This window comes from Actinoplanes subtropicus (assembly GCF_000721705.1).
GTDB classification, from domain to species: domain Bacteria; phylum Actinomycetota; class Actinomycetes; order Mycobacteriales; family Micromonosporaceae; genus Actinoplanes; species Actinoplanes subtropicus.
The window spans coordinates 115,344-221,091 of sequence record NZ_JOJL01000014.1 but is presented as its reverse complement, the minus strand read 5'-3'; the positions used below and the strand labels follow the sequence as shown (position 1 = coordinate 221,091).

Genomic DNA, 105,748 nt, shown 5'->3' with positions numbered 1-105,748 from the left:
CCGGCCGCATCAAGGCCGGCAACAGCTACCGCCGAACCACGATCCGGCCGTCGTGATCGCGATGGACGCCCCGGTACGGCGTCGGCAACGCCTCGGCGGTGTGATCAACGAGTACCACCGCGCAGCCTGATGAGATCTTCAAAGTGCCAGCTCACGGACACGCACGGAGTTTCGGCACGGTACAGGGTTTTCGGTGGGTGATCTTGATACAACGAAAACGGTGACCTGCGTTTCCGCAGGTCACCGGCTTGTTTTGGTCGGGCTGACAGGATTTGAACCTGCGACCCCTTGACCCCCAGTCAAGTGCGCTACCAAGCTGCGCTACAGCCCGATGCCACCCGGCCCAAAACACCGCGCGGCAACTTCTACATCTTACATGGCCTAGCCGTGGGCCTTCCCGCGACCCCCCGGGCCGGTCTTCTTCCGGGGCTTGACCGACAGTTCGATCGGGGAGCCCTCGAAGCCGAATTCCTCGCGGAGCTTGCGCTCGATGAACCGCAGATACCCCGCGTCCAGCGGGCCGGTCGTGAAGAGCACGAACCGGGGCGGAGCCACCCCGGCCTGGGTGGCGAAGAGCACCCGCGGCGCCCGCCCGCCCCGGACCGGGTGGGGGGTGGCCTGCGTGAGCGCCGTCAGCCACTGGTTGAGGGCGCCCGTCGGGACGCGCTGCTCCCACGAGGAAAGGGCACGGCGCAGCGCGGGGGCCAGCTTGTCGACCGCGCGACCCGTCTTGGCGGAGACGTTGACGCGGATCGCCCACGGGATGCGTTTGAGTTCGCGGTCGATCTCCTTGTCCAGGTAGAACCGGCGGTCGGCGTCGACCAGGTCCCACTTGTTGAAGGCGATCACCAGGGCCCGGCCGGCCTCGACGACCTGGGTCAGCACGCGCTGGTCCTGTTCGCTGATCGGGTCGGCCGAGTCCAGCAGGACGACCGCCACCTCGGCCGCTTCCACGGCGCCGGCGGTGCGCAGCGACGCGTAGTACTCCGTACCGGAGGCGTGGTTGACGCGCTTGCGGAGGCCGGCGGTGTCGACGAACTGCCAGACCTCGCCGTCCATCTCGACGAGGGAGTCGACCGGGTCGACCGTGGTGCCGGCGACCGAGTCGACGACCGCGCGTTCCTCCTTGGAGACCCGGTTCAGCAGCGAGGACTTGCCGACGTTGGGCCGGCCCACGAGGGCGACCCGTCGCGGCCCGCGCGGCCCGTCTTCCACGATCGGCGGGGGTGACGGCAGCGCGGCCAGGATGTCGTCGAGCAGGTCGCCGGAGGAGCGGCCGTGCAGGGCGGAGATCGGGTGTGGCTCGCCCAGCCCCAGGGACCAGAGCGAGACCGCCTCCATCTCGAGGCTCTGGTTGTCGGCCTTGTTGGCGACCAGGATGACCGGCTTGTGGCTGCGGCGCAGCATCTTGACCGCGGCCTCGTCGACATCCGTGGCGCCGACGGTCACGTCGACGACGAAGACGACCACGTCGGCCGTCTGCACCGCGATCTCGGCCTGGGCGGCGATGGCCGCGGCCCGGTCGCGGGCGTCCGGCTCCCAGCCGCCGGTGTCGACGACCGTGAAGCGGCGGCCGTTCCACTGCGCGTCGTAGGGCACACGGTCCCGGGTGACCCCCGGAACGTCCTCGACGACCGCCTGGCGGCGGCCGATGATGCGGTTGACCAGCGTCGACTTGCCCACATTGGGCCGGCCGACGACGGCCACCACAGGAACCGGCCCGACCGGAAAATCGGAATTGTCCGAAATATCCTGGAGGCTGGCGGGCAACTCGCTCACTTACTCACCTTGCTGTTAAGAAGCTTCAAAAGATACGCCACGACCTCGTCGATCCCCATGCCGGTGGTGTCGACCTCGATGGCGTCGGAGGCCTGCCGCAGCGGGTCGGCGGCCCGGGAGGAATCAAGCTGATCGCGCCGGGTGAGGGAGGCCTCGGTCGTGGCCACGTCGGTGGCGTCCTCGGCGCTGCGCCGGGCGGCCCGGGCCGCCGAGGAGGCGGTCAGATAGACCTTGAGGTCCGCGGAAGGGGCCACCACCGAGGCGATGTCCCGCCCCTCGACCACGATCCGCGGGTGGCCGGCGATGATCGCTCGCTGCAAAGCCACCAGATGCTTGCGTACGGCCGGAACCGCCGCAACCGCAGAGACGGCCGCGGTCACCTCGGGCCCGCGGATCGGCCCGTCCACCGGAATGCCGTTGGCGGCGAAATGCGGCGCGTCGGGCGAGGTGCCGATGGACAATTCGGTCTCGAGGGCAACCTTGGTGATCGCCTCGGCGTCGTCCAGGAAGACGCCGGCCTGCAGCACCGCCCAGGTCACCGCCCGGTACATCGCGCCCGTGTCGAGATACACCCCGTCGACGGCGGAGGCGAGTCGCCGGGAGACGGTGGACTTGCCCGAGCCCGAGGGCCCGTCGACGGCCACCACACACTTCTCCGGCCGCACTTCTTCCGCCACCGTTCCTCCTCCAGGCCGCTCGCCCAACCGTCCCATTGTGCCCGTCGTGGTGAGCAACGACGAACTAGGGTATGTTACTGAGGAGTAACCACGGAGGGAGCGCCTCATGCCCACGCTCGACCGCCACGAGGCCGTTTACCTTCTCGACCTCGGCGACACCGAGAACCGCTTCCATCCCGACTGGCTGACGGCGGTGAACGCGCTGCTCGACGAGGTGGAGAAGGGCGACGACCCGCGGGCCCTGGTGACCACGGCGAGCGGCAAGATCTGGTCGAACGGGCTCGATCTCGAGTGGCTCTTCGAACATCCGGAGCAGTACCCGGCGTACGCAGGTCAGGTTCATGCTCTTTTCGCCCGAGTGCTCCGCCTGCCGATGGTGACCGTCGCGGCGCTGCAGGGGCACACGTTCGCCGCGGGCGCGATGCTGTCGCTCTGCCACGACCTGCGGATCATGCGCGCCGACCGCGGTTTCTGGTGCCTGCCCGAGGCCGACATCAACATCCCGTTCTCGGTCGGCATGGGCGCGCTCATCCAGTCGCGGCTCACGCCGCCGGTCGCGCACGAGGCGATGGTCACCGCGCGTCGTTTCGGTGGGGAAGAGGCGTACGCGAAACAGATCGTCGACGAGGCCGTGCCCGAGCCCGAGGTGCGCGAGAAGGCGATCGCTCTCGCCCTGCAGCACGCCCCCAAGGCCGGCCCGGCACTGCAAACCATCAAGCAGCGGATGTACGCGCCGGTCCTCGCCGCCCTCGACGCGGAGGGCGAGAACGCCCCGGACTCCGCTCTGTTCCGCCGCTAGACGCCGATCGGCGGGACCGGGCCGAGCGAGTGCGCGCCCTCCGGCCGTAGCCCGTCGATGACCAGCGCCAGGTAACGCCGCCACAGATCGGGGGCGGCGCCGGGGACGAAGCTGACCACATGGGACGGCACGCACATCATCAGGATGACGTCGAGACCGGTGACGTCGGCGCGCACCGCGCCGGCCGCCTGCGCGCGCTCCACCAGCGCCACGATCGCCGCGAACAGCCGCTCCCGGGACTCACGCAGCCGCTCGTTGATGTCGCCGGCGTCGCGCAGGAACGAGAAGTCCAGTTGCTGCTGCTTGCCGGCGGCCGCCTCCAGGAACGAAAACAGCGCCGCTCCCGCGTCCTCCGCCAGGAACAGCTGACGGGCCAGCCCGGCCAACTCTTCGACTCGATCGAGGACGATCGCCGCGAGCAGGTCGTCCTTGGTCGGGTAGTGCCGGAAGACCGTGCCCTTGCCGATGCCGGCGCGGCGGGCGATGTCCGCGACCGAGGCGTCCATGCCGCGCTCGGCGAACTCTGCCGCGGCCGCCGCCAGCAGCAGCGATCGGTTGCGCGCGGCGTCGGCGCGCAGGGCACGGGTCGCCGGTGCTCGGGTTTCCGGCGCTCGGGTCACCGCCCGAGACTAACAAGTTGACCGGGCGGTCCGGTTATGCCTAACGTGACCGGACGGTCCGCTTAGAGCTGAGGAGCTGCGATGAAGGCTGTACTCGTCCACCGTCACGGCCCGCCGGAGGAGTACACGGTCGGGGACATCGAGGTCCCGCACGCCGGGCCCGGGCAGATCCAGGTGCGCATCGCGGCGGCGTCGCTCAACGCGATCGATCTGCGGCTGGCGACCGGCGGCTTCCGCGGGATCGTCGACCTGCCGTTCCCGTACGTGCCGGGAGGCGATTTCTCGGGGACGGTCACGGAGGTCGGGGGCGGCGTCACGGCGTACGCGATGGGGGATCTGGTCTTTGGTCATGGCATTCCGCGGGCGATGGCGGGGATGTTGCCGTTCCCGAAGCCGAGCCTGACCACCGGGGCGCTGGCCGAGTTCGCGGTCTTCGAGGCGGACACGCCGTTCATCGCGCGCAGGCCGAGCACGCTGGACGTGGAGACGGCCGCGGCGCTGCCGACCGCCGGGCTGACCACGAACGCGCTGCTCCGGCAGGCGCGGATCCAGCCGGATGAGACCGTTCTGGTGATCGGCGCGACCGGCGGAGTGGGTACCACTCTGCTGCCGGCGATCAAGGCCGGCCGGGTGATCGCGACGGCTCGCGCCGGAGATATCGGATTTATCCGAGAAATCGGTGCGACCGAAACGATCGACTATGGCGACTACCCACCCGGCGGGGTCGACGTGGTGATCAATCTGGTCTTGCCGACTGATCACCTAGCCGACGCCGCCAAATGCCTCAAATCGGGCGGCCGGCTTTACACCATCACGTTCCCGCCGCCGAAGCCCGAGTACATCGACCGGGATGACGTGCGCTTCGAGATGGTGCTCGACCTGGCGAGCGGCGTCGACGCGATCACCGGACTGACCCCATCGATCACCAGGCGGTACGCCCTCGACGACGGCGCCCGGGCGCTGCGTGACTTCGCCCGGGACCACACCGTCGGTAAGCTAGTCGTCGTCCCGTGACACGGCCTTGAACAGGGCCGCGATCTCCGCGTTCGACAGGTGCCGGAAGCCGCCGGGCCGCAGGTCGCCGAGCCGGATCGGGCCGACCGCCGTGCGGATGAGCCGGGTGACCGGGTGCCCGACGGCGTCCATCATCCGGCGCACGATGTGCTTGCGGCCCTCGTGCAGCACGATCTCCACCTGCGCGGTCTTGCCGAGCGCGTCGACCAGCTTGAACGCGTCGGCGCGGGCCGGCCCGTCCTCCAGCTCGACGCCCGCCAGCAGCTGCCGCCCGACGTTGCGGGGGAGCGGCCCGACCACCTCGGCGAGATAGGTCTTGGAGATCCCGTACGACGGATGGGTCAGCTTGTTGGTCAGCTCCCCGTCGTTGGTGATCAGCAGCAGGCCCTCGCTGTCGGCGTCGAGGCGTCCGACGTGGAAGAGCCGCTGGTCGAACTGGCCGAGGAAGTCGGCGAGCTCGGTGCGCCCCTTCTCGTCGTCGAGCGAGGTGACCACGCCGCGCGGCTTGTTCATCGCGATGTAGACGAGCTTGGTGTCGGTGATCACCCGCTGCCCGTCGACGAGGATCTCCGCGGTCGCGGGATCGACCTTGTCGCCGAGCTTGGCGACCTTGCCGTTGACGGTGACCCGGCGCCGGAAGATCAGGTCTTCGCAGGCGCGGCGGGACCCGACACCGGCGGCGGCCAGCACTTTCTGGAGGCGTTCGGCGGTGTCAGCCTGGGGCATCGAGCACTTCTTCCACATCGTCGGGCAGGAACGGGGCGAGCGGCGGCAGCTGGTCGACCGAGTTGATCCCGAGTTTCTCCAGGAACAGCGGCGTCGTGCGATACAGGTAGGCACCCGTCTCGCTCTCGACGCCGCACTCTTCGATCAGTCCGCGCGTAGCAAGGGTACGCATGACCCCATCGCAGTTGACGCCGCGGATGGCCGAGATCCGCGACCGGGTCACCGGCTGCTTGTACGCGACGACCGCGAGAGTCTCGAGCGCCGCCTGGGTCAGCCGCACCGACTGCCCGTCGAGCACGAACCGCTCCACGTAGGCGGCATATTCCGGCCGCGTGTAGAGACGCCAGCCACCCGCCGCCCGCCGCAGGTCGAAGCCGTGCCCCGCCGCCGTGTACCGCGCCGAGATGTTCTCCAGCATCACCCCGACCCGCTCGGTCGGCTGCTCCAGAATCTGCGCCAGCTGCATCTCGGCGACGGGTTCGTCGACAACCAGCAGGATGGCTTCAAGTGCCGCACAGAGCTCGTCGTCGTCCGCCAAATCCAAAAGTTCCTCGGACGTACGAGTCAAACCCGCCACAACCGCGGGAACGTCCCGCGGCGCCCGCCTCCCCTGCTCCGGCACCGCCGCCCCACCGCTCGGCTCCGGCACCACCACACCGGGGCCAGGTTCCTCAGCCCCGACCGCCTGCTCCGCACCGACCGGCTGCTCATCCGCAGCCTCGCCCTCCGCCGACATTTCCGACTCTTCGGACTCGTGCTCGAAGTAGCCGGGCGGATTCGTCCCCTCGAACGTCTCGTCGAAGTCGTCATCGTCCTCGGAGAGCCCCGCCTCGGACCGCTCCTCGTCCCCGTCCGGCCGCTCGTCGTCCTCCGGCTCGTCGGCAACGTCGGTGACTTCGGGGATCTCGGCCTGGTCGGCTTCCTCGGTCACGTCGGCGATCTCGGCCCGGTCGGCTTCCACGGCCTCGTCGGCTTCCACGGCCTCGTCGGCGGTCTCGGCCTGGTCGGCTTCCACGGCCTCGTCGGCGGTCTCGGCCTGGTCGGCTTCCACGGCCTCGTCGGTGACCTCGGCCAAGTCGGGCTCCTCGACGAGCTTCGAAGCCTCAGCCGGGTCGGAATCGTCGGGCAAGTCGGAATCGTCGGGCAGGTCGGACTCGTCGGCCGGGTCGAGCTCAGCGTCCGGCTCGTCCTCCGTCGCCGCGTGGGCCGCCGCCTCGGCCTCGGCCTGGAATCGCCGGTCCGGTGGCCGGGGCTGGCGCTCCCACGGCGGCACCCAGGAGGCAGCCTGCTGCGCCAGCGACTCGGGCCGCTCGTCGTCGCTCACGATCGTTCCTCCACCACGGCGTCGTCCTCGTCCCCGTCAAGATCATCAAGCCTGCCGGCGATGTCAAATCCACCGGCCGCGACCCCGGGCAAATCAGCCTCGGGTGTGCCCACTTCCTCGTCGCCCGAACCGTCCAACGCATCCAGGTCGTCCGCAGCGTCCAGGTCCGCCACGTCGTCGGCGTCCAGGTCCGCCAGGTCGGCGTCAGGGTCCGCCACGTCGTCGGTGTCCAGGTCCGCCGGGTCGTCGGTGTGCAGGTCCGCCGGGTCGTCGGTGTGCAGGTCCGCCGGGTCGTCGGTGTGCAGGTCCGCCGGGTCGTCGGTGTCCAGGTCCGCCGGGTCGTCGGTGTCCAGGTCCGCCGGGTCGTCGGCGTCGTGGTCGGGCGGCGGTGCGGCGGCCTCGTCCGGCGGCGGCTTCGTGCCCTCGTAGTCGTCGATGTCGAGCTCGGCGTTCTCGGCGTCGCCGCCGATCCAGCGGACGGTCAACTCGTCCAGCGAGACCGGCTGCTCGAACTCGATCAGGCCCTCGCGGTACAGCTCCAGCAGCGCCAGGAACCGGGCGACCACCTCTAGCGTGCTCTCGCAATCGGCCACCAGCAGCGTGAACGTCGCCGAGCCCGCCCGCCGCAGCCGGTCGCGCAGCAGCTGGGCGTGCTCGCGGACGCTGACCCGGGCCTGATGGATATGCGCGATCGACACCTGCGGCGGGCCCGGCTTGGGCGCGAACTGCTTCAGCGCCAGCTTGAACAGCCGCTCCACCCCGATGCCGAGCACCAGCTCGGGGAGGGCCTCCGCATACCGCGCCTCCATCGACACCGCGCGCGGCCACCGTTTCGCGCCGGTCGCCTCCAGCTCGGAGATGACCGACGCCGCCTCCTTGAACGCCTTGTACTGCAGAAGCCGGGCGAACAGCAGGTCTCGGGCCTCGAGGAGGGCCAGGTCTTCCTCGTCCTCCACCTCGGCGGCGGGCAGCAGCCGGGCCGCCTTGAGGTCGAGCAGGGTGGCCGCGACCAACAGGAACTCGCTGGCCTCGCCCAGATCCCAATCGTCGCCCATCGCGCGGATGTAGGCGATGAAGTCGTCGGTGACCGTGTGCAGCGCGACCTCGGTCACGTCGAGCTTGTGCTTGCCGATCAACTGCAGCAGGAGATCGAAAGGCCCGGTGAAGTTCTGCAGCCGTACGGTAAATTTGCCGGAATCTTCCGCAGCCGGAGCCGAGTCGACGTCCTCGGAGGAGGAGGCGGCAGCGGGGTTCACGGCATCTTCAGGCACCTGCTGACCGTAGACCACGGGTACGACAAGCTGTTCCGGGCTCACAACCAACGTTCAACGTCCCAGCTCAACACAGGTGACTCGGGCGGTTCGGAGATCAGCCCCACCAGAGCAGGAACAACGAGTCGAGCGCGTCGACGATGTGCAGCAGGATCGGGCCGGGCAGCGGGAAGAGGCAGCAGGCCAGCAGGATCACGACGCCGATGTTCTTGTCCTCGAACCAGAGCCGCATCCACTGGATGCTCGCCCCGGGGCGGCGCAGCGCGTGGTACATGATGCCGAAGCCGTCCAGCGGCGGGATCGGGATGAGCCCGAGCAGCCCGAAGCTGAGCAGCCCGACGCCCAGCGACAGCAGCACCACCTGGCCGACCGGCCCGCCGACGCCGAGCAGCACCGACCCGGGGCTCAGATACTGCATGCCGCTGTCGGGGAAGGCGATCGCGTACGCCCCGAGCAGGATCTCGCCGATCACGATGTTGACCAGCGGCCCGGCCAGGAAGACCAGCGCCGCCCGGAAACGGCCGCGATGGCGGGGGATCTCGTCGACCGAGAGCATCTTGCCCCAGCCGACCCCGCCGATGGCCACGCCGACCGCGCCGAACGGGTCGACGTCCTCGCGCAGCCTCGGCCAGATCGACTCGCGGTGGTCGGCCAGCCCCAGGCTGCGGGCGGTCAGCCGGATGGCGATCGCGCGCAGGCACAGCGCGAGGAGGAAGGCGGCCAGCAGGGCGACGAACGCCACCGGCGTCCGGAGGGCGAACAGCACGGGTCAGCCGCGCTCGACCTTGGCGGCGATGACCTCGCGCGCGAGCTGCCGGTAGTTGCGCGCGCCGGAGGACGCCGGGTCGAGGGTGAGGATCGGGGCGCCGGCCACCGTGGACTCGGGGAACTTGACCGTCTTGGTGATGACGGTCTGGTACACCTTGTCGCCGAACGCCTCGACCACGCGCTGCAGCACCTGGCGGCAGTGGGTGGTGCGGGAGTCGTACATGGTGGCCAGGATGCCCTCGAGCTCGAGGTCGAAATTGAGCCGCTCGCGGACCTTGTCGATGGTGTCGAGCAGCAGCGCCACGCCACGCAGCGAGAAGAACTCGCACTCCAGCGGGATGAGCACGCCGTGCGCGATGGTCAGCGCGTTGATCGCCAGCAGGCCCAGCGAGGGCTGGCAGTCGATCAGGATGAAGTCGTACTCCTTGCGGACCGAGCGCAGCGCCCGGGCCAGCGCCATCTCCCGGGCGACCTCGTTGACCAGCTGGATCTCGGCGGCCGACAGGTCGATGTTGGCGGGGAGCAGGTGCAGGCCGGCCACGTCGGTCTTGATGATCACATCTTCGGTGGCCACGTCGTCCTGCATGAGCAGGTTGTAGATGCTCAGGTCGAGGTTGTGCGGGTTGACGCCGAGGCCGACCGAGCAGGCGCCCTGCGGGTCGAAGTCGACGAGGAGCACCTTCCGCCCGTACTCGGCGAGGGCGGCGCCCAGGTTGATGGTGGTGGTCGTCTTGCCGACGCCACCCTTCTGGTTGGCCAGCGCGATGATCCGCGCGGGGCCGTGCCGGTGCGTCGGCATCGGCTCGGGGATGGGGCGGCGCATCGTGTACGCCGTGGGGTCGGCGGGACCCAGGTCGGCGCCGAGATCGAGCGAGCTCTGCTGCTCTCGCATCGCGGAGGTCCAGGCTTCCGCCCGTGCGTTGTTGCCTGACATACCCCGCGCCCCCTTTCCGACTCGCCGGAGCCGATGCCCGACTGTACGCCACGCGCGCCGCCACTCCGGGGTCAGGCGTCGGCGTGTCGCCATCTATGGGTGCGTAGCGTCTAACGAGCGCGCGGGTGTGCGGTCGCGTACACCTCGCGCAGCCGGTCCACGGTCACCAGCGTGTAGACCTGCGTCGTGGTCACCGACGCGTGCCCGAGCAACTCCTGGACGACCCGCACGTCGGCGCCGCCGTCGAGCAGGTGGGTGGCGTAGGAATGGCGCAACGTGTGCGGGCTCACGGCCGCGATGCCGGCCGCCGCCGCGGCGCGGTGCAGGATCGTCCACGCGCTCTGCCGGGACAGCCGGCCGCCGCGGGCGTTCAGGAACACCGCGGGCGTCCCCTTCCCCTTGGCGATCAGCGCGGGTCTCCCTCGTACGAGATAGGCCTCCAACGCAGCTTTCGCGTACCCACCCACCGGAACCAGCCTCGTCCGCCCGCCCTTGCCGTGCAGGATCGCGGCCGGCTCGCCGGCCAGGTCGAGGTCGTCGATCGCGGCACCGACCGCCTCGGAGATCCGCGCCCCGGTGCCGTAGAGGAATTCCAGCAACGCCCGGTCGCGCAGGCCCAGCGGGGTGTCGTCGGCCACGGCCAGCAGGCGCAGCACCTGATCGACATCGAGCGCCTTGGGCAGCCGCTTGGGCGGGGCCGGCGGCTTGACCTCGGCGGCCACGTCGACCGCCACCAGTCCCTCCCGGGCCGCGAACCGGTGCAGGCCGCGCACCGCGCTCATCGCCCGCGCCGCCGACGCCGAGGCCAGGCCCTCCTCGCGCAGGGTGGCGAGGTGGCCGGTGACGTCGGCGGCGCGGACCGAGGCGAGCTCGACGACGCCCGCCTCGGCCAGCGCTCGCGCGTACCGGGAAAGATCCCGCCGGTAGGAGGCCAGGGTGTTGCTCGACAGCCCACGCTCGACGGTCAGATGGTCGAGATAGGCGTCGATGGCACGGTCGAGGCTCAGCTGAGCACCTCGCTGGTCGGCAGAACCGGCATGCCGTGCGCCTCCGCGACCGGGCCGTAGGTCACTTCTCCGTCGTACGTGTTCAGCCCCAGCGCCAGCGCGGGATCCGCCTTGAGCGCCGCCCGCCAGCCCAGGTTGGCCAGCTCCAGAGCGTACGGCAAAGTGACGTTGGTCAGCGCGTAGGTGCTGGTGTGCGGCACCGCGCCGGGCATGTTCGCCACGCAGTAGAACATCGACTCGTGCACCCGGTAGACCGGGTCGGCGTGCGTGGTCGGCCGCGAGTCCTCGAAGCAGCCGCCCTGGTCGATCGCGATGTCGACCAGCACGCTGCCCGGCTTCATCCGGCTGACCAGCTCGTTGGAGATCAGATTCGGCGCCTTCGCGCCGGGGACCAGCACGGCGCCGATCACCAGGTCGGCGTCGAGGACGGCTTTCTCGATCTCGTACGCGTTGGAAGCGATCGTCTGCAGGTGCCCGCGGTAGTCCGCGTCCGCCGCGCGCAGCTTGGCGATGTTCCGGTCGAGCACGAGCACCTCGGCCTGCATGCCGAGGGCGATGGCGGCCGCGTTCATCCCGGAGACGCCGGCCCCGATCACCACCACCTTCGCCGCGTAGACGCCCGGCACGCCGCCCATCAGCACGCCCCGGCCCCCGCCCGAGCGCATCAGGTGGTACGAGCCGACCTGCGGCGCGAGCCGGCCGGCCACCTCGGACATCGGCGCCAGCAGCGGCAGCGACCGGTCGGGCAGCTCCACCGTCTCGTACGCGATCCCGGTGACCCGCCGGTCGACGAGTGCGTCGGTGCACTCCTTCGACGCCGCCAGGTGCAGGTAGGTGAACAGGACCTGGCCCGGGCGCATCCGCGGATACTCCTCCGCGATCGGCTCCTTGACCTTCAGGATCAGGTCGCCGGTCTGCCACACGTCGTCGGCGCCCGGCACGATGGTCGCCCCGGCCGTCTTGTAGTCACCGTCCGTGATCGACGACCCGGCGCCGGCGCCCGCCTGCACGTAGACGTCGTGCCCGGCGCGGGTGAATTCGAACACGCCGGCGGGGGTGATGGCGACCCGGAACTCGTTGTTCTTGATCTCGCTGGGAATGCCGACCTTCACAGCCGACACCGTCCTTTCTCAACGCTGAGTGACGTCCCACGGCGACCACCGGGGCCACCTCGCCGGAGAATACCCCCGGTTTTTCGGCCCCGAACCGTTTCGGGACGGCGGCAACCCTCGCGTGGCCGGAGCCCGTCCGGGAAGGCGACGGCCGACGAAAACGGCGGCAACCCTCGCGTGGCCGGAGCCCGTCCGGGAAGGCGACGGCCGACGAAACGGGGACCCACCCGGGGGGGCGAGTTCGAACTTCGCCGGCCGACTGGTAACTCTGTGTGCCGGTGCGGGTCCCGTTCACTCGCGCTCATCTCACGTTTTGATTGATGACTATGTTGCTATCTGTCATATGCCGGCGTCGGTGGCAATCCACAGCATTACAGGGTTGACAAGATCGGGGAAGCGCCGGTACGTTCAAATTGCCTATGTGAATATATGGATCTTATTGCCACGGGGGTGGTAGCGGTGAATGCGGTGCTGCTGATGAGTAGCAACACCGAGTCGACCGAGTCGTTGACCAGGCAGTGTGGTTAATTGCTTGATACCCACCAAGGTCCAGGCGATCTTGAAGATGTCTCGAGACGCCGGGTGACGGCGGAATCTGTGAGCTGCAGAGGCTGTGCCTTGCGCTCGTCATGGGTGTTCCTGGCGCCGGAAGGTGATCTGTACACCGCGCCCGGCCGGTCGCCCATCAATTTGTCAAGTCGCGCTCGACCCGTTCCGTAATGCGATGTCCTGGTGTATTGGGATGTTCTTCTCGGGGTTGATTGCGGAGCGGCTTGACGGAATGCTCGTCCCGGATTGAGCGCGTGATGTCGTATTCCCACGGGTGGTTCTTTGTTCTGCCCCGCGTCGGTGATCGGCTTTCCGGCAATGCTGCCGCGCAATGACTTATTGTGGAGGTAGGTATGACCGATGAAATCGCCACCGGGCTGCAACGCGGTGTCTCCGCGTACGCGAACAAGATCGCCGTCGACGATGGCGTCGAGCCAGTGACCTACGAGCGTCTGGAGAAGTCGGTCGCCGCCTTCGCCGGCGTCCTGCTGGCCGCGGGCGCGACACCCGGATCCGTGGTAGGTCTGGAGCTGCCGCGGTCGACCGCCTACGTGGTCGCACTGCTGGCCACGTTCCGGGTCGGGGCGATCGCCCTGCCGCTGGACACCGCCGCTCCGGCCGAGCACAAGCGGTTCGTTCTCGAAGACAGCCGGGCCAAGGTCCACGTGACCGCGGCCGGTGCCGTCGAGCTCCACCCCGATCCCGGCCCGGATCTCGGCTCGCGGACCGGCGCGTACATCATCTATACCTCCGGCACGACCGGCCGGCCCAAGGGCACCCTGATCGAGCAGCACAGTGTCGGCAATCTCTTGTCCGGCGGCGCCGCCGTGCTCGGGCTCGGTGCCGATGACGTCTGGATCCAGCTGCACTCCAATGCCTTCGACTACTCGATCTGGGAGATCCTCGCGCCTCTCTCGCTGGGTGCCACACTCGTCATTCCCTCGGCGGTGCAACGCGACGACCCGCGCCTGCTGAGCGAGCTGATCGTCGCCAGGTCTGTCGGCGTGGTCTGTCTGACACCGTCGTACTTCCGGAGCCTGTGCCGGTATCCGGGCGGACCGGAGCGGCTCGCCACCGCTCGCATGATCATCTTCGGCGGCGAGGCGCTCCATTCCTACGACATCGCCGACTGGCGCGGCCGGGTCACGGGCGGTCCGACGCTCGTCAACATGTACGGCATCACCGAGACGACGGTGCACGTCACCTATCGGATCGTTCCGCCCGGCGTGCCCGAGGGGCCGGGCCGACGTTCGCTCATCGGTGCGCCGCTGCCCGGCTACACGCTTCTCCTGCTCGACGAGGACGGCCGGCCAGTAGGCGCCGAGACGGACGGCGAACTGTACGTCGGAGGCGCCGGTGTGGCCCGCGGCTATGTGCACCGGCCCGAGCTCACCGCGGAGCGCTTCGTCGAGGTCGACGGCGAGCGCTACTTCCGCAGTGGCGACGTGGCTCGGCGAGGTCGCGACGGCGAGCTGGAATACGTCGGCCGCTCCGATCGCCAGACGAAAATCCGCGGCTTCCGTGTCGAGCTGGCGGAGGTCGAGTCGGTTTTCCTCCGGCACGAAGCCGTCACCGGCGCCGTCGCGGCCGTACGCGAGCTGTCGGACGGCGGCCGGCAGCTGGTGGCGTGGGTGACCCTGCTCCCGGGATCAACCGTGACCACCGACGACCTTCTGGCCTACGGCGCCGGCCGCGTCCCGGCCCATCTCGTCCCGTCGATCCTGCGGATCGTCGATGAGGTGCCGCTGACGCCCAACGGCAAGGCCGACACCACCACGCTGCTGGCGCGGCTCCCCATCGAACTCTCGGGCCGGGAAGACGGTGCCGGGCCCGAGGACCCGGCCGAACGGATCCTGGCCGGTGTGTGGCAGGACGTTCTGGACGTGGACACCGTTACCGCGGCCGCCAACTTCTTCGACCTCGGCGGCGATTCCCTGCAGGCCCTTCGCGTCATCGGCGAGCTCAAGGCGGCCGGTTACGAGCTGACGATGGCGGACCTGCTGCGGTCGGCGGATCTCGCCGACATGGCCGGCCGGGTGACGCGTACGAAGGGGCCGGCGGTCGCCGGGCGGCCGGAACCGTTCCGGCTGTTGACTCCGGCCGACCGGGCCGCGCTTCCCGCGAATGCGGTCGACGCCTACCCGATGACCCGCCTGCAGACGGGAATGCTCTTCGAGTCCGAGGCCGTCGGTGGCGACATGTACTGGTCGCGCACGATCTTCCGGGTGTCCGGGGTCGGCGAGGTCGACGCCGATCAGGTGACTGCGGCGTGGCGAGCGCTGGCGGGCCGCCATCATAGCCTGCGTACGGTTTTTCGCACCGAAGGGCTCTCGGTGCCGACCGCCGTGGTGCTCGCTGACGTCGCGCTCGAGGTACACCGGTCGCACGAGCCGATCCTCGCGCCGAGGGAGGGCGTGCCGTGGCGGGTCCACTGGGAATACGACGGGCCGGACGCCGTCCGATTCGAGTTCGGCCACCACCATGCCTTGCTCGACGGGTGGAGCGTGCACGTGGTGACGGCCGACCTCAGCCGGATCTTGCACGGTGCCACCCTGCCGGAGGCGTACAACGCCATGCCCGACCTCGCTGCGACCGAGGTGGCCGCGGCCCGGGAGAAGCCCGAACGGCGCGGTTCCTCCGTACGCGTGGCCGCCGGTGAGCTGGTCGAAGCCGAGACCGCCCTCCCGGCCGCGCTGCACGACCGGGTGGAGGCCCTGGCCCGCCGGCTTGGCGTGCCGGTCAAGTCGGTCTACCTGGGGGCTCATCTCGCCTTGCTGGCCGGCGTACGCGGAGGCGCGGAAACGGAAACGGGCGTGGTGGTCGACGTGCGGCCGCCCCGCGAGGACGCCGCCGGCCTCGTGGGGCTGTTCATCGCGACGGTGCCGATTTCGATCCCGGCCCCGCTCGTGCGGACCGCCGGTGACCTGATCGGCGCCGCGTGGCGGGCCGAACGCGATCTCCTGGCCGCGCGTGACCGGATGTCCACGGCGGCTCGCGGGCTCGAGGTGGTCTTCAACTACGCCGACTTCCGCCGGATGGGAGACGACCGTCGTGAGATGATCGTCGATTCGGCCGCCACCGAGATCCCGCTGTTCCTGCATGTCTCGCCGGACCACGTCCGGCTGCAGTCCCGGGGCACGGCCATGCCGGGGGACGCGTTGGCGCCGTACCTCCACGAGTACCTGGCGGTTCTCGAGGTGCTCGTCGGCGCGGCGCCGGCCGGCGGGACGGGCGAGGCGATCGAGGCGCACCGTGCCCGCGTGCTGGCCGGCTTCGAGGCCGGGAAACCGATCCCCGGGTCCGCGGCCACCGTGGTTCGCCTGATCGATCGGCAGAGCCGGCGGACCCCGGACAAGGTCGCTGTCGAGGCGGGGAGCCGGGCCGGGTCGTACGCGGACCTCGTCCGGCAGTCGAATGCCGTCGCGGCCCTCCTGGCGAAGCTGTCCGTCGCGCCGGGCGCCACTGTCGGTGTGACTCTGTCCAAGGGCCACGCTCTCATCGCGGCCGCGCTGGGAATCTGGCGCGCCGGGGCCGTCTACCTTCCGATCGACCCGGCACTGCCGGCCGAGCGGGTGGCCTACCTGGTCCGGGACAGCGGTGCCACCGTGGTGCTGGGCGACCGGACGAGCGAGGCGGTGGAGCTGCCACCGGAGGTGTCCCGGCACGACGTGGCCGATCTCCCCGGTTTCGAGGAGGAATCGATCGATCGGTCCTCGCTCGCCGGCGCCGCGTACCTGATGTACACCTCCGGCTCGACCGGGATTCCCAAGGGAGTCGTGGTCGACCACGCGTCGCTGGCCGATCGGGTTCCGGTCTTCGCGGCGGACTTCGGGATCGGGTCCGGCGACCGGGTCGCCTGGATGACCACGCCGTCCTTCGACATCTCCCTGCTGGAGATGCTGTGTGCGTTGACCGTCGGTGGCACGGTGGTCGTCGTCCCCGACCTCGACGACGCCGTGGCCGCGGTCGACCACCTGCGGCACGCCGCGCCGACCCACGTTCAGGCGACCCCGACGGTGCTGCACACGTTGCTGGGCGCCGGCTGGGATCCCGGTGGGCTGACCGTCATCGCGGGAGGGGAGGCTTTGCCGCCCGACCTCGCCGGCCGGCTGCGGGGCCGGATCGGAGCCGGAATCCTGTGGAACGCGTACGGCCCGACCGAGGCGACGATCTGGTGCACTCGTTCGGCGGTCGGTGAGCGGGTCACCATCGGGCGGCCGTTCGACGGCGTGGAGGTGCGCGTCCTGGGCCCGAACGGTGTCCGCGTCCCGATCGGCCAGCCGGGGGAGCTTCATATCGGGGGAGCCGGCGTCGCCGCGGGTTATCTCCACAAGCCGGCCGAGACGGCGGAGCGATTTCTCGATGCGCCCCGCGGACGGCAATTCCGCAGCGGCGATCTCGTTCGTTGGCTACCAGACGGCGACCTCGAATTCCTCGGCCGCCTCGACCGGCAGGTCAAGGTGCGCGGATTCCGCATCGAACTCGGCGAGGTCGAGACGATCCTGCGTCGGCACCCGGGTGTGTCCGGCGCCGTCGCCGCGGCACGGGACCTGCCCGACGGTGGCCGGCAGATCGTCGCGTGGGTCACTCCGGAGGCGGCGAGCCCGGTCACGGCCGAGGATCTGCGGGCCTTCGTCGTCGCGCGGGCGCCGGCCTATCTCGTCCCCTCGGTGGTGACCGTCGTCGGCTCCTTGCCGACCACGGCCAACGGCAAGACCGACACGCTCGCCCTCCTCCGGTCCCTCGGCGCGGGCCCGGCCGAGCCCAGGTCCGGCAATGCACCGCGAACCGACCTCGAACGTCAGGTGGCCGGGATCTGGTCGGAGATCCTGGGCACCGGCCCGATCGGTCGGGACGACGACTTCTTCGGCGTCGGCGGCGACTCCATCCGGGCGCTGAACTGCTGCAGCCGCCTGACCGAGTTGCTGGGCTTCCGGGTTCCGATCCGGCTGCTGCTCACCCATCCACGGCTCCGCGACCTCGCGGAACGCCTCGACGCCGAACGGTAGGAGCGTTGACATGGACTTCAGCGTGTTCTTCTTCGCCGACGACAGCGCCGGGGACACCGGCTCCGGGACCGCCTCCGGGACCGGCCGCTACGACCTGCTGCTCCAGGCGGCGCGGTTCGCCGACGATGCCGGGTTCACCGCCGTCTGGACGCCGGAGCGGCACTTCCATCCGATGGGCGGCCTCTATCCGAACCCTTCCGTGACGTCGGCCGCGCTCGCCGTCGTCACCCGCTCCATCGACCTTCGGGCGGGCAGCGTGGTCGCGCCGCTGCACGAGCCGCTCCGGATCGCCGAGGAGTGGTCGGTGGTCGACAACCTGTCGGCCGGCCGGACCGGCGTCTCGTTCGCCTCGGGGTGGAGCCCGCAGGACTTCGTGCTGCGCCCGGAGGCGTACGGGAATCGCAAGCCCGCAATGTGGACGGCGATCGAGGAGGTCCGTGCGTTGTGGCGGGGATCGGCGGTCGTCCGGATCGACGGCTCCGGATCGGATCGTACGGTGCGGGCCTTCCCCCGGCCCGTCCAGCCCGACCTGCCGATCTGGATCTCGGCGGCCGGCGATCCGGCGACGTTCGCCCGCGCCGGCGCCGAGGGCTTCGGCATTCTCACCCACCTCCTCCACCAGGATCTGGACGCACTCACGCGGAACATCGCGACCTATCGCGCCGCGGCCGAGGAGGCCCGGCGGCGAGGCTCGGTCCGCGCCGCTTCCAAGGCGACCGACCGCGTTGTTCTCATGCTCCACACCTATCTCTCGGACGAACCGGTCGCGACCGGCGGCGAACTCCGGCGGGCGATGTCCGGCTATCTGCGGTCCTCGTTGTCGCTCGGTGTCCAGTCGGCGGGGAGCCCGGGCGGCGGACCGATGGACGAGGACGACCGGGACGCCTTGGTCGAAGCCGCGCTGGAGCGCTATCTGCGGTCGGCCGGTCTCTTCGGCACGCCGGACGAGGCGGTCTCTCTGGTCGAGCGACTCACCGGGGCGGGCGTCGACGAGATCGCCTGCCTCGTGGACTTCGGCCTGTCCACGCAACGGGTGATGGAGTCGCTGGCACGCGTACACGAGGTGCGGGAGCGCACTACCGCCGTCCTTCAGGGAGGAACGACATGGAGCTGACCGACCGCATCCGCGAGCTCTGGAGCGAGCTCCTCGGCGTCGAGGTCGAGGCCGACGACAACTTCTTCACGCTCGGCGGATATTCGATCCTGCTGATCGAGATGGTCGTGCGCGCCGAGCAGATGGGGCTGGAAATCGCTCCCGAGCAGGTTCTGGAGTACCCGACGCCGGCCGGCCTGGCGACCGCTCTCGCCCGGCCGCGGACATGAACCACGACGGGCCGGCCACGCTGCACGGCCGGACTCTGGCGGCGGCCGAGGTGGCGGGTGACAGCAACGCCATCGTGGGTACCAGCCGTACCTTCACCTATCAGGGACTGGTGAAGCACGCGCGGGAGATGGTCGCCCCGCTGCGATCGGCCGGTGCGGGACCGGGCCGTACGGTCGGAGTGATCGTCGACCGTGATCCCCTGAGCATCGTCAAGCTGCTCGCGGTCAACCTGGCCGGGGGCGCCTGGGTGCCGATCGCGGCCGACCTCCCGGCGTCGCGCCGCGACTTCATCCTCGCCGACGCCGGAGTGGTCGCCGTCGTGGAGGCGGGGTCGTCCGGAACTCCCGTGCCGGTATCCGATCCGGGAAGACGTCGCGCCGTTCCGGACGACACGGCCTACGTGATCTACACCTCGGGCTCGACCGGCCGCCCCAAGGGCTGCCTGATCAGTCACCGCAACGTGAGCGCATTCCTCGACGGCATGCGCGACATCGTGCGGGTGGACGCGACGGATCGCTGGCTGCTCACGTCCTCGCTGGCCTTCGACGCCTCGGTGTGGGAGACGTGGGGTCCGCTGACGACCGGAGGAACGCTGGTCGCACCGGACGGTGCGGAGACGAGCACACCGCGCGGCTTCCGGGAGGTCGTCGCGCGCCACGCCATCTCGGTGCTCAGCCAGGTACCGTCGGTCCTGCGGATGAATCTGATCGGCGCCGGAGCCGGGGAAGCCTGGCCGGCGTTGCGGTACCTGTGCTCGGTGGGCGAGGCGTTGCAGCCGGACGCGGTGAGCCAGGTGTGGGAGCGGCTGGCAGACACCGACCCGATCGTCCTCAACCTCTACGGGCCCACCGAGACCACGGTCTTCGTCACCTGTCAGGTGGTCGAACGCGACCACCTGGACAGCGACGCGAGCTCGGCGATCGGCCGGCCGTTCGGCCGGGCGGAGATCTCGATCCGGGACGAGTCCCTGTCGGCCGTTCCGGACGGCGAGACCGGCGAGATCGTCGTCGGTGGTCCGACCGTCGGCGGCGGATACCTGAATCGGCCCGGCCTGACGCGTGAGCGCTTCGTCCCGATCGGGGGCGCGGTCCACTACCGCACCGGTGATCTCGGACGTCGGCGTCCGGACGGATCCGTCGAGTACCTCGGCCGCGCCGACCAGCAGGTGAAGATCAGAGGCTTCCGCGTCGAGCTCGGCGAGATCGAGTCGACCATCCGGCAGATCCCGGGAATAGCGGCCGCCGGCGCGCTGCTCGTCCGGACCGGAGCGGGTGAGTTCCTGGTCGCCTGCCTGGTCGCCGACGAGTCGGCGCCCGCGGAGGCGGAGATCCGCCGGTTCGTCGGCGGCCGTCTCCCGGCCTACATGTGCCCCGGCAGGTACGCCTTCGTGCCGGCACTGCCGCGGACCCATTCGGGCAAGCTCGACCGAAGTCAGCTGCCGGCGGTTTTCCACGCGGGGTTCGGCGCGACCCGATCGGCGGCTCCGAGGGCGGCGGAAAGGACGACGGAATGATCGAACACGATCCGCCGGCGTTCGGCGAGCACTTCGCCGACGTTTACGACGAGATCTATCAGTGGTACCGGCCGACCGAGAGCCAACTGGCCACGATCCGGTCGCATGTTCCGGCCGGGGGCCGGTTGCTGGAGATCGGCGCCGGAACAGGCCGGATCGCCGTACCGCTGGCCGAGCGGGGCGTGGAGGTGATTGCGCTCGACGCGTCACCGAGCATGCTGAAGGTCCTCGAGGAAAAGGCAGCCGGGCTGCCCATCACGACGCTTTGCGCGGACGCGGCCGACTTCACGCTCGACGAACCGGTGTCCGCGGTCCTCGCCGTCTTCAACATGGTGACCCTGGTCGGCGACGAGCGTCATCAGCTCAACTTCCTCCGTGCCTGCCGGAAAGCGCTGCGAACCGGCGGGGCACTGATCATCGAGACCATCGTGCCGCACGAGGCCGCGCTGCCCGGCACCTCCGGTATCAAGGTCCGGTCGATGTCGAACACTCAGGTGATTCTCGAGGTCGGTACGCACGTCGCCGCCGCCCAGCGATGCGACTTCCAGTACGTGGTCCTGCGGCACGGCGAACCCGTCCGGCTCATGCCCCATCGGATGCGTTACCTCTGGCCCGCGCAGCTCGATGCGCTCGCGGCGGATGCCGGACTACGCCTGGTGAGCCGGTGCGCCGATTGGCGAGGTGGCGAGTTCGAGGAGTCGGCCAGCGCGTCGCACGTGTCGATCTTCACGCCGATGGACGAGGCCTGATGTGCCATGCCGATGAATGAACTGTCCCGGGCGGTGGCCGCCGTCCTCGGTTTCGTACCGCCGGATCCGGATCTGCCGCTGTGGGCGTACGGCCTCGACTCCCTGGCGGCGCTGCGGATCGTGGCGGCGCTGTCGGGGCCGGACGCCGGGCGCCTGTCGCTCGCGGACTTCTTCCCGGCAACGACGATGCGGGATCTCGACCGCATCGTGGCGGCGTCGGCTCCGCGACCGAGCCCGCCGGTGGAGATCTCGCTTCCATCGTTGTCGCGGACCACACTGTTGCGTCAGCGAATGATGCCGTCCGACGTGGCCGGCAACTGCGCGCTGGTGTGGGTCGTCCACGGCGAAGTCGACGTGAGTGCCCTCACCGCGGCGGTCGCGAGCCTGCCCCGCCGGCACGACGGCCTCAGCCGGTGCTATCCGCTCGTGGGCCCGCCGACGCCGGCCGAACCCTCGGAGCCGGTCGTGACAGTCCGGCCGGCCGCCTCGCTGGAGGCGGCGCTGTGCGACGTGCGTTCGGCGCTGCGCAAGCCGTTCCGGCCCGATCGTGGCGAGGTCTTCCGGGCCGTCGTCGTCGAGGTCGAGCCGGGGCTGCAGGTGCTCGGCATCGGGGTCCATCACGTCGCGTTCGACGGCGCCAGCGAGGCAATCCTGGCCGATGCCCTCGGCGTCGCCTACGACGACGTGGTCAACGGGCGCCCCGGTACGCCGGACGTGGGGATCCGGGAGGCGCTCGGGCGGCTCGCGCGACGCCATCCGCCGGACCCCGGCGCGGCTGGGCGATGGCGTGCGGAACTGTCCACGCCGGCCGCCGGGCCGGCGGCGGTCACCGCGCCGGTTCCGTCCGGATCGGCCGGGCCGGCGCGACTGGTCCGGAGCATCCCGGTCGGCGGGGCATTGCGGGATCTGGCGGCGTACCTGGGTGTCAGCTACTTCGTCCTGCTGCTGGCCGCCTATCGGATCGGGATCGAGGACACGGGGGCGATCCGGCCGGCCGTGCTCGCCGTACCGGTGTCGTTGCGGGACGACCCGGGCCTGGGCCGCTTCGTCGGGAACCTGACCACGATGGTGCCGGTGCTGCCACCGGCTCCCGGCCCGGACGACCTCGGGCGGCTCGCCCGGCGCACGGCCGATTCCGTGCGGCGTGCCCTCCTTCGCGCTGACCTGTCCATCGAGGACAGTACGCGGGTGGCGGTCGAGGCGGGGCTTGCCGGCGGCGGCTTTCAGCACGTGTTCGTCCTGCAGCAGACGCCGGCACCGCGGTTGCGACTCGGCCACGGGGAGACCCGTTTCGTCCGCGAACCGTACTACGGACTCTCCACGGCCACGATGTGCGAGATCTGGCCCCCAGGGCAGGGCTGGGGCGATGCGAACGACTCGCTGGTCTTCACCTACGACCCCGCCCGGTTCGCCGCCGACGCCGCCGAGCGCTTGGTTCGCCGGTTCCTCGACGTACTTGCCGAACTGGCGATGACCGGAGCTGTTCATGCCTGAGATCACCACCGCGTCGCGGCGCGGGAAGCCGTTGCGAACCAACCGGCAGTTGCGCAACCTGCTGGCCGGGTTCTACACCTCGATTCTCGGCTCCCAGATGACGCCGATCGCGTTGGCCTTCGCCGTCCTCGGCGGCGGGCACGGCGTCTCCGGACTCGGTCTGGTGATGGGTGCGGGCTCCCTGCCGACCGTGGTGTTCCTGCTGTTCGGGGGAGTTCTGGCCGACCGCCTTCCGCGCCGTTCGGTAATGCTCACCACGGACGCGGCCCGGGCGGTGAGTCAGGGGTTGCTGGCTGCCTGGACGCTTGCCGGGCACGTACCGTTGGCGGCTCTGATGTTCTTCGCGGCACTCGACGGTCTGGGGCAGGCGTTCTTCCGTCCCGCGCTGACCGGTCTGATCCCGGCCGTGACCGACGCGGCGGGTCTGCAGCGGGCCAACGCGCTGATCGGCATCGGCCGGTCCTTCAGCAGCCTCGTCGGACCGGCCCTCGGCGGCGCTCTGGTGGCCGCCTTCAACCCGGGCATCGTGTTCGCGATCGATGCCGTGTCCTATCTCGTCAGCGCGCTCTTCCTGGTCACCGTCGCCCGCGATGCGGTCGCGCCGCGGACCGAGTCGTCGAGCGTTCTGGTCGATCTGCGGGACGGATGGCGGGAGTTCATCTCGCGGCGATGGCTGTGGACGATCGTCGTGCAGTTCAGCCTCATCAACCTGACGACGATGCCGGCCTACCTCGTGCTCGGCCCGCAGATCGCCGCCGACGGTCTCGGCGGTGCGCGAGGCTGGGGGCTCATCCTCGGCGGGTTCGGTGCCGGCGCTGTCGGCGGCGGGCTTCTCATGGTTCGGCTCACCCCGAGACGCCCGCTGCTCCTGGCCACCATCGGCCTGCTGGGATTCGTCCCGGCTCTGCTGACGCTGGCGGTCCGGGCACCGTTGACGGTCGTCGTCATCGGCGGCTTCCTGGCCGGGATGGGTATCGGTGTCTTCACGGCGCTGTGGGACACCGCGTTGCAGGCGAACGTCCCGCGCAAGGCCCTCTCCCGGGTCAGCGCCTACGACTGGTTCGGCTCGCTGGTGACGCTGCCGCTGGGATATGTGCTGATCGGGTTCGCTGCCCGGTTCACCGGCGATTTCTCGTTGCTGGTCACCGGTGCGGCCATGATCGCGGTGACCTGCGCGGCGGTCCTGTCGGTCGCCGACGTCCGTCGCCTGCCCAGCAGCGGGGCCGGCGATGCCGGCGACGAGGTGGGGGTGGTGCTGTGACCGCTTCACCGTGGCTTCGTTCCGCCTCCGGCAGCCGGCCGGTATGTGTCGTCGTGTTTCCGCACGCCGGCGGCGCGGCCTCGTCCTATCGCCGTTGGCATGGGCTGGCCGACGAGCACGTCGGCGTCCAGGTGGTGCAGTATCCGGGCCGGGAGGACCGAGTCCATGATCCGCTCCTCGCCTCGGTGGCCCAGTTGGCCGGCGGCGCCGCGGCGGCGCTGCGCGGCCTCCCGGCCAGCCGGTTGATCCTGGTCGGCAACAGCTTCGGTGGTCTCGTCGCGTACGAGGTGTGCCGATTGCTGGGCGCCGAGCGCGGGTACGCCGGTCTCGATCTCTTCGTCACGGCGTGTCCCGCCCCGCAGCAGCCGCGGCCCGCCGTATCGGGTTTCGACGACGCGACGCTGGTCTCCTGGCTCTGCCAGTTCGACGCGGCCAACGAGCCACTACGCATTCCCGAGCTGGCCGAGATCGCGCTGCCGTCCATCCGAGCCGACCTCGACGCGGCGGCGAACTACGAGTGGTCCCCGGATCCCGCCCTGGACTGTCCGATCACCGCGCTGGTCGGTACGGAGGATCCGCACGTGGACGTGTCCTCGGTTCAGGGGTGGGCGGCCTGCACCCTCGGTGAGCTCGCCGTGCGATCGATGCCGGGCGGCCACTTCTTCGTCGGGGACGAGCCGGCCTCGGTCCTCGCGTACGTCCTCGACCGCGTCAGGAGCCGTTCGAACCGATGAGCGCCGACAGCCTGTTCATCTCCCTCGGGCAGCGCGAGCGGCTCACCACCTGGGTACGCGACGGGCGGGCGGTCGATCAGCCCGCCGTCGTCTACCGTTTCCCGGCGGTGGTCGCCCGCACCACGTTCCGTGCGGCCTGGCGGAGCATCCTGACCCGCTACGCCAACCTGCGTACGGCCTTCGCCGGCTCACCGGAGGAGGGGTTCGTGGCCACGGCGCGGCCGACCGACGAGGTGTTCGAGCGCTCGTTCGTCGAGACCCCGGAAGCCGGTTTCGCCGCGGCGATGCTGGGTGATCTGGACATCTCCGGTGGAGTGATGGCGCGACTGGTGGTGGCGACCGACGCGGGAACGACGCTTGTCGGCGCCTGCTTCGACCACCTGGTGGTGGACGGCGTCACGATCGCGAACATCCTCGCCGATCTCTGGTCACTGCTGTCCGGCGGCGGGGCGGTGCGGCCGGAGCCGGTGTCGGACCAGGAGACGATCCGCGCCGAGCTGGCGGCGGCCGACTCGCCGGCGGCGGATCGCATCTTGCGGTACTGGCGGGAGCGGACCGGCGGAGCCACCTATCCAGCGCTGCGGGAGGACCTGGCCGCGGCACCGTCGACCGACGATGCCACCTCCGAGCGGGCCGAGGTCGTGCTGCCGCTGCCGCCCGGCCGTGGCGCCCTCGGATCGACTCAGCTCGGGCGGGCGGCGCAGGTATTGGCGCTGTGCACGGGCGCGATGGGAAACGCCGACCGGCGGCGGGCCGATGACGCGCCGTACCGAATGCTCATCCAGGCAGCCCGCCGGCGTACCGAGGCGGATCAGGCGATCGCTGGCTTCCTCTCGAACTGGCTCCTGCTGACCATCCAGCCGGCCGTCGACCCGGACGAGATGCTCCGGCGCAGCGCGGCCGCACTTGTCCGCTCCCTGGGCACACACCACATTCACCACGCCGAGGTCGTCCGGCGGCTGGAGCCCCATCGGTACGGGGACCGCTACCGCAGCACCGTTCCGGCCGAGCCGTACGGCCTTTTCAACTATCTCAAGGAGCTCCCGGCGGCACGGATCGGTGCACTCGCGGGTGAGTTGCTGTCGCCACCCAGCGCCGGCGGCAGCGAGATCCACGGCGCTCTGCGCATCTACGCCTTCGAGCGGGGCGACCTCGGCACCGTTCGTCTCCGGGTCTTCGCGGACCCGAGGATTCTCGGGCCTGGCTACGCCGAGACGGTGGTCGAGCAGGTCGCGTCGCGATGCCGTCCGTGAGCGCCACGGCCCCGGTCGCGGTGGTCTACGACCGCGGGTCCGTCTCGGCCGGCGAGTTGGCGGCTGGGCTGGCCGAGGTCGCGCCGTTGGTCCTCGTCACGGCGGAGTCGGCGCATACCGCCAGGATGCGGCCGGTGCTCGAGCAGATCGGAGAGGTGCTGCCGATCGGCGGCACCCCGGAGGACACCCTGCGTGCGCTGGCTCGATGGCGACCCCAGGGGATCCTCACGTTCGCCGAATCCATGATCGGTACGACCGCGGAGCTGGCGGCCGGGCTCGGGCTTCCCTATCACACCCCGGAGACCGCACGCCTGCTCACCGACAAGGCCGAGCAACGGCACCGGCTCGGCGTGACGGCGGTCGACACCGTACGCGCAAGGAGAGTGACGACCGCCGCCGAATGGCAGGACGCGCTGCGCCACTGCGGTCTTCCGGCAGTCACGAAGCCGGTTCGTGGTGAAGGCAGCCGCGAGACGTGGGCCATTCCCGACCGGGCGGCGTCGGCCGAGGTGTACGAACGGCTCTTCGTCGCCGGGTCGGCCCGCGAACCGCTTCTCGTCGAGGAACTGCTCCAGGGCCGTCCCAGTTCGCCCTATGGCGATTACGTCTCCGTGGAGACCGCCTCGCACCACGGCGAGGTCACTCCGATCGCTGTCACCGGCAAATATCCGTTGCTGCCGCCGTTTCGCGAGGTCGGGCAATTCTGGCCGGTGCACCTGGGTGAGTCGGAGCAGGCCGTTCTGACGGCGCTCGCGAGCGCCGCGGTGAAGGCGCTCGGAGTCACGACCGGCATCTGTCACACCGAGATCAAGCTGACCCCGGCCGGTCCGCGGATCATCGAGGTCAACGGCCGTCTGGGCGGCCATCTCAACGAGCTCGCCCGCCGATCGTGCGGCGTCGATCTGGTCCGCACCGCGGTGACGCTGGCTCTGGGGAGGCCGCTCCCGCACGGGGTGCTGTCGCCGCGGTCGGTCTATTTCCAGTACAACTCGCCCGTTCCGGAGAACGCGTGCCGCTTGGTGGCCACGGTGGGCGCTGCCTCGGTGCGGGCGGTGCCGGGAGTGACCGGCTATCGACCGTACGTCCGGCCGGGGGAGGTGCTGGCCGGCGGTACCGGCACGCAGCCCCTCGACCTGCTGACCGGTGAGGCGCCCGACCACCCCACCGCGATGGGCGTGCTCAACAAGGCCCTGTCGCGGCTCTCGCACGTCTTCGCCGACCAGTACGGACGAACGTGGACGACGACCAACGCGGTGCACTCATCGGGACGATCCACCGAGTCCTGACGCGCTCCGCGGTGGACGCGCCGTGCACTACCGGCGTGGCGAGGCAGCGGGCCGGTTCCCGTTTCTGACCGAAGAGATCAACGACAAGACGTGCTCCCGACCTTTGGGTGCCGACATATTCGGCACCACTTCCCGGGAGATCGTCCATCCATCCTGGATCGATGTCGGTCAACATAGGTCGGATGCTCGTGTCTTACCACGTGGGACAAGACTCAAGTTTCGGGTATTCACTCTGTGTGCGTGATCGAGGCAAAGGGATCATTTCCTGAAGCGCGCCATCCCGTTAGGAATGCCCGGAGCGCACCGTATCGGTGACGCTGGGTCACGGCCCGATGGCGCTCTGGTGAGGATCGGCCTTGCCATCCTCCGTGCGCCTTTCATAAGCTGCTTGCGGCATCGGGTCTATTGAGTCCGGTCGATGTGGACCGAGATTTCATCGGCTGACCCGCTTGGGGCGCTTCAGCCCGACGGCCACGTTCGATAAGCCCGGTCGAAATCTGCGGGGGCAATGAGTTGAAACCGGCTTTTCCAGAAATCCAGATCTCCGAGTTCAATGGTTCCGTCCGTGGCCTTCTTCGTGGGTTCCTGCACGAGCGAGAATCGGCCTTGCAACGTCTGGGCGACGGACTCACGAGTGCACCGCCTGAGTGGTCGCAACCGCTCATGGAAACTTGTCGAAAACTCCTGGCCGGGGGGAAGCTCCTGCGCCCATCCTTTTGTTTCTGGGGGTGGCCGGCCGCCGGCGGAAAACCGGGAGGCGGCGATGAGCCCTCGATCATCGGGATTGCCGCGGCATTGGAGGGCTCATCGCGCTCCTTCGGCAGGGCCGCCGCAATCCTGCTCGGTGACATCTGTCTCGTGTGGTCGTACGAGTTGATCCTGCACCGGGAACTGGACGCGGCCACCCGTTCGGCTCTGCTCGAGATCACGAATCTCGGCAACCAGGACCTCATGGTCGGCCAGTACCTCGACCTGCGGATGGCGGCCCAACCCGCGGAGTCGGGCGAGGACGCGCTTCTGGTGGCGTATTTCAAGACCACCAGTTGTACCGTCGAGAGACCGCTCGTCATCGGCGCGAAGGTGGCGGACCCGGATTCACCGGCCGTCGCGGTACGGCGGAAGTTCGCCGGACACGCGGGCGAGGCCTGCCAGCTGCGCGATGACGTTCTGGGAGTGTTCGGAGACCCCGAAGTGACCGGTAAGCCCGTTGGTGACGATCTCACCGCAGGCAAAGGCAGCCTACTGCTGACGGCGGCCCGCTCGAGCGCCACCAGAAGCCAGGTTGCCGAGATGGACCGTGCCCGGGGACAGCAGGAGCTATCGAACGAACATCTCGAATCGTGTCGTTCAATAATCATCGAAACGGGTGCGCTCGACACGGTGGAACAGAGGATTGCCGAGCAGTACCGGAGGGCGTTCGAAATTCTGGACTCCGCCCCGGAACTTCACCAGGCCGGGAAGAACGGCCTGTGTCACCTGCTCGAACTACTCGTCGACCGGGCGTCCTGAGCGATCTGTTTCGCGGACCGTCGGCCGAGCCGATCACATCGGGGGATGTATTCACAATGTTCTCTCTTCCTGATCTTTCCGTACCCTTCACGGAGCTTCGGAACCCGCATGTAGATGAAGCGGAGGCGCATGTTCGCGAGTACCTTCGGGAATTCGGCCTTCTTCGATCAGAAGAAGCGAAGTTTCATTACGATCGGACCAGATTTGGGGAACTGGTCGGGCGCGCCTACCCTTTCGCGCCGCTGCCGGAGCTGTGCGTCATCACAGATTGGATGGCGGTCTGGGCGATCTTCGATGATTACCTGGAGAGAATTCCGGACGCTCAGAGCGACGAGCGCTTCGTCGAACTGATCCGCGAAACGATCAGCTGGTTCCCGCTCAACCCGACCGGGAACTCGGCCCGGTCCAGCAATCCCATCGAGGCGTCCATCCGGGACATCTGGAACCGGCTCACCGCGCGCAGTTCGATTACCTGGCGGCGGCGGTTCGTACGCCATCTGACCGACTATCTCGAAGGCTGCCACTGGGAATCCCACAATCGGCGCCGTGGCATCGCCCCGGACCTGCCGACGTATATCGAGACCCGCCGGCGATTCGGGGGCATGAGACCGAGCATGGACCTGTCGGAAATCGGTCTGGGCATCGAACTCACCGACGAGGTTCATGCTCACTCCAGGGTCCAGAAGCTTCTCGACAACACGGCGGACCTGGTGCTCTGGGCCAACGACGTCTTCTCCGTCGAAGCCGAGAAGCGCGACGGGAACGTGAACAACATCGTTCAGGTGATCCAGCGGACACGCGGCGTCTCCATGCAAGAGGCGGCGGATGAGGTGGCCGGCATGCTTCGCGGGCGTTGTGCCGATTTCATCGCCGAGAGCGACTCGGCCGTGGCCTTCTTCGAATCGTCCGGCGAATTCACCGCCGAGGAGGCTCACCATGTTTCGCTCTACCTCGAGGCGATGAAATCCTGGATCCGGGGAAACATCGACTGGTCATGCGGCAACGAGCGGTACCGGAGCGAGCATCTGCGTACCGGCGAGGATCAGCCGAATTTTCTCGAAACGGCCGCCCAGAAGTGACGACAGCGGATCGAGCTGCCTCGGCCTTTCCATGGCGGGGTCGCACCTACGATGCAGAGTACCGTCATGTCATCAGCTCCGGCGAAAGCCTGATCGACCTCCTCGCTCCTCGAATCGGCGAACGAATTCTCGATCTCGGCTGCGGGACGGGGACCATTACGGCACAGATCGCCCAACGTGGTGCGATCGCTCGCGGCTTCGATATTTCCGAGTCGATGATCTCCCAGGCGCGCCGGCAATATCCCGATGTTCGGTTCGATCTTGGCGATGCCGGCGCACTGCCGGCGGATTCGACGCACGACGCGGTGTTCTGCAACTCGGCCCTGCACTGGATGGATGCACTGACGGATGTGTTCGGCGCGGTGTTCTCGGCGCTCACCCCGGGCGGACGGTTCGTCGCCGAGGTTCCGGTCGTGGGCAGCCTCGCGGAGCTTCGGGAATTGTTGCTGCGGGCCTGGGCGAAGGCCGAGATTCCAGGCTCACCGCCGCCGACCCGGTGGCACCTGCGAGACCCGCAGGAGTATCTGGCGAAACTCGTCGAGGCCCGGTTCACCGTCACCTCCGCGGAGGTGGGGCGGCGCGAGCGCCAATTGAACGGTGTTTCTCCCCGCCAGTGGTGGTCGCAATACGGGCCCGAAGTATTTCGTGGCCTGAGCGACTCCCAGCGAGGAAGGATCAATTCTGCGTTGGATGACCTGACGCCGCCGGAGGTTCGGTGCGACAGCGTACTCCTGCGTTTTCTTGCCCACCGGTCGCGAGACGGCGAGACGGCTGTTTGACGCTTGAGGAGACTCGGAGTGCCATGATCAATGTCCGCATTATGAATCGAAGCTCCGCCGCCGGTCCGACCCCGGCGGACGAGGCAATCGGGGCACCTCTGCCATATCCCGAGGGCTGGTTCTGCGTCGGAACTGTCGCCGAGCTGCGGAAGACCCCCGTCGTCACCCGCCGGATCGGTGATCGCGACGTCGTCGTCTACCGCACCGAAAGCGGCGTCGTGCGCGCCACGGATCCCTACTGCCCGCACCTGGGCGCTCACCTGGGGACTACCGGGCGAGTGGCCAGGGAAGCGCTTGTCTGCGGCTTCCACGGCTTCGAGTTCGGCGCGGAGGGAGCGTGCGTTCGCACCGCCTACGCCGTCGACAAGCCGCCCGCCGCACGCTTGACGCAATGGCCCGTGTGCGAGCGGGGAGGGCTTGTCTTCGTCTGGTTCTCGCCGACGGGACATACCCCGTCGTGGGAACCGACGATGCTGGGTTCGCGAGGCTTCCCGCTGACCGCCGTCCGATGCCAGGTCCTCCCCGGACACCCGCAGGATGTCGTGGAGAACGCCGTCGACATCGGCCATCTCTCGGTGTTCCACAAATTCTACGGAATAGAGATCGCCGAGCCGATCAGCTTCGACGGACCACACTTCCATGCGAGATACCGCTGGAAGCAGCGTTTTCCGATGATCGGCACCAGGAGTGTCGAGTACGAGACGAGCGTCTCGGGCCTCGGCTACATCCTGGTCACCGCCGAGGTCCCCAAGCTGGGCCTGAGCGCCCGGATGTGGGCCATGGCCACACCGATAGCGCCGTGGCGTATCGAGTTCCGGTTTGCCACCAGTATTTCCGCGTTGAGTGGACGACCGGGTCCGGCGGTCACCAACCTCGCATCCGCGACGCTGTCCAGAGCACTCACGCGTGCGGCGCTGCTCATCGTTTCGCCCGAGGCGACGCGCGATGTGCCGGTCTGGGCCACGAAGACGTACCTGGAACACCCTCGACTGGTCAAGGGCGACGGCCCGATCGGCAAGTTCCGGCACTGGGCCGGACAATTCTATGCCAAAAATTGAGTTCCGCGTTCGAGGCGTCGTTCGCCACAGCAAGGAGGAATAGACGCGATGGTGCATGTTACTCCGCCCGACCTGCTGTCCCCGGAATTTGCCAGGGACCCGTACCCGATCTATCGGACCATGCGAAACGACTTCCCGATCCACAATGACCCGAGGCTGGGCTGGATCATCAGCCGAGCCGCCGATGTGCGCCAGGCCTTGACCCATGAGGACTACTCGACAGCCAGCTATGACGGTGTTCGGGACCTCGTGGGCCGAAGCATTCTGGAGATGGAGGGTGCCGAGCACGGGCGACATCGCCGATTGGTCTCGCCGTCCTTCCGGGGCAAGCCCCTGACCTCATATGGTGAGGTCATCACGGGGGCGTCCGACGAGTTGCTGGAGGACCTCGCCGCGCAGCCGGATCCGGACCTGGTACGGGACTACTGCGCCTTGCTCCCGATCCGGGTCATCATGGGAATAATGGATTTGCCGCGGCAGGACTACGCCATGTTCCAGGTTTGGTACCGGGCGGCCGCGGACTACGTCGGCAACTACACGCAGGACCCCGATGTCACCGAGGCCGGACTGCGGGCCAAGCGTGAACTGGACAAGTATCTGCAGGAGGTCATCGACGTCCGGCGGGCGGCACCGGGCGCCGACCTGATTTCGTCGATGTGCACGGCCACGATCAACGATGCGACGCTGACCGACCGCGAGATCCTGGATTTCTGCAGTCTCCTTCTCGCGGCCGGCGGTGAGACGACGGAGCGTGGTCTGGCATCCACCTTCAGAAACCTCTTGGATCATCCCGAACAGATGAAGGATGTCCGGGCGGATCCCGGCCTCTCGTTGCGGGCGTTCGCGGAGTCCCTCCGCCTCAACCCGCCCACTCATATCCTGCTGCGTCGACTGATCGCAGGGCGCGAGATCTCCGGTGTCAGTGTTCCGGAGGGGGCGACCATATTTTGCCTGATCGGCGCGGCCAATCGGGACGAAGAAGAATTCGTCGATTCCGAGAACTTCAATCTTCACCGCGCCGAGATCGACGTGAACACGGCGTTCGGCGCGGGAAGCAGCCACCTTTCGTTCGGCGCCGGACGGCATTTCTGCGTCGGTGCTCTGCTGGCTCGCGCGGAGGCCGCGATCGGCATTCCCGCCGTGCTCCGACGCTTTCCCGTGATTCGCTATCGAGACGGGTTCGTGCCGGTCGAGGAAGGCATGCTCACTCGTGCCCCTCGTTCCCTTCGGGTGACATTTGGCGCGCAATGACATTTCCTGCCTGCGGTTGGCGACCACCGTGCGGATCGAGGCCGGTCCCACCATTTGCTGTTTTGAATTCACGGGGGAACGCGATGGACGACCTCGAGCGTGGCCGAGGCTTGAACCGGGGGATCAGAACATGACCGTCACCTATGCCGGAGGGGCCGCGGACGTGGCGGCCATCGACGCGGCGCTCGGCGATTTCTTCGCCGGCCGCCGGGCCGAGGCCGAGGCGCTCGGTCCGGACATCGCGGCGACCGTCTCCGAGCTGGAGAACTTCGTGCTGCGCGGCGGCAAGCGGATTCGCCCGGTCTTCGCGTGGCTGGGCTGGTTGGGTGCCGGCGGCGATCCGGGCGATCCGCGGGCTCAGGCGGTGTTGCGGGCCAGTGCGGCGTTCGAGCTGCTGCACGCCGCCGGGCTGATCCACGACGACATCATCGACGCCTCGCTGACCCGCCGCGGGCATCCGGCGGCACACGTGGCGTTCGCCGAGCGGCACCGTGCGCGCCGCTTCTCGGGTGACTCCGCCGCGTTCGGCGTGGGTGCCGCGATCGTGCTCGGGGACCTGGCCCTGATCTGGGCCGACGCGCTGGTGCGCGCCTCCGGGTTGCCGGCGGAAGTGCAGGCGCGGGTCTCGCCGGTGTGGGCGGCGGTGCGCTCGGAGGTGATGTGCGGCCAGCTGCTCGACCTGATCAACCAGGCGAGCGACAACGAGGACATCGAGTCGGCGCTGCGGGTCAACCAATACAAGACGGCGTCGTACACGGTGCAGCGCCCGCTGCAGTTCGGCGGCGCCATCGCGGGTGCCGACGCCGAGCTCACGGCGGCGTACGGATCGTTCGGTTCCGACATCGGCATCGCCTTTCAACTGCGTGACGATCTGCTCGGGGTCTTCGGCGACCCCGCGGTGACGGGGAAACCGTCCGGTGACGACATCCGCGAGGGCAAGCGAACCGTGCTGTTCGCCACGGCTCTGCGGCTCGCCGGCGCGCGGGACGCCGCGTCGGCGGACTATCTCCGGACGAGGATCGGCACCGACCTCGAAGCCGACGAGCTCGACCGGGTGCGAGACATGCTCGTCGAGGTCGGTGCGGTGGAGCAGGTCGAGACGCAGATATCAGCTCGCGCCGAACGCGCGCTGGCGGTGCTCGAGGCAAGCAACGCCACCGGGCTCGCCAAGCGGCACCTCGCCGACATGGCGGTCAAGGTGCTGCAGAGGGTGCAATGATGTCGCGGATCAACGCGATCGCGACGGCCGGCTCGGGACCGGCCGGTGCGGAGTCGGGTCAGGTGGGCCGCGGGCGCTCCCACGGCAAGGCGATCCTGCTCGGCGAGCATGCCGTCGTGTACGGCGCCCCGGCGCTGGCCATTCCGTTGCCGCAGCTTCCGGTCACGGCAACCGCCACGATGGTGCGCGGCTCCGGTGCCGGTCACGATGAGATCAATATTGCGATCGCGTGGCCCGGGAGCGCGTCGGCCTTGCCGCTCCCGCTGGAATACCAGCGGCACCTGGTGTCGACGTTCAAGCGGGAAACCGGGCTCACGGACCGCCTCCGCGTCGAGGTCCTGATCGAGTGCGCGGTCCCGCGGGGCCGAGGGCTCGGTTCCAGCGCCGCGTACGCCCGGGCCTCGGTCCTGGCGCTCGCGGACGCCGCCGGCCACCGGCTCGACGCCGAGCGGGTGTTCGAGCTGGTGCAGGCCTCGGAGACGCTGGCACACGGCCGGGCGAGCGGGGTCGACGCGCGCGCCACCGGCGCCGCTGCGCCGATCTACTTCACGTCCGGCACGGCCTGGGAACTGCCCATCGCGATCGGGGGAATCGGCGACCCGGCCGGTGCCCGCGGCGGCGATCCCGCCGATCGCGGCGACGTCTGGGCCTTCGACGCGGTGTTCGTCGTCGCGGACAGTGGCGTCAGCGGCAGCACGAAGGAAGCGGTCTCCCTGGTGCGGCGAAGGTTCGAGCGGGACCGGGCCATGCGGGAGTCGTTCGTCGGCGGGGTGTCCGACCTGACGCGGGCGGCCCTGGAGAACCTCCTGCGGGGCCGGGTCGGCGACTTCGGTGCGTGCATGACCGAAAACCACCGGCTGCTGCGCGATGTCGGCGTGAGCACCGACCGCATCGACGCGCTGGTGCGAGCCGCCCTCGTGGCCGGCGCTTCCGGCGCCAAGATCAGCGGCGGCGGCCTGGGTGGTTGCGTGATCGCGGTCGCCGACGGACTGCCGCGGGCCGGGGAGGTCGTGCGCCACCTGCGGGAAGCCGGTGCCGACAACACCTGGACGGTACCGACGGGAAGGTTCGCACCTCATGCCCCCTGAGCTCACGGAATCGTGCGCCTCGGCCGATGAGGCGCGCGAGTGCGGGGCGACCGCCGTCGCGCACCCCAACATCGCCCTGATCAAGTATTGGGGCAAACGCGACGAGGAACTGCTGATCCCGTACGTCGACAGCCTGTCGATGACCCTGGACGTATTCCCCACGACGACGACGGTCCGGCTGACGCCCACGGCGGAGGGCGACAGCGTCACCCTCGACGGCTCACCCGCGGTGGACGGAGAACGGGAGCGTGTAGTCGCGTTCCTGAATCTCGTGCGGACGATGGCGGGCCGGGCCGAGCCGGCCGTCGTCAACACCCGCAACTCCGTTCCCACCGGTGCGGGCCTCGCATCGTCGGCGAGTGGATTCGCTGCGCTGGCGCTCGCGGGTGCGAGCGCGTACGGCCTGGACCTGGATCCCACCGCCTTGTCGCGTCTGGCCCGGCGTGGGTCCGCCTCGGCGTCCCGGTCGATCTTCGGCGGCTTCGCGATCTGTCACGCGGGCCGGGGCACGGGCGCGGAGGCCGACCTGAGCGCGTACGCCGAGCCCGTGGCCGTTGCCGACTTCGCCCCGGCGCTGGTGATCGCGGTGGTGAACGCCGGCCCCAAGGCAGTTTCCAGCCGCGCCGCCATGCGGAGAACGGTCGACACCTCCCCGCTGTACCAGGCATGGGCGGCCTCGAGCGCGGTCGACCTCGCCGACATGCGGGTGGCCCTGCGCCGCGGCGATCTCGACGCGGTCGGGGAGATCGCCGAGCGGAACGCGTTGGGCATGCACGCGACGATGCTGGCGGCACGACCCCCGGTCCGCTACTTCGCGCCGGAGACCATGGCCGTGCTGGACACCGTGGCGCGACTGCGGGCGGACGGCTTCTCGGCGTACGCGACCATGGACGCGGGCCCGAACGTCAAAGTGCTCTGCCACCTGGGGGACACCGCCCGAATCGCCGCGGAGATACGCCGGGCCGTGCCGGACGGTACCGCGGTCATCGCCGGGCCCGGCGCCGGCGCTCGGCTACGGCCCAGGGCCGAGCCGTGACCAGGCCCGCGACGGCCAGCCGGCGTGCCCCGGGCAAGCTCTTCGTCCTCGGCGAGTACGCCGTGTTGGAGCCGGGGCACCCCGCCGTCCTGGTCGCGGTCGACCGGTGGGTCGAGGTCACGGTGTCGGCGTCCGACGGCGCCGACGTCGAGATCGAATCCGACCTCGGCCGCGGCGTGGCCCGCCTGCGGCTCGGTGACGGGGGGCTGTACGCCGAGGACGGCCAGACCGACGTGGGCGGCCTGCGGCACGTGGTGTCGGCGGTCGAGGTGCTCCACGCTCTCCTCGGTGAGAAGGGACGCCGGCCCGCCCCGATACGGGTGGCCGTCACCAGCCGGCTGCACACCGGCGGTGCCAAGCTCGGCCTGGGGTCCAGCGGCGCGGTGACGGTCGCCACGGTCGCCGCGGTGGCGGCGTACCTCGGAGTGGAGTTGGCGCCCGAGGACCGGTACCGCCTGGCGATGCTCGCGACGGCGCGCCACGATCCGATGGCTTCGGGCGGCGATCTCGCCGCCAGCGTCTGGGGCGGATGGATCGCGTACCAGGCACCCGATCGCACCGCCGTGGTTGATCTCGCGCGGCACCGGGGAATCGCCGGGGCGTTGCGGGCGCCTTGGCCCGGGTTCGCCGCCCGCCGGCTGCCTCCGCCGCGCGGTCTCGCGCTGGAGGTGGGCTGGACGGGCGAACCGGCCAGCACGGCGGCGCTGGCCGGGAAGCTGGCGTCGGGCACGTGGTGGGGCAGCCCCGCGCATCGGGACTTCGCGACGGCCAGCGACGCGTGCGTGCGGACCGCGATCGAGGCACTCCGCCACGGTGACGACGACGCCGTACTGCGCCAGATCCGCGCGGCCCGAAAGGTACTCGCCCGGTTGGACGACGAGGTTCGACTCGGGATCTTCACGCCCCGGCTGACCGCGCTCTGCGCGGCCGCCGAGTCGATCGGCGGCGCGGCCAAGCCGTCGGGCGCCGGCGGTGGCGACTGCGGCATCGCGCTGCTGGACGAAACGGCCCGGCGGGAACTTTCCAGGATGCGGCAGGACTGGCACGCCGCCGGGGTGCTACCGATGCCGACTCACGTCTCGACGACGATCGGGAGCCGAGAATGACAGCCAACCGCAAGGATGATCACGTCCGGTTCGCCACCGAACAGCAACGTGAGCTACGCGGATACAACGAGTTCGACGACGTGTCTTTCGTGCACCACGCCCTCGCCGGCATCGACCGTTCCGACGTGACGCTGCACACGAGCTTCGGTGGCATCGAATGGCCGGTGCCGCTCTGCGTCAACGCCATGACCGGTGGCAGCGCGCGGACCGGAATCATCAACCGGGACCTGGCGATCGCCGCGCACGCGACCGGGGTGCCGATCGCGACCGGGTCCATGAGCGCTTTTTTCGCCGACGAGTCGGTCGCCGGCACGTTCAGCGTGATGCGCCGGGAGAACCCCGACGGATTCATCATGGCGAATGTCAATGCCAACGCCTCGGTAGAGCAGGCCCGCCGCGCGATCGACTTGCTGCGGGCCGACGCGGTGCAAATTCATCTGAACGCCATTCAGGAAACGGTGATGCCCGAGGGTGACCGGTCGTTCTCCGCCTGGGGGCCGCGGATCGCCGAGATCGTGGCGGGCGTCGGCGTCCCGGTCATCGTGAAGGAGGTCGGATTCGGCCTGAGCCGCGAGACGATCCGCCGGCTGGGTGAGCTCGGCGTGCGTGTCGTCGACGTCGCCGGGCGAGGTGGAACCAACTTCGCGCGTATCGAGAACGGCCGCCGGGAACACCCGGACTACGCGTTCCTCGACGGCTGGGGCCAGTCCGCCCCCGCGTGTCTGCTGGACGCCCAGGATTCGGGTCTCGCGGTGCTGACCTCGGGCGGCGTACGCGATCCGCTCGACGTGGTGCGCGGCTTGGCGCTCGGCGCCTCCGCCGCCGGAGTCTCCGGCCTGTTCCTCAAGGTGGTCCTCGACGCCGGCGTGCCCGCGTTGATCTCACTCATCTCGCGGTGGCTCGATCAGATCAAGGCGTTGATGACCGCGCTCGGCGCACGCGCTCCCGCCGACCTCTCCCGCTGCGACGTACTGATTCACGGCCGCCTGCGCGACTTCTGCGACCTGCGGAGAATCGACGCCCGTCGGCTCGCGAACCGTTCCGCGTCCCACCCCGCCACGCTCACTCACCTCGGAGGCCACCAATGACGACAGCAGACGCCACCGCTCACGTTCCGATGAAATGGGTCGGCCCTCTGCGCATCTCGGGCAACGTGGCGAACGGCGAGACCCAGGTCCCGCTCGCCACCTACGAGTCGCCCCTGTGGCCCTCGGTCGCGCGCGGCGCGAAGCTCTCCATGATGACCGACCGCGGCATCGTCGCCACGCTGATCGACGAACGGATGACGCGTTCGGTCTATGCCAAGGCCGAGGACGCGCAAACCGCGCACGCCGCGGCGCTGGAGATCGACGCCCGACTCGACGAGCTGCGCGCCATCGTGCGCACCTGCGGCCGGTTCGTCGAGCTGATCGGGTTCCGTCACGAGATCACGGCCAACCTGCTGTTCCTCCGGTTCGAGTTCACCACCGGCGACGCCTCCGGGCACAACATGGCGACGCTGGCCGCCGACGCGCTCCTGTCGCACATCCTCAAGACCATCCCGGGCATCACGTACGGGTCCATCTCGGCGAACTACTGCACCGACAAGAAGGCCACCGCCATCAACGGCATTCTCGGCCGTGGCAAGAACGTGGTGACCGAACTGCTGGTACCGGGCGACATCGTGCGCAGCCGGCTGCGCACCTCGGCCACCGCGATCGCCGAACTGAACGTACACAAGAACCTGATCGGCACGCTGCTCGCCGGCGGTATCCGTTCCGCGAACGCGCACTACGCCAACATGCTGCTCGGCTTCTACCTGGCGACGGGACAGGACGCCGCCAACATCGTCGAAGGCTCACAGGGCGTGACCGTGGCCGAGGATCGCGACGGTGACCTCTACTTCTCGTGCACCCTGCCCAACCTGATCGTCGGTACGGTCGGCAGCGGAAAGGGCCTCGACTTCGTCGAGGAGAACCTGGCCCGGATGGGCTGCCGACAGCCCCGGGAACCCGGCGAGAACGCGCGCCGGCTCGCCGCCATCGCCGCCGCGACGGTGCTGTGCGGCGAACTCTCCCTCCTCGCGGCGCAGACGAACCCCGGCGAGCTCATGCGGACACACGTGCGGTTGGAACGTCAGGCCGACGCGGCCAAGGTAGGAGGCTAGCGATGCCCGGAGAACTCGCGGTCGGTATTCACGATCTCTCGATCGCCACGACGCGGTACGCCCTCACGCACGAGACGCTGGCCGCCCAGAACGGCGTCGACGTCGCCAAGTACCACGACGGCATCGGGCAACGGTCGATGAGCGTCCCCGCCATCGACGAGGACATCGTCACGATGGCGGCCGGCGCGGCCGCGCCGATCATCGCCCGCCACGGCACCCACGGGATCCGGACGGTTCTCTTCGCGACGGAGTCATCCGTCGATCAGGCGAAGGCCGGCGGCGTACACGTTCACGCCCTGCTGGGTCTGCCCTCGGCCGTCCGGATCGTCGAACTCAAACAGGCGTGCTACGCCGGTACGGCGGCCCTGCAATTCGCGATCGGCCTGGTTCATCGCGACCCGGCGCAGCGCGTTCTCGTGATCGCCAGCGACGTGTCGAAGTATGACCTGGGTAGTCCGGGCGAGGCGACCCAGGGCGCCGCCGCGGTGGCCATGTTGGTCAGTGCGGACCCCGCGCTCGTCCGTGTCGAGAATCCGTCCGGGGTGTTCACGTCCGACGTCATGGACTTCTGGCGCCCCAACTACCGCTCCACCGCCCTGGTCAAGGGACGTGATTCCATCTCCGCGTACCTGCGGGCGGTGGAGGGAGCGTGGACGGACTACACGAGGCAGGGCGGCCGCAAGATCAATGACTTTCACGCGTTCTGCTATCACCAGCCGTTCACGAAGATGGCGTTCAAGGCACACCGGCACCTGCTGGAGTTCTGCGGGTACGAGGCCGACGACGAGGGGATCGGGCGCGCCCTTCGCCACACGACGGAATACAACGCCGCCATCGGGAACAGCTACACGGTGTCGATGTACCTCGGGCTGGCCGCGCTCCTGGACAACGCCGACGATCTGAGCGACCAGGCGATCGGCTTCTTCAGCTACGGCTCGGGCAGTGTGGCGGAGTTCTTCGGCGGTACGGTCGTGCCGGCGTATCGCGTTCACCTGCGGTCGGCGCGGCATCGCGATGCCATCAGCCGGCGGGTTCCGGTCGACTACGCGAAGTACCGCCAGATGCACGAGCATGAGTTCCCGACCGACGGGGGAGATCACCCCCTGCCGAGGGAGACCGCCGGGCCATACCGGCTGGCCGGTCTCTTCGGCCATGAGCGCGTCTATGAGACCGGAGCGGACTCACGGCCAGATCGGTCACCCGCCACCGCCGAGTAGGGCACGGGGGAGTGCCACAGACGGTTCGGAGAGGGAAATGCACAGTCAGCGTCGCATGGGCATCATCAGTACGGGATCCTATGTGCCCGCCCGGGTGGTGGGAAACGCCGAGATCGGGCGCGCCGCGGGCGTGTCCGCCGAATGGATAGAGGGCAAGACGGCCATCCGGGAACGGCGCTACGCCGCACCCCACGAGGCGACCTCGGACCTCGCCGCCGCGGCCGCCGTCCAGGCGCTGCGGGAGGCGAACGTCTCGGCGGACCACGTCCGCTACGTCGTCGTGGCGACCTCCACCCCGGACCACACGCAGCCGGCGACCGCGACCATCGTTCAGCACCTCATCGGCGCCCGGAACGCCGCCGCCTTCGACATCAACGCGGTGTGCAGCGGCTTCGTCTTCGCCCTTACCGTGGCCGAGCGGTTGTTGGGCGGCGAGGCCGGCGTCACAGGGTATGCGCTGGTCATCGGGGCGGACATCTACTCGCGCATCATCGACCCCGCCGACCGGCGCACGGCGGTTCTCTTCGGCGACGGTGCCGGCGCCGTGGTCGTGGGTCCGGTAGCCCCCGGGCACGGCACCGTCTCCACCTATCTCGTTTCGCACGGCGACCGGCACTCGCTCATCAGCGTGCCGGCCGGTGGGAGCCGGCGACCCGCCACCGCCGATACCGTGGCGGCCGGCAGACACTACTTCCGGATGAACGGCCGGGCAGTGCGCGAGTTCGTCCACGACCACCTGCCGGCGGCGGTGGACGTCCTGCTCGACAACGCCGGCATCGAGCTGTCGCAGGTGCGTCACCTGGTTCCCCACCAGGCCAACGGTGTCATGCTCGCCGAGGTGTGGCCGCGGTTGCGCCTGCCCGCCGCGCGTTGCCACCTGGAGGTCGAGCACTACGGCAACACCGGCGCGGCATCGGTGCCGTTGACCCTTGACCTGGTCCATCGCCGCGGTGCCTTCGCCGCGGGTGAGCTGGTTGTCCTGGCCGCCTTCGGCGGGGGCATGTCGGTCGGCACCACCATCGTGAGGTGGGCGAACACCGCCCACAGCCGCGGCGGTCCGCGAAGCGGACGGCTGGGGTCCGACCGGGGAGTCCGTGCTCTGCGGACGGGTTCGCCCGCATCCCCTTCTATCCGTATGGAGCCCGGTGGCATGTCACGAGAACCCGAAGAGATCAACGACTCCGGCCACGAGATCCGGGACTCCGCCGGGCGGCGGTGGTCGCGGTGAGGGCGGCCGAACCTGTGAGCGGAACGACGGACCAGGCCGTACCGGAGGTTCCCGTCTACCTCCGTCGGGACGAGTTCACTCCGAGCCCGGACCTCGGCCGGCTCCGCGAGGCCGGTCGGGTCGAACGAGTCACCACTCCGTTCGGCGCGACCGCCTGGTTGCTGACCCGCCACGACGACGTGCGCGCGGTGCTGGCCGACTCCACCCGGTTCAGCAACGCCGTGCGGGACGTGCCGCAGCCGCCCGAATTGGACGACCTAACCGAGGACGAACGCGCACCGCTGCGCTTCGGTAACCTGCTCGGTCTGGATCCGCCGGAGCACACCCGGCTTCGCCGAACGTTGACGGGGGAGTTCACCGTGCGCCGGATGCGCGCCCTCGAGCCCCGGGTGCGACGCATCGTCGACGAGCAACTGGAGAAGATGGCGCGTAAGGGACCGCCGCTCGATCTCGTCACCGAGTACGGCTTGCTCGTGCCGTCCCTCGTGATCTGCGAGCTGCTCGGCGTGCCGGCCAGTGACCGGGCCGCATTCAATGCTCAGACGATCCGCCTCATCGACGTCTCCGTGCCGATCCGGGAGCGGTTGCGGGTGGGCCGCGAGTTGCGCGACTACATGTCGGACCTGGCGGAGCGCGCCCGGCTCGCGCCCGGTGACGACATCATCGGCATGTTGATCCGTGAGCACGGCCGCGATCTCACCCACCCCGAGCTCGCGGGCCTGGCCAACTTCCTGCTGCTCGCCGGCCACGAGACGACCGCCAACATGCTCTCCCTCGGCACCTTGGCCCTGCTGCGCCACCCCGCGCAACTTGCCCGGATGCGTGACGACCCGGCCGCGGTGGCGCCGGGCGTCGAGGAGCTGCTCCGGTGGCTGAGCGTCGTGCAAGCGCCGGTGGCCCGGCAGGTTCGCGAGGACACCGAGTTCGGAGGCGTACGCATCCCCGCCGGTGATCTCGTGCTGTTGTCGCTGCCGGCCGCCAACCGGGATCCGGCCGCCGTCGCCCGCCCGGACGAGCTGGACATCGGGCGCGGCGCGGTGGGCCATCTCGCGTTCGGCCACGGCGTACACCACTGCATTGGCGCGCCGCTGGCGCGGATGGAGCTCAACGTCGGGCTGCCCGCGCTGCTGCAGCGCTTTCCCGGCTTGCGGATCGAGCCGGATGGCGTGGGTTTCCGCCCGTCCCACGTCTTTTACGGCCTCAGCCAGCTGGTCGTGAGCTGGTAGCTGTCGGACTGCCACGAACGCCGTGGCCAACGATCGGAGGTAGTGTTGTGACCGAACGCCTGCTGGTGGATCCGGACGTCTGTATCGGCGCCGGACTCTGCGTGGTCGCCCAGCCGCGCGTCTTCGACCAGGACGAGGATGGCATCGTGACGGTGCGCGTGGAGTCGCCGCCGCTTGACGACGACATCCGCCAGGCCGTCGCGACCTGTCCCTCCGGTGCGCTGAGCCTGCGGGACGACGGCTCGCCCTGACCGGAGGTCTCACCGACGCGTTCCCCGTGGTGGCGTAGGGTCGTGACGTGTGACCGTCCTGCTCGCGGATGACCTCGGCCACCTGGTGCCGTGGGCGGGCCCGCCGAGGCGCATCGTCTCGTTGGTCCCTTCGCTCAGCGAGGCGCTTGCCGTGACCGTGCCGGAGCGGCTGGCCGGGGTCACGGACTGGTGCACGCATCCGCCCGGGCTGGACCTTCCTCGCGTACGCGGCACCAAGAACCCGGACCGGGCGGCGATCGCCGCCCTGCGACCCGACCTGGTGGTGGCCAACCAGGAGGAGAACCGGCGGCTCGACGTGGACCGGCTGCGGGCGGCCGGCGTGCCGGTCTGGGTGACCGCGATCGAGTCGGTCGACCAGGCGCTGGATTCTCTTCGCCGGCTGTTCGCCGAGGTGCTGTCCGTGGGGGAGCCCGACTGGCTGCGGGTCGCGGCGGCCGAGTGGTCGCGCCCGGTGACGTGGGCCCGGCGTACGGTCGCGGTGCCGATCTGGCGCGACCCGTGGATGGTGGTCGGACCGCGGACCTTCACCGGTGACCTGCTGGCGCGGCTCGGCCTGGACAACGTCTTCGACACCGGCGCCGACCGATACCCCCGCGTCGACCTCGACGAGGTGCGCGCGGACCTGGTGCTGCTGCCCGACGAGCCGTACGTCTTCACGCCGGACGACGGCCCCGAGGCGTTCCCCGGCCGGCGGACGGTGCTCGTGCCGGGCCGCCAACTGACCTGGTACGGCCCGTCGCTGGCCACCGCGCGCGAGGAACTCCTGGATCTCCTGGTCGAGTGAGCGCACATCGGCGTCGTACGCATTGTCTGAGGTCGATCGTCCTGGACGCCGCGACCGAACTGTAGGTTCCCCGATGAATGGTCGGATCCGGCGTTCCGCGGGGAGGAACGACATGTTTTTCCGTTTCGCTGTTGTCGCCGCCATGGCGGTGCCCCTGGCTGTTCCGGCGCCCGCTGCCCAGCGCCGGCCGGAGTGTGACTGGACCCAGTGGGGACAGGACGCCACGCACACCGGCCAGTCGTGTGCGGTGGGTCAGCGTCACCTGCAACTGCTCGCGCACCTGGTCGTCGACCCCTTCGCCGAGCAGGAGGCGGGTGAGTCCCAGTTCGGGGGCTACATCCCGGTGCACCTCCCCGCGCCGCTGGCCGACGGGGACGGCAATGTGTTCGTGCTGCGCAAGGGCGGCTCGTACGTCAGCTGTGACTCGCCCGGTTCCGGTGTGCCGGCGCCCTGCGGGGAGGATGTCGGGAACCTGCAGCGCGAGACGTGGTCGGTGCAGGCCTTGCGCTGGCGGTTCGGCAACCTGGTCCCGACCTGGTCGTTCACGTCGGACTGGAAGCCCACCGCGCTGGCCGGCAGAGAAACGCTGTTCCAGTCCGCGATGAGCAAGGATTCGGTGTACGTTCCGGGCGCGGGCGGGACCGTGCTGCAACTGGACAAGGGAAGCGGCCGGGTGATCCAGCGGGTCAACCCGTTCGGCGGGACCGTCGACCCGGCGGCGTTCGCCTCCGGCGGGCTCACCGTGGACGCCCACGGCACGCTCTTCTACAACGTGGTGCGAAGCGAGCCGGCGGCGCACGGGCGCGACGACGTGCACGGCTGGCTGGTGCGGGTCACCCCGGACCGGAAGATCAGCATGGTCGACTACCGCACGCTGATTCCCGGCGCGCCGCGTCCCACCGACCTCTGTTACGAGGAGTTCACCGAGGACCTGCCGCTGCCCCCGCCGCCGAAGCCGGACGGAACGCCGGCGATGCCCGCGCAGTCGCCGTGCCTGTCGCAGCGGGCCGCATTCAATGCCGCCCCGGCGGTCGGCCCGGACGGCACCGTCTACACCGTCACCCGTGCGCAGAACGCCTCCGGTGGCCGGAACTACGGATACGTGGTCGCCCTCAACCCCGATCTGACCCTGAAATGGGCCACCTCGCTGCGCGGCATCCTCGACGACGGCTGCGGGGTGCTCGTGCCCTACGGCAGCGACCCCTTCGACTGCCGCCCCGGCGCGGCGCGCGGTGTCGACCCGTACACCAACCAGCAACCGGCCGGCGGCGTCGACGACAGCAGCACGGCGTCGCCGGTGGTGCTGCCGGACGGGGGCGTCGTCTACGGAACGCGGAACTTCTACAACGTCCAGCGCGGACACCTGATGAAGTTCGACCGGGCCGGCCACTACGTGGCGAACTACGACTTCGGCTGGGACATCACGCCGGCCGTGTTCCGCCACAACGGCACGTACTCGATGTACGTCAAGGACCTGCACTACGACGCCGGGGCGCAGTACATCACCCGGCTCGACGCCGGCCTGCGGAAGGAGTGGTCGCACGCCAACACCGAGACCAGGACGTGCGAACGGCTCCCGGACAACACGGTGAGTTGCGTCGACGAGGGACAGCATCCGGACGGCTTCGAGTGGTGCATCAGCGCGCCGGCCGTCGATCGCAACGGCTCGGTCTACGGGCTGGCGCAGGACGGCGACTTCTACGTCGTCGACAGGTACGGCCGCCAGCTCGAGAAGGTGTTCCTGTCCAAGACGATCGCCTCGGCCTACACGCCGGTGTCGCTGGACTCCAGCGGCCGGGTGTACGCGCAGAACAACGGCCAGCTGTACGTTCTCGGGCGCAGGTGACCCGTTGTCCGAGAACGAGGACGCCGGCCGCCCGGCGGGCCAGGCCGTCGACCGGCGGGCACTGCTGCTCGGCGCCGCGGGGCTGGCCGGGCTCGCCGGGTGCGGGGCGCCCGATCGGGCCGGGGCGCCGAACGCCGCCGCGCCGGTGCGGCCGGTCGTCGACCGCCAATCCGGCGTGGTGGAGCCCGCACGTACCGAGACGGAGTTTGTCGCATTCGATGTGACGACACGGGACCGGGCGGAGCTCGCCGAGGCCCTCCGGGCGTTGAGCGCGCCGGCGCCCGGCGTGACCATGACGATCGCCGCGGGCGCGTCGCTGTTCGACGCCAGGTTCGGCATCGCGCGCCCGCGACTGCTGACGCCGATGCCGTCCTTCCGCAACGACGTGCTGGATCCCCGGTGGTGCCACGGCGACCTGCTCGTGCAGGTGGGCGCGGACAGCCGGCAGGCGATCGCCGCCGTGCTGGCCAGGAGGCAGCCGCACCTCAAGGCACGGTGGCGGATATCCGGCACGCACGGCGAACGCAACCTCCTGGGATTCAAGGAGGGAGTCGGCAACCCCGACACGACGAACGCCGAGTTGATGGACAGGTGCGTGTGGGTCCAGCCGTACGACGAGGAGCCGGCCTGGTGCAGGGGCGGCACGTATCAGGTCGTGCGGCTGATCCGCCTGGCGGTGGCGGCCTGGGACGCGCAACCCACGCGGGTCCAGGAACGAGTCATCGGGCGGCGCCGAGACACCGGTGCCGTGCTCGGCGAGTCCGGCGAGAAGGACGTGCCCCGATTCGCGGCCGACCCGAAGGGCGCGGTCATCCCGCTCGACGCGCACATCCGCCGCGCCTACCCGCACAGCGGACGGGTCAGGCCGATCCTGCGCCGCGGTCACTCGTACCGCCTCGCCGAGACGGACACCGGCCAGATCTTCGTCTGCTTCCAGCGGGACCTGGAGGTGGGCTTCGCGGCCATCCAGCGCGGGCTGGCCGGCGAGGCGCTGGAGAGGTTCGTCCGGCCGTTCGGCGGCGGCTACTACTTCGTGCTGCCCGGCGGCGCCGAGTTCGCCGGGCAGGCCATGCTGGCGTGACCATCCACCCGTCGGGGCGCCTCATCCGGACCGGCGGCGCGACCCGGGCGGGAGGCGCCGGACGTCGAGATCCGGCGGTGGGGCGGCGGGCAACCGCACCGTGACGCACAGACCCCCACCGGCACGCGGAGTGAGGGCAAGAGTTCCGTCGTGTGCGTTGACGATGGCTTTGACGATCGCCAGACCGAGGCCGACACCGGCGTGGACGGCCCGGATGCGTTCGGTGCCACGCTGGAACGGTTCGGTGAGCGTCGAGATCAATTCGGGGGAGAGCTCCTCGCCGGTGTTCTCCACGGTGAGCGCGACGCTCCGATCGAGAGTGCCGGTGGTGACCCACACCGACCCCTCCCTGGGCAGGTTGTGGACGATGGCGTTCTGGACGAGGTTCGTGGTCAGTTGCAGCAGCAGGGCGGGCGAGCCGATGGCATGGGCCACCTCACCCGAGGTCTCGATGCTGGTGTCGTACTTCTCCGCGACGGCCAGCAGTGTCTCGGCGGCCTCCTCGGCGACGAGCGACAGATCCACCCGCTCTCGCGCGAAGGAGCGCTGATCGGCGCGGCTGAGCATGAGCAACGCTTCGGTGAGCGCGATCGCGCGGGCGTTGACGTCATACAGCCGGTCGATCACCTCGCCGGTGACCCGGCTGGGGTCCTGACGAACCACGTCGAGCAGCGTCTTCGTGATCGAGAGCGGGGTGCGCAGCTCGTGCGAGGCGTTTGCGGCGAAGCGCCGCTGCTCGGCCACGTGCGCCTCGAGACGGTCCAGCATGGAGTCGAAGGCGTCGGCGAGCTCGCGGAGCTCGTCGTTGCGACCGGGCAGCCGGACCCGGTGGGCGAGCGATCCGGTCCCGGCCACCCGGGTGGCCTCGGTGATCCGGGTCACCGGCGCGAGCATGCGGCCGGCCATGATCCACCCGCCCAGCACACCGAACACCAGCAGGAACAACAGCACCTCCGCGGCGCGCGGGACGAAGGCGCCGAGCAGGTCGTGGCGGCTGGGACCCTGAAGGGCGGGGGGCCCGGGACCTTGTACGGTGTGTCCGTTGAGATCCAGCGGCGGAGAGCCGGGCACGTCGGGCACGTACCGCAACAGGAAAACCCAGACGACGCCGAGGAGCAGGGTGCCGGCGAGCATGAGGAAGCCCGCGTAGCTGAGGGTGAGCTTGAGGCGGACGCTCCAGCCCGGCGCCCTATCCACGGTCGGCGCCCTCGCGCTCCGGCTCCGGTGGAGCGCCCGCGATCGACTCCAGCCGTGGCCCGTCCCGAACGGCTTCGGCCAGGTGCAGCTCGTCCTCCACGATCAGTACGCGCACCATCCGATAGTAGGAGCCGTGCCATATCGCCGAGGTATCGGAATTCGCATACGGGCCGGCAACGGCACCAGGTGTGAAATCACTGGCATGAGTCGCATGCGGACTGCCCGAGCCATGCGCCCGGCGATCACCGCGCCGGGTGTCGCCACCGTCGTCGTCGTCATGGTGCTGCTGGCGTTCCTGGCATACCTGTCGACCGGCCCGGCGGTGGCCACGTTCGGCGATCTGGTGCGTGGCCATGGCGGCACGGCCGCCGAGGCGGAGGGCGGCCTCCCGGCCGGCGTGACGGTGTTCGACGACCGCTATCCGGGCGTGGCCAACCTCGATCCCGATCTGCTGCACGCCCTGCGAACGGCGGCCGGGGACGCTGCCCGGGACGGCGTGAAATTCCAGGTCAACAGCGGGTGGCGAGCCCCGGCGTACCAGGATCGGCTGTTGCGCGAGGCAATCGCGAAGTACGGCTCGGAGCAGGCGGCGGCCCGGTGGGTGGCGCCGGTGAACAAGTCGGCCCACGTGTCGGGCGACGCGGTCGACATCGGGCCCGACACCGCCGAGAGCTGGCTGTCCGAACACGGCACCGGTTATGGGCTGTGCCAGATCTATGCCAACGAGCCCTGGCATTTCGAGCTTCGCCCGGGCGCGATCGGCCGGGGCTGCCCCGCCCAGTACGCCGACGCCGCCCAGGATCCGAGGATGGGCAGCTGACCATATCGTGGGTGACCTGAACGTATCGTCGGCATATCGAAAACCGCATACGCCCCGGCAACATCGTCTTCTCTCTACTTGAAAAGATGACCGTACGAACCCGAGACCTGCCCTCGTCGTGCCACCCGGTCGTCTCGGGGACAGGAGTCACCCTGTACGGATGCGGCCCGGACGAGGCCGCCTTGTTCCGCGAACTGGCGCCGCGCTTCGGCGTGGTCCTGACGATCACGGATGCGCCGGCATCGGAGGCCAACGCCGAGCTGGCGCGGGGAAATCGGTGCATCAGCATCGGTCATAAGACTCGCATCACCGACGGCACGCTGCGTGCACTGAGTCGAGTCGGTGTCGAGTACATTTCGACCCGAAGCATCGGCCGCAATCACATCGACGTGGGCTATGCCCAGAGTCTCGGTATCACGGTCGGTAATGTCGTCTACTCGCCGGACAGCGTGGCCGACTATACGCTGATGCTCATGCTGATGGCCGTCCGTCAGGTGAAGTCCATGATCCGCCGCACGGACGCCCATGACTACAGGCTGGGCGACAAACGGGGGAAAGAACTGCGAGATCTGACCGTCGGGGTCGTCGGAACCGGACGCATCGGCTCCGCGGTGATAGACCGACTCCTGGGTTTCGGCTGCCTGGTGCTCGCCCACGACAGCACCCCGGCGACCTCCGCCCATTACGTCCCGCTCGACGAGTTGCTGCGGGAGAGTGACATTGTCACACTGCACACCCCGCTGACCCCCGAAACGCACCACCTCCTTGATCGGCAAAGTATCGCCCGCATGCGGAAAGGCGCATACGTCATCAACACCGGGCGTGGCTCGCTCATCGACACCGGGGCGCTCATCGCGGCGCTCGAGAGCGAACAACTGGGTGGCGCGGCGCTGGACGTCATCGAAGGCGAGGAGGGCATCTTCTACGTCGACCGCCGCGGCGGGCCGATCGAAAACAAGGAGCTCCTGCGGCTGCAAGGCATGCCGAACGTGCTCATCAGCCCGCACCTGGCTTTCTACACCGACCACGCTCTGCGGGACACCGTCGAGAACAGTATTGTCAACTGCATCGACTTCGAAACGGGGAACCGATGAAAAATGAATTCGCCTTCGTGGACGAGTTGGTACCGGGAATACGGTGGGATGCCAAGTACGCCACCTGGGACAACTTCACCGGCAAACCCGTCGACGGCTACCTGTCCAATCGCATCGTCGGTACGACCGCGTTGTGCTCGGCACTGGACGACGCACAGAAGAGGGCCGCGTCCCTCGGCTTCGGCCTGGTTCTCTGGGACGGTTACCGGCCGCAGCGCGCCGTAGACTGCTTTCTGCGCTGGGCACAACAGCCGGAGGACGGCCGGACGAAGCTCCGGCACTATCCGAACATCACCCGGCCCGAGATGTTCGACAAAGGGTACGTGGCGGCCAAGTCGGGTCACAGCAGGGGCAGTACCGTCGACCTGACCCTCTACGTCCTGGCCACCGGTGAACTCGTCCCGATGGGCGGCGACCACGACCTGATGGATCCGATCTCTCATCACGGAGCTGCCGGAATCACGCCGGCCGAGGCGAAGAACCGCGAATTGATCTGCTCCATCATGGAGAGCAGCGGGTTCGTCCGGTACCCCTACGAGTGGTGGCACTACTCGCTGGAGAACGAGCCCTATCCCGACGAATATTTTGATTTCCCGATCGTGGTGCCCGTCGATCAGCGGCGAGAGCGAGGATAGCTCGCGGCCGGGCGCCACCTAGGCACCTTGGTCTCCCGGGCCGTCGGCATCGCGCGTCAAGTCGATGCGGTAGCCGACGCCCGGCACCGTGGCGATGATCCACGGTTCGCCGAGACGTTTTCGCAGTGCGGAGACGGTGATGCGAACCGCGTTGGTGAACGGGTCGGCATTTCCGTCCCACGCCCGTTCCAACAGCTCCTCGGCGCTGATGACGCCGCCTTCGGCGGCCACCAGGACCTCCAGTACGGCGAACTGTTTCCGGGTGAGCGCGACGTACCGGCCGTCGCGGAACACCTCGCGGCGGAATGAGTCCAGGCGCAGGCCTGCCATCTCCCACACGGGGGGCCGGTTGTGGGCTCGCCTGCGGTTGAGCGCCCGCAACCGGAGGACGAGTTCGCGCAGTTCGAACGGCTTGGTGAGGTAGTCGTCGGCGCCGAGTTCGAATCCGGTGGCCTTGTCGTCCAGCCGGTCGGCGGCGGTGAGCATGAGAATGGGCAGGCCGCTGCCGGAGGCGACGATGCGTTCGGCGATCTCGTCGCCGGACGGGCCGGGAACGTCGCGGTCCAGGATGGCGATGTCGTAGGAGTTGTCGCTCAGTAACGTCAGGGCGGTCTCGCCGTCCCGGGCGATGTCGGCCGCGATCGCCTCCAGCCGGAGCCCGTCGCGGATGGCTTCCGCCATGTAGGCCTCGTCCTCGACGACCAGCACACGCATGGGATCTATAGTATGGGTCACCGCAATGCCACCCAAAGCCTCTCCTGCCGCGGCTGGTGAGCCTCACCCCTGTCGAGGGTGCCTCCCGCTTTCGAAGTCGACGCAGTTGAGGAGACTGTTCTCGACCGTGTCACTCAGCGCGCGATCGGTGTGGTGAGCCACCCGCGGGCTGATGAGCACATTCGGCATTTCCCGCAGCCGGGACAGCACCGGGCTCTCGTATTCGGGAACGTCCAGTGCCGCACCACCCAATTGGCCGCTGTCCAGCGCCAGGACGAGAGCCTCGGTGTCGAGGAGCGCGCCGCGCCCGGTATTGATGACGACCGCGCCCGGCTTCATCTGCGCGATGCGCCGAGCGTCGAGCAGATGGCGGGTCGCCGGGGTGAGCGGGGTGTGGATCGTCACGATGTCGCTCTGTCGCAGCAGGTCGTCGAGCGGCACGTAGTGGGCGTAGGCAGCCGGACAGTCGTCGTGAGCCAGTACGAGACAACCGAAGCCCCACAGCCGGTCCATGACGGCCGAGCCGACACCTCCGGTTCCGATCACCCCGACGGTCAGATCGCGGAGTTCCCGTCCGCGGAGGTCGTTCAGCCGGTAGTCGTGGGCGTCCATGCGCCGGACCACGGATCTCGCGTGACGCAGGGTCATCAGCATCAGCATCACGGTGTAATCGGCCACGCCGTCCGGCGAGTAGCCGACATCGCCGACGGTGATGCCGACGCTTTCCGCGTACCCCACATCGATGTGGTCGTAGCCGACGCTCCGGGTCGACACGTACCGCACGCCGACGCGGCGGAGTGCGCGAAGCGTGCCCTTCGCGACGTGCGCGTCACGGCCGACGCTGACGCATCGGTTGCCGAGTGCCAGCTCGGCATTGGCCGCGGAGACCGGCGCCGCGGTGATGGTCGGCAGGACACCGAAGCGAGGTGCCAGCTCGTCGAAGAGAACGGCCTCCGCGGGACTGCATCCGTAGATCGTGAATCCGGTCGTGGCGACGGCCGGGGAGCATGACGACGCCAGCGGCCGGAACCGGGGAAGTGCTGGTTCGCGGTAACTCATGTCGCCAGTCAAACGAGGATGACGTTGTCCGCGCGTATCCGCTTTTCGATATGCACACGATAGGTTTCGCCCCCATGTTTCGCCTCCATGAGAGAGGCGACAACGGGTCGTGATCCGGCTGTCCAAGCGTCGAAAATGCTCGCTTGGACCGCCTCGTGGACACCGGCCCCGTTCCGCATGATGGATCTCGCTTACCTGACGTGTCGTGATGACGGATAGGCAGGAAGGGACCGGATCAATGAATGAGTTGAGGGAGTCGGACGACGTATACCGTCGTTTTCAGCTGATCGTCAATGGCCCGGCGTTGTTCAACGCCGTGGTGACCGGCGTCGAGCTGGGGGTGTTCGACTTCCTCTCCGGCCGTGGCACAGCCACCGCGGCCGAGCTTGTCGAGTTCACCGGGATGGAGCCGCACAAGCTGCGGGTGCTCATGCTCGGGCTGACCGCCTCCGGTCTGGCCACGAAGACGGCCGGCGCGTACGCCAACCACCCGGTTGCCGAACGCCTGCTCGCCGCCACCGGCCCGGAGAGCTGGCGCCACATCCTGCGCAGCTGGAAGACGCTGTACTACCCCGCCTTCCACCAGATGACCACAGCCCTGACCGCCGGTACGAACAGCGGCATCGACGCCCATGAGGGCACCGAGGGGACCCTGTACGAGCGCCTGGCCCACGACGCGGAGCTGGCCGAGATCTTCCACTCGGCCATGTCGGCCTTCACCCTGCAGACCATGCCCGGCCTGCTGGACAACCTCGACGTCGCGGCGACCCGGCACCTTCTGGACGTCGGCGCCGGAGCCGGCACGAACTGCACCCACCTGCTGCGTGCCCACGAGCACCTCACCGCCACGCTGCTCGACCTCCCGAACGTCATCGACATGGCCAAGACCCGCCTTCCGGCCGATCTCACCGGCCGGGTCGAGTTCTGCTCGTCCGACATGCTCGCCGACCCGTTCCCGGCCGGCCCCGACCATGTGCTGTTCAGCCACGTCCTGGACACCGTCTCGGCCGAGCAGGCGATGGCGCTGGTGACCAAGGCGTTCGAGGTGCTGCCGTCGGGCGGCAGGATCTCGGTGTACGGGTTCAGCGCCGCCGACGACGAGCGGGGCGGCCCGCTGGCTGCCCGGCTGTCGCTCTACCTGAACATCCTTGCCACCGGCCGGGGCATGGCCTGGCCGGTGCCGGAGATCGCGGCGTGGCTGCGGCGGGCCGGATGCGAGCGGGTCGAGGCCGTCGGCGATCTGCCGTTCGAGCACGCGCTGGTCGCCGGTACCAAGCCCTAGAAAGGCGGATCCGCGACCACACGCCCGGCCGGCGGTCAGTCCAAGTGTCCGGAAGGCTCGCTTGGACTGCCTCGTGGACATCGACTCCGATCAGCATGATTCGAACGGCGAGCCGACGCACCAGAGGTGGTGAAGGGCACGATGAATTCCGCAGCACACGCCACACCGACGGTCCTCGATCTGCTTGCCCGGCAGGTGGAACAGCGGCCCGACGCGGTGGCCGTGGTCGACGGGAAGCGGATTCTGACGTACCGGCAGCTGGACGAGCTTGCGGGTCGGATGTCCCGGCGTTTGGCCGGCCGCGGGGTCCGCCGGGGCGACCGTGTCGCGGTCATGATGGACCGCTCGGCCGACCTGGTGGTGACCCTTTGCGCCGTGTGGCGGACAGGGGCGGCGTACGTGCCGGTGGACGCCGCCTACCCCACGCGGCGGGTGTCGTTCATGGTGGCCGACTCCGGCACGTCCCTGATGGTGTGCTCGCCCGCGACGCGCGCCGGCGTGCCGGAGGGAATCGAGTCGATCGTGGTCACCGGCGAAGACGCCGGCGGCGTGCCGCGGGTTGCGGCGCGCCCGGGCGACCTCGCGTACGTCATGTACACCTCCGGATCGACGGGCACGCCGAAGGGCGTGGCCGTCCCGCATCGGAGCGTTGCCGAGTTGGTGGGCAGCCCCGGCTGGTCGGTCGAGCCCGGCGACGCGATTCTCATGCACGCGCCGTACGCCTTCGACGCTTCCCTGTTCGAGATCTGGGTGCCGCTGGTGTCGGGCGCCCGGGTGGTGATCGCCGAGCCGGGCCCGGTGGATGCCCGGCGCCTGCGCGAGGCGGTCGCGGCCGGGGTGACGAGGGTGCACCTGACGGCGGGGAGCTTCCGCGCGGTCGCGGAGGAGTCCGCCGAGTCGTTCGCGGGTCTCCATGAGGTGCTGACCGGCGGCGATGTGGTACCCCTGCGCGCGGTGGAGACCGTACGGGCGTCCTGTCCCCGGGCGCGCATCCGCCATCTGTACGGCCCGACGGAGACAACCCTCTGCGCTACCTGGCATCTGCTCGAGCCCGGTGACGTACCGGGCGCGGTGCTGCCGATCGGCCGTCCGCTGCCGGGCCGCCGCGCGTACGTTCTCGACGCGTCGCTGCGGCCCGTGGCGCCGGGCGTGGTGGGAGATCTCTATCTCTCCGGCGCCGGTCTGGCGGACGGTTACCTGGACCGAGCGGGGCTGACCGCGGAGCGGTTCGTCGCCGATCCGTCCGTACCCGGCAAGAGGATGTACCGTACCGGGGATCTCGCCCGGTGGAGCGACGACGGTGCGCTGGTCTTCGCGGGGCGGGGCGACGACCAGGTCAAGGTCCGCGGGTTCCGGATCGAGCCCGGCGAGGTCGAGGCCGCGTTGACGGCTCAGCGCGAGGTCCGCGAGGCCCTGGTGACGGTCGTCGATGAGCGCCTGATCGCCTATGTGGTGGCGGCCGCGGATACCGATCCTGTTCTCATCCGGGAGCGACTGGCCGCGGTGCTGCCGGTGTACATGGTCCCGGCCGTGGTGGTCCCGCTGGCGGCGCTGCCCCTGACCGGGAACGGCAAGGTGGATCGCGCGGCGCTGCCGGCGCCCGTCTTCGTGGCGAAGGCGACGGGCCGGGAACCCGGCACCGAGTCGGAGGGCGTCCTGTGCGGCCTGTTCGCCGAGGTGCTCGGCCTCGACCGGGTCGGCGTCGACGAGAACTTCTTCGAGCTGGGCGGCGACTCGATCACCGCCATGCGGCTCGCGGCCCGCGCGTCGAAGGCCGCCCTGTCGGTCACGACCGCCCAGATCTTCGGCGAGCGGACTCCCGCCCGGCTGGCCGCCGTGGCGCGCGCCGTACCGCCCGGCGAACCGCTCGTCCGGCCGCTGGTCACGATGACGGCGGAGGACGAGGCGGAGCTGGCGGTCGCCGTCCCGGAAGCGCGCGAGGTCTGGCCGGCGGCGCCGCTCCAGGAGGGGTTGCTCTTCCAGTCGACCCTCGACGACGAGGGTCCGGACATCTACCAGGCCCAGTGGATCCTGGAATGGCACGGGCCGGTGGACGTCGCCCGGCTGCGGGCCGCGTGGGATGAGGTCTTCGCGCGGCATCCCGAATTACGGGTGAGCTTTCACCGGCTGGCGTCCGGCAACTCGGTGCAGGCCGTCGCCGGGCACGTCGAGCTGCCGTGGCGAGAGGTGGATCTGACCGGTGCGGGCGACATCGACGCTGCCGTCGAGGCCCTGGCCGGACGGGAACAGGAGCAGCGGTTCGATCTGGCCCGGGCGCCGTTGTTCCGGTTCGTGCTGATCCGGTACGGCGAGGGCCGGCACCGGCTGCTGGTCGTCCATCACCACATCCTGACCGACGGCTGGTCGGTATCGATCATCCTCAACGAGGTGGCGGAGGCATACGCCGCCGGGGAGTTGCCGGATCGGACGCGGGTGGCGTCCTATCGCGACTACCTGGCCTGGCTGGACCGGCAGGACCGGGCGGCGGCCCGGGTGGCCTGGCGGGCGGAGCTGTCCGGCCTCGACGAACCCACGACGATCGCCAGGGCGGCCGCCGGGACGGATTACGAGTACCGCGTCGCTTACTTGACGCCGGATCTGCTCGCCCGGCTGACCGAGTTGACCCGCCGTTACTCGCTGACGCTGAACACGGTGATGCAGGGCGCGTGGGCGATGGTGCTGGCGCGACTCGCACGGCGGTCCGAGGTGGTGTTCGGCACCACGATCGCCTGCCGTCCCGCGGAGCTCGCGGGGGTGGAGTCCATGCCGGGCCTGATGATGAACACGGTACCGGTCCGGGTGTCGCTCGACGGCCGGCAGAAGGTCGTCGACCTGCTCGCCGATCTGCAGCGCCGCCGGGCCGATCTGACGCCGCATCAGCATCTGGGGCTGCCGGAGATTCAGAAGGCGGCCGGCCCGGGCGCCGGGTTCGACACCCTGCTGGTGTTCGAGAACTATCCGCGAGACCACGCCGGCCGGTTCACCTATCTCGGCACGGTCGAGGGGACCCACTATCCGCTGACCCTGGGCATCCTGCCGGGCGACCACCTCCGGGTCCAGCTCATCTACCGGCCGGGACAGGTCGAGGAGACAGTGGCCGAATCGGTCCTGGGGTGGTTCGCCGGCGTTCTCGGCGAGCTGGCCGCCGATCCCTGCGGGCTGGTGGGCCGGACGGGCGTGGGCGAGGGCCGGGTGCCCGGCTTCGCCGGGGCGCCGGTGGTGGGGCTCTCCCTGCCCGCGTTGGTCGATCGGGTGGTTCGGCAGCGGCCGGACGATGTCGCCGTGGTCGACGGCGACGGCGAACTCACGTTCGCGGGGTTGTGGGACCGGGCCTCGGCGTTGGCGGCGGCGTTACGAGCACGCGAAGTGCGGCGGGAGAGCCGGGTCGGTGTGGTGGTCGGCCGCGGGGCGTGGTCGGTCGTCGGGATGCTGGGGGTGTCGCTGGCCGGGGGTGCCTTCGTGCCGGTGGACCCCGACTATCCCGCCGAACGCCTGGCGTGGATTCTCGGCGACGCCGATCCGGTGGCGGTGGTCTGCGTGGGGGCGACGCGCTCGGCGGTGCCGGGCGAATTCGCGGATCGGCTGGTCGTGGCCGACGAAGTGGATCCCGCCGGCGGCTCCGACGCGCCGCTGCCGTGGGCGGGCCCGGACGACGCGGCGTACGTGATCTACACCTCGGGGTCGACGGGCACGCCGAAGGGGGTCGTCGTTCCGCACACCGGGCTGGGCAATCTGGCGGCGGCGCAGATCGACCGGTTCGGTGTGTCCGAGTCCTCGAGGGTCCTGCAGTTCGCGGCCCTGGGCTTCGACGCCGTGGTTTCGGAGATGTTGATGGCGCTGCTGTCGGGGGCCACGCTGGTGCTGGCACCCGCGCGGGACATGCCGCCCCGGGTGTCGCTGGCCGAGGCGCTGGAGCGGTGGGAGGTCACGCACGTGACCGTTCCGCCGACGGTGCTGGCCACGGCCGATGCGCTGCCGGAGCGGCTGGAGACCGTGGTGGTGGCGGGGGAGTCCTGCCCGCCGAGCCTGGCCGAGCGCTGGTCGGCGGGACGCCGGTTGGTCAACGCGTACGGGCCGACGGAGACCACGGTGTGCGCGACGATGAGCCCGCCGCTGGCGCCGGGCCGGGACGTGGTCCCGATCGGGATGCCGATCGCGGGCAGCCGCTGTTACGTGCTCGACGCTTTCCTGCGGCCGCTGCCCCCCGGGATCACCGGTGAGCTGTATGTGGCCGGGTGCGGGCTGGCCCGGGGCTACCTGAACCGGGCGGGGCTGACGGCTGAGCGGTTCGTGGCCGATCCGTTCGCCTCGGGGGAGCGGATGTATCGGACCGGAGACCTGGCGTACCGGACGGACCGCGGCGAGTTGGTGTTCGCCGGGCGCGCGGATGACCAGGTGAAGGTTCGCGGGTTTCGGGTGGAGCCCGGCGAGGTCGAGTCGGTTCTGACCGGCTACCCGGGGGTGACCCGGGCCGCCGTGACCGTCCGCGAGGACCGGCTGCTGGCCTATGTGTCTCCGGGTGAGATCGACCCGCAGGCGGTACGGGAGGATCTCGCGTCGCGGTTGCCCCCGCATCTGGTGCCCGCGATGGTGGTGGCGCTCGGAACGCTGCCCACCACCCCGAACGGGAAGCTCGATCGGAGCGCGCTGCCCGATCCCGATTTTGCGGCCGGTCCGGCGGTCCGGGAGCCGCGCACCGACGTCGAGCGGGCGATGTGCGATCTGTTCGCCGAGGTGCTGGGCCTGGAGCGGGTGAGCGTCGACGACAGCTTCTTCGAGGTGGGCGGGGACTCCATTTCGTCGATGCAACTGGTCGCGCGGGCTCGGCGGGCCGGGCTGGCCTTCATCGCCCGTGACGTCTTCGAGCTGAGGACGCCGGAGCGGCTTGCCCGGCTGGTGGCGGAGTCGCGGCGGTCGCAATCCGATCAGGCCGCGCCGGCCGACGGTGTCGGCCAGGTCGGGTGGACGCCGGTGATGCGGATGCTGGGCGACGGCGTCGTGCGGGCCGGGTTCGCGCAGTGGGTGGTGGCGGGCGCGCCCGCGGATCTGGTCCCTGAGGTGTTGGTCGCGGGGTTGGCGGCCGTGATCGATGTCCACGACGTGCTGCGGATGCGGGCGGAGCCGGGGCGGTTGGTGGTGGGCGAGCGCGGTTCGGTGGACGTGGCGGGGCTGGTCGAGCGGGTCCCGGCCGGTGCCGGGGAGGCGGACGAGATCGCGGACCGCGTCGCCCGGTCGGCGGCCGCCGGGCTGGCCCCGGAGAACGGTGCGGTGTTCCGGGTGGTGTGGGTGGATGCGGGCCCCGGCCGGATCGGCCGGCTCGTACTGGTGGCGCACCACCTCGTGGTCGATGCGGTGTCGTGGGGTGTTCTGCTGCCGGACCTGCGGACGGCCTGCGAAGCCGTGGCGGCGGGCGGGAAACCGGCGCTCGACCCGGTCGACATCTCGTTCCGGCGGTGGGCGCGACTGCTGGGCGAGTGGGCTGTCTCCACGGAGCGGGTGGGGGAACTGGCGGCGTGGATGGAGGTTCTCGGCGGGGCGGAACCATGGTTCGGCGACGTCGACCGCACCCGTGCCGCCGCGTCCGGGACGGAACGCCGATCGTGGGCCCTGGCGCGCGACCTGACCGGCGTACTCGTCGAGAAGGTGACCTCGGCCTTCCACTGTGGGATCAACGAGGTGCTGCTGGCCGGATTGGCGGCCGCGGTGGCGCGGTGGCGCGGCGTGGATGTCGCGCTGGTCGATGTGGAGGGTCATGGCCGGCATCCGATCGCGGGGACCGATCTGTCCCGGACGGTGGGCTGGTTCACCAGCGTGCATCCGGTGCGCCTGGAGGTGGGCGGCATCGATCTGACGGATGTGCTCGCCGGTGGTCCGGCGGCCGGCAAGTTGCTGAAGGCGGTGAAGGAGCAGTCGCGAGCGGTGCCGGGCGACGGGCTGGGCTTCGGCCTGTTGCGTTTCCTCAACGACGAGACCGGACCGATGCTGGCGGCGCTTCCGTCGCCGGAGATCGCGTTCAACTACCTGGGCCGGTTCCCCGCTGGTGCCCGCGATGGCGCGGTGCGGCCGTGGCGGCAGATCGGCGCCATCGGCGGCGCGATGGATTCGGCGATGAGCCTGCCCCACCCGCTGGAGGTCAATGCGATCGTCCAGGACACGCGGGACGGCCCGGAGCTGACGCTGATGCTGAGCTGGCCGGCGGACCGGTTCGACGTGACGGAGATCGAACGCTTCGGCCGGACCTGGTCGCAGATGTTGTCCGGACTCGCCCTTCAGGTCGCCGACCCTTCGGCGGGCGGGCACACCACGTCCGACTTCGACCTCCTTGATCTGGAGCAGGACGAAATCGAAGCCTTCGAGGCGATCGCCGCCGACCTTGGTGGAGGCATGACATCGTGACTACCTCGGCGACATCCCCCGCATCGGCGCTTGCGGAAGTCTGGCCGCTGTCCCCGACGCAGGAGGGGATGGTCTATCACAGCTCGTTCGACGACGCGGCTCCCGACCTCCATCTCATCCAGGAATCGCAGTTCATCGACGGGCCGCTGGACGCGGCGTTGTTCCGCCGGTCCTGGGAGGTCCTCCTCGACCGGCACGCGGCTCTCCGCGCGTGCTTTCACCGGCGGAAGTCCGGTGAAACCGTCCAGCTGATTCCCCGGCGGGTCGAGCTCCCCTGGGCCGAGTACGACCTGTCGGATCTGGCCGAGAACGACGCGTCGGCCGAGGTGGAGGTGATCGCGGAGAAGGAGCGCGCCCGGAAATTCGACCTGGCGAAGGCTCCTCTGCTGCGGCTGGTGCTGATCCGGCTCGGCCCGGCGAGACACTGCCTGATCACTACCAGCCACCATGTGCTGACGGATGGGTGGTCGCAGGGGATTCTGCGCTCCGATCTCCTCGACATCTACGAGGCGGGTGGTGTCCTCACCGGACTGAAGCCCGCCGGCTCCTACCGTGACTATCTGGCCTGGCTGAACCGGCAGGACAAGGAGGCCGCCCGGGCGGCATGGCGGGCCGAGCTGTCCGGCGCCGACGGATCGGCGCTGGGCACTCCCGAAGCGCCCGGGAAGGCGCCGGAACTGCCGGCCCGGCGCGTGATCCGCCATTCGCCGGAGTTCACTTCCGCACTCGTCCGGTTCGCCCGCCGTCACGAGCTGACGCTGAACACCTTGGTGCAAGGGGCGTGGGCGTTGGTGCTGAGCCGGCTGGCGCGGCGGACGGACGTGGTCTTCGGCGCTACGGTCGCGGGCCGTCCACCCGAGCTGCCCGGCGTGGAGGAGTGCGCGGGGCTGTTCATCAACACCGTGCCGGTCCGCGTACGGCTGGACGGCGCACAGCCGGTGCTGCGGATGCTGACGGAGTTGCAGCAGCGGCAGTCCGCGCTCATCACGCATCACCATCTCGGGTTGCCGGAGATCCAGAAGCTGGGCGGGGCGAGCTTCGACACGATCCTGGTCTTCGAGAACTACGCCGATCCGGCCGCGGCGTCGGGCGGCGCTCGCCGCCTTCGCCTGACGCTGCGGGATTATCACCAGGCATCGCCGTACGCGATCGCTCTGGGTGTCACCCCCGGCGAGAGCCTTCAGACCGAGGCGCAGTACCACCCGGAGATGGTCGGCGTCCGGGTGGCCGAGGACGCACTCGACGCGCTCACCCGCGTCCTGGGGCGCATCATCGCCGAGCCGGAGGCCCCGGTCGGCCGCCTGGACGTGGTCGGAGCGGCCGACCGTGAGCTGACGGTCGAGCGGTGGAACCGGACCGGCGAGGCCGTGCGCGCATCGTCACCCGTCGAGCTGTTCCGCCGGCAGGCGGCGAAGGCGCCGGACGCGACGGCGATGGTGGCCGGGGAGCGGTCCTGGTCGTTCCGGGAGCTCGACGAGTGGTCCGGCCGGCTGGCGCGGGCCCTGATCGACCGGGGCGTGCGGCGCGGCGACCGCGTCGCCGTGATGCTGGAGCGATCGGCCGAGGTGCTGGCCGCCTGGCTCGGGGTGTGGCGGGCCGGCGCCGCGTTCGTGCCGGTCGATCCCGGTTACCCGCCCGACCGGGTGGCGTTCATGCTGGCCGACTCGGGGGTCTCGATGGTGCTGGGCCGGGCCGGGGCGTCCGCCGCGATACCGCCGGACTACGAGTGGCTGGCGGTCGAGGAGGCCGGCTCGCACACGGGTGATGTCCCGCCGGTCGTGATCGGGCCGGCCGACCTGGCGTACGTGATGTACACCTCCGGATCGACCGGTACGCCGAAGGGCGTGGCGATCCCGCACGGCGGCGTGGCCGCGCTGGCGGGCGATCCGGGCTGGGAGATGAGCCCCGGTGACACGGTGCTGATGCATGCCCCGCACACCTTCGACGCGTCGTTGTTCGACGTGTGGGTGCCGCTGCTGTCGGGCGCGCGGGTGATGATCGCCGAGCCGGGCGTGGTCGACGCGGCGCGCCTCGCGGCCCATGTGGCGGACGGCCTCACCGCGGTGAACTTCACCGCGGGTCAGTTCCGGGCGCTGGCCCAGGAGTCGCCGGAGTCCTTCGCCGGGCTCCGCGCCGTGTCGACGGGCGGAGACGTGGTGCCGATCGGCGCGCTGGAGCGGGTACGCCAGGCCTGCCCGCGGCTACGCGTCTGGCATTCGTACGGCCCGACCGAGACGACGCTGTGCGCGTCCTGGATGACGATCGAGCCGGGCGACCGGATCGGGCCGGTGCTGCCGATCGGCCGGCCGCTGCCGGGCCGGCGGCTGTACGTACTCGATGTCTTCCTGCGTCCGCTGCCGCCGGGCGTCGCGGGCGATCTCTACCTGGCGGGCGCCGGGCTGGCCCGTGGGTACCTGGGCAGTCCGGCGTTGACCGGCGAGCGCTTCGTCGCCGATCCGTTCGCCTCGGGTGAGCGGATGTATCGGACCGGGGACGTGGCGTACTGGACCGACGACGGCGAGCTGGTGTTCGCCGGGCGGGCCGACAACCAAGTCAAGATCCGCGGCTATCGGGTGGAGCCGGGCGAGATCGAAACGGCGCTGACCGAGCAGCCGGGCGTCGACCAGGCGGTGGTCCTGGCCCGGGACGAACGCCTGATCGGCTATGTGGTCTCCGGCACCGGGGTGGATCCGGTGCGACTCCGCGAACAGGTGGCGAGGACCTTGCCGAGCTACCTGGTGCCGGCGGCGGTGCTGGTGCTCGACGCGCTGCCGGTGACGGTGAACGGCAAGGTGGACCGGGAGGCGTTGCCCGACCCCGACTTCGGCGCCCTCGTCTCGGAGCGGGAGCCGGCAACCCCGGCCGAACGGGTGTTGTGCGGCCTGTTCGCCGAGGTGCTCGGCCTCGAGCGGGTCGGCGTGGAGGACAGCTTCTTCGAGCTGGGCGGAGACTCGATCACCTCGATGCGACTCGCCGCGCGGGCCCGCCGCGACGGACTGATCTTCGGCGCGCGCGAGGTGTTCGAGCACCGGACGCCGGCCGGGATCGCGGCGGTCGTCGAACCGGGGAACGAGCCACCGTCCGGCGCGGCCGGCGACGTGCCGTGGACCCCCGTGGCCCGGCTGCTGGGCGACGGAGTGCTGGCCGCCGGGTTCGCCCAGTGGGTGGTGGTCGCCGTGCCCGCGGACCTCACCGAGGAGGTGCTGCGCGCCGGGTTGGCGGCCGTGGTGGACCGGCACGACATGTTGCGGCTGCGAGCGCGGCCGGGACGGCTGGTGGTGGGTGCCCCCGGGTCGGTGGACGCGGCCGATCTGGTGCGGCGGGTGCCGGTCGGCCGGGCCGCGGTCGATGACGTCGCGCGGGCGGCGGTGCGAGCCGCGGTGGGGCGGTTGCGGCCGGCGGACGGCACGGTGGTGCAAGCGGAGTGGGTCGATGCGGGGCCGGACCGGCTGGGCCGCTTGGTGATGGCCGTGCATCACCTCGCGGTCGACGAGGAGTCGTGGCGGGTTCTGGTGCCGGATGTGCGAGCGGCCTGCGAGGCGTTGGCGGCGGGGCGGGAACCGGCTCCGCCCCCGGTGCCGGTCTCGTTCCGCCGATGGGCGGCGCGGCTGGGCGAGTGGGCGGTCACCCCGGAGCGGGTCGCCGAGCTGGCGGGCTGGCACGCGATCGCCGGCGTCGAGGACCGGCCGATCGCCGGTCCGGGACCGGCGAGCGGCGAGACCTGTTCGCGGTCCTGGACGATGTCGGGGCCGGCGGCGTCGGCGCTGGTGGAACGGTTGCCGGCGGTGTTCTTCTGCGAGGTGCACGAGGTACTGCTGGCCGGGCTGGCCGGTGCGGTGGCGCGGTGGCGGGGCGGCGGCCCGGTGCTGGTCGACGTGGCGGAGCACGGCCGGCATTCGGTCGACGGGTGGGACCTGTCCCGGACGGTGGGCTGGTTCACCAGTGTGCACCCGGTCCGGCTGGATCTGGCGGCCATCGACTGGGCCGGCGTACCGGCCGGCGGCCGGGCGGCCGGAGAACTGCTGAAGGTCGTCAAGGAGCAGTCGCGGGCGGTGCCCGGCGATGGGCTCGGATACGGGATGCTGCGCTTCCTCAACCGGGAGACCCGGCCGGTGCTGGCGGCGTTGCCCGCGGCTCGGATCGGCTTCACCTACCGGGGCCGGCACGCCGCCGGTGTGCGGATGTGGCAGACCGTCGGCGGAGTGGACGGCGCGGCGGGTCCGGTCCCCGGCTCGCCGCATGCGCTCGAGGCGGTGGCAAAGGTCGAGGACGCGGCCGAGGGCCCGCGACTGACGTTGGTACTGAGCTGGCCGGGCGGCCTGCTGGCCGAGGAGGACGTCGAGCGGCTGGGCCGGGCATGGCTGGACACCTTGTCCGGACTGGCCGCTCAGGCGGACGATCCGTCGGCGGGGGGACATACCGCCTCCGACTTTGTCCTCGACCTGGACCAGGACGAGATCGAGGAGTTCGAGGCCGACTTCGGCGACGACCGCTGAGCCTTTTCTCTTGAGCCTTCTCTGATGAGGGAGATATCCATGACCCAGTCGCGGATCGAGGACGTCTGGCCGCTGTCCCCCCTGCAGGAAGGACTGATCTTCCACACCGTCTATGACGAGGAGGAGCCGTCCGTCTATGTAGGACACTGGATCCTGGAACTCGACGGACCGGTGGACGCGGCCCGGCTCCGCGCGGCATGGGATGCGTTGCTGGCCCGGCACGCCGCCCTCCGGGCCTGCTTCCGGCAGCGCCGGAGCGGCGAGACGGTGCAGATCATCGCCGGCCGGGCGACGCCGCCGTGGCGGGTGGTCGACCTGACCCACCTCGGCCATCCCGGGGAGGCCGTGCGCGAGCTGGCCGAAGAGGACCGGTTGAAGCCGTTCGACGTCGCCGAGGCGCCGCTGCTGCGGCTGACCCTGATCCGTCTCGCCGGCGGCGCGCACCGGCTGGTGATGACCTGCCACCACGCGATCCTGGACGGCTGGTCGTTGCCGATCGTCCTCGACGAGCTGTCGATGCTGTACGCGGCCGACGGCGGCCCGGTGGACCTGCCGGCCGTGCCGTCGTACCGGGACTACCTCGCGTGGCTGAATCGGCAGGACCGGCAGCGGGCGCTCGCGGCCTGGACGGCGGAGCTGCGGGGCGCCGAGGAGCCGACGCTGGTCGCGGCCGCCGATCCGGAGCGAGCGCCCGGCACGCCCGAGAGCGTCACGGCCGAGCTGCCGGAGAGCCTCGCACGGTCGCTGGACGAGCTGACCCGGGGCCATGGGTTGACGCTGAACACGGTCGTGCAGGGCGCCTGGGCGTTGGTGCTGGCGCGGCTGACCGGCCGGACCGATGTGGTGTTCGGGGCGACGGTGTCGGCGCGGCCGGCCGACCTGCCCGGCGTCGAGGGGATGGTCGGCCTGTTCCTGAACACCGTGCCGGTACGCGTCCGGCTGCGCGGCTCGGCGTCGGTCGTCGAGATGCTGGCCGAGTTGCAGAAGCGGCAGTCGGCGCTCATCCCCGGCCAGTTCGTGGGCCTGGCGGACATTCAGAAGGCGGCCGGGCCCGGCGCGATCTTCGACACCCTGCTGGTCGTCCAGAACTTTCCGCGCGAGATCGGCGGACCGAACTCCGCCGGGACCTTCGGCATCCGGGTGCGGCAGGGCCGCGAAGCCGCCCACTATCCGCTGACGCTGGTCGCCGTCCCCGGCGAGACGACGCTCCTGAAGCTCGACTACCTCCCGGAGCTCTTCGACGAGGCCACCGCGCGCCGGATCGTCGACCGGGTCGTCGGGGTTCTGCACCAGCTGACGACGGCCGGCGACACCACGGTGGCCGAGGTCGAAGTGACGAGCGCGGACGAGCGCGACCTGGTGGTGCGCGATTGGGGAGTGGGCCCGGAGGGGGAATCCGGCCGGCTGGCCCTGGACCTGTTCGGCCGCCAGGTGGAACGCCGCCGCGACGAGGTGGCCGTCGTCGAGGGCGATCGGGCGACGTCGTTCGGCGAGTTGGCCGAGCGCGCGGAGCGGCTCGCCGGTTACCTGAGCCGCCGCGGGGTCCGGCGCGGGGACCGGGTGGCCGTCGTGATGCGGCGGTCGACCGAGCTGATCGAGACGTTGCTCGCGGTGTGGCGGGCGGGAGCGGCGTTCGTGCCGGTGGATCCCGCCTATCCGGTCGAACGCATCAGGTTCATGCTCGACGACGCCCGGCCGGCGGCCACGGTGTGCGAGGAGGAATTCCGGGCCGCCGTGCTCGGCGGCGTGCTGGATCCGATCGTGCTGGACGATCCCCGGACGCGGCAGGCGGTGGCGCGGTGCCCGCGGCGGTCGGTCGAAGTCGGCGCCGCCGACCTCGCGTACGTGATGTACACCTCCGGGTCGACCGGGACGCCGAAGGGCGTGGCGGTGTCGCACGGCAACGTCGCGGCGCTGGTCGGTGAGCCGGGCTGGGGTACGGGCCCCGGCGACGCCGTACTCATGCACGCTTCGCACGCGTTCGACATCTCGCTGTTCGAGATCTGGGTGCCGCTGGTGTCGGGAGCCCGGGTGGTGATCGCCGGGCCGGGAGCGGTCGACGGCGAGGCCCTGGCCGCACAGGTGGCCGGCGGTGTCACGACCGCCCACCTGACCGCGGGGGCGTTCCGGGTCCTGGCCGAGGAGTCGCCGGAGTCCGTCGCCGGCCTGCGCGAGGTTCTGACCGGCGGGGACGAGGTGCCGCCGGCGGCGGTGGAGCGGGTGCGGCGGGCGTGTCCGGAGGTCCGGGTACGGCATCTCTACGGCCCGACCGAAGCCACCCTGTGCGCCACCTGGTGGCTGCTCGAACCAGGCGACGAGACGGGGCCGGTGCTGCCGATCGGACGTCCGCTCGCCGGGCGGCGGGTCTACGTGCTCGACGCGTTCCTCCGGCCCCTGCCGCCGGGCATGACGGGCGAGCTGTACCTTGCCGGCGCCGGTGTGGCGCGGGGTTACCTCGGCCGTCCCGCGCTGACCGCGGAGCGGTTCGTCGCCGACCCGTTCGTCCCGGGTGGGCGGATGTACCGGACCGGCGACCGGGCGTCCTGGACGTCGCGGGGTGCGCTGGTGTTCGCCGGCCGGGCCGACGACCAGGTCAAGATCCGCGGCTATCGGGTGGAACCGGGCGAGGTCGAGGCCGTTCTCGGCGAGCTGCCGGGGGTCGGCCAGGCCGTGGTGTCCGTACGGGAAGAGCTTTTGATCGGTTATGTGACCGCCGGGGCGGGGCGGCACCTCGACCCGGCGGCCCTGCGCGGGCAGCTCGCCGAGAAGCTGCCCGCGTTCATGGTCCCGGCCGCGCTGGTGGTCCTGGACGACCTGCCGCTGACCGTCAACGGCAAGGTGGACCGGCAGGCCCTGCCCGAACCGGACCTCGCCTCGAAGCCGGCCGGCCGGGCCGTGGCCACCGAGGCGGAGCGGATCCTGTGCCAGATCTTCGCCGACGTGCTGGGCGTGGACCGGGTCGGCGTCGACGACAGCTTCTTCGCCCTGGGCGGCGACTCGATCTCGTCGATGCGGGTCGCCGCCCGCGCCCGGCGCGAGGGGATCGCCCTGACCCCGCGGCTGATCTTCGAGCAACGGACCCCGGAACGGCTGGCGGCGCTGGCCGGAACGGCCCGGTCGGCGGGCCGGCACGCGGCCGGCGCCGGCGTCGGGGAGGTCCCGTGGACGCCGGTGATGCGGGCACTCGGGGACGCGGCCGTGCGCCCCGGCTTCGCTCAGGCGACGGTCGTGGTCGCCCCGGCCGGACTGGACCCGGACGCGCTGGCCCGCGCGCTGCAAGCGGTGCTGGACACGCACGACGTGCTGCGGATGCGGGTCGAGCCGGATCGGCGGCTGGTGGTGCCCGGGAGCGGCGCCGTGGCCGCGGCCGGCCTGATCACGCGAGTGGCGGCCGGCGCCGGGAACCTCGACGAGGTCGCCGGGGGCGCGGCCCGGACGGCGGAGGCGGGACTCGATCCGTCCGCCGGGATCATGGTGCGGCTGGTGTGGATCGACGCGGGGGAGGGCGCGCCGGGCCGGTTGGTGCTGGTGGCTCATCACCTGGTGGTCGACGCGGTCTCCTGGGGAATCCTGCTGCCGGACCTGCGGGCGGCGTACGACCAGATACGTTCCGGCCGGACCCCGGCGCTCGAGCCCGCGGCGACGTCGTACCGCGAGTGGGCGCTGCGGCTGACCGAGCAGGCCCGGCGGGAGAGCACGGTCGCCGAGCTCGACTACTGGGCCGGCGTGCTGCGGGGGGCGGTTCCCGCCCTTCCGGAGGACTCCGGGCAACCGTCCTCGTGGTCCCGGACGTTGTCCGGCGACGCGGCGCTGGCCCTCGCGGGCCGGGTCCCGACGATCTTCCACTGTGGAGTCAACGAGGTTCTGCTCGCCGGGTTCGCGGGGGCGGTGGCGCGTGCGAGCGGGGACGCCGCCGGGGTGCTCGTGGATGTGGAAGGTCACGGCCGCGATGCCGCCGACGGCGAGGACCTGTTACGCACCGTGGGCTGGTTCACCGGCGTCCACCCCGTCCGGCTCGACCTCTCCGGCCTCGACCTGGCGGCCGCGGCGGCCGGGACCGCGGCGGCCGGGGATCTGCTGAAAGCCGTGAAGCAGCAGGTACGCACGGTGCCCGGCGGTGGGATCGGCTACGGGCTGCTGCGCCATCTCAACCCGGACACCGGGGCGAGACTGGCGACGTTGCCGTCCCCGCGGGTCGGATTCAACTACCTCGGCCGATCCACCGTCGCCGCCGAGGAGACCGCGTGGTCGGTGCGCGAGGGGGTGCTCGGCGGGGCCGGCCCGGAGGCCGTCCTGGCCCACCCACTGGAGGCCGCCGCCGACGTCCAGGACACCGCGGCCGGCCCGCGGCTGCGACTGACCCTGGACGGCCGGGGCCTCGACCCGGGCACGGTCGAGCGGCTCGGCGAGGCGTGGCTGGACCTGCTGACCGGCCTCGCCACCGCCGCCGGCGCGCCGGACGCCGGCGGACACACCCCATCCGACTTCGACCTGGTCGAGCTGACCCAGCCGGATGTGGCGGAGCTGGAGGCCGCGGCGCCCGGACTGACGGACGTCCTGCCGCTGTTGCCGACGCAGCAAGGCATGCTGTTCGAACGAGCCCTGGACGAGGACGGGGTCGACGTCTATCAGACCCAGCGGATCTTCGACCTGGACGGGCCGCTCGACGCGGATCGACTGCGTGCGGCCTGGCGGCAGGTGGTCGCCCGGCACGACGCTCTGCGGGCGAGCCAGCACCAGCTGGCTTCCGGCCGCACCGTGCAGGTGATCCGGGGAGCCGCCGACATCCCGTGGCGGGTGGCGGATGTGTCGCATCTGGGCGAGCCGGAGGCGGCCGCGGAGGTCGACCGCCTCCTCGCGGCCGACCAGGTGGAGCGGTTCGACCTCACCCGGGCGCCGCTGCTGCGGCTGCTGCTCATCAAGCTCGGCGAAGGCCGGCACCGGCTCGTGCTGACGTCGCACCACATCGTCCTGGACGGCTGGTCGACCCCGATCGTCGTGGGTGAGATGTCGGCCGCGTACGCGGGTCGGCCGATCTCCTCGGCGGCGCCCTCCTACCGGGACTACCTGGCTTGGCTGAACCGCCAGGACAGGGCGGCGGCCCGGTCGGCATGGCGGGCCGAGCTCGCCGGCGCGGACGAACCGACCACGGTGGACGCCGAGGCCGGCACGGCCATGGTGATGCCGGACGTGCACGGCGAACGGCTGGCCGCGGAGGCGACCCGGGCCCTCACCGCATTCGCGCGCGGCCGGGGACTGACGCTGAGCACGCTCGTCCAGGGCGCCTGGGCGTTGGTGCTGGCCCGGCTGGCCGGCCGGACGGACGTGGTGTTCGGGTCGGTGGTGTCGGGACGCCCGGCCGAGGTGCCGGACGTCGAGCGGATGGTCGGGATGTTCATCAACACCGTCCCGGTCCGGGTACGCCTGGACAGCGGCCGATCTGTGCTGGACCTGCTCCGGGACCTGCAAGCGCGCCAGTCGGCGTTGACCGAACACCAGTACATGGGGTTGTCGGAGATTCAGAAGGTGTCGGGGGCGGGCGCGACCTTCGACACCATCATGATGGTCGAGAACTACCCGATGGACGCCGCCGGCCTGGGCGACGACGGTGGGATCACGATCAGTTCGGTGCTCACCCGGACCGGTACCGGTTACCCGCTGACCATGAGCGTCAGCCCCGGGGAGCAGCTGGGGATCCGCGTGTCCTATCGGCCCGGCACCATCGCCCGGGAGACGGCCGTCGAGGTCGCCAGGCAGGTCGTGCGGGTCCTGGAACGGGTGGTGGCGGAGCCCTCGCTCGCCGTGGGCCGCCTCGGTGTGACGAGCGAGCGGGTGCGGGCGTCCGTGGCGGAGCCCGCGACCGCCGAAGCCGCCGGTGGGGCGTCGGTGCTCGAGTCGTTCCGGCGGCACGCGCGGCGCTCGCCCGGCGCGGTGGCCATCCTGGACGGGGCGCGCTCGCTGTCCTACGCCGATCTCGACCGGAATTCGGACCGGCTGGCCGGGCGCCTCGCCGGAATCGGCGTACGGCGCGGCGACCACGTCGGCGTGCTGCTGCCGCGCGGCGCGGAGCTGATCGTCGCCTTGCTCGCCGTCTGGAAGGCCGGAGCCGCGTACGTCCCGGTGAACCTCGACTATCCGGCGGAACGGATCGAGCGCATGCTGGCCGACGCCGGCACGTCGGTGGCGGTCTGCATGGCGGCGACCCGGGACGCGCTGCCGGCCGGCATCACGCCGGTGGTCGTGGACGCGCCGGCGACCGAGGAGGCGCCGGACGCGCCGTCGCTCACGGTCGAGGCCGATGACGTGGCCTACGTGATGTACACGTCCGGATCGACCGGGTTGCCGAAGGGCGTGGCGGTGCCGCACGCGAGCGTGGCGGCGCTGGCCGGCGACCCGGGCTGGTCGCTGGCCGCCGGCGATTGTGTGCTGATGCACGCACCGCACGCGTTCGACGCGTCGTTGCTGGAGATCTGGGTGCCGCTGGCCAGCGGCGCCCGTGTCCTGGTGGCGGAGCCGGGCGCGGTCGACGCGCGGCGGCTGCGGGAGGCGGTCGTTCGCGGCGTGACCACCGCTCATCTGACGGCCGGCAGCTTCCGGGTGCTGGCCGAGGAGTCGCCGGATTCCTTCCGCGGGCTGCGGGAGGTCCTGACCGGTGGGGACGTGGTCCCGCTCGCCTCCGTCGTACGGCTGCGCCAGGCCTGCCCGGAGGTCCGGGTCCGGCACCTGTACGGCCCCACCGAGACCACACTCTGCGCCACCTGGCACCTGATCGAGCCGGGGGACGAGATCGGCGACGCCTTGCCGATCGGCCGGCCGATGGCCGGGCGCCGGGCCTACCTGCTCGACGCGTTCCTCCAGCCGGTGGCCCCCCAGGTGACCGGCGAGCTCTACCTCGCCGGCGCCGGCCTGGCGCACGGCTATCTGGGGGCGGCCGCGGCGACCGCCGATCGGTTCGTCGCGGATCCGTTCGTGGCCGGTACGCGGATGTATCGCACCGGCGACCTGGCCCGCTGGACCGATCAGGGCGAGTTGGTGTTCGCCGGGCGCGCCGACTCCCAGGTGAAGATCCGCGGCTACCGGGTCGAGCCGGCCGAGGTCGAGGCGGCGCTGACCGACGTGCCCGGGGTCGCGCAGGCGGTGGTCGTGGCGCGGGAGGACCGGCCGGGCGAGAAGAGGCTGATCGCCTATGTCACCGCCGGCGAGGAGCCGGCCCCCGACCCCGCCGCCATCCGCGAGCACCTCGCGGCGCGGCTACCGGGCTTCCTGGTGCCGGCCGTGGTGGTGGTGCTGGACGCCTTCCCGCTGACGGTCAACGAGAAGATCGATCGCGCCGCGCTGCCCGCTCCCGATTTCATCGTGAAGCCGGCCGGCCGGGAGCCGCGTACCGAGGCCGAGCGGGTGTTGTGCGACCTGTTCGCCGAGATTCTCGGCCAGGAGCGGGTCGGCGCCGACGACAGTTTCTTCGAGCTCGGCGGCGACTCGATCCTGTCGATGCAGCTGGCCGGCCGGGCGCGACGCGAGAAGCTCGTCTTCGGCCCGGAGGACGTCTTCGAGCACAAGACGCCGGCCGGTATCGCGGCGGTCGCCAGGCTCGGTGCGGCCGGGGCCGGCTTCGCCGACGGCGTCGGCGAGGTGCCGTGGACGCCGGTGATGCGGGCACTGCTCGAACGCGATCCCGGCGCGATGACCCGGAGCTCCTCGGCGCAGTGGACGGCCATGGGCGTGCCCGCCGGCCTGTCGGTGGACGTGCTGGCGGCCGGCTTGAGCGCGGTGCTCGACACGCACGACATGCTGCGGAGCCGGGTCGTCGCGCACGGGGACCAGGAGCCCCGGCTGCTTGTCGCCGAGCGGGGTGCGGTAGCGGCGGCGGCGCTGGTCGAACGGGTCGAGGCGGGCGCCGGTGACCTGGACGACCTCGCGGAACACGCCGCCATGGAGGCGGCCGCGCGGCTGGACCCGGCCGCCGGCGTGATGGTCCGGGCGGTGTGGGTGGACGCCGGACCCGACCGCGCCGGACGGCTCGTGCTGCTGGCCCACCACCTGGTCGTCGACGCGGTGTCGTGGCGCATCCTGCTGCCCGATCTGCGAGCGGCGTGCGAAGCCGTCGCCGCGGGCCGGGAACCGGCGCTCGATCCGGTGGGCGTCTCGTTCCGGCGCTGGGCGCGGACGCTGGCCGAGGAGGCCGCGGCCCGCACGGCGGAGCTGGCCACGTGGACGGAGATTCTCGGCGACCGGCAACCGCGGCTGGGCGCACTGGACCTCACCCGGGACACCATGTCCACGGCCGGACGCCGATCGTGGGCCGTGCCGCGCGCGCAGGCGAGCGTACTCGTGGAGAAGGTCACCTCGGCGTTCCACTGCGGTGTGCACGAGGTGCTGCTGGCCACCCTGGCCGGCGCGGTCGCGCACTGGCGGGGCGGCACCACCGTGGTGGTGGACGTCGAAGGCCACGGCCGCCGGTCCGGCGGTGCGATGGACCTGTCGCGCACGGTCGGCTGGTTCACCGACACGCATCCGGTCCGGCTGGACGTGAGCGGGATCGACCCGGCCGCGGCCATGGCCGGCGACGACGCGGCCGGCCACCTGCTGAAGAGCGTCAAGGAGGACGTCCGGGCGGTGCCCGGCGACGGGCTCGGCTACGGGATCCTGCGTCACCTCGACGCCGGAACCGGGCGGGTCCTGGCCGACCGGCCCGAGGCGGAGATCGGGTTCAACTACCTGGGCCGCTTCCCGTCCCGGCCGGACGGTCCTCCGGAGCCCTGGCAGCCGCTGGGGACCATCGGTGGTGCGGCCGAGCCGGACATGCCCCTGCGGCACGTGCTGGAGATCGATGCGGTCGTGCTCGACTCCGCGGGCGGCCCCGAGCTGAACCTGTCGGTGACCCGGGCCGGGCGGATCCTCGGTGACGCCGAGGTGCAATCGCTCGGCGAGGCCTGGCTCGGCATGCTGGCCGGCCTGGCCGCACACGCCGGCGACCGCGACGCCGGGGGGCACACGCCGTCCGACTTCCCGCTCGCCGCGGTGACCCAGCGGGACGTGGCGGAGATCGAGAACGCCGTGCCCGGCCTGCTCGACATCTGGCCGCTCTCGCCGCTGCAGGAGGGCCTGCTGTTCCATGCCGCCGACGAGCGCGGGCCGGACGTCTACGCGGGCATGCGAACCCTCGCCATCGACGGACCGCTGGACGCCGCCCGCTTCCGCGCGTCGTGGCAGGCCGTCGTCGACCGGCACCCGGCCCTGCGGGCGAGCTTTCATCAGCTCGGGTCCGGCGGGGCCGTGCAGGCGGTCGCCGGCGCGGTGCCGATTCCCTGGCAGGAGACCGACCTCTCGGATCTGCCCGAGGACGAGGCGCTGGCGGAGTTCGACCGCCTCACGGCGGAGTCGCGTGCCGACCGGTTCGACCTGACCCGGGCGCCGCTGCTGCGCCTGCATCTGGTGCGCCTCGCCGAGCGCCGGCACCGTCTGGCGCTGGCGTCGCATCACATCGCGTGCGACGGATGGTCCCTTCCCATCCTCTCCACCGACGCGATGGTGGCGTACGAATCCGGCGGTGACGGCGGGACCCGGCCGGCGCCGGCGTCGTACCGCGACTACCTCGCCTGGCTCGCCCGCCAGGACAAAGAGGCCGCCCGGGAGGCGTGGCGGGCCGAGCTCGCGGGACTCGACGAGGCGACCCACGTCGTGCCCCCGGACACGATCACCACACCGATCCGGCCCGACCGTGTGCGGTTCCACTTCGACGACGACCTGAGCCGGCGCCTGGCGCAGCTCACCCGGCACCACGGCGTGACGATGAATACCCTCTTCCAGGGCGTCTGGGCACTTCTGCTGGCCCGGCTGACCGGGCGCGACGACGTGGTCTTCGGCGCCGCGGTGGCCGGGCGGCCGCCGGAGATCCCGGGCGTCGAGTCGGTGGTCGGCCTGTTCATGAACACGCTGCCGGTCCGGGCCCGCCTGGACGGCGCCCAGCCGTTCGTCGACATGCTGGCCGGCCTGCAGAGCCGCCAGGTCGCGATGATGGCCCATCAGCACGTCGGGCTGAGCGAGATCACCCAGTTCGCCGGTCCCGGCGCGGCGTTCGACACACTCGTGGTGTTCGAGAACTACCCGCACCCGCCGCAACCGTCCGGCGGACCGGATGCGGTCGTCCTGCGTCCGGCGGAGATCCCGGAGGACAGCGGGCACTACCCGATGTCCATGCGCGCCTCCGAAGGCGGCGGCATCCATGGCGAATTCATCTATCGCCCGGACGCGTTCGAGCGGGCCGAGGCCGAGGAGATGCTCGCGGCGATCGTCCGGGCTCTCCGGCAGGTGGCGGCCGAACCGCGGACCCCGGTGGGACGGATCGGCCTGATCGGTGCCGCGGAACACCGGCTGGTGGTCCAGGAGTGGAACCGGACCGCCGCACCCCGGGCGGCCGAGCCGCTGCCGGTGTTGTTCCGGCGGCAGGTGGAACGGTCGCGCGATGCGGTGGCGGTGCGGGACGCGGCGCGGAGCCTGTCCTACGGCGAGCTGCTGGGCGAGGCCGAGGGGCTGGCGCGGCTGCTGGTGGCCTCCGGCGTGCGCCGGGAGACACGGGTGGCCGTGCTGGTCGGACGGTCGGCGGAGTTGGTGGTGGCGCTGCTCGGCGTGGCGTTGGCCGGCGGGGTGTTCGTGCCGGTCGATCCGGACTACCCCCAGGAGCGGATCACCTGGATGCTGGCGGATTCGGCGCCGGAGGTGCTGGTGTGCACGGTGCCGACCCGGGCTGTCGCGCCGGCCGGGTTTCCGGGCGCGGTGGTGGTGCTGGACGAGCGGCCCGGCGGCGACCCGGCGACGGTGCTGCCCCGGGTGGCGGCCGCCGACGGCGCGTACGTCATCTACACCTCGGGATCGACCGGGGTGCCCAAGGGCGTCCTGGCGACCCACGCCGGGCTGGGCAACCTGGCGGAGGCGCAGATCGAGCGCTTCGGCGTGACGTCCTCGTCGCGGGTCCTGCAGTTCGCCTCGCTCGGCTTCGACGCCGCCGTCTCCGAGCTCGCCATGGCACTGCTGTCCGGCGCCACCATCGTGCTGGCCGATCCCGCGAGCATGCCGCCCCGGGTGTCACTGGGCGATGCGGTACGCCGATGGGACATCACCCACGTCACCGTGCCGCCGAGCGTGCTGGCCGTCGAGGACGACCTGCCGGACAGCCTGGCGACATTGATCGTGGCCGGCGAGGCCTGCCCGCCCGTGCTGGTCGATCGCTGGTCGCCGGGCCGCCGGATGATCAACGGCTACGGACCCACCGAGACGACCGTGTGCGCGACGATGAGCGCTCCGCTGTCGGCGGGGCGGGACGTGGTCCCGATCGGCGGCCCGATCAGCAACATGCGGACCTATGTGCTCGACGCCTTCCTGCAACCGGTGCCCCCGGGAATGGCCGGCGAGCTGTACGTCGCGGGCGTCGGGCTCGCCCGCGGATACCTCGGACGCCCCGGCCGGACCGCCGAACGGTTCGTCGCCGACCCGTTCTCCGTGGGCGGCCGGATGTACCGCACCGGCGACCGGGCCCGCTGGACCTCGGACGGCGAACTGGTCTTCGTCGGCCGGGCCGACGCTCAGGTCAAGGTGCGCGGATACCGGATCGAGCCCGGCGAGATCGAGGCGGTGCTGGCCGGCCATCCGGGAGTTGCCCAGGTGGCGGTCGTCGCCCGGGAGGACGGGCCGGGGGAGAAGCGCCTGGTGGCGTACGTCGTCCCGGCGGCCGCCGAGGCCGGCTCGCTGATCTCCGACCTGTCCGCGGCCGCGGCCGCACGCCTGCCCGAGCACATGATCCCGGCGGCCTTCGTGCCGCTGGACGCGATGCCGCTGACCCCCAACGGCAAGGTCGACCACCGGGCGCTGCGGGCCCCGGACTTCGGCGGGATGTCGTCCGGCGCGGATCCGCGTACGGCCATGGAGGCGCGGTTGTGCGAACTGTTCGCGGAGGTCCTGGGCCTGGAGCGGGTGGGCGTCGGCGACAGCTTCTTCGAACTGGGCGGCGACTCCATCACCTCGATGCAGCTGTCGACCCGGGCCCGCCGGGAAGGGCTCGACCTCACCCCGTGGCAGGTGTTCGACGAGCGGACGCCGGAACGGCTGGCGGCGCTCGTCAAGGAACTCCCGTCCGAGGACGACGAGACGGCGTCCCCGGCGGGCACGCTCGTGGCTCTCTCGCCCGAACAGATGGACCAACTCGAGGCCGGTCCGGCCGGCGAATGACCTTTCGAAGGAGCAGACCGTGACCGTCGACGACACCCGTGCCAAGCCGCGCTCCAGCGTGGAAGACGTCTGGCCGCTTTCGCCGCTGCAGGAGGGAATGCTCTACCACACCGCCCTCGACGCGGACGGGCCGGACACCTATACCGTGCAGTCCGTCTACGGCATCGACGGCCCGCTGGACGCCGGGCGGCTGAGGGCGTCCTGGCAGGCGCTGGTGGACCGGCACGCCGCGCTGCGGGCCTGTTTCCGCTACGTCAGCGGTGCGCAGATGGTCCAGGTCATCCAGCGGGACGCCGAGATTCCCTGGCGGGAGACGGATCTGGCCGGCCTGCCGGACGACGTCGCCGCCGGCGAGGTGAGCCGCCTGGCCGCGGGCGAGGTGGCCGAGCGTTTCCGCCTCGAGACGGCGCCCCTGATGAAACTGCATCTGATCCGGCTCGGTCCGGAGTGCCACCGGCTGGTGCACACCCTGCATCACGCGCTGGTGGACGGCTGGTCCATGCCGATCCTGCACCGGGAGCTCGCCGCGATCTACGCGGCCGGCGGGGACGCCTCCGGCCTGCCCGCCGCGGTGTCCTATCGCGACTACCTGGCCTGGCTGGGCCGGCAGGACAAGGAGACGGCCCGGGTGGCCTGGCGGGCAGCGTTCGCCGGGCTGGACACGCCGACCACCGTCGCGCCGGCCGATCCGGCCCGGGTGCCGGACATCGACACGGTGATGGCCGAGCTGTCCCCGGAGCTGACCGAGGACCTGGCCCGGTTCGCCCGCGGCCACGACCTCACGATGAACACCGTCGTGCAGGGTGCGTGGGCCGTCGTGCTGGGGCAGCTGTCCGGCCGTACCGACGTGGTGTTCGGCGCGACCTCCTCCGGGCGCCCGGCCGAACTGGCTCAGGTGGAGTCGATGGTCGGCCTGCTGCTCAACACCCTGCCGGTGCGGGTCCGGCTCGACGGCGGGCAGCGGGTCACGGAGATGCTGGCCGCCCTGCAGCGCGACCAGTCCGCGCTCGGGGCGCACCAGCACCTCGGCCTGCAGGAGGTGCAGGCCGCCGTCGGTCCCGGTGCGGTCTTCGACACGCTGGTCATCTACGAGAACTTCCCGCGTACGGGACTCGGCGGGTCGCCGGACGACGGCCTGACCCTGCGCCCGGTGCAGAAGGGGCGCGACGCCTCGCACTACCCGTTCACGCTGGTCACCGGTCCGGGCGAGCGGATGCCGGTCATCCTCGACTACGACCGGGGTCTCTTCGGCCCGGCGGCCGCCGGATCGGTCCTCGGCGCCCTGGTCCGGATCCTGGAGCGGCTGGTCGCCGAGCCCGGCGTCCCGGTCGGCCGGCTGACGCTGCTGAGCGAGGCCGAACGCGCCTCGGTGGTGGACGACTGGAACGCGACCGCGGGCCCGGTACCCGGCACGTCCGTGGTCGAGATGGTCGCCCGGTGGGTGGCCGAGGCGCCGGACGCGGTGGCGGTCACCGATGCGGCCGGCGCCGATCTCAGCTACGCCGAGGTCGGCCAGGCGTCCGACCGGCTGGCGGCCCACCTCGCCGAGCGTGGTGTCCGTCGTGGCGACCGGGTCGGGGTGGCCATGGAGAGGTCCGCCGACCTGCCGATCGTGTTCCTGGCGATCTGGAAGGCGGGTGCCGCGTACGTCCCGGTGGACGTCGCCTACCCGGCCGAGCGGATCGCGTTCATGGTCGCCGACGCCGGGGTCTCGACGGTCGTCTGCACGGCGGCCACCAGCGGGGCCGTGGCGGAGAACGCGCCGGGGCGTACGACGATCGTCCTCGACGCGCCGGAGACGCGAGCGGCCGTCGACGCGGCCGGCACCGCGCCGGAGATCCGGCTCGGCGCCGGCGATCTGGCGTACGTGATGTATACCTCGGGATCCACCGGCGTTCCGAAGGGCGTGGCCGTTCCGCACGGGGCGGTGGCCGGCCTGGCGGGCGACCCTGGCTGGCAGCTCGGGCCCGGCGACAGCGTCCTGATGCACGCGACGCACGTCTTCGATCCCTCGCTGTACGAGATGTGGGTGCCGCTGGTCACCGGTGGCCGGATCCTGGTCGCCGAGCCCGGCGTGGTGGACGCCGGCGGGATACGCCAGGCCGTCGAACGCGGCGCGACCGCCGTACACCTCACCGCGGGCACCTTCCGGGCGCTCGCCGAAGCGTCCCCGGATTGTTTCGCCGGGCTGCGGGAGGTCGGGACCGGCGGCGACGTGGTGCCCGCGCACACCGTGGCGAACCTGCGGCACGCCCAGCCCGGCGTGCGGGTGCGCAACACGTACGGGCCGACCGAGACCACCCTGTGCGCGACGTGGAAATCGATCGAGCCCGGCTCGGTTCCCGGGCCGGAGCTGCCGATCGGCCGGCCCATGACCAACCGCAAGGTCTATCTCCTGGACGCCTTCCTGCGGCCGGTCGCGCCGGGAGTGGCCGGCGAGCTGTACATCGCCGGTACCGGGCTGGCGCGCGGGTACCTGTCGCGGCCGGACCTGACCGCCGAGCGGTTCGTGGCGTGCCCCTTCCTCGCCGGTGAACGCATGTACCGGACCGGGGACCTGGCCCGGTGGAACCGCGACGGCGAGGTGGTGTTCCTCGGCCGGGCCGACGACCAGGTGAAGATCCGCGGCTTCCGGGTCGAGCTGGCCGAGGTCGAGGCGGTGCTGGCGGCCCAGCCGGGGGTCCGCGAGGCGGTCGTCGTGGCGCGGGAGGACCAGCCGGGCGAACGACGGCTGGTGGGCTATGTCGTCTCCGACGCCGGTGAGCTGGACACCGAGGAGATCCGCCGGCGGATGGGCCTGGTCCTGCCGGCGTACATGGTTCCCGCGGCGGTCGTGGGCCTGATCAGCCTGCCCATCACGGCCAACAGCAAGGTGGATCGCCGAGCCCTGCCCGCCCCGGATCTTGCCGGGCACGCGTCGGCGAAGGCTCCCGAGAGCGAGACCGAGAAGGTGCTGTGCGCGCTCTACGCCGAGATCCTCGGACTGGAGCGGGTGGGGGTCGACGACGCCTTCCACGACCTGGGCGGCAGCTCGGCACTGGCCATGCGGCTCATCGCGCGGATCCGCGAGGAGCTGGGCGCGGACCTGCCCATCCGGCAGCTGTTCTCCTCACCCACGCCGGCGGGCGTCGCCCGGGCGCTGGCCGCGAAGTCACGCCCCGCGCTGGAAGCCGTCGCCCGGCCCGGGCGGGTGCCGCTCACCGCCCGCCAGCTGCGTGCCTGGTTGCTGGCCCGGCCCGCGGAGGAGACCGCCGGCCTGCACGTCTGTGCCGTGGTGCGGCTGCGCGGCCGGTTGGACGTGACCGCCCTGGAGGCGGCCCTCGGCGACGTCGCGGCCCGGCACGAGATCCTCCGGACGACCTTCCCCGGCCCGGCGCGGGAGGTGCACCAGCTGATCCACGACGCCGCCGGGGTGCGGCTGACTCCCGTCCCGGCGTCCGAGGAGGACCTTCCCGCGCTGCTCGCCGAGCGGCGCGAACGGCTCTTCGACCTCACCCGGGACGTGCCGTGGCGGTGCGATCTCTTCCGGCTCGCGGAGAACGAGTACGTGTTGTCGGTGACGGTGCACCGCGTCGCCGCCGACGACGACTCGATGGACGTGTTCTTCCGGGACCTCGCGGCCGCGTACGGTGCGCGGCGCGCCGGCCGGGCCCCGGAGCGGGCGCCGCTGGCCCTGCAGTTCGCCGACTACGCGATCTGGGAGCAGCGGCTGCTGGACGGCGAGCGCGATCAGGGCAGCCTCGTCAACGATCAGATGACCTTCTGGCGGAACCACCTGGCCGGCATCGACGGGGAGACGGTGCTCCCGTTCGACCGTCCGCGGCCGGCCATCGGCTCGCGCCGGGCCGGCACGGTCGCACTGCGGCTGGACGCCGGTTCGCACGTGCGGTTGACGAAGGCGGTGGAATCGGCCGGCGCCGACCCCTTCCAGATCGTGCTGGCCGCCCTCGCCATGCTGCTGACCAGGTACGGGGCGGGCGAGGATCTGGTGATCGGCACCACGCTGCCCCGGGACGAGGATCTGATCGACCTGGAGCCGATGATCGGGCCGTTCGCCCGGCCCTTCCCCGTCCGTGTCGACCTCTCGGCCGATCCGGCCTTCCTGGAGGTCGTCGCCCGGGTGCAGGAGACGGTCCGCGAGGCACGCCAGAACCTGGACGTGCCGTTCGACCGGATTCCCGGCCTGCTGGACCTGCCGGGCTCGCTCTCCCGCCACCCGGTGTTCCAGGTGGGCCTCGAGGTGAGCGAGGAGGACAACGGCGCATGGGACGCCGCGGAACTGCCCGCGTTGCGCACCAGCGCCGAACCGGCCGGGGTCGAGGCCATCGAGCTGGATCTCGCCTTCCGGCTCATCGAGCGCCGTGCCGAGGACGACGAGCTGGACGGCCTCGAGGGCGCCCTGCACTACGCCGCCGACCTGTTCGATCAGGGCACCGCGGAGGTGCTGGCCCGGCGGCTGGTCCGCGTCCTGGAGCAGGTGGCCGAGGAACCCGGTCGGCGGATCAGCGAGCTCGACATCTTCCTGGACGACGCCGAGCGAGCTCGGCCGGCCATCGCACCGGCCCGCTGGTCCGGGGCCGTGCCCGCGGTGGTCGCCGATCTGGCCGGGGCGGGCCCGCTCGGCGCGCTCGTGCTCGACGACCGGCAGCGCCCGGTCCCGCCCGGTGCCGTCGGCGAGCTCTACGTCACCGGTCCGGCGGTGGACGCGGGGCCGGCCGGTCGATCGAGCGAGCCCTGCCCGTACGGCACCGAGGGCCATCAGATGCTGCGTACGGGTCTGCTCGTCCGCAAGTCGGCCGCCAAGACGCTGATCGTGGTGGGTGAGCGCCGGGGATCGAGCGCCTTGGCGAAGACCGGCGACTATGAGGTCCTGCTGCCGCTGCGTACCGGCGGGGACCGGCCGCCACTGTTCTGCGTTCACGCGAGCGGGGGGCTGAGCTGGAACTACCGGCCGTTGCTGCGGCACCTTCCGCCCGACCAGCCGGTCTACGGGGTGCAGGCGCGCGGCCTGGCCCGCACGGAGACTCTTCCGGGCAGCGTCGAGGAGATGGCGGCCGACTACCTCGAGCAGATCGCCACCGTGCAGCCGACCGGGCCGTACCACCTGCTCGGATGGTCCCTCGGCGGCCGGATCGCGCAGGCGATGGCCGCGTTGCTCGAGGCGAAGGGGGAGGAGGTCGGCCTGCTCGCCCTGCTCGACGCCTATCCGGTCTACATGGGCAAGAACGCGACCGGCACGGTCAGCGAGGAGGCCCAGCGGGACGAACAGGTCCTGGAACAGCGGAAGCGGCAGGAACTCGACCTCGCCGGGCAGATGGTGGAGGGGGCCGGTGCCCGCGCGCGCCTGGAGGCGGTCATGCGCAATCTCTGGCAGGTCGGCCCGGCCCATACCGCCGTACCGTTCACCAGCGACGTTCTGCTCTTCGTGGCCTCGGTGGACCGTCCCGCGCATCTGCCCGTCCCGGTGGCGATCGCGAGCTGGAAGGACTTCACCAGCGGGACCGTCGAGTCGTACGAGATCAAGACCAACCACTACGAGATGGTGCAGCCGGCGGCTCTGGCCCGGATCGGGTCCGTCCTCGCCGAGAAGCTCCGGGCCCGGCCGGCACGTCCAAGTGTCCGGGATGCTCGCTTGGACCCACTCGTGGACATCGATTCCGTTCAGCATGATGGGGCTCGCTGACGGCGGCCGGGAGCCGCCGATGCAGATGCCGGCCCGCGATGCGTGTCCAGTTCGCCGCGGCCGATCGGCCGATGCCGAGCCGGAGGCCCGGAAGACCTACGGGATAGGGGATGCGAAATGCGTGCGTTGTTGTGGTCGTGTGGATCCCGCGGAGATGTCGAGCCGCTGGTGGCCCTGGCGGCGCGGTTGCGCGCACTCGGCGCGGAGGCGCTGATGTGCGCGCCCCGGGACAGCGCCGAGCGCCTGGCCGAGTTGGACGTGCCGCTGATGCCGCTCCAGCGCCCGTCGCACAGCCGCTCCGAGGACGCGGCGGCGGGCGTGTCGGCCCAGTTCGACCAGGCCTTGGCGGCGGCCCAGGGCTGTGACGTGGTGGTGGCGAGCGGCCTGCTGTCCGGCGCGGCCGCCACCCGGTCGGTGGCCGAGCAGCTCGGCATCCCGTACTTCAACGTCGTCTGGAGTCCGATCCATCTGCCGGCGGCGCTCGATCCGGCCCAGCGGGAGCAGTTCAACCAGGGCGCCGACGGGATGTTCGGGGAGGTGCTCAACCGGCGGCGGGCCTCGATCGGCCTGCCGCCGGTCCGCAACGTCTTCGACTACGCCTTGACCGATCGGCCCTGGCTGGCGGCCGACCCGGTGCTGGCGCCGCTGCCACCGGGCGTGGAGGCCGTGCAGACCGGTGCCTGGATCCTGCCCGACGAGCGGCCTACGACCTGGCGTTGCCCGACGACCGGGACGACTGTCTCGCCGTCGGCGAGGTGAACCTGCAGGTGCTGTTCGGCCGGGTGGCCGCCGTGGTGCATCACGACGGCACGGGCACCACGCACGTGGCCACGAAGGCCGGCGCCCCGCAGATCGTGGTCCGCCACATCGTCGGCCAGGTGTACTACTCCGAGCGGCTGGTCGAGCTGGGCGCGGGCGCGGCGGTCGACGGTCCGGTCCCGGCGTTCGCGTCCCTGTCGGCCGCGCTCGAGACGGCCCTGGCGCCGGCGACCCGGACGCGGGCCGCGGCCGTGGCCGACCTGATCCGCACCGACGGCGCGTCGGTGGCCGCGCGAACCCTGCTCGATGTGACCAGTCGCGAGAAGCCCGCCGTTTCGGTGTGAACTGGTGTCCACGGCGGGCTTGCCCGGCCGGAACAGGAGATGCGAAATGCGTGTGTTGTTGTCGACGTCGGGAAGCCGGGGAGACCTCGAACCGCTGGTGGCGCTGGCGGTGCGGCTGCGGGCGGCCGGTGTGGAGGTACGGGTCTGCGCATCGCCGGACGCCGCGGCGCGGCTGGCCGAGGTCGGGGTGCCGTTCACGCCGGTCGGCCGCTCGGTCCGTACCGCGATGAACGAGGGGAGGCCGCGGCCCGAGGACGCGCCGCGGCTCGCGGCCGAGGCGATGGCGGTGCAGTTCGACCAGGTACCGGCGGCGGCCGAGGGCTGTGATGTGGTGCTGGCGACCGGCGTACTGTCCGCCGCGGTCGCCGTCCGGTCGGTGGCCGAGAAGCTGGGAATCCCTTATTTCTACGGCTTCTACTGCCCCATCTACGTGCCGTCGCCGCACTATCCGCCGCCGCCACCACTCGGCGAGCCACCGGCGCCGGAGATCTCCGACATCCGGGCGCTGTGGGACCGGAACAACCGGGGCGCCTTCCGGCGCTTCGGGGAACCGCTCACCGACCGGCGGGCCGCGATCGGCCTGCCACCGGTGACGGACATCTTCCGGTACGGCTTCACCGATCACCCGATCCTGGCGGCCGATCCGATCCTGGCGCCGCTGCAGCCGACGGATCTCGACGCGGTGCAGACCGGCGCGTGGATCCTGCCCGACGAACGGCCCCTTCCGCCGGAGCTGACCGCCTTCCTGGATGCCGGTTCGCCGCCCGTGTACGTGGGTTTCGGCAGCATGCCCGCTCCGGCCGGCGCCGCGAAGGTGGCCGTCGAGGCGATCCGTGCCCACGGCCGCCGGGTGGTGCTCTCACACGGCTGGGCCGACCTGGCGTTGCCCGACGACCGGGACGACTGCTTCGCCGTCGGCGAGGTGAACCACCAGTTGCTGTTCGGCCGGGTGGCGGCCGCCGTCCACCACGGCGGCGTGGGCACGACGACCACGGCCGCCCGGGCCGGTGCCCCGCAGGTCGTGGTGCCGCAGATCGTGGACCAGCCGTACTTCGCCCGCCGGGTGGCCGAGCTGGGCATCGGTGCGGGGCACGACGGACCCAGCCCGACCTTCGACTCCCTGTCGGCCGCGCTCGCCGTGGCGTTGGCGCCGGAGACCCGGGCGCGGGCGGCGGCGGTGGCCGGCACGATCCGTACCGACGGGACGGCGGTGGCCGCGCGACTGTTGCTCGACGCGGCGAACAGCAGGACCGCCGTCTCGGTGTGAAGCGGTGTCCTCGGCGGAATCGTCCGACCGGAACAGGAGATGCGAGATGCGGGTGTTGTTGTCGACTTCGGGAAGTCGCGGAGACGTCGAGGCGCTGCTGGCGCTGGCGGTGCGGCTGCGGACACTCGGTGCGGAACCGCTGATGTGTGCACCCCCGTCCGCGCGGGAGCGGCTGGCCGAGGTCGATGTGCCGCTGGTGGCGATCGGCCACGGGAAACGCATGATGCTGCGCGACGGGATGGGGCCGCCGTCGCCCGAGACCGAGCGCCGGATGGCCGCCGAGGCGGTCGGTGTGCAGTTCGACCAGGTCCCCGCCGCGGCCGACGGGTGTGACGCGGTGGTGGCGACCGGCGAACTGGCCGCCGCGGTCGCCGTGCGGTCGGTGGCCGAGAAACTGGGCATCCCGTACTTCTACGCCGCCTACAGCCCGGTCTATCTGCCGTCGCCGCACCACGCGCCGCCACTGGACGAGGAGCTCACCCCCGGGGTGACCGACAACCAGGTGCTGTGGGACGAGCGCGGCCGGCTCTTCGGCGAGCGGTTCGGCGATCCGGTCAACCATCGGCGGGCCTCGATCGGCCTGCCACCGGTGGAGAACATCTTCCGGTACGGCTACACCGACCAGCCCTGGCTGGCGGCGGACCCGGTCCTGGCCCCCCGGCCGCGGGACCACAACGCCGTGCAGACCGGTGCGTGGATCATGCCCGACGACCGGCCGCTCCCGGCCGAGCTGGAGGCGTTCCTGGCGGCCGGTCCACCACCGGTGTACGTCGGCTTCGGCAGCACGTCCGAGACCGCGGACGCCGCCGAGGTGGCGGTCAAGACGGTCCGGGCGCAGGGCCACCGGGTGATCCTCGGCAGCGGCTGGGCCGACCTGCGGCTGCCCGACGACGGGGCCGACTGCCTCGCCATCGGCGAGGCCAACTTCCAGTCGCTGTTCGCCCGGGTGGCTGCGGTCATCCATCACGGCGGAGCGGGCACGACGACGGCGGCGGCCCGCGCCGGCTGCCCTCAGGTCCTGATACCGCAGTACACGGACCAGCCGTACTTCGCCCGGCGGGTGGCCGAGCTGGGTGTCGGGGTGGCGCACGACGGTCCGGCCCCGACGTTCGACTCCCTGTCGGCCGCGCTCGCCCCGGCACTGGCCCCGGAGACCCGCGCCCGAGCGGCCGCCCTGGCCGGCGCGATCCGCACCGACGGGACCACGGTGGCCGCGCGACTGGTGCTCGACGCGGTCAGCGGGGAGAAGCTGCCGGCCGCCGCCCTTCGACGATCGGAAGCCAGCAAGTGACGACTCGCGTATGGGACTACCTACCGGAGTACGCCAAGGAGAAGGACGACATCCTCGACGCCGTGCAGAAGGTGTTCCACTCGGGGCAGCTGGTGCTCGGCGAGAGTGTCCAATGCTTCGAGGCCGAGTTCGCCGCCTACCACGGGCTCGCCCACGGCACCGGCGTCGGCAACGGGACCGACGCGCTCACGATCGGCCTTGAGGCCCTGGGCATCGGGCCCGGCGACGAGGTCATCACCGTGTCCAACACGGCGGCGCCGACCGTGGTCGCCATCGTCGGCGCCGGGGCGACGCCGGTCTTCGTGGACGTTCGCGCCGAGGACTTCCTGCTGGACGTGGCTCAGGTCGCCGCGGCGATCACCGCCCGGACCAGGGCGATCGTCCCGGTGCACCTGTACGGCCAATGCGTCGACATGGCGCCGTTGGTCTCCCTGGCCGAGAAACACGGGCTCAAGATCCTCGAGGACTGCGCCCAGGCACACGGGGCCCGTCAGCACGGGCGGCTCGCCGGGACCATGGGCCACGCCGCCGCCTTCTCCTTCTACCCCACCAAGGTGCTCGGCGCGTACGGCGACGGCGGCGCGGTGCTGACCTCCGACGACGAGGTCGACCGCAACCTCAAGCAACTGCGCTACTACGGGATGGAAAAGGTCTACTACGTCGTGCGCTCCCCGGGTCACAACTCCCGGCTCGACGAGCTCCAGGCCGAGATCCTGCGGCGCAAGCTGGGCCGCCTCGACGATTACATCGCCGGTCGCAACGCCGTGGCCCGGCGATACGAGGAAAGGCTCGGCGACCTCACCGGCCCGGGCGGGCTCCGGTTGCCGGCCACCAACCCCGGCAATACCCACGTCTATTACGTGTACGTGGTCCGTCATCCGCGCCGGGACCACATCATCGAGGCGCTCAAAAGGCAGGACATCATGCTGAACGTCAGCTATCCGTGGCCGGTGCACACGATGAGCGGTTTCGCCGACCTCGGCTACCCGCCGGGCTCGCTGCCGGTCACCGAGGAACTCGCCGGCGAGATCTTCTCCCTGCCGATGTACCCGTCCCTGCCCGAAGCCGTGCAGGACCGCGTCATCGAGGCCCTGCGCTCGGTCCTGGAGCGGTTGTGAACCGCGTCGTACCGTCCACGATCGACGGAGCCTTCCAGTTCACGCCTCCGGTGTTCCCGGACGACCGGGGACTGTTCGCGTCGCCGTACCAGGAGGCCCCGTTCGCCGAGGCGCTCGACCGGCCGCTCTTCCCGGTCCGGGACGTGAGCCACAACCGGTCCGCCCGGGGCGTGCTCCGCGGCATCCACTACACGGTCGCGCCGCCCGGCCGGGCCAAGTACGTCTACTGCCCCTACGGCCGGGTCCAGGACTATCTGGTCGACCTGCGGGTCGGCTCGCCCACCTTCGGCCGCTGGGACACGACGGAACTCACCGGCGACAACTGCCGTGCCCTCTACATCCCGGTCGGTGTGGGACACGCGTTCCTCTCCCTGCAGGACGACTCGGTGATCGTCTACCTGATGTCCGAGGGTTACGTGCCGGCCAACGAGCTCGCGATCTCCCCCCTCGATCCCGGGATCGGGCTGCCCATCCCGTCCGGGCTGACCATCCGGCAATCCGACCGGGACGCGGCCGCGCCGACGCTCGCCCAGGCCCGCGAGCGCGGGCTGCTGGACGACTACGAGCTCTGCCGGAACGTGGAGGCGAAGCTGTGGCGGTGAACCCACCCCGGGTCGTGCTGCTCGGCGCGAGCGGGTTCGTCGGCTCGGCCGTGCTGCGCGAGCTCGCCACCCGTCCGATCCGGGTGCGCGCGGTGTCCCGCCGGCCGGCGCTCGTCCCCGGCGACACCCGCGCGGAGATCGAGGTGCGATCGGCCGATCTCTGCGAGCCGGGCTCGATGGCCGAGGCCGTGGCCGGCGCCGACGTCGTGATCCATGCCGTGGCGTACATCGCCGGCTCGACCACCTGGCGAGTGGCCGACGGGGACGCGGCGGCCGAGCGGGTCACCGTCGGCCTGGTCCGCGACCTGGTCGACGCCGCACGCCGGTCCGGCCCGCCGTTGCGGGTGGTGTTCGCCGGCGCGGCCTCGCAGGCCGGACCGGCCGCCCGCGAGATCCTGGACGGCACCGAGACGGACCGGCCGGCGGGGGAGTACGACCGGCAGAAGCTGGCCGCCGAGCGGATCCTGCTGGCCGCCGACGCGGCGGGTGTCGTCCAGGCCACCTCGATCCGGCTGCCCACGGTCTTCGGCTCCGGCCCCCGCTCCACCGCCCGGGACAAGGGGGTGGTGTCGCTGATGGTGCGGCGCGCGGTGGCCGGCCAGGACATCACCATGTGGCACGACGGCACGGTACGCCGCGACCTGGTCTACATCGACGACGTGGCCCGGGCCCTGGTGGCCGCGGCCGATCACATCGCGGAGCTGGCCGGCCGCGCGTGGCTGCTCGGTTCCGGGTACGGGGCGCCCCTGGGCGAGGTGTTCAGGATGGTGGCCAAGCTGGTTGCCGAGGAGACCGGCAGGCCGCCGGTACCGGTCGTGTCGGTGCCGGCGCCCGCGCACGCGGAGGCCGGCGACTTCCAGAGCGTCACCATCGACTCGTCGGGCTTCCGTGCCGTCACCGGCTGGAGCCCACGGGTGCCGCTCGACGAGGCGCTCGCGCGTACGGTCGTGCAGTGCGTTCGCGAGGCTGAGCCGTCGTGACCGCGGCCATCGCCCTCCATCCGCGTGCCGACGACGCTCTGCCGCACCGGCTGTGGCGCTCGGCGGCGCAGACCGCCGAGGGCCACATGATCCGGACCGCGGACTTCCGGGCGTGGTTCGCCGGCCGGGCCCGGGCGCACCGGTTCCGGGTCGATCGGATCGTGTTCGACGACCTCGACGCCTGGTCGTTCGCGCCGGGGACGGGCAACCTGAGGCATCGCACCGGCCGGTTCTTCAGTGTCGAGGGGCTGTCGATCGCGCTCGGCGACGGCGAGGTCCGCAGCTGGGAGCAGCCGATCATCCACCAGCCGGAGGCCGGCATCCTGGGCATCCTGACCAAGGACTTCGACGGCGTCCCGCATTTCCTGCTGCAGGCCAAGATGGAGCCGGGCAACCCCAATCAGCTGCAGCTCTCGCCCACCGTGCAGGCCACCCGGAGCAACTACACCGGCGTCCACCGCGGCGCCGGGGTGCGCTATCTCGAGCATTTCGCCGGACCTCGGCGCGGCCGGGTGCTCGTCGACGTGCTCCAGTCGGAACACGGCTCCTGGTTCTACCGCAAGTCCAACCGCAACATGCTGGTCGAGGCGACCAGCGAGGTGGTGCCGCACGAGGACTTCTGCTGGCTCACCCTGGGCCAGATCGGCGAGCTGCTGAGCCTGGACAACGTGGTGAACATGGATACGCGTACGGTCCTCGCCTGCCTGCCGATGGCCGCCCCGGAAGCGGGGGCCGTGCACAGCGACGCCGAGTTGCAGTCCTGGTTCACCGTCGAGCGGTCCCGGTGGAACACCGTGATCGAGTGCAAGCCGCTGGCCGGAATCGCGGGCTGGGAGCGCGACGCGTTCTCCGTGCACCGGCCGGACGGCCGCTACTTCCGGCTGGTCGCCGTCTCCGTCGAGGCGAGCAACCGGGAGGTGACGAGCTGGTCGCAGCCGCTGATCGAACCGACCGGAACGGGCGTCGCCGCGTTCCTGGTCCGCGACATCGGCGGCGTACCGCATCTGCTGGTCCAGGCCAAGCCGGAGGCCGGCCTGCTGGACACCGTCGAGCTCGCTCCGACGGTGCAGTGCAACCCGGCCAACTCGGCGCACCTGCCCGCGGAGGATCGTCCACCCTTCCTGGACCTGGTGCTCGCGGCCCCGGCCGAACGGATCCGCTACGAGGCGCTGCACTCCGAGGAGGGCGGCCGCTTCCTCAACGCGGAGAGTCGCTATCTGTTCGTCGACGTCACCGAGGACGAGGTCGCGCCGCAGCCGCCGGCCGGCTTCACCTGGGCCACCGTGGGTCAACTCGGTGCCCTGTCCGGCCATGGTCACTACCTCAACGTCCAGACCCGCACGCTGTTGTCCTGTCTGAACGCCGGCACGGTCCGGCTGTCTTGACCATGGAGGGGCGATGACGACCGCATCGGACCGCCCGGCCGGCATCACGGGAGACCAGCGGGTCCAGTCCGAGGTGCTGGAGGGACTGGCGACGGCCGTGAATCACCGGCGGTGGTTCGTGGAGCTGGCCCTTCCGTACCTGGGTGACAACCCGATCGAGATCGGCAGCGGCCTGGGCGACTACGCGATCGAGTGGGCTGAGCGCCTTCCGAGGTTCACCGCGACCGAAGCCGACCCGGATCGGCTGGTGCGGCTCGAGGAGCGGATGGCCGGGTATCCCGCCATCGAGGTGCGGAAGGTGCTGCTGCCGTCGACCGGCGTCGAAGGCCGGTACAGCGCCGCCGTGTCGTACAACGTGCTCGAGCACATCGAGGACCATGTCGGCGCCCTGCGCAGCATGGCCGGCTTCGTCCGCCCGGGTGGTCACGTCATCCTGATCGTGCCGGCGTTCATGTTCGCCATGAGCCGGGTCGACGTCGCCACCGGCCACCTCCGCCGGTACACGAGGAAGTCGATGCGCACGGCCCTGATCGAGGCCGGCCTGCGGGTCGAGAAGGTGCACTACGCCAACGCCCTCGGCCTGCTCGGTTACTACGGTGCCACCAGCATCTTCCGGCTGACGCCGAAGGACGGTCCGATGGTCAAGGCGTACGACCGGCTGGTGCTGCCGGTCACCCGGGCCGCCGAGCGGATCGTGCGGCCGCCGTTCGGCCAGTCCGTCTTCGCCGTGGCCCGCACGCCCGGCTGAGCGTCCAGCCGCTCATTGCGGCCGGTTGGACGAGCACCCGAAACGCGGTTCCGCGCTTGTCCGCCGGCGCCCGGCGGCCGACCTGGACATCGCCGAATCTCACTATCGTCAGGCCATGCTCAATCTCTCCCGTGAACCGCACGAGAACCGGCAGATCGCTGAGTGGTTCGGCCTCGACGCCGCGCGCTACGACCGCGCCCGTCCCACTTATCCGCAAGAATTGATCGACCGCATGGTCGGGTTGGCCCCGGGTACGAAATTCGTCGACGTCGGCTGCGGCACCGGTATTTCTTCGCGTCTGTTCCAGGCGGCCGGCGGCACGGTGCTCGGGGTCGAGCCGGACCCGCGGATGGCCGACTTCGCCCGCGGCCGGGGACTCGACGTCGAGGTGGCGAGATTCGAGGACTGGGACCCCGCGGGCCGCACCTTCGACGCGGTCGTCTCGGGCACCGCCTGGCACTGGGTGGATCCGCTCGCGGGCGCGCGGAAGGCGGCCGACGTGCTCCGGCCCGGGGGCGTGCTGGCCCTGTTCGACAACGAGCCGGAACTTCCGGGAGCCGTTCTGACGGCGCTGGACGAGGCGTACCGCTACGCCGTGCCGGACGCGCCGGCGGAACCGGGACCCGAACCGGGCGAAAGCGTCGAGGACTACGCCAGGAACATCTATGCGAACCAATACACGAAAGCCGCCGACGGTATCGGCCGCACCAATGCCTTCGGGGTGCCGGAAGGAATGCGATACGAATGGGATCGGACCTGCACCCGCGACGAATGGCTGGACCATCTGCTCACCCAGGGCGGTTTCCACGCCCTCGCGCCGGACGCGCTCGCCCGGTTCCAGGCTCATCTCGGCGCGGCGATCGACGAGATGGGCGGCGCCTTCACCATGCACTACGCCACGGTCGGCATCGTCGCGATCCGGCGCTGACGTGACCGGGTATCGCGGACAGGGGAGCTGACATGCGTGTGTTGATCTGGTCGAACGGACCCCGCGGAGATGTCGAGCCGCTGGTCGCGTTGTCGGTGCGGCTGCGGGCACTCGGGGCCGAGGTGCGGATGTGCGCGCCGTCGGATTTCGCCGGGCGGCTGGCCGAGGCCGGCGTGCCGCTCGTGCTGGCCGGCCGGTCGGTGCTCGAAGGGGTGGGTGGGCTCGGGCGCTCGCCCGACGTCAGGAACGCGGGCGCGGGCATCGCCGAGCAGTTCGAGACCGTGCCGGCGGTCGCGCGGGGATGCGATGTGGTGCTGGCGAGCGGCTTGATCTCCGGCGCGGTCGCGGTGCGGTCGATCGCCGAGAAGCTCGGCATCCCCTATTTCTATGCGGTTCCGTCCCCGTTCGTGCTGCCCACGCCGGACCAGCGGGTCCCATTCAACAAGGGCTCCGACGGTCTGTTCGGCGGCGAGCTCAACAAGCACCGGACCCGGCTCGGCCTGCCGCCGGTCGAGAACGTCGTCGACTACTGCCACACCGATCGGCCCTGGCTGGCGGCCGACCCGGTGCTGGCGCCCGCACCGCCGGGCGTCGGCGGCGACGACCTGGCGTTGCCCGACGACCGGGACGACTGTCTCGCCGTCGGCGAGGTGAACCTGCAGGTGCTGTTCGGCCGGGTGGCCGCCGTGGTGCATCACGGCGGCACGGGCACGACGCACGTGGCCGCCCGGGCCGGCGTACCCCAGATCGTGGTGCCCCAGGTGGCGGACCAGCCGCACTATGCGGGCCGGGTGGCCGAGCTGGGCATCGGCGTGGCGCACGACGGGCCGGCCCCGACCGTCGGTTCCCTGTCGGCCGCGCTCACCGGGGCACTGGCCCCGGAGACCCGGGCGCGGGCAGCAGCCGTGGCCGGCACGATCCGCACCGATGGGACCGACGTGGCCGCGCGGATGCTGTACGAGGCGGCCGGCCTTCCGGTGTGAGCCGCTGCTGTCCAAGGTGCACCTATTGAGGAGTGCCATCGCGGTCAGCAGACTGATCCCGACGCTTCGGGAGCCCGCCGAACCGGCAGCTCACGGCTCCCGCACCGAGCGGATCAGCCGGGCTCGCCCCGCCGGCGCCGATGGAACGGTCTTGACCTTCCCGACCCATGCCGTATCACGCCTGGAGGTACCCGGGTGTCCGAAACACTTACCGATCTGCCGTCGCAGTCCCGAGAACCGGAGCCCGCGGGCGCCGCCGGCCGCTGGGCGGTGTGGCGCTCGCCGGCCGGCCAGCCGGGGTGGGCCAGGCCCACGTTGCTGGGCATCACTGTCGTGGCGCTGGTGCTGTACGCATGGAACCTGCGGCTGGTCGACTTCGCGCCGCTGTACTCCGACGCCGCCAAGAGCATGTCCGAGAGCTGGAAGGCGCTCATCTACGGCGCGGCCGACCCGAAGGCGACCTACACGCTCGACAAGCTCGCCGGGTCCTTCGTGCCGCAGGCGATCTCGGCCCGGATCTTCGGCTATCACGCGTGGTCGCTGGCCCTGCCGCAGGTGATCGAGGGCGTCGTCTCGGTGCTCGTGCTCTACCGGGTCGTGCGGCGGTGGGCGGGCGTGGTGCCCGGTCTGCTCGCCGCGGGCATCTTCACCCTGACCCCGGTCACCGCGTCGATGTTCGGGCACAGCATGGCCGACGGCGCGCTGGTCATGTGCCTGGTGCTCGCCGCCGACGCGTATCAGCGCGCGGTCCTGGTGGGCCGGCTCCGGTCGCTGGTGTGGGCCGGCGTCTGGGTCGGGCTGGCCTTCCAGTGCAAGACCCTGCAGGCCTGGATGATCCTCCCCGCCCTGGCGGCCGGCTACCTGCTGAGCGCGCCGATCGACCTGCGCCGCCGGCTCAAGCACGTGGGGCTCGCCGGGGTGGTGACGCTGGCGGTGTCGCTGTCCTGGATCGCTCTCTACACCTTCACCCCGGCCGCCGACCGGCCGTACGTCAGCGGCAGCACGAACAACAGTGCCTTCGCCATGGTGTTCGGATACAACGGTCTCAGCCGGGTGGGCATCCATCTGCCCGGCGCCGCCCCGCTCAACCTCAGAGGGGACGGCGGCGGCCCGGCGCTGGGTCCGCCCGGCGCACCGCAGGGCCAGAACCAGCCGGGGGATGTCGGTTCGAGGGCTCAGGACCAGCAGGGCAACGTCGGCCCGTTGGCCCAGGACCAGCAGGGCAACGTCGGCCCGTTGGCCCAGGGCCAAGGGCCGATGGCCGGCGGCCCGCCGGGCGGGGACCGGTCCAAGGTGGAGAGCCGGGTGGATCCGCTGGGCTCGACCAAGCTGCTCGATGGCCACCTCGGCGTCGCGATCGGCTGGCTGTTCCCGCTCACGCTGCTGTCCCTGTTGTTCGGCCTCTGGTGGCGGCGCGGGACCGAGCGGACCGAGCCGGTACGTGGCGGCCTGGTGATGTGGGGCGTGTGGCTGGCGATGTACGCGTTCGTGTACAGCGCCGGCGCGGTCGACCACACCGCGTTCGTGGCCACGCTCGCCCCCGCCATCGCCGCCCTCTCCGCTCTCGGCATCGTGTCGTTCGGGCAGGAGTACCGGCGCGGCGGCCGGCGGGCCTGGGTGCTGCCTCTCGCGGTCGCGACCGAACTGGCCTGGGGCGTCTGGTTGTGGTCCCACTTCCCGAACTTCCTGCCCTGGGCGAGATGGGGCACGCTCGCGCTCGGCGTGGTCGCCCTGCTGGCGCTGATCCTGGCGCGCGTGCGCCGGACCGGCTCGACCGCCCTGGTCACCGCCGGGCTGGCGCTCGGCATCGCGGCCATGCTGGCCGCGCCGGCCACGTACGCCATCTCCGTCCTTGATCCGGACTACTCCGGCAGTTCCTTCGACGCCAACGCCGGACCGGCGTCCGGCTCCGCCTGAGAAGGGTGCTCTGGTGAGCGTAGTTCTGAATTTCGGGGGACCGGGCAAGGGCGCGGACGATGATCCGGATCCCTGGGTGACCAAGGTCCGTCCGGGGACGGTGCGCCGGGTGCTCGCGTATTTCCGCCCGCACATCGGCAAGGTGGCGCTCTTCGTCCTGGTCGCCTCGCTCGATTCGCTCCTGGTCGTCGCGGTTCCGTTGTTGCTGATGAAGCTGGTCAACGACGGCATCCTCAAGCACGACCTCCGGCTGTTGGTGATGATTTCGTTCGCCACCGCGGGGCTGGCGGTGGCCAGTGGGTTGCTGGAACTGGTGTCGGCCTACATCTCCGGCCGGATCGGCCAGGGTGTCACCTACGACCTGCGGGTGCAGGCTCTCGGCCACGTCCAGCGGTTGCCGGTCGCCTTCTTCACCCGCACCCAGACCGGAGTGCTGATCAACCGGCTGCACACCGAGCTCATCATGTCGCAGCAGCAGTTCGGCTACCTGCTGATGGCGGCCACCAGCGGGCTGACCGTCCTGCTGGTGCTGGTGGAGCTGTTCGTCCTGTCGTGGCTCGTCGCGGTCGTCACGCTGGTGGTGATCCCGCTGTTCATCGTGCCCTGGGTCTACGTGGGCCGGCTGATCCAGCGGCGCACCGAAGGGCTGATGGAGGCGAATGCCGCCCTCGGCGGGCTCCTCCAGGAGCGGTTCAACGTGCAGGGCGCGATGCTCTCCAAGCTCTTCGGCCGTCCGAAGGAGGAACTGGCCGAGTACGCGAACCGCGCCGTGCACATCCGCGGGATCGGTGTGCGTCTTTCCGTGTACGGCCGGCTGGCCTTCGTCATGATGGGGTTGATGGCCTCGCTCGCCACGGCGCTCGTCTACGGGGTCGGCGGTGGCCTGGTGCTCAACGGCGCGTTCCAGCTCGGGACGCTGGTCGCCATCGTCACCCTGCTGGGCCGGCTGTTCGGGCCGATCGTCCAGCTGTCCGGGCTGCAGGAGACCGCGCAGACCATCGTGGTGGGCTTCGCCCGGACCTTCGAGCTGCTCGATCTCAAGCCGCTGATCGAGGAGCGCCCGGACGCGATCGGACTCGCGAAGAACCTCGCTCCGGACATCGAGTTCCAGGACGTTTGGTTCCGCTATCCCTCCGCCGACGAGGTCTCGCTGGCCTCGCTGGAGTACGTGCGCGCCGCGCGAGTGCGCGGCGAGACGACGCCGGAGGTCCTGCGCGGGGTGGACCTGCACGTGCCGGCCGGAACCCTCACCGCGCTCGTCGGCCCGTCCGGCGCCGGGAAGAGCACCCTCACCCACCTGGTGTCGCGCCTGTACGACCCGACCTCCGGCACCGTTCGCGTCGGCGGACACGATCTGCGCGACCTCACCTTCGACTCGATCCGGGAGACGGTCGGGGTGGTCAGCCAGGACGCCTACCTCTTCCACGACTCGATCCGGGAGAACCTCCTGTACGCCCGTCCCACCGCGACCGAGGACGATCTGATCGAGGCCTGCCGGGGAGCCCAGATCTGGAATCTGATCGAGTCCCTCCCGGGCGGGCTCGACACCATCGTGGGTGATCGCGGCTACCGCTTGTCGGGGGGCGAGAAGCAACGGCTGGCCATCGCCCGGCTGCTGCTGAAGGCGCCTACCGTGGTGGTGCTCGACGAGGCCACCGCGCACCTCGACTCCGAGTCGGAGGCCGCCGTCCAGCGGGCCCTGCGGACCGCCCTGCGCAACCGCACTTCGCTGGTGATCGCTCACCGGTTGTCCACGATCCGCGAGGCCGACCAGATCCTGGTCATCGACGACGGGCGGGTCCGCGAGAGCGGGACGCACGAGGAACTGCTGGCCCGGGGCGGTCTCTACGCGGATCTCTATCACACGCAGTACTTCAAGTCCGGAAACAGTGCCATCGAGCCGGTGACCGACGCTGCCGAACTGGACGACGACGAGCCGGAGCCGGTGCGCCACGCGGTCCGCGGCGGATGACAACAGAGAGGACACCACGATGACCAACCCCTTCGACAACGAGGACGGCTCGTTCTTCGTGCTCGTCAACGACGAGGGCCAGCACTCGCTCTGGCCCGCCTTCGCCGAGGTGCCGGCCGGCTGGACCGTCGTACACGGCGAGGCGTCCCGATCGGAGTGCCTCACCTTCGTCGAGCGGAACTGGACGGACCTGCGGCCGAAGAGCCTGATCGAGGAAGTCGGCGCGTGACCGGCGGCGTCCAGCCGCCCGATCCGCGCGGTTGGACGGCCCGAGGGAAAGGAGCGGTGGCGTGTTCGAGGAGATCAATGTTGTCCACGCCCTGGAGCTGCACCGCAGGAACCGGTTCGATCCGATGCCGGAACTCCGCTCCCTGATGGCCGAGGGGCCGATGACGTCATTGGGCACCGAGGAGCACCCCGGCGGACGGACCGCATGGCTCGCCACCGGGCTGGACGAGGTCCGGCAGGTGCTCGGCTCGGACAAGTTCAGCGCTCGGTTGATCTACGGCGGGACCGCGGCCGGCATCGCCTGGCCCGGGTTCCTCACCCAGTACGATCCGCCGGAGCACACGCGACTGCGCCGGCTGGTGGCGCCCGCCTTCGCCGTCCGGCGGATGCAGAATTTCCGCCCCCGGGTCGACCGGGTCGTCGAGGACACCCTGGACACGATCGAGGCGACCGGCGGCCCGCTGGACTTCGTCCCGCACTTCGGGTGGTCCATCGCGACGACGGCGACCTGCGACTTCCTCGGCATTCCCCGGGACGATCAGGCGGACCTCTCCCGCTGCCTGCATGCCAGCCGGACGGAACGGTCGGGCAAGAGGCGCACGGCAGCCGGCAACAAGTTCATGACGTACATGAACAAGGCCACGGCTCGCACCCGCCGCGATCCCGGCGACGACATGTTCGGCGTGGTGGTGCGCGAACACGGCGACGAGATCACGGACGCCGAGCTGACCGGGGTCGCCGCGTTCGTCATGGGCGCGGGCGCGGACCAGGTCGCGCGTTTCCTCGCCGCCGGCGCACTCCTGATGGTCGACGCCCCGGAGCAGTTCGCCCTGCTCCGGGAGAAGCCGGAGACGATTCCGGACTGGCTGGACGAGGTGACTCGCTACCTCACCACCGACGAGAAGACCCATCCGCGCATCGCGTTGGAGGACGTCCACATCGGTGGCCGCCTCGTCAGAGCGGGGGACACCGTCACGTGTTCCCTGCTGGCCGCGAACCGGTGGAGCTTCCCGGGCCCGGAGGACCGGTTCGACATCACCCGGAGACGATCGGAGCACCTCGCGTTCGGGCACGGCATCCATCACTGCCTCGGCCGCTCCCTGGCCGAGCTGGTGTTCCGGGCGGCCATTCCGGCTCTGGCGCATCGCTTCCCCACGCTGAGGCCGGCCGAGCCGGATCGCGCCATCCGGTTCGGGCCGCCCCCGTTCGACGTGGAAGCCCTGCCGCTCGACTGGTAGCGCCGGACGCACAGGAGGACCGATGGCACTTCCCCTACCGCACCAGCGGAACCGGCTCGATCCGGTGCCCGAGTTCTGTGCGCTGCAGGAGCAGGGCCCGCTGCACGAGTACGACACGGAACCGGGAATGGACGGCCGCAAGCAGTGGCTGGTCACCGGGTATGACGAGATGCGGGAGATCCTCGCCGACCACGGCCGATTCAGTTCCCGGCGACCGGTCGACGACGAGGCGGATCGGGCTCAATTGCCGGGGCTCCTGCAGGTGTACGACCAGCCCGAGCACACCCGGCTGCGCCGGACGGTGGCCCCGGCGTACTCCGCCCGGCGCCTGAACGGGCTGCGCCCCCGCATCGAGGGAATCGTCGAGGACTGCCTGGACGATTTCGAGAGCGTGGGATCACCGGTCGACTTCGTCCGGTACGCCGCCTGGCCGATCCCGGCATTCGTCGCCTGCGAGTTCCTCGGCGTCCCGCGGGACGATCAGGCCGAGTTGTCGCGGATGATCCGGGACAGCCGGGAGAGCCGGATACCCCGGCAGCGGGCCGCGGCGGGCCTCGGCGTCGTCAACTACGCCGAGAGGCTCGCCGCCCGGAAACGGCGCGACCCCGGCGAAGGAATGATCGGCGTCCTCGTCCGCGAGCACGGTGCCGCGGTGTCCGACGAGGAATTGGCGGGCCTTGCCGAGGCGAGCCTGACCATGGCGACCGAGCAGATGGCCGCCCAGCTGGCGGTCGCGGTGCTGCTCCTGGTCACCCATCCGGCGCAGATGGCGCTGCTACGCGAGTGTCCGGAGCTCACCGACGGCGCGATCGAGGAAGTGCTCCGCTACGCGTCGATCGTCGAAGCGCCCTCGCCCCGGGTCGCGCTCACCGACGTCCGCCTGGCCGGCCGCGACATCCGCGCCGGTGAGGTCCTGACGTGTTCCACGCTGGGCGCCAACCGTACGCGGGAAGACCGGTTCGACATCACCCGGCCGAACCCGACGCACCTGTCCTTCGGGCACGGCATCCACCACTGCATCGGCGCGCCGCTGGCCAAGCTCGAGCTTCAGGTGGTGCTGCCGGCGGTGGTCCGCCGGTTCCCGTTGTTGCGGCTGGCGGTCCCCGAGGGGGACCTGCGGTTCAAACCGGGCCGGCCGGCGCCCTTCGCGGTCGAGGAGCTTCCCCTTGAGTGGTGACGACTCGCTCCCGCTGCATGCTCGCCGGCGAGGCTTCGATCCGGCGGACGACCTGCGGGCGGCCGGAAAGCTGACGAAGATCTCGATGGGATCCGGGGTGGAGGCCACCGACACCTGGCTCGCCGCGGGGCACGCCGTCGTCCGCCAGGTGCTCGGTGATCACCGGGGGTTCAGCACCCGGCGCCGCTTCCACCCGCGGGACGAGATCGGCGGGACGGGCGTCTTCCGGCCGCGGGAACTGGTCGGCAACCTGATGGACTACGACCCGCCCGAGCACACCCGGCTCCGCCAGTTGATGACGCCTGGATTCACCCAGCGCCGGATGCGGCTGCTGGCGCCGGGCATCGACCGGATCGTCGCGGAACGTCTCGACGCCATGGAGCGGGCGGGGTCGCCGGCGGACCTGATCGAGTTCGTCGCCGACGAGGTGCCCGCGGCCGTGTTGTGCGAGCTGATCGGGGTCCCGCGGGACGACCGCGCCATGTTCCGCCAGCTGTGTCACGCGCATCTCGACGCCTCGCGGAGCCCCCGGAAGCGGGCGGCCGCCGGTGAGGCCTTCTCCCGCTACCTCCTCGCCATGATGGCCCGGGAGCGGACGAACCCGGGCGACGGGTTGATCGGCTCGATCGTCGCCGAACACGGCGACACGATCACCGATGAGGAGCTGAGGGGCTTCTGCGTGCAGGTGATGCTGGCCGGCGACGACAACATCTCCGGCATGATCGGCCTCGGTGTGCTGGCGCTGCTGCGCCACCCCGAGCAGATCGCCGCGTTCCGGGCCGACGAGAGGTCGGCGGACCGCGCCGTGGACGAGCTGATCCGGTACCTGACGGTCCCGTACGCCCCTACGCCCCGGACCGCCGTCGAGGACATCGTCGTGGCGGGTCAGGTGATCAAGGCGGGGGAGACCGTCCTCTGCTCGCTCCCCATGGCGAACCGGGATCCCGACCTGACTCCGGACGTGGACCGCCTCGACGTCACCCGGGAGCCGATCCCGCACGTCGCCTTCGGCCACGGCGTGCACCATTGCCTCGGAGCCGCTCTGGCCCGTCTCGAACTGCGCATCGTCTACACGTCGCTGTGGCAGCGCTTTCCCGGTCTGCGGGCGGCGGACCCCGGCCGGGAAGCCGAATTCCGGACGAGCACCCCGGCGTACGGGCTGACCAGTCTGATGGTGACCTGGTGAAGCCGGCGAAACAATTCCCGTCCATCGGTGCCGGGTGGCCAGGGCAGTCGCTTGCCGTCCGGGGCGAAGACTTGGAGGATGCGTTCCGGGAAAGCCGGCCAAGCAATTCGGTTATGACGAGTGGTGATCGACCGAAAGGCGTTGTGCGATGCCGATAGAGGAATTCGACGTGGTCGTGGCGGGTGGCGGACCGGCCGGTTCGACGGTGGCTTCGCTGGTGGCCATGCAGGGTCATCGGGTGTTGTTGCTGGAGAAGGAGGTTTTCCCGCGATATCAGATCGGTGAGTCGTTGTTGCCCGCCACGGTCCACGGCGTGTGCCGGCTGCTCGGCGTCGCGGACGAGCTGGCGGCGGCCGGCTTCCCGATCAAACGCGGCGGCACGTTCCGCTGGGGCGCTCGACCGGAGCCGTGGACCTTCTCGTTCGGCGTGTCGCCCCGGATGAGCGGGCCGACGTCGTTCGCCTACCAGGTCGAACGGGCGCGGTTCGACCAGATCCTGCTGAACAACGCGAAGCGCAAGGGCGTCGAGGTCCGCGAGGGCTGCCCGGTCACCGGCGTGGTCGAGGGGGAGGGGCGGGTCGCCGGCCTGCGCTACACCGATCCGGCCGGCCGGGAACGGGAGGTGCTGGCCCGTTTCGTGGTCGACGCATCGGGCAACAAGAGCCGCCTCCACTCGAGTGTCGGCGGCACCCGGAACTATTCGGAGTTCTTCCGCAGCCTGGCGCTGTTCGGGTACTTCGAGAACGGCAAGCGGCTGCCCGAGCCGTACTCGGGAAACATCCTGAGCGTGGCCTTCGACAGCGGCTGGTTCTGGTACATCCCGCTGAGCGACACGATGACCAGCGTCGGCGCGGTGGTACGCCGGGAGATGGCGGAGAAGATTCAGGGCGACCAGGAGAAGGCGCTGCGCGCCTTGATCGCCGAATGCCCGTTGATCTCGGAGTATCTCGAGGACGCGCGCCGGATCACGACCGGCCGGTACGGCGAATTGCGGGTCCGCAAGGATTACTCCTATTACCAGACGACCTTCTGGCGGCCCGGGATGATTCTGGTCGGCGACGCCGCCTGCTTCGTGGACCCGGTGTTCTCCTCGGGGGTGCATCTGGCCACCTACAGCGCGTTGCTGGCGGCCCGTTCGATCAATTCGGTGCTCGCCGACGATCTGGACGAGAAGACCGCCCTGACCGAGTTCGAGGCCCGGTACCGCCGCGAGTACGGGGTGTTCTACGAATTCCTCGTGTCGTTCTACGAGATGAATGTGAACGAGGAGTCGTACTTCTGGACGGCGAAGAAAGTCACCAACAGCGGGCACACCGACCTGGAGTCGTTCGTGGAGCTGATCGGCGGGGTGTCGTCCCGGGAAGCGGCCCTGACCGCGTCGGCCCGGATCGCCGAGCGCAGCGCCGAGTTCTCCGCGGCCGTGGACCGCATGGCCACCAGCGACGACGGCAACATGGTGCCGCTGTTCAAGTCGCAAGTGGTCAAGCAGGTGATGCAGGAGAGCGGCCAGGTACAGATGAAGGCGGTCCTCGGCGCCGGTGCCGAGCCCGAACTGCCGCTGTTCCCCGGCGGGCTGGTCGTCTCGCCGGACGGGATGAGATGGCTGCCCTTCCGGCCCGGGAACGGAAGCTGACCGCACCGGCGACAGAGGGGTTCACCCGACATGGACCACAGCGTCGACCAGGTCGCGCCGGTCGTGCGGCCGACGGCGAACTACATGCTGCGAACGCAGTGCGACCCGCACGAGGACATGTTCGCGCTCCGGGCGCACGGCGCGCTGATCCGCATCGACGGCGAGGGCGCCACCCAGCGCGGCGTCGACTATCTGTGGCAGGCGATGGGCTACGACGTCGTACGGAAGATCTTCAGTGATCACGAGAATTTCAGCACCCGGGTCCGGTTGACCGAGACGCAACCGATCAGCGGCGAAGGGCTACCCATTCCGCCCCAGCTCGTCGGGCAGATAGGGACCTATGATCCGCCGGAGCACACCCGCCTGCGGGGGATGCTGACACCGGAGTTCACGGTCCGGCGGATCCGCCGGCTGGAACCCGGCATCCAGGCCCTCATCGATGACCGCGTCGACGTGCTGGAGGCGGCGGGACCGCCGGCCGACGCGCAGGCGCTGTTCGCCGATCCGATCGGCGGGGGTGTCCTGTGCGAGTTGCTCGGCATTCCGCGTGACGATCGGAACGAGTTCATGCGGCGCATGCGGCAGAACGTCGACCTGAGCCGCGGCTACCGGGCCCGAGCCGCCGACAGCGCGGCGTTCAACCGATATCTGAGCAGCCTCATCACCCAGCAGCGGAAGGACCCGGACGAGGGGTTCCTCGGCATGCTCCTGCGGGACCACGGCGACGACATCACGGACGAGGAGCTGAAGGGCGTGTGCACGGCGCTCGTCCTCGGTGGCCTCGAGACCCTCGCCGGGATGATCGGTTTCGGGATCTTCGCGCTGCTGGACCATCCCGGCCAGCAGCGGTTGCTGCTCGCCGGCAGCGAGGAGTCGGACCGCCTGGTCAACGAGTTGCTGCGCTACGTGTCCGCCCTGCAGCAGCCGACTCCGCGGATGGCCGTGCGGGACGTGGTCGTCGACGGGCAGCTGATCAAGGCGGGGGACATCGTCCTGTGCTCGATTCTGATGGCGAACCGGGACGAAGCGGTCACGCCGGATCCGAACGTCCTGGACGCCTACCGCCACTCGGCGCCGCACGTCGCGTTCGGGCACGGGATCCATCACTGCATAGGTGCCGCGGTGGCCCGAACGGTGCTGCGGATGGCCTACCAGACGCTGTGGCGGCGACTACCCGGGCTACGCCTGGCGATACCCGCCGGGGAAGTCAAGCTCCGGAACGCGTTCATCGACTGCCCGGACCGGTTGCCGGTCGCCTGGTAGCGCACGACGGATCAGCACTAGGTGGAGGGCAGGGAGTGCCGGTGGAAGAGTTCGACGTGGTGGTGGCCGGCGGCGGGCCGGCCGGTTCGACGGTGGCCACGCTGGTGGCGATGGCGGGTCACCGGGTGTTGCTGCTGGAGAAGGAGTCCCCGTCCCGGTACCGGATCGGCGAGTCGTTGCTGCCGTCCACGGTGCACGGCGTGTGCCGGCTGCTCGGCGTCACGGATGAGCTGGTGGCGGCACAGTTCCGGGTCCGGCGGGGTGCCACCTTCCGGTGGGGCACGAATCCCGAGCCGTGGACGTTCTCCTTCGCCGACTCGCCATTGCTGACCGGCCGGACCTCGTTCGCCTATCAGGTGGAGCGGGCGCGGTTCGACGAGATCCTGCTGAACAACGCCACGCGCAAGGGTGTCGAGGCGCGGGCGGGCTGCTCGGTCACCGGCGTGGTCGAAAGGGACGGGCGGGCCGGCGGCCTGCGTTACACCGATCCCGACGGCGATGAGCGGGTGGTGAGTGCGCGGTTCGTGGTCGACGCGACGGGCGGCACGAGCGGGCTTCACGCGAGTGTCGGCGGCACCCGGAACTACTCGGAGGTCTTCCGCGGCCTGGCGCTGTCCGGCTACTTCGGTCTCTGCCGCCAGCCGGCGCCCTACTCGGGCAACACCCTGACCGTGGCGTCCGACCGCGGCTGGCTCTGGTACACCCCGCTGACCGGAGGCCTGAGCAGCGTCGGCGTGGTGGTGCGGCCGGAGATGGCGGACCGGTTCGAGGGTGACCGGGAGAAGGCCTTCGCGGCTCTGCTCGCCGAATCCCCGCTGATCTCGGAGCTGCTCTCGGACGCGGCGCGGGTGATCGCCGGCAAGTACGGGAAGTTGCGGATCAGCGAGAATCACGCCTATTGCCAGACGACGTTCTGGCGCCCCGGGATGGTGCTGGTCGGCGACGCCGCCTGCGTCGTCGATCCGGTGCTGGCCTCGGGCGTGCATCTGGCGACCCACGGTGCGCTGCTGGCGGCCCGTTCCATCACCAGCGTCCTCGACGACGATCTGGACGAGAAGACCGCCCTGACCGAGTTCGAGGCGCGGTACCGCCGTGAGTACGAGGCGTACGACAAGTTCCTGACCGGGTTCTACGACCCGAGCGGGAACGAGGACGCGTACTTCCGGCACGCCAAGCGGGTCACGAACAACGAGCACGGCGAGCGGGAGTCCTTCGCGGATCTGGCCGGTGGGCTGCCGTACGGCTGGTCGGACGTCCCCGAGACGCCGCTGTTCCCGGGCGGACTGGTGGCCTCGTCCGACGGAATGAAGTGGAAATCAATTGATCGTGAGGAGCGGAAGTGAATGAGGAGCGTCTCTTTCTCCGGCCCAACACCATTGTCGAGCCGCTGGTAGACCGGTTTTACGCCACGCTTTACGCGACGGCTCCCATTCCGGCCACCATGAACCTCGCCTTCCGGCAGATACCCATGCTGGAGTCCTACCTCCAGGCGCCGGACCTGCATTTCTCGGGCAGCCGGAACCCGAAGTTCCGCGGCGGATTCTTCGTCGGCGTCGACGACCGGCGCAAGGATGAGGTCGAGGCGCTGCTCGCCGCCATCCGACGTGATCGGGCCGCCATGATCCGGTTTGCCGAGGCGATCGCCGAGGCGGAGAAGACCGTGGCGAACGAGGCGACCGGCTACGACCTCAGGCCGCTCTACCCGAAGCTGCCCGCGGAGTTGTCGGGTCTGGTGGAGATCGCATACGACACCGGCAACGCCGCCTCGCTGCACTTCCAGGAGCCGCTCGTCTACCACAGCAAGGCCTACACGGAGGAACGCCAGGCGGTTCAACTCTCGGTGGAGACCGGAATCGAGCGGCCCTTCGTGATGAGTACCCCGCGGTTGCCCTCGCCCGAGGTGCTGGAGCTGAACATCCCCTTCCGGCACCCGGGCCTGGAAGAACTGTTCCTGTCCAGGATCAGGCCCACCACCCTGGCCACCCTCCGGGAGGCGCTGG

At 70.7% G+C, this 105,748-nt stretch carries 72 protein-coding genes, 1 tRNA gene and 1 pseudogene (1 of these 74 running past the window's edge); 59 read left to right on the top strand and 15 right to left on the bottom strand.

The genetic code is table 11. The annotated features are described in order from the left end of the window. Positions 1–254: 254 nt before the first annotated feature. The 3 genes from IH26_RS0121050 to cmk all read right to left on the bottom strand — a co-directional run bounded on the left by IH26_RS0121050 (position 255) and on the right by cmk (position 2,456). Positions 255–331: transfer RNA gene (locus IH26_RS0121050), tRNA-Pro, on the bottom strand. Positions 332–381: 50 nt separating this feature from the next. Further along, complete coding sequence (gene der / locus IH26_RS0121045) at positions 382–1,779, bottom strand: ribosome biogenesis GTPase Der (protein ID WP_425394391.1); 1,398 nt, start codon at positions 1,777–1,779, stop codon at positions 382–384. Beyond that, positions 1,776–2,456 carry a (d)CMP kinase gene (gene cmk, locus IH26_RS0121040; RefSeq protein ID WP_030437939.1) on the bottom strand — a complete coding sequence of 227 codons (681 nt, stop codon included), beginning with the start codon at positions 2,454–2,456 and terminating at the stop codon, positions 1,776–1,778. Before cmk ends, der begins: the two co-directional genes overlap by 4 nt. A gap of 106 nt (positions 2,457–2,562) precedes the next feature. Here cmk and IH26_RS0121035 point away from each other — a divergent pair, with 106 nt between their 5' ends. After that, positions 2,563–3,255 carry an enoyl-CoA hydratase/isomerase family protein gene (locus IH26_RS0121035; RefSeq protein WP_030437938.1) on the top strand — a complete coding sequence of 231 codons (693 nt, stop codon included), beginning with the start codon at positions 2,563–2,565 and terminating at the stop codon, positions 3,253–3,255. Here the strand turns inward: IH26_RS0121035 and IH26_RS0121030 are convergent. Beyond that, the gene (locus tag IH26_RS0121030; RefSeq protein ID WP_051808351.1) at positions 3,252–3,875 is read right to left on the bottom strand and encodes a TetR/AcrR family transcriptional regulator; all 624 of its coding nucleotides are present in this window, start codon (positions 3,873–3,875) and stop codon (positions 3,252–3,254) included. The genes IH26_RS0121035 and IH26_RS0121030 overlap by 4 nt on opposite strands. A gap of 81 nt (positions 3,876–3,956) precedes the next feature. Here IH26_RS0121030 and IH26_RS0121025 point away from each other — a divergent pair, with 81 nt between their 5' ends. After that, positions 3,957–4,889, top strand: coding sequence for an NADP-dependent oxidoreductase (locus tag IH26_RS0121025; RefSeq protein WP_030437936.1), 933 nt, complete (start codon positions 3,957–3,959; stop codon positions 4,887–4,889). On the opposite strand, the gene IH26_RS0121020 is transcribed toward IH26_RS0121025, so the two are convergent. The 7 genes and pseudogenes from IH26_RS0121020 to ald form a co-directional block, all read right to left on the bottom strand. Further along, positions 4,872–5,633 carry a pseudouridine synthase gene (locus IH26_RS0121020; RefSeq protein WP_051808350.1) on the bottom strand — a complete coding sequence of 254 codons (762 nt, stop codon included), beginning with the start codon at positions 5,631–5,633 and terminating at the stop codon, positions 4,872–4,874. The two genes, IH26_RS0121025 and IH26_RS0121020, sit on opposite strands and share 18 nt — an antisense overlap. Then, positions 5,602–6,939 carry an SMC-Scp complex subunit ScpB gene (gene scpB / locus IH26_RS59890; RefSeq protein WP_030437934.1) on the bottom strand — a complete coding sequence of 446 codons (1,338 nt, stop codon included), beginning with the start codon at positions 6,937–6,939 and terminating at the stop codon, positions 5,602–5,604. Before scpB ends, IH26_RS0121020 begins: the two co-directional genes overlap by 32 nt. Positions 6,940–7,292: 353 nt before the next feature. Then, positions 7,293–8,228, bottom strand: a pseudogene (locus tag IH26_RS0121010) (segregation and condensation protein A); the annotation flags it as partial. A gap of 79 nt (positions 8,229–8,307) precedes the next feature. Beyond that, entirely contained in the window at positions 8,308–8,976 is a 669-nt protein-coding gene (locus tag IH26_RS0121005) for a zinc metalloprotease (RefSeq protein WP_030437932.1), read from the bottom strand. Positions 8,977–8,979: 3 nt separating this feature from the next. After that, entirely contained in the window at positions 8,980–9,912 is a 933-nt protein-coding gene (locus tag IH26_RS0121000; RefSeq protein ID WP_030437931.1) for a ParA family protein, read from the bottom strand. A 110-nt stretch (positions 9,913–10,022) separates the two neighbouring features. Further along, positions 10,023–10,919 carry a site-specific tyrosine recombinase XerD gene (gene xerD / locus IH26_RS0120995; protein ID WP_030437941.1) on the bottom strand — a complete coding sequence of 299 codons (897 nt, stop codon included), beginning with the start codon at positions 10,917–10,919 and terminating at the stop codon, positions 10,023–10,025. Next, positions 10,916–12,031 (bottom strand): alanine dehydrogenase, encoded by a 1,116-nt coding sequence (gene ald, locus IH26_RS0120990; RefSeq protein WP_030437930.1) that lies wholly within the window; start codon positions 12,029–12,031, stop codon positions 10,916–10,918. Before ald ends, xerD begins: the two co-directional genes overlap by 4 nt. Positions 12,032–12,933: 902 nt before the next feature. On the opposite strand from ald, the gene IH26_RS0120980 reads away from it, so the two are divergent. The 28 genes from IH26_RS0120980 to IH26_RS0120845 all read left to right on the top strand — a co-directional run bounded on the left by IH26_RS0120980 (position 12,934) and on the right by IH26_RS0120845 (position 47,128). Beyond that, positions 12,934–17,589, top strand: coding sequence for a non-ribosomal peptide synthetase (locus tag IH26_RS0120980; protein ID WP_030437929.1), 4,656 nt, complete (start codon positions 12,934–12,936; stop codon positions 17,587–17,589). A gap of 10 nt (positions 17,590–17,599) precedes the next feature. Beyond that, the gene (locus IH26_RS0120975; protein WP_030437928.1) at positions 17,600–18,703 is read left to right on the top strand and encodes a MupA/Atu3671 family FMN-dependent luciferase-like monooxygenase; all 1,104 of its coding nucleotides are present in this window, start codon (positions 17,600–17,602) and stop codon (positions 18,701–18,703) included. Beyond that, a complete protein-coding gene (locus IH26_RS0120970; protein ID WP_030437927.1) occupies positions 18,694–18,912 on the top strand; it encodes a phosphopantetheine-binding protein in 219 nt (72 codons plus the stop codon). The genes IH26_RS0120975 and IH26_RS0120970 overlap by 10 nt, the downstream gene beginning before the upstream one ends. Next, positions 18,909–20,426 (top strand): amino acid adenylation domain-containing protein, encoded by a 1,518-nt coding sequence (locus IH26_RS0120965; RefSeq protein ID WP_051808348.1) that lies wholly within the window; start codon positions 18,909–18,911, stop codon positions 20,424–20,426. The genes IH26_RS0120970 and IH26_RS0120965 overlap by 4 nt, the downstream gene beginning before the upstream one ends. Continuing rightward, entirely contained in the window at positions 20,423–21,175 is a 753-nt protein-coding gene (locus tag IH26_RS0120960) for a class I SAM-dependent methyltransferase (RefSeq protein WP_030437925.1), read from the top strand. The genes IH26_RS0120965 and IH26_RS0120960 overlap by 4 nt, the downstream gene beginning before the upstream one ends. Positions 21,176–21,187: 12 nt before the next feature. Then, entirely contained in the window at positions 21,188–22,669 is a 1,482-nt protein-coding gene (locus IH26_RS0120955; protein WP_169789787.1) for a phosphopantetheine-binding protein, read from the top strand. Beyond that, positions 22,662–23,930, top strand: a complete 1,269-nt coding sequence (locus IH26_RS0120950) for an MFS transporter (RefSeq protein WP_051808347.1) — start codon at positions 22,662–22,664, stop codon at positions 23,928–23,930. Before IH26_RS0120955 ends, IH26_RS0120950 begins: the two co-directional genes overlap by 8 nt. Positions 23,931–23,983: 53 nt before the next feature. Continuing rightward, on the top strand, positions 23,984–24,664 hold the full coding sequence (locus tag IH26_RS0120945; protein ID WP_051808346.1) for a thioesterase II family protein: 681 nt from the start codon (positions 23,984–23,986) through the stop codon (positions 24,662–24,664). Further along, entirely contained in the window at positions 24,661–25,917 is a 1,257-nt protein-coding gene (locus tag IH26_RS0120940; protein WP_030437921.1) for a condensation domain-containing protein, read from the top strand. Before IH26_RS0120945 ends, IH26_RS0120940 begins: the two co-directional genes overlap by 4 nt. After that, complete coding sequence (locus tag IH26_RS0120935; protein WP_245665339.1) at positions 25,914–27,203, top strand: ATP-grasp domain-containing protein; 1,290 nt, start codon at positions 25,914–25,916, stop codon at positions 27,201–27,203. The genes IH26_RS0120940 and IH26_RS0120935 overlap by 4 nt, the downstream gene beginning before the upstream one ends. A gap of 513 nt (positions 27,204–27,716) precedes the next feature. After that, on the top strand, positions 27,717–28,712 hold the full coding sequence (locus IH26_RS0120930; protein ID WP_157437291.1) for a polyprenyl synthetase family protein: 996 nt from the start codon (positions 27,717–27,719) through the stop codon (positions 28,710–28,712). Between the two features lie 56 nt (positions 28,713–28,768). After that, a complete protein-coding gene (locus IH26_RS0120925; protein WP_157437290.1) occupies positions 28,769–29,791 on the top strand; it encodes a terpene synthase family protein in 1,023 nt (340 codons plus the stop codon). Then, entirely contained in the window at positions 29,788–30,570 is a 783-nt protein-coding gene (locus IH26_RS55995) for a class I SAM-dependent methyltransferase (RefSeq protein WP_051808345.1), read from the top strand. The genes IH26_RS0120925 and IH26_RS55995 overlap by 4 nt, the downstream gene beginning before the upstream one ends. A gap of 23 nt (positions 30,571–30,593) precedes the next feature. Further along, entirely contained in the window at positions 30,594–31,628 is a 1,035-nt protein-coding gene (locus IH26_RS0120915) for a Rieske 2Fe-2S domain-containing protein (RefSeq protein ID WP_084598966.1), read from the top strand. A gap of 48 nt (positions 31,629–31,676) precedes the next feature. Beyond that, the gene (locus IH26_RS0120910; protein WP_030437915.1) at positions 31,677–32,879 is read left to right on the top strand and encodes a cytochrome P450; all 1,203 of its coding nucleotides are present in this window, start codon (positions 31,677–31,679) and stop codon (positions 32,877–32,879) included. 130 nt (positions 32,880–33,009) lie between these two features. Further along, entirely contained in the window at positions 33,010–34,098 is a 1,089-nt protein-coding gene (locus tag IH26_RS0120905) for a polyprenyl synthetase family protein (protein ID WP_030437914.1), read from the top strand. Beyond that, positions 34,098–35,186 carry a mevalonate kinase gene (mvk, locus tag IH26_RS0120900; RefSeq protein ID WP_084598965.1) on the top strand — a complete coding sequence of 363 codons (1,089 nt, stop codon included), beginning with the start codon at positions 34,098–34,100 and terminating at the stop codon, positions 35,184–35,186. The genes IH26_RS0120905 and mvk overlap by 1 nt, the downstream gene beginning before the upstream one ends. Beyond that, positions 35,176–36,222 (top strand): diphosphomevalonate decarboxylase, encoded by a 1,047-nt coding sequence (gene mvaD / locus IH26_RS0120895; protein ID WP_030437912.1) that lies wholly within the window; start codon positions 35,176–35,178, stop codon positions 36,220–36,222. The genes mvk and mvaD overlap by 11 nt, the downstream gene beginning before the upstream one ends. Continuing rightward, positions 36,219–37,328 (top strand): phosphomevalonate kinase, encoded by a 1,110-nt coding sequence (locus IH26_RS0120890; RefSeq protein ID WP_030437911.1) that lies wholly within the window; start codon positions 36,219–36,221, stop codon positions 37,326–37,328. The genes mvaD and IH26_RS0120890 overlap by 4 nt, the downstream gene beginning before the upstream one ends. Next, positions 37,325–38,416 carry a type 2 isopentenyl-diphosphate Delta-isomerase gene (gene fni, locus IH26_RS0120885; protein ID WP_030437910.1) on the top strand — a complete coding sequence of 364 codons (1,092 nt, stop codon included), beginning with the start codon at positions 37,325–37,327 and terminating at the stop codon, positions 38,414–38,416. The genes IH26_RS0120890 and fni overlap by 4 nt, the downstream gene beginning before the upstream one ends. Further along, positions 38,413–39,474 (top strand): hydroxymethylglutaryl-CoA reductase, encoded by a 1,062-nt coding sequence (locus tag IH26_RS0120880; RefSeq protein ID WP_030437909.1) that lies wholly within the window; start codon positions 38,413–38,415, stop codon positions 39,472–39,474. The genes fni and IH26_RS0120880 overlap by 4 nt, the downstream gene beginning before the upstream one ends. A gap of 2 nt (positions 39,475–39,476) precedes the next feature. Then, positions 39,477–40,691, top strand: a complete 1,215-nt coding sequence (locus tag IH26_RS0120875; protein ID WP_051808344.1) for a hydroxymethylglutaryl-CoA synthase — start codon at positions 39,477–39,479, stop codon at positions 40,689–40,691. Between the two features lie 37 nt (positions 40,692–40,728). Further along, on the top strand, positions 40,729–41,919 hold the full coding sequence (locus tag IH26_RS0120870; RefSeq protein WP_245665338.1) for a 3-oxoacyl-ACP synthase III family protein: 1,191 nt from the start codon (positions 40,729–40,731) through the stop codon (positions 41,917–41,919). A gap of 14 nt (positions 41,920–41,933) precedes the next feature. Continuing rightward, positions 41,934–43,145: a cytochrome P450 gene (locus tag IH26_RS0120865; protein ID WP_030437906.1), complete on the top strand. Its 1,212-nt coding sequence runs from the start codon at positions 41,934–41,936 to the stop codon at positions 43,143–43,145. A gap of 47 nt (positions 43,146–43,192) precedes the next feature. Next, complete coding sequence (locus IH26_RS0120860) at positions 43,193–43,396, top strand: ferredoxin (protein WP_030437905.1); 204 nt, start codon at positions 43,193–43,195, stop codon at positions 43,394–43,396. 49 nt (positions 43,397–43,445) lie between these two features. Continuing rightward, positions 43,446–44,201, top strand: a complete 756-nt coding sequence (locus IH26_RS0120855; protein ID WP_030437904.1) for a helical backbone metal receptor — start codon at positions 43,446–43,448, stop codon at positions 44,199–44,201. Positions 44,202–44,343: 142 nt separating this feature from the next. Then, the gene (locus IH26_RS0120850; protein WP_157437289.1) at positions 44,344–46,047 is read left to right on the top strand and encodes a hypothetical protein; all 1,704 of its coding nucleotides are present in this window, start codon (positions 44,344–44,346) and stop codon (positions 46,045–46,047) included. Between the two features lie 4 nt (positions 46,048–46,051). Continuing rightward, on the top strand, positions 46,052–47,128 hold the full coding sequence (locus tag IH26_RS0120845; RefSeq protein ID WP_034215765.1) for a Dyp-type peroxidase: 1,077 nt from the start codon (positions 46,052–46,054) through the stop codon (positions 47,126–47,128). A 21-nt stretch (positions 47,129–47,149) separates the two neighbouring features. Here IH26_RS0120845 and IH26_RS0120840 read toward each other — a convergent pair whose 3' ends face one another. Then, positions 47,150–48,325: a sensor histidine kinase gene (locus tag IH26_RS0120840; protein WP_051808343.1), complete on the bottom strand. Its 1,176-nt coding sequence runs from the start codon at positions 48,323–48,325 to the stop codon at positions 47,150–47,152. Further along, positions 48,318–48,440, bottom strand: a complete 123-nt coding sequence (locus IH26_RS63935; RefSeq protein ID WP_281179761.1) for a hypothetical protein — start codon at positions 48,438–48,440, stop codon at positions 48,318–48,320. Before IH26_RS63935 ends, IH26_RS0120840 begins: the two co-directional genes overlap by 8 nt. Positions 48,441–48,536: 96 nt before the next feature. On the opposite strand from IH26_RS63935, the gene IH26_RS0120830 reads away from it, so the two are divergent. From IH26_RS0120830 to vanX, 3 genes are all read left to right on the top strand, one after another. Then, complete coding sequence (locus tag IH26_RS0120830; RefSeq protein WP_211268716.1) at positions 48,537–49,145, top strand: M15 family metallopeptidase; 609 nt, start codon at positions 48,537–48,539, stop codon at positions 49,143–49,145. An 86-nt stretch (positions 49,146–49,231) separates the two neighbouring features. Continuing rightward, positions 49,232–50,239: a D-isomer specific 2-hydroxyacid dehydrogenase family protein gene (locus IH26_RS0120825; protein WP_063763716.1), complete on the top strand. Its 1,008-nt coding sequence runs from the start codon at positions 49,232–49,234 to the stop codon at positions 50,237–50,239. Next, positions 50,236–50,874, top strand: a complete 639-nt coding sequence (gene vanX / locus IH26_RS0120820) for a D-Ala-D-Ala dipeptidase VanX (protein ID WP_030437898.1) — start codon at positions 50,236–50,238, stop codon at positions 50,872–50,874. The genes IH26_RS0120825 and vanX overlap by 4 nt, the downstream gene beginning before the upstream one ends. Positions 50,875–50,892: 18 nt before the next feature. Here the strand turns inward: vanX and IH26_RS0120815 are convergent, their stop codons facing one another. Together IH26_RS0120815 and IH26_RS0120810 are read right to left on the bottom strand one after the other, a co-directional pair. Then, the gene (locus IH26_RS0120815) at positions 50,893–51,588 is read right to left on the bottom strand and encodes a response regulator transcription factor (RefSeq protein WP_030437897.1); all 696 of its coding nucleotides are present in this window, start codon (positions 51,586–51,588) and stop codon (positions 50,893–50,895) included. Between the two features lie 63 nt (positions 51,589–51,651). Next, complete coding sequence (locus IH26_RS0120810; protein WP_030437896.1) at positions 51,652–52,647, bottom strand: NAD(P)-dependent oxidoreductase; 996 nt, start codon at positions 52,645–52,647, stop codon at positions 51,652–51,654. Between the two features lie 238 nt (positions 52,648–52,885). On the opposite strand from IH26_RS0120810, the gene IH26_RS0120805 reads away from it, so the two are divergent. The 26 genes from IH26_RS0120805 to IH26_RS0120685 all read left to right on the top strand — a co-directional run. Beyond that, the gene (locus tag IH26_RS0120805) at positions 52,886–53,929 is read left to right on the top strand and encodes a methyltransferase (protein WP_030437895.1); all 1,044 of its coding nucleotides are present in this window, start codon (positions 52,886–52,888) and stop codon (positions 53,927–53,929) included. A 141-nt stretch (positions 53,930–54,070) separates the two neighbouring features. Then, positions 54,071–60,325, top strand: a complete 6,255-nt coding sequence (locus IH26_RS0120800) for a non-ribosomal peptide synthetase (protein ID WP_084598964.1) — start codon at positions 54,071–54,073, stop codon at positions 60,323–60,325. Next, positions 60,322–64,821, top strand: coding sequence for an amino acid adenylation domain-containing protein (locus tag IH26_RS0120795; RefSeq protein ID WP_281179760.1), 4,500 nt, complete (start codon positions 60,322–60,324; stop codon positions 64,819–64,821). Before IH26_RS0120800 ends, IH26_RS0120795 begins: the two co-directional genes overlap by 4 nt. A gap of 39 nt (positions 64,822–64,860) precedes the next feature. After that, the gene (locus IH26_RS0120790) at positions 64,861–77,046 is read left to right on the top strand and encodes a non-ribosomal peptide synthetase (protein ID WP_030437892.1); all 12,186 of its coding nucleotides are present in this window, start codon (positions 64,861–64,863) and stop codon (positions 77,044–77,046) included. A gap of 19 nt (positions 77,047–77,065) precedes the next feature. Continuing rightward, positions 77,066–82,729, top strand: coding sequence for a non-ribosomal peptide synthetase (locus tag IH26_RS0120785; protein ID WP_084598963.1), 5,664 nt, complete (start codon positions 77,066–77,068; stop codon positions 82,727–82,729). 117 nt (positions 82,730–82,846) lie between these two features. Beyond that, positions 82,847–83,488, top strand: a complete 642-nt coding sequence (locus IH26_RS53745) for a glycosyltransferase (RefSeq protein WP_245665334.1) — start codon at positions 82,847–82,849, stop codon at positions 83,486–83,488. Further along, positions 83,446–83,832 (top strand): glycosyltransferase, encoded by a 387-nt coding sequence (locus IH26_RS62975; protein ID WP_245665332.1) that lies wholly within the window; start codon positions 83,446–83,448, stop codon positions 83,830–83,832. Before IH26_RS53745 ends, IH26_RS62975 begins: the two co-directional genes overlap by 43 nt. 46 nt (positions 83,833–83,878) lie before the next feature. Further along, complete coding sequence (locus IH26_RS0120775) at positions 83,879–85,099, top strand: glycosyltransferase (RefSeq protein WP_030437890.1); 1,221 nt, start codon at positions 83,879–83,881, stop codon at positions 85,097–85,099. Between the two features lie 46 nt (positions 85,100–85,145). Beyond that, positions 85,146–86,390: a glycosyltransferase gene (locus IH26_RS0120770; protein ID WP_030437889.1), complete on the top strand. Its 1,245-nt coding sequence runs from the start codon at positions 85,146–85,148 to the stop codon at positions 86,388–86,390. Beyond that, positions 86,387–87,508 (top strand): DegT/DnrJ/EryC1/StrS family aminotransferase, encoded by a 1,122-nt coding sequence (locus tag IH26_RS0120765; RefSeq protein WP_030437888.1) that lies wholly within the window; start codon positions 86,387–86,389, stop codon positions 87,506–87,508. Before IH26_RS0120770 ends, IH26_RS0120765 begins: the two co-directional genes overlap by 4 nt. Continuing rightward, positions 87,505–88,110 (top strand): dTDP-4-dehydrorhamnose 3,5-epimerase family protein, encoded by a 606-nt coding sequence (locus IH26_RS0120760; RefSeq protein WP_030437887.1) that lies wholly within the window; start codon positions 87,505–87,507, stop codon positions 88,108–88,110. The genes IH26_RS0120765 and IH26_RS0120760 overlap by 4 nt, the downstream gene beginning before the upstream one ends. After that, on the top strand, positions 88,101–89,090 hold the full coding sequence (locus IH26_RS0120755) for an NAD-dependent epimerase/dehydratase family protein (RefSeq protein WP_030437886.1): 990 nt from the start codon (positions 88,101–88,103) through the stop codon (positions 89,088–89,090). The genes IH26_RS0120760 and IH26_RS0120755 overlap by 10 nt, the downstream gene beginning before the upstream one ends. Further along, the gene (locus IH26_RS0120750; RefSeq protein ID WP_030437885.1) at positions 89,087–90,475 is read left to right on the top strand and encodes an NDP-hexose 2,3-dehydratase family protein; all 1,389 of its coding nucleotides are present in this window, start codon (positions 89,087–89,089) and stop codon (positions 90,473–90,475) included. The genes IH26_RS0120755 and IH26_RS0120750 overlap by 4 nt, the downstream gene beginning before the upstream one ends. Positions 90,476–90,488: 13 nt before the next feature. Continuing rightward, positions 90,489–91,223 (top strand): class I SAM-dependent methyltransferase, encoded by a 735-nt coding sequence (locus tag IH26_RS0120745; RefSeq protein WP_030437884.1) that lies wholly within the window; start codon positions 90,489–90,491, stop codon positions 91,221–91,223. Positions 91,224–91,338: 115 nt separating this feature from the next. Continuing rightward, positions 91,339–92,151 carry a class I SAM-dependent methyltransferase gene (locus tag IH26_RS0120740; protein ID WP_030437883.1) on the top strand — a complete coding sequence of 271 codons (813 nt, stop codon included), beginning with the start codon at positions 91,339–91,341 and terminating at the stop codon, positions 92,149–92,151. 32 nt (positions 92,152–92,183) lie between these two features. Further along, complete coding sequence (locus IH26_RS0120735) at positions 92,184–93,134, top strand: glycosyltransferase (RefSeq protein WP_030437882.1); 951 nt, start codon at positions 92,184–92,186, stop codon at positions 93,132–93,134. 195 nt (positions 93,135–93,329) lie between these two features. Beyond that, entirely contained in the window at positions 93,330–95,051 is a 1,722-nt protein-coding gene (locus IH26_RS0120730; protein ID WP_030437881.1) for an ArnT family glycosyltransferase, read from the top strand. A gap of 13 nt (positions 95,052–95,064) precedes the next feature. After that, positions 95,065–97,023: an ABC transporter ATP-binding protein gene (locus IH26_RS0120725; protein WP_030437880.1), complete on the top strand. Its 1,959-nt coding sequence runs from the start codon at positions 95,065–95,067 to the stop codon at positions 97,021–97,023. A gap of 19 nt (positions 97,024–97,042) precedes the next feature. After that, positions 97,043–97,252: an MbtH family protein gene (locus IH26_RS0120720; RefSeq protein WP_030437879.1), complete on the top strand. Its 210-nt coding sequence runs from the start codon at positions 97,043–97,045 to the stop codon at positions 97,250–97,252. Between the two features lie 61 nt (positions 97,253–97,313). After that, complete coding sequence (locus IH26_RS0120715; RefSeq protein ID WP_030437878.1) at positions 97,314–98,489, top strand: cytochrome P450; 1,176 nt, start codon at positions 97,314–97,316, stop codon at positions 98,487–98,489. Between the two features lie 22 nt (positions 98,490–98,511). Next, a complete protein-coding gene (locus IH26_RS0120710; RefSeq protein ID WP_030437877.1) occupies positions 98,512–99,666 on the top strand; it encodes a cytochrome P450 in 1,155 nt (384 codons plus the stop codon). Further along, the gene (locus IH26_RS0120705; RefSeq protein WP_030437876.1) at positions 99,656–100,852 is read left to right on the top strand and encodes a cytochrome P450; all 1,197 of its coding nucleotides are present in this window, start codon (positions 99,656–99,658) and stop codon (positions 100,850–100,852) included. Before IH26_RS0120710 ends, IH26_RS0120705 begins: the two co-directional genes overlap by 11 nt. Positions 100,853–101,000: 148 nt before the next feature. Next, positions 101,001–102,485 (top strand): tryptophan halogenase family protein, encoded by a 1,485-nt coding sequence (locus tag IH26_RS0120700; protein WP_030437875.1) that lies wholly within the window; start codon positions 101,001–101,003, stop codon positions 102,483–102,485. Between the two features lie 30 nt (positions 102,486–102,515). Further along, positions 102,516–103,748, top strand: a complete 1,233-nt coding sequence (locus tag IH26_RS0120695; protein ID WP_030437874.1) for a cytochrome P450 — start codon at positions 102,516–102,518, stop codon at positions 103,746–103,748. A gap of 41 nt (positions 103,749–103,789) precedes the next feature. Beyond that, entirely contained in the window at positions 103,790–105,091 is a 1,302-nt protein-coding gene (locus IH26_RS0120690) for a tryptophan 7-halogenase (RefSeq protein WP_211268715.1), read from the top strand. Further along, positions 105,088–105,748, top strand: the 5' portion of a protein-coding gene (locus IH26_RS0120685; RefSeq protein ID WP_030437872.1) for an MBL fold metallo-hydrolase. It continues 932 nt past the right edge of the window; the window shows 661 of its 1,593 coding nt (coding positions 1–661); the start codon lies at positions 105,088–105,090; its stop codon lies beyond the right edge, outside the window. Before IH26_RS0120690 ends, IH26_RS0120685 begins: the two co-directional genes overlap by 4 nt.

Coding starts and splice junctions, on each gene's coding strand:
- IH26_RS0121035 (WP_030437938.1), top strand. CDS start 2,563: ATGCCCACGCTCGACCGCCACGAGGCCGTTTACCTTCTCGACCTCGGC.
- IH26_RS0121025 (WP_030437936.1), top strand. CDS start 3,957: ATGAAGGCTGTACTCGTCCACCGTCACGGCCCGCCGGAGGAGTACACG.
- IH26_RS0121020 (WP_051808350.1), bottom strand. CDS start 5,633: ATGTGGAAGAAGTGCTCGATGCCCCAGGCTGACACCGCCGAACGCCTC.
- IH26_RS0121000 (WP_030437931.1), bottom strand. CDS start 9,912: ATGTCAGGCAACAACGCACGGGCGGAAGCCTGGACCTCCGCGATGCGA.
- IH26_RS0120980 (WP_030437929.1), top strand. CDS start 12,934: ATGACCGATGAAATCGCCACCGGGCTGCAACGCGGTGTCTCCGCGTAC.
- IH26_RS0120975 (WP_030437928.1), top strand. CDS start 17,600: ATGGACTTCAGCGTGTTCTTCTTCGCCGACGACAGCGCCGGGGACACC.
- IH26_RS0120970 (WP_030437927.1), top strand. CDS start 18,694: ATGGAGCTGACCGACCGCATCCGCGAGCTCTGGAGCGAGCTCCTCGGC.
- IH26_RS0120965 (WP_051808348.1), top strand. CDS start 18,909: ATGAACCACGACGGGCCGGCCACGCTGCACGGCCGGACTCTGGCGGCG.
- IH26_RS0120960 (WP_030437925.1), top strand. CDS start 20,423: ATGATCGAACACGATCCGCCGGCGTTCGGCGAGCACTTCGCCGACGTT.
- IH26_RS0120955 (WP_169789787.1), top strand. CDS start 21,188: ATGAATGAACTGTCCCGGGCGGTGGCCGCCGTCCTCGGTTTCGTACCG.
- IH26_RS0120950 (WP_051808347.1), top strand. CDS start 22,662: ATGCCTGAGATCACCACCGCGTCGCGGCGCGGGAAGCCGTTGCGAACC.
- IH26_RS0120940 (WP_030437921.1), top strand. CDS start 24,661: ATGAGCGCCGACAGCCTGTTCATCTCCCTCGGGCAGCGCGAGCGGCTC.
- IH26_RS0120925 (WP_157437290.1), top strand. CDS start 28,769: ATGTTCTCTCTTCCTGATCTTTCCGTACCCTTCACGGAGCTTCGGAAC.
- IH26_RS0120915 (WP_084598966.1), top strand. CDS start 30,594: ATGATCAATGTCCGCATTATGAATCGAAGCTCCGCCGCCGGTCCGACC.
- IH26_RS0120910 (WP_030437915.1), top strand. CDS start 31,677: ATGGTGCATGTTACTCCGCCCGACCTGCTGTCCCCGGAATTTGCCAGG.
- IH26_RS0120905 (WP_030437914.1), top strand. CDS start 33,010: ATGACCGTCACCTATGCCGGAGGGGCCGCGGACGTGGCGGCCATCGAC.
- mvk (WP_084598965.1), top strand. CDS start 34,098: ATGTCGCGGATCAACGCGATCGCGACGGCCGGCTCGGGACCGGCCGGT.
- mvaD (WP_030437912.1), top strand. CDS start 35,176: ATGCCCCCTGAGCTCACGGAATCGTGCGCCTCGGCCGATGAGGCGCGC.
- fni (WP_030437910.1), top strand. CDS start 37,325: ATGACAGCCAACCGCAAGGATGATCACGTCCGGTTCGCCACCGAACAG.
- IH26_RS0120880 (WP_030437909.1), top strand. CDS start 38,413: ATGACGACAGCAGACGCCACCGCTCACGTTCCGATGAAATGGGTCGGC.
- IH26_RS0120875 (WP_051808344.1), top strand. CDS start 39,477: ATGCCCGGAGAACTCGCGGTCGGTATTCACGATCTCTCGATCGCCACG.
- IH26_RS0120870 (WP_245665338.1), top strand. CDS start 40,729: ATGCACAGTCAGCGTCGCATGGGCATCATCAGTACGGGATCCTATGTG.
- IH26_RS0120850 (WP_157437289.1), top strand. CDS start 44,344: ATGGCGGTGCCCCTGGCTGTTCCGGCGCCCGCTGCCCAGCGCCGGCCG.
- IH26_RS0120830 (WP_211268716.1), top strand. CDS start 48,537: ATGCGGACTGCCCGAGCCATGCGCCCGGCGATCACCGCGCCGGGTGTC.
- IH26_RS0120825 (WP_063763716.1), top strand. CDS start 49,232: ATGACCGTACGAACCCGAGACCTGCCCTCGTCGTGCCACCCGGTCGTC.
- vanX (WP_030437898.1), top strand. CDS start 50,236: ATGAAAAATGAATTCGCCTTCGTGGACGAGTTGGTACCGGGAATACGG.
- IH26_RS0120815 (WP_030437897.1), bottom strand. CDS start 51,588: ATGCGTGTGCTGGTCGTCGAGGACGAGGCCTACATGGCGGAAGCCATC.
- IH26_RS0120810 (WP_030437896.1), bottom strand. CDS start 52,647: ATGAGTTACCGCGAACCAGCACTTCCCCGGTTCCGGCCGCTGGCGTCG.
- IH26_RS0120805 (WP_030437895.1), top strand. CDS start 52,886: ATGAATGAGTTGAGGGAGTCGGACGACGTATACCGTCGTTTTCAGCTG.
- IH26_RS0120800 (WP_084598964.1), top strand. CDS start 54,071: ATGAATTCCGCAGCACACGCCACACCGACGGTCCTCGATCTGCTTGCC.
- IH26_RS0120790 (WP_030437892.1), top strand. CDS start 64,861: ATGACCCAGTCGCGGATCGAGGACGTCTGGCCGCTGTCCCCCCTGCAG.
- IH26_RS53745 (WP_245665334.1), top strand. CDS start 82,847: ATGCGTGCGTTGTTGTGGTCGTGTGGATCCCGCGGAGATGTCGAGCCG.
- IH26_RS0120775 (WP_030437890.1), top strand. CDS start 83,879: ATGCGTGTGTTGTTGTCGACGTCGGGAAGCCGGGGAGACCTCGAACCG.
- IH26_RS0120770 (WP_030437889.1), top strand. CDS start 85,146: ATGCGGGTGTTGTTGTCGACTTCGGGAAGTCGCGGAGACGTCGAGGCG.
- IH26_RS0120745 (WP_030437884.1), top strand. CDS start 90,489: ATGACGACCGCATCGGACCGCCCGGCCGGCATCACGGGAGACCAGCGG.
- IH26_RS0120740 (WP_030437883.1), top strand. CDS start 91,339: ATGCTCAATCTCTCCCGTGAACCGCACGAGAACCGGCAGATCGCTGAG.
- IH26_RS0120735 (WP_030437882.1), top strand. CDS start 92,184: ATGCGTGTGTTGATCTGGTCGAACGGACCCCGCGGAGATGTCGAGCCG.
- IH26_RS0120720 (WP_030437879.1), top strand. CDS start 97,043: ATGACCAACCCCTTCGACAACGAGGACGGCTCGTTCTTCGTGCTCGTC.
- IH26_RS0120710 (WP_030437877.1), top strand. CDS start 98,512: ATGGCACTTCCCCTACCGCACCAGCGGAACCGGCTCGATCCGGTGCCC.
- IH26_RS0120700 (WP_030437875.1), top strand. CDS start 101,001: ATGCCGATAGAGGAATTCGACGTGGTCGTGGCGGGTGGCGGACCGGCC.
- IH26_RS0120695 (WP_030437874.1), top strand. CDS start 102,516: ATGGACCACAGCGTCGACCAGGTCGCGCCGGTCGTGCGGCCGACGGCG.